Origin of the sequence: Propionispira arboris (genome assembly GCF_900109225.1) — a bacterium.
In the GTDB taxonomy this organism is placed as follows: domain Bacteria; phylum Bacillota; class Negativicutes; order Selenomonadales; family Selenomonadaceae; genus Propionispira; species Propionispira arboris.
Genome location: NZ_FNZK01000009.1, coordinates 1 through 115,343, shown reverse-complemented (window position 1 = coordinate 115,343; position 115,343 = coordinate 1). Strand labels below are relative to the sequence as shown.

The following is a 115,343-nucleotide window of genomic DNA, read 5'->3' as shown; positions in this document are numbered from 1 at the left end:
CTGACATACCGAGCCTCCAAAACTTTATATTCAGTATATTTGAAACTACACTTATTTATATAATTCGACATATATTTATTATATTCCTTTAATGTGAATTTCTTATGAAGTAAGATGTTTGAATTTTAAAATACTTTAACAATATTAAAATTGCAATCACATTCCACAGGCGTCCGGCCAGCTTCCCGAATGGTCGCAATCAAAGTTTCTTTACTGAGTGATGTACTCGATTTCGCTCCTGCTGCATGCATAATTTTTTCTTCCTGAATGGTCCCATCAATATCATTGGCACCAAAACCCAAGGCCAATTGTGCAATCGGCAGTGTAAGCATCACCCAATAGGCTTTAATATTGCGAAAATTATCCAACATAAGGCGTGAAATTGCCATCGTTTTTAGATCATCCCATACGCTGGTCCGCTGAACCATATTAGCCATTTCTGTATGTTCGGGATGAAACGGAAAACAAATAAAGGTCTGAAAACCGCCCGTTTTATCTTGTAACTTACGCAAAGTCAACAAATGATCAATACGTTCTTCAATGGTTTCAATGTGACCATATAACATACTGGCATTCGTTTTAATCCCAAGATCATGTGCCGTCTGTGCCACTTCCAGCCATTCACTGGCCGTCGCTTTATTCGGACAAAGCTGCTGGCGAATTCGATCTGAGAGGATTTCTGCGCCGCCCCCCGGCAAAGCCTCGAGTCCGGCATCCATTAAAGTTTGTAAAACCTGTCGAATTGATTTCCCTGAAATCTTAGCAAAATGAGTAATTTCGACTCCCGTAAACCCTTTTAAATGCAACGTCGGAAAATTGGTCTTAATGGCTCGAATAATATTTACATAATACTCAAACGGCCAGGTTGGATGGAGTCCACTCACAATATGCAGACCGCTAAGGTCTGGATCCGCTGTCGCCTGCTTAACCACTTCCAAAACACGTTCTTGATTCATTTCATATGCCTGCTGGCTGTCTTCATCGCAGCCAAACGCACAAAACGAGCAGCGTGATGTACAGATATTCGTAAGATTGATATGCCGATTTACATTATAATAAACATAATCACCGCTAATACGATAGCGAACCAGATCCGCCATCGATCCAAGCCATGCCAGATCATCACAATCATATAAAGCAAGACCATCTTCTTTTGTAAGACGCTCACCTTTTAAAATTTTATCACCAATTTTTTTAGTAACTTCTGTCAAACTTTTCACCTTCTTGTATACAATAAACATATAAACCTAACATAATTCTACTCTATTTGTTTTTGCTAAACAATATGTTTCTTTTATATACTACCATAAAAAAATCACCAAATTCAAATTAAATTACAAGAAAAGTAAAAAAAAATTCTTTTAGGCAGCTATTTTTACCTACTAAGCAGGGATTTACCTGGTTATGTAGAAACAGACAAATGTACGAATTTGCATGTCATTACAAATCTATATGATGAAGGAAATTCTATGCAGCCCCAGGCTAACGATAGCTTAAGCAAGCTATCCCCTTCCATCTCGGACAAATACTACTATGGACTTATATTGTTTATTCATTCTATCTAGTTTCCTGTAATATTTTATTTAGGGGGAATACCTCATGCGTATTAAGGTTTCCTATATAGACCGTGTTGGAATTGTTTTTGATATTGCCTATATTTTTATGCATCATCAATTAAATATCGTCTCGATGGAAGTGGGTATCAATGTTATTTTCCTCGAAACTGAACCTATGTCAATCGAACTCGAGCAGCCCCTGCTGCGTGACATAGCTCAAATTTCTGATATAACCGCTGTGGCTCAAATCGAATTAATGCCTCACGAAGAAAAAGCGGAACAACTGAAGGCCGTTTTAGATGCTGTAACAGACGGTGTCGTTGCGATCGACAGTCATGGCTGTATCACCCAGTATAATCCAGCAGCTGAAAAAATCATGCACACATCAACTGTACATGTAATCGGCAAACCACTGACTGATATTTTCCCTTGTTGTTTATCTCTGGTCGACTCTATTCAAAGTGGATCAAAGTCAATTAATCGTGAAATATTTTTTGAGCAAACAAATAGCCATTATTTAGTCAGCAGTCATCCAATTATGGATCGGTATAAAAAATAATTGGCGGCATCGCAATTTTAAAAGATATTAAAGATGTCCGAAAAATGTATCAGAAATTAACCGAACAACCCATATTTAAATTCGATGAAATTTTACATACAAGCAAAATCATGCAAAAAGTTATTAATCTGGCAAAATCATATGCCTACAATGATTCAACAGTCCTAATTCGGGGTGAAACGGGCACGGGTAAAGAATTATTTGCCCGTGCCTTGCATAGTGCATCTTCACGTTCGGAAAATATATTTGTGCCAATCAACTGTGCCGCAATACCGGATACGCTGCTCGAAAGTGAATTATTCGGTTATGAAGATGGTGCCTTTACCGGTGCCACGAAAGGTGGCAAACAGGGATTATTTGAACTGGCAAATGGCGGCACTTTATTTTTGGATGAAATTGGGGAAGTGTCTGCCCATCTGCAAGTAAAATTATTACGTGTGCTGCAAGAACGAAAAATTCGTCGAATTGGCAGCCGCCGAGAGTTTTCGATTAATGTCCGGCTTTTAGCCGCTACCAATCGAAATCTAGAAGCCATGATCGAAGAAGGCACGTTTCGCGAAGACTTGTATTATCGGCTCAATGTAATTCCTTTATTTTTACCACCATTACGAGAACGTAAAGAAGATATCATTGTTCTTGCTCAATCTTTTCTACAACGCTTTTCATCCAAACTTCACAAACACGCTGATTCCATTAACGAGCAAGCTCTCCAAGTATTAACCGACTATCATTGGCCGGGAAATATTCGCGAATTAGAAAATGTCATGGAACGAGCAGTCAATGTCGTGGAAACTAAAATCATAACCCCTGAACATTTGATGCTGGGGCGCCATGCAGCAAATCTAGAACCTATTTTACCCGCTGTCCCGGAAAAAGGATTAGCTGATATTTTAGCCGAAAAAGAACGGGAAATTTTATGTCGAGCCTTGTGCCATTATCATACTTCCCGCAAGCTTGGTACCGTCCTTGGACTTTCACATACCAGTGTCTTGAAAAAGCTGCAAAAATATGGTCTTTCTTTCGAACAATTTAAGGCAAAATAATAAAAAAGAAGCTTCCTATTTATATGTAATACAAAGTAGAAAGCTTCTTTTTAATTTTTCACAAAAACAGATCTGCTATTTTTCGAGAACTTGCTTATGCATCCCACTCATGTAATACGAAGCAATTACACCCGCAAACCAAATTGGCGCAATATAAAGCGCAACCCGCGTATTTTCACTAAAGAACATGACAACAGCCACTAGAAAGAAAAACGCTATGCAGATCCAGCTCGAATAAGGTGAATGCGGCATCGGATAATGCAATTTGGCAATTTGCTCTGGAGCTAAAGTTTCTCTAAATTTGATTTGAACAAATAAGATAATACCCCAAATCCAAAGTGCGCCAAATGTTGCCACACTCGTTACATACGTAAATACTTCAGCCGGAACCATATAATTGAGAACAACACCTATAAGCAAAAAACCTGATGAAACCAAGATTCCATTCGCTGGTACCATATGTGTACTAAGTTTTCCAAACATTTTAGGTGCTTTTCCCTGCAATGACAGATTATATAACATGCGCCCCGTACTAAAAAGGCCACTATTGCAAGAAGATAACGCAGCGGTTAAAACAACAAAATTAATAATACCTGCTGCTGTACTTATACCAAGTTTACTAAAAGTCAAAACAAACGGGCTGCCAAGCGTGCCAATTTGATTCCATGGATACAGTGACATAATAACCGACAATGCCAGTACATAAAAAATTAAAATCCGCCAAAAAACTTTATCAATTGCCGATGGTATCGTTTTTTCAGGATGAGCGGCTTCACCGGCAGTAACCCCGATAATTTCAATTCCCAGATAAGAAAACATAACCATAACAAGAGCCATGACCATTCCGGTGATTCCATTCGGGAAAAATCCACCATAGGTCCATAAATTGGAAATACCCACAGCAACGCCATCATTGCCAATTCCAAAAAAGATCATCGCGCCACCTACCAGAATCATAGCGACAATGGTAACGACTTTTATGAGTGCAAACCAAAATTCAAATTCTCCGTATGCAGCTACAGCGATCAAATTGACAATCGTCATGCAAACGAGTGCGGCAAGTGCGGGTATCCATTGTGGCAAATCAGGTATCCAGTAATTCACATATACACCAACTGCCGTGATTTCGGCCATACAAGTTACAACCCACATGAACCAGTAAGTCCAGCCGGTAATATAGCCGCACAGCGGTCCAACAAACTTACTGGCATGTGCGCTGAATGCGCCAGATACCGGATATTCTACAGTAACCTCTCCTAATGCACGCATAACATAGAAAATAACAACTCCACCGATAAAATAAGTCAAAACAAGCGATGGACCAGCAACTTTAATTGCTGCGGCCGAACCAAGGAATAAACCAACCCCGATAGCGCCACCTAATGCAATCAGTTGAATATGTCTCTCTTTGAGTCCACGATGTAAGTCTTCTTGAAGTCCATTCTTTAAATTATCCACTTCTTTCCCTCCATATCATATAAATCTTTGGCATGAATGGTAGATATAAGCTGTAAGAATTGACGAATATGCTATATAAAAATTAGCAGTCTTTAACATCAAATTCCACATCGTTTAAGTGTACTACAAAAAGGTTTCCTTGTAACCTTTTCCTTGATAATTGTTCGAATTTTCATTTAATTTAAGATAAGCAGCTCTATGTTGGTCGTAGCTTGTTTAATATAACATAGAACTGCTTACTATATAAGTTGCATTATATATAACTCTAAAAATATAGTTTATGAAATTATAAGATAGTGCTCAACTCTACATAAGGTAATCCTAAACCGTCGGCAACACCCTTAAATGTAATATTCCCGTTAATTACATTAATCCCTTTTGCTAAGCCAGGATCATCGAGACAAGCTTGACGATATCCTTTATTCGCAAGTTGAAGAGCATATGGCAGCGTAGCATTCGTCAAAGCCAGCGTCGAAGTCCGTGCAACAGCACCTGGCATATTAGCTACCGAATAGTGAACTACACCATGTTTAATAAAGGTTGGATTATCATGTGTCGTGCAATGATCGCAGGTAACAATCGAACCGCCCTGATCAATTGCAACATCAACGACCACGGAACCAGCTTCCATCGTTTTGATCATATCTTCTGAAACTAATTTTGGTGTTTTCGCTCCTGGAACTAATACCGATCCAATCAACAAATCTGCTTTTTTAACCCATTCGGCAATATTATAGCTATTTGACATTACCGTCACAATACTACTGCCAAAAATATCATCCAAATAACGAAGTCTGTCGCCCGACATATCAATTACAGTTACGCGTGCACCCATTCCAACAGCAATTTTTGCAGCATTTGTACCAACATTACCACCACCGATGATGACAACCTGGCCAGATGGTACGCCTGATACGCCGCTTAACAAAACACCTTTACCACCATTTTGTTTTTCTAAATATTGTGCACCTACCTGAACAGCCATACGGCCTGCCACTTCACTCATTGGGGATAATAATGGCAGCGTGTTGTTTCGTCCCACAATTGTTTCATACGCTATACCAATCACTTTATCTTTTAACAAGGCCTGGGTAAGTTCTGGTTCTGGTGCAAGATGCAAATATGTAAACAAAACTTGCCCTTCGTGGAATAAATTGTATTCTGGTTCAACTGGTTCTTTTACTTTAATGATCATTTCAGCTCGATCAAACAAAGCTTTTTTATCACTGATAATTTTAGCGCCAGTGGCTTCATAAGCTGCATCACTAAAGCCACTACCAAGGCCAGCATTTTTTTCCATCAATACGGTATGTCCGGATTTGCACAATGCTTCGGCTCCAGCGGGAGTAAGACCTACTCTTGCTTCATTGTTTTTAATTTCTTTCGGTACACCAATAATCATTTGAACCCCTCCATTTTATATTAATATGTTTTAACTATTAATATATTATTGCAAGTTATGTGCCAACTTTAAAAAGCAGAAAACCTGCACCAATAATTTTATTTGGAACGAAATCGATCCAAAAAGTGGAATGAAAAGTTTACAACTGTAAACTTTTCATTCCACTCAATCGAAAAAGGCAACGATTTTTATGCGTCAGATGCAGTAATCGAAGCATTAAATTGCGGATTCGAATTTTTTATATATAAAATGCGAATTGCATTCAGCACACACAACATCGCAACCCCAGTATCGGCAAATACGGCAAACCACATCGAAGCAAAACCAGCCAATCCCAAAACCAATACCATGATTTTGACAATCAAAGCAAAAACAACATTCTGCCAGGCAATTTTATTTGTATTTCGTGCAATCTGCAATGACTGTAAAACTGCTTCCAGTTTTGATGTCATAAATACAACATCTGCTGCTTCAATTGCAGCATCCGCTCCGGATCCCATCGCGGCTCCACAATCAGCTCCCGCCAATACCGGGGCATCATTAATACCATCACCAATAAACATAACCGCACCATACTTGTCACGGATTTTGGTAAGTTCATCAAACTTATCTTGTGGCAAAAGGCTGGCACGAACCTCCCCAATCCCCGTTACCGCAGCAATTGCACTGGCACTTTCCTGACTATCACCAGTCAGCATCGTAACACCGATTCCCATTCGTTTAATTTCTTCAATCACAATCTTTGCCCCCGGCTTTACCGTATCGGCCAGCACAAGATAACCGAGTAATAAACCATCAGCCGCCACAAAAACTTCTGTACCATAAAGAGTCTTTTGTACCGATGTAAGATCAATTCCCGCTTTTTCTAATAAAACTCGATTACCGCATAAAACAAATTTATCCGCAAACCGAACTTTAAGCCCCTGCCCGGCGGTTTCTTCAATCGCTGCAAAATTAACCAGCTCTAAGTTTTTTTCTCTCGCTGCAGAAAAAATACTATTGGCAATCGGATGCGATGACTGACTTTCACAAGAGGCCGTTAGCGCTAATAATTCATCTGCCGTGATTGGTCCTACTGGAACAATCTGTTGAACAATAAAATTCCCCTCCGTAATTGTACCAGTTTTATCAAAAATAATATGCTTTACCTTATTTAAAGCCTCTAATGCTGTACCACCCTTAAATAAAATACTTTGCTTTGATCCTGCACCAATTCCTGAAAAGAAAGCCAATGGAACACTTAAAACCAACGCGCAGGGACAACTAATAACAAGAAAAGTCAAGGCAGTATAAATCCAATAATTCCAGTTGCCTGTCACCAAGGAAGGAATAACAGCAACAGCTACGGCTGCCAGCACTACCACCGGTGTGTAAATGCGCGCAAAACGGGTAATAAAACGATCAATTGTTGGTTTGGTGGCTGCCGCATTCTCCACAGAAGCCAAAATCCGGGAAACCATAGATTCTGCTAATACTTTAACCACGCGAATTTTCAGGACCCCTGATAAATTAACACTGCCAGAAACAAGTGATGTCCCAATAACAGCTGCAACAGGAACGGGTTCCCCTGTAATTGGTGAAGTATCAATGCGGCTTGCACCATCTACAACTACACTATCAAGTGGAATACGATCACCAGCTCGAACTAAAAGGATATCCCCGACCTTAGCATCTTCTGCAGCCATAACTTCGCTATCTGTACCAACAATTCGTTGGACGGTCTCAGGACGCAAATCAATCGCATCCATGATCTGGCTGCGACTTTTAGCGACAGCTCGATCTTCAAAATATTCACCAATTCGATAAAACAGCATAACACCAACAGCCTCAGGATATTCACCAATGGCAAATGCACCTAATGTTGCTATCATCATCAAGAAATTTTCATCAAAAACTTTTCCATGAACGATATTCAGCAAAGCTTTGCGAACAATCCGCCCCCCAACCAGCACATAGTCGAGCACATAAACTGCCAAAACAAAAGTATCAGGAATGATATCCAAAACTGCATTCATAAAAAACAGCACAGCCCCAATACCAACTTCCCATACCATCCAGTCTTGCCTATTTTCTTGGTGTTTATTTTTCCGAAGGACCTTGGGTACAATTTTTACATCCTCTTCAATCGATGTGCAGATTTCACGGATCACCGACAAATATTCATCCGGCTCTTTGGCCACAATCTTTAGCTGTTTTGTCGTAAATGTAATCGAAACATTCTCTATCCCCGGCAAATTTTTTATTTTTTCTTCCATTTGCCCCGCGCAATGCGCACAACCAAGATTTTCTATACTATAGATCTGTTGTCTCATTCCTTCGTCATTTTGTTTTTTATCCATACTATGCTCGCTCCTTTTATTGAAGTTTACTTTACGTATTTACATATGAATATATGTTCATATGTAATTTATAACATAAAACGCAATAAATTGTCAATACATATGTAGTGAACCCAATCTAATTTGTACTGGTCAAACCAAAACAAGAGACGTTTTATCGCAATAGAATCAACGATAAAACATCTCTTGTGAACTTTCATGGGCACAGCCAAATTAAATGCCTATTCTTTATTTTATAGTAATCGTAAACCCTGTTTGCGAACTTGTAAGTGCTTCCAATTTTTGAATGCCAAATTTTTCTGCCAGTTTCCCTGTAGCCTTTGTGTTATCAGGTAAACCAACCCACGGTTCAATGCAAACAAAAGGTGCATCTTTTGGTGTAGGTGACCAAACACATAAATATGGCATGTTATCATACGTAACAGCAACACTATGGGGTGTTTTATTGGAGTGAAGCGTACACGTTGTATCCCCTGTTGTTTCATAAGCAAACAACCCCTCTTTGAACAAACCGTATTGAAGCGGTAAGTCCACATCCGTTGAAGCCTCTGCTGTAGCTGCAAAATCAAGTAAGAACTCTTTTAAATCTGCTAATTTGAAAATTTTTCTTTTCTTTTTAGGTGAAAAGCTCAACGAATAATCTTCAAATTTCGTTCCTTCTACCATTGGTACATTAAAAGCCGGATGCGCACCTAAGGAATAATAAAGCGGGTTTTGCGTATCTGTATTTTTCACTTGGAAACTTACCACTAAAGATGTTTGTTCTACTTTGTACGTTATTTCAAAAGAGAACTGAAATGGATACACCTTTTGTGTAGCTTCAGAATCGGTCAATACAAAAGAAATAGAGTCTTTTGATTGTTCAGAAACTTTAAAATCATATTCGCGAGCAAAACCATGATTTGTCATCGGATACGATTTACCATTGTATTCATATTGCTTATTTTTCGACTGTCCGATAAAGGGAAATAAAATAGGTGCATGACTTGCCCAAAAAGCCGGATCGGCCTGCCATATGTACTCAATATTCGTGGTCTTGTCTTTGAAGCTTGTAATTTCAGCCCCCTTACTGTCAAATGCCGCAACTACTCTTTCATTTTCGATTTGAAAATTCACTATATTTCCTCCTCCACAAATGTGATCTTAATCAGGAAAGTTTCTTTTTATGATTACATTCTAACAGAAACTTTCCTGTTACTTTATTATAACATTTGAAAAAATTTTGGGGACATTTCAGTAGAATATTTTCGCAAAATATTTCAACAATTAAATATATATAAATATTTTATGTTTCTGCCCTTAAGATTCAGCATAAGTAGAACTTGATTTTTCTTCTTGAATAATAGGTTTTACAAAAAAAGCTACAGATATTGCTCCTGCGAGTGCGATTGTTGCAGCTAAAACAAATGCACTCGTAAATTCCCCTGAAAATTGTACAATGAACCCTGTAACAGTCGGACCAATAACGCCTGACAAGTTTGCCAAAAAATGTACAAAACCACTTACACCGCCTACATTTTCACCTGTTACAGTATCTTGAATAATTGCCCAATATGTTGAACCTGTAAGATATAATGTGAAAATTGCCATCGTCATTAACCCCACAGCTCCCATTGCACTAGACACAAATCCTGTCAACGCAATAAATAATGCAGTTGCACCTAACCCAACAACTAAAATTATCTTTCTGGAAAACATCAGTTTTCCCGTTTTTTTATAAATATAATCTGATATAAATCCGCCACTTCCAAGTCCTATAAAGCCTGCAACCCAAGGGAGGGCGGTAACAACACTCATTTCACTAAGGCTTAATCCCTTATCCATCATCAAATAACTAGGAAACCAAGTCAAAAAGAAAAATAGATTATAATTATACGCAAAAAATGCGAGTGCCGTAAGCAAAATTGTTGGCTGCTTCAAAAAGTAAGACAATGGCATCTTCTTCCCACTTTTTAGCATAAGTTCTTGATTTTGACCTATACGGATATCTTCCAATTCTTTTTTTGAAACAGCTGGATCTTCCTGTGGATAGTCATGTGCCATTTTAAACCAAGTTAAGGCCCATACAACACCTAACGTTCCCATTACCACAAATGCCACTTTCCAACTAACAATTAGCACAAGAAGACCCACCAGTGGACCCGCTATTGCCGCTCCTAATGGAGTTCCCGAACTCGCAAACCCCATAGCACTGGATCGTTCCTTAGCTGGAAACCAGTTATTTACCGTTTTACTTGTCGTTGATGAGATTGGTCCTTCACCTATACCAAAACATAATCGAATGATGAACAATGATACAAAATTAAAGGCTGCTCCTGTTAATCCGCAAAAAACAGACCATATTATCATAAATATTCCGAAAATTTTCTTTGGACCGTGTATATCAGATAGGTAGCCACCAACAAAATTAAAGATTGCATACCCCAAAAAGAAACTACTAAATAACATACCTAGTTCGGAAGGTGTCAGATTAAAATCTTTCACAAAATACGGTGCCGCTACAGAAAATGCTGTTCGATCCATATAATTAATGACACTGGCTAAAAAAATTAACAATGCAATTTTCCACCTACGTGTTTGGAACATTTATACTCCTCCTAAAACTCATTTTAATGAAACGATTTTATTTTTAGAATTTTAATACAATTTTACAAACATCTTCCGGATTAGCTTGTGTCAACGCAAAAGCTTTTTCTGCATCTTCAAACTTAAATACATGGCTAATAATTTTTTCTGGATACACTATCCCCTTTTTAAACCAATCCAATACTTGCGGAAATCTATGATTATTAAGCCGGGTTCCCAAAATATCCAGTTCTTTACTCATAATATCAATTTGTGGAATTGATGCGGGTTCTTGACCAAATCCCAAGACCACAATACGTCCAGCTGGAGCAGTAAGCTCATGAATACATGTTTCTAGAACATGTATATTCCCCGTTGCTTCAAAGATCAGACTTGCACCATCATTATTCGTGAAATTTCTTATTACTTCTTTGACATTCATCGTTTTACTATTAATCACACAATCTGCACCCAAGTTCTTCGCCATATCCAAGCGTTTATCCAAAATATCCATCACAGCTGCCTTGGCACCACTCTGTTTCACCGCTTGCAATATAACTAAACCTATAGGGCCGGCTCCACAAATCAAAACATGATCATCTTCCGCCAATTTCCCACGATTAATCACTTGAGCTGCTATACTATAAGGTTCAATCATTGCTGCATGTTCCCAAGATATTCCATCTGGTAAGATATATAATTGTTTTTCCTCTACAGCTACATACTCTTGAAATCCTCCGTCCTCATGAACCCCCATTACATGTAAATTTTTACAAACATTATGACGCCCAATTTTACAAGAATAACACGTCCCACAAGAAAGAACTGGATCAACAACTACGCTATTTCCCTCTGAAAATTTCGTCACCAATGCACCAGTGCTTACAACTTCACCAACAAATTCATGACCAACGATACGTGGGTATGTTGCAAATGCATTTTTTCCATGATAAATATGGACATCCGATCCGCAAATTCCTGCCGCCTTAACACGTACCAGTACTTGCGATGCTGTGATCACCGGCATTTCCCTATCTTCAATACAAAGTTCTCCTGGTTTTTTTATTACAATTGCTTTCATAAAAATCATCCTCACATAATATATTTTTTCTTATTGATTCATTCAACAAGTTTTATATGTATTTGTTATAAAACTTCAATCCAAATATTTGTTCAGTGTTTTTTTATTGAACCTGGCACTGCTAAGGCTTTATATAATATGTATTGAAGCAAGTACAAACCTTCATTCACTCGACTTTAGCGATCGTTTCACGAGTCGTAAAAATCGCCCTGCCTTTTTTAGTGCCACTCGCCCATTTAGGAAATTATCTAAAATGACTAATTATTCTGTTTTTTCAGTATTCACAAACTATGCATAATAACTATTGCATAAACTACAAACAAGATTAATGTTTTGAAGTTCCCATAAACCCTATCAATAATTTACCTCTACCAATTAAACTCTCCCCCCACGACTAACACACTACCATATTAGTATATTAGTATCAAGGTTCTAAATAACGCAACAATGTTCATTTCAATCGTGTTTTCTATTTAATTCTCTTGTTTTCAATCTTTTTCTCGTTATTTTAATTTTTTCATTTTTCTACAGATCAATAAAAGAGTGTACAAAATAATTTGCACACTCTTTTATCAATTATATAAAATATCCTATATATATTTTTTTTAAATCTTCAATATCAAGAATAACTTTATTAATATGAATTGCTATAATTTTTTCACCTAAACCATAATCCTTTGTTTCGATAGCATCAATAAGCTGCTTATGCTGATGGAATAGTTTTGGCAATTCATACTGACCATTTTTTAGATTTAGTATGCGCACACGACTATAATTCATACTCATCTGCGTAATAATTTGCCAGATTCGTGATTTATTACAAGCATTAAAAATAATACCATGCATGCTCCAATCCAAATCAAAAAAGCCATCAAAATCTTCTTTTATCACACAGTTCTCTTGTTTTTTCAAACAGATTTTCAAATTAAACAAAGCATCTTCGGGAAAATCCCGACAGGCAATCTTGATAATGGCATGTTCCATAACTTCACGCAAAAAGCGTGCTTCTGCAACTTGCTGTAAATCAATTTTAGCTACATAAGTGCCCCGTTGTGGCAAAATATCCAATAAATCCTCTTGTGCTAATCGAATAAAAGCTTCTCTAACTGGTGTACGACTTATATTTAATTGTACCGAAATATCCTGTTCCGACAATGCTGTCCCAGGTACCAAATTCAAATTAAGAATATTTGTACTCACCAAACGATACGCATATTCACGAATCGACTCTTGCGTTAATTTATCAGAAATAATAAAGTTCATTTGCATCGCCCCATATATCATCTATCTCTTATACTTTATCTCAAAGGTCAAAATCTGTTTTCTATTTATATTACTATACTAGAAAATAAATCGCAAACTAAGTGCAATAAAAGAAAAACCAAGGCTTGTCAGTAAAAACTAACGGCCTTGGTTTCATAACACATTATATATAAGCTTGTTCTTTAAAGGGACTGCTGCATTTCTTTTTTGTCAGACTTCATAATTTGCAGCCATACACGTACTGAATTAATGATAACAAACACGATTAATATCATCATTACGGCACTTGCACCCGCCAATAAATACTGACTTTTCGGTAGATAAAATTCGAAAATATTATAAAAACCAGCCGTAAGTGCTGTAGTGATCATAAAACAAAGTGGTACAAGTGTAGTCCAAATATAGCGGCCTTTGCCAATTCTAAGCAAAATCGTTGTTCCAATTGCCAATGTCATACTGGCAAGCAACTGATTTGAAAGACCAAATAATGGCCAAATCGAGGCAATAGAACCACCAAAGACAAGGTAACCCCAAGCTACCGAAATCAAAGCACTCGTAAAGATAATTCCCGGTGTCCAATGAACATCGCCTAGTGGTTTATACACGAGTCCACCAATTTCTTGTAATAGATAACGACCAACCCGTGTACCAGCATCAATAATTGTTAAAATAAATAAAGCTTCAAACATAATAGCAAAATGATATAAAAATGACATTAATGTTTCAAGACCTGGAATCTGCGAGAAAATATGTGCCATACCAACAGCCAACGACACAGCCCCGCCTGGACGGCCGGCAACATTTTCACCAACCATTTCCGAGAGCAGAGGTAATTCTTGAATGTTCATGCCAAGTGTTGCAAAAACATCCGGTGCACTATTTATCGCAAAATAATCAGCCGGCACTAAGCTGGTAGCCGCAATCAAGGCCATAATTCCCACAAAAGATTCTGCCAGCATTGCACCAAAACCAATTGGCAGAATTTCTCTTTCATTCATCAGCATTTTAGGCGTTGTACCCGTGGCAATAATCGTATGAAATCCCGAAATAGCCCCGCAAGCAACCGTAATGCAGACAAATGGCCATACCGGACCCGGAACAACCGGACCGCCGCCGCCAATAAATTGAGTGATGGCAGGCATCTGAATTGCTGGTTGAACAATGATAATGCCGAGAGCTAATGCCCCAATCGTACCAATTTTCATATATGTACTTAAATAATCACGTGGAGCAAGCAACAGCCAAACAGGAAGTGCCGCTGCAATAAAACCATAACAAGGTAAAATGATATCAAGTTGTGCTCTGCTTAAAGTAAAAAATGGAGCCAAAGCAGAGTGTTGTACCCACGCACCACCAAAAACTGCACCAATAACCAGCATAACTCCGATAAAAGAAGCTTCACCGATATGACCAGGGCGCAAATATCTCATATAAACACCAATAAACAGGGCTATTGGAATGGTTGCCCCAACTGTAAAGGCTCCCCATGGACTGTTAAATAGAGCATTAGCAACGGCAATCGCCATTCCAGCCATGGTAATAATCAAAATAAAAATAACGGCAACAGCAGTTGCCAAGCCTGTTGATTTACCGATTTCTATTTTCGCGATTTCTGCGATGGACAATCCATCATGGCGAATCGAAGCAAATAGAATAACCATATCATGCACAGCACCACCAATACACGCTCCAACCAGAAGCCAGATCGTGCCGGGAAGATAGCCAAACTGTGCTGCCAAAACCGGACCAACCAAAGGACCAGCACCAGCAATTGCGGCAAAATGATGACCAAATGTTACCCATTTATTGGTCGGCACATAATCATGTCCATCTTCATGGACGACAGCCGGTGTTGGACGATTTGGATCAAGCGTCAATACTTTTGCTGCCATAAATGCACCATAGTAACGATAACAAAGACTTAAAACTAAAGCAGAAATAATTACAAGATAAAGTCCGTTCATAAAAGTAACCTCCATATAAAGTTGAATTGACTCAATTTTCTGAATCACTATCAACTTTATAATAGACTACATTCTACTATATGAATAGGATTTTTCATTCAATGGAAGAAAACTCATCCTGAATGGAACTATGCTCCATTTAATGGAAAATCTTTATTTTAAACCCAGAATTGTTTTAATCTCTTTGATCTGACTTTTGCTAACTGGAATTTCATGTTTGCCCTCACTGGTAATCTTAAGCCAATATGTTCCCTTAAACCAAGGAACCACTTCCTCTACTTTATCCATATTCACTAAATAACTTTTATGGACCCGCAAGAGATGTGTACCATAAAGTCGATCTTCCAAATCAGATAATGAACCATTATAATTAATTTCTTCTGCGTCCGTAACAATTTTAACCGTGCCCATTGATGCATAAGCATACAAAATTTCATCATAATTAAGCAGCATTATTTTTCCGTTTTTTTCAACCGGCAATTTATTCACTTGAATATTGGTATGCTCCAAAACTTTATCAATTTGCTTAGACATCATATGCCGATCTTCTTTTTGATATGTTTTAATTCGCAGAAGGGTTTGCTGGATACGCTCGTCAATAAAAGGTTTCAAAACATAATCGATAGCACCAATTTCAAATGCTTTTAGAGCATATTCATCATACGCGGTGGCAAATACGAGCCTCACATCTGGTGCAACACTCAGAAGGATTTTTGCCGCTGCCAGTCCATTCATTTCTCGCATATTGATGTCTAAAAATATCACATCTGGTCTTAGCTTCGCTGCTAAGGCAATCGCTTGTGCTGCATCCGCGGCCTCACCAACAACTTCATTTTCTTCCAATAAAGACAATATATATTTTAGTTCATCCCGGGCTGGCATTTCATCATCCACAATCAAAATTTTCAGCATCAATATCACCATCCATAAAAATTAATTTTGGTATACGAATTATAACCGTTGTACCTGCCCCTGGTATACTTTCGATCGTCAACCCATAACGCTTACCATATTGACGTTGCAACCGTTCATGCACATTACGAATGCCAATATGCCCTTCGAGCGGCTTTTGCAATGGATTCATCTTTACTAAATCAAAACCAATTCCATCATCTTTAAGCAAAATTTCAATAAAATCCATGTCTTCTCGAATCAAAAGATAAATTGTCCCACCATTTTCTTTCGGCTTAAGTCCGTGTTGTATTGCATTTTCTACGAGTGGCTGAATTGTCAAAGAGGATATTAAATAAATATTAGGATTCAATTCAATTGTCTCTTTGAATGTTAATTTATTACCATATCGTGCTTTTTCAATCGTCAAATAAGCACGCACTTGATTCAATTCTTCTTCCAGTGTAATTTCTTTCCCTGTTTTATGTAACGTGAAACGGAAAATCTCACTAAGTTTAAGCAAAAGTTCCCGCGCGAGCATTGGTTTTGTTCGCACTAAAGAAATAATTGTTGTCAAGGTATTAAATAAAAAATGCGGATTAATTTGCGACTGCAGTGCTTTTAATTCAGCTTGAGCGGCTTGCTGAGACTCACGTTCAATTTCTGCCAGCTCTAACTGAATGGAAAAAAGCTGTGCAAGCCCTTCCGCAAAGACAGTATCGGTTTGACTCAATAAATTGCTCACTGTGTAATAAAGTTTAAATGTTCCAACAACTTTTTCACTATATTTCAATGGAACGATAATAGCACTTTTCAAAGTACAGCCCGGGTGGTTACAGCCAATTTCCCTGGCATGTTCAGCAATATAAATTTCACCTGTTTCAATAACCTGTTTCGTCGACTTGGTAAAATTATTTTCTTCTGTCATATGGTGATCTGCCTCAGCTCCAATGAAAGACAAAACTCGATGTGTATCAGTAACAGCGACGGCATGATAGCCACCATATTGATAGATGATCTGTGCCGCAGCTTGTGCCGATTCCTGACTGATACCGCGTCGAAAATATGGCAGAGTTTTTGCCGCAATACGCAGAACTTTTTGGGCCTGAATCGCACCTACTCTATTTTGTGCATCTATTGTTGTTTTTATAATGAGCATAAAAATCGTAAGACCAATCGCATTGGCCGTAATCATCGGCATCGCAATCTTATTTACCAGCTGTAACGCTTGATCAAAGGGCTGAGCTGTCAATAAAATAATCCCCATCTGCATGATTTCTCCGACAAGTCCAGTCAGCAGTGCCAGCCACCAGGGAATCGGTTTATTTGGATATCTTTTTTTCACATAGCCTGCCAGCAGTCCTTCGCAAAGACTCGATAATGCACAGGAAAAAGCCGTAAAACCGCCCAAGAAATAGCGATGGCCACCCGCAATTACTGCCGCGGCGGCTCCCATGGCTGGTCCACCTATTAATCCTGCTGCCATAACACCAATGACTCTTGAATTCGCCAAAGCATCATTAATTGGAATACCCACATACGTGCCAGCAATACCAATCAAGCCAAAAATAACGGATAATTTTATTTTATCAGACCAGCTTACATACCGATAATTTACCCGACGAAATAGTTTTGCCTGCGATAAAATAAAGGCCAATGTTGCCGCCATACTCATTCTGGCAACCATTTGAAACAGCAATGACTCATCACTCATACATTACACCTCCTTGCGGCTTACTTCTTGATCTTTTTCTATAAATAAGCTGCATTAAATATTATATATGACAGACTGGTGGGTTAATGTAATTTCTTCAATGCATTATATATATTGTAGCATAATTTAAAACAAAAAAATGAAATGTCCAAGGTTTTCACCTGGACATTTCATTTTGTACAAACATAAACACCTGCTGTTTATGAGATTTATTCTACACCGATCATAACGGAAGTTGCTTTGATTATTGCATAAGCCTCTTTCCCGACTTTCAGATTCAAATCTTTCACTGCATTCATGGATACGGTTGCACTTACAACATCTCCACTTGCAATCTTGATACCCACAATCGCGTTAACAGAACCCTCTTGAATGGAAACTACTTCACCTTTGAGTTGATTTCTCGCACTGATTTTCATTTTTCATACCTCATTTCTTCATTAATATAATTTTATCTTCAGGGATGGTTAAAAAAAGATTATCTGGTGAGATTCTCTGCCAGAGTTCTTTTCCTAATTCCCAACGAAGCGGCTTAACCAAAGACCCTTGCGGACGAATCATTATCAACATAGAAAAAGTGTCTTCTACCACATCAACAATTTCAACGGCAAAAGAATTTTTGGGCGACTGACCCATTTCAAAAAAATGCGCCCTAAACCCAACATAGCATAGATCATCGGGAATCGTACCATCAACACGAAGCTGTAGTCCCCATTCTTGTGCATATAACGTCTGAGAGTCAATTTTTTTCGCAATGGAAATATTTTTACACCCGGTAATCAACGTAGCCGCCAATGTTTCTGGTGAATCAAATAAATCATGTTTGCTATGAATCACATCAATTTTACCTTGCGCTAAAACAGCAATCCGCTCTGAAAGCCGAAATACTTCATCGCGATCATGCGATACAAATAAAACAGGACGTTGATATGTTTTAAGCAAAGCCCGAAGCTCCTGTTCGACCTGCCATTTCAAGTAACTGTCTAAAGCAGAAAATGGCTCGTCTAACATCAATACTTCTGGCTGCGAAGCCAAAATTCTGGCAAAAGCCGTCCGCTGCTGCTGCCCACCAGATAGTTGAGCCGGATAAAGGTCTTCCAATCCTGCCAAATGAAATCTTTGAACCTGCGTCGCCAGCATGTCCAGTTTCGCAGCTCCTGTTGTTTGAATAACAAATTCTATATTTTCGCGCACGGTCATATTCGGAAACAATGCATAATTTTGAAACAAATACCCAATATGACGTTTTTGCGGTGGTAAATTAATTTTTTTTTCACTATCAAAGAGTATCGTTTCATTTAAACGAATCACACCAGAATCCGGTTTTTCAATACCGGCAATACATTTCAGAGTCATACTTTTACCGCAACCCGATGCACCCAGCAAAGCAAATACTTCATTGTCCGTCTCAAATTTAATATTGAGTTCAAACTCTCCCAATGATTTTTTTATATCAACGAACAACGACATTTTGAGTGCCTCGCTTTCTTTTGCTGATAAATTCAGCAAACTGCTGTTGATGATTCATCCAATAGTTCATCATAATAATCACAGCAAAAGAAATGGCACACACAATGCTTACCCAAAAAAAAGCTGTTGCATTATCTCCCGCCTGCACTGCCGAATAAATAGCCGTTGACATGGTCTGGGTAAGTCCGGGAATATTCCCAGCTGTCATGATTGTCGCCCCAAACTCACCTAAAGCACGCGCAAACGAAAGAATAAGCCCTGCCATAATGCCATACCAGGTATTCGGTAAGATAACTCGCCAAAAAATTTTAAATTCACTAATGCCAAGTGTTCGAGCTGCATAAATCAAATCAGGATTTAATTGTTCGAATGCGCCGCGTGTTGTTCGATACATCAAAGGGAAAGAGACCACCACAGCAGAAACTACCGTTGCTTCCCACGAAAAAACAAAATTCACTCCAACGCTCAAAAAAATTTGTCCAAGAAAACTTTGCTTACCAAATAATAGTAAAAGAAAAAATCCGACTACGGTCGGTGGCAAAACCATCGGCAGCGTAAAAATGGTATCCATCAATCCCTGAAAACGTTTCACTTTCACTACTAAAAAGGCTGCATAAACGCCAAAGAAAAAAGTAATAAACGTAGACAAAAAAGCCGTTTTCAAAGAAATAATAAGTGGTGACCAGTCCGTCATTTTACCTGAAATCCATATTTCTCAAAAATTTTCGTTACTTCTGGTGTCGCTAAAAATGCCAAAAAGTCTTTTGCTTCATCCAGATTTTTACTTGCCTTAATTGCCGCTGCCGGATAAATAACAGGTTTATGGCTGCCTGCCGGAGCCTCTGCTACAACCTTGATTTTAGTTGATGTTGCTGCATCCGTTGCATAGACAATACCACAATCCACTTCGTCAGCTTCTGTCCAAGTTAAAACCTGACGCACATCGGAACCATAAACGGCTTTCGCTTTCATTTGATCCAGTGTATTTAATGAGGTGAAAATTTCTTCCGAATATTGACCAACCGGCACACCTTTCGGTTCACCTAAGGCAATTCGTTTTACTTTATCTGAGGTAAGATCCGCAAAAGATGTGATCTCAACTTTACTATCTTTCGGTGTAATCAATACTACTTTATTAATCAATAAATCTTTTTTTGTTCCTTCAGCCAAAATCCCTTCTTTATCAAGGGTATTCATTTGTTTTTGTGCCGCTGAAAGAAAAATATCCGCGGGAGCGCCTTGCTCAATTGCAGTCTGTAAAGCACCGCTGCTGCCAAAGCTAAACGTTAACTTGGTATCTGGATGATTTTTGGTATAGGCAGCCGAAATTTCTTTCATTACATCGGTTAAACTCGCTGCGGCTGAAACAAAAATTTCTTTTTGCGGCTTAGACTCTGCCGCTGTATTTTTAGTTTCAGCCGCACCACAACCAGCACTCCAAATTGAAAAAGAAAAAATCGCCAAAACTGCCAATAATCTAGATATTTTATTCACCATTTCACTCAATCCTTTTCTCTGTGCAAATTTATTTCTAATAACTGCACCATCTCTTTTGCTGCTAGTTCTTCTGTCATTATATCATAAAAAGAATGCGCCGCTTTTATAAACTGATAGAAATCACAATTTCCTGTGCGTTCTCCAATACCGTTAATTGTCGTATCAATAAAGCTTGCTCCCGCCCTTGCAGCAGCAATCGAATTAGCCACAGCCATTCCCAAATCATTATGTGCATGAAACTCAATATCAAGCCCCGTGTATTCAATCAAAGAACGTACTTTTATCTGCGTAGTGTGCGGTGTCAAGATTCCCACCGTATCCGCAAAACGCAATTGTTTTACGCCCAGTTCCTGCAAAACAGTACCCATTTCAATCATAAAAGCCAGATCTGCGCGTGATGCATCTTCAAAACCAATCGTAACAAAGAATCCTTTTTCTAAGGCATAATCAACACAGGCAAGCATTTCCTTTTTGAGCCAAAGACGGTCTTTTTGCAGCTTTTGATACACCTGCAAATCCGAGACAGGGACACTGATATGGATAATATCGGGGCTGCAATCCACAGAATGCTGAATATCTTTGATATTCAGCCGATTCCATGCAGCAATCAATGATTTTTTACAAACATCTTTAATGGCAAGAATAGCCTCTTTCTCACTCGCCCCCATAGCAGGGATTCCTGCTTCCAACTGATAAACTCCGACTTTTTCCAAAGCTTTGGCAATCTCGATTTTATCGGTCTTTGAAAAGGAAATTCCCGGACTTTGTGCCCCGTCACGTAATGTCGTATCAATCATATAAAGTTGTTTTTTCATTATTTCACCAGCCTTACAAGGTTGGCAAATTCTGCATCCGTCAAATTTTTTTGCAGTACCAGACTTTTATGCTGTAATAGTTCCACTAGTTTAATAAGATCCACACCATTTTCTGGAATTTGCAGTTCTTTCATTTTTGCGAGCACCGCATTGCGTCCCGAATATTGCCCCATAACAATCTGCCGTTTGTTTCCCACAAATTCTGGCGGATATGGTTCATAAATGCTGGGATTTTTCACGATACCATCCACATGAATACCCGCTTCAACTGCGAAAATAGCTTCGCCAATAACGGCTTTATTGGGAGCAATATTTTGACCGACAATACGCTCTAAACAATGTTTAATTTCGGTGCAGCAAGACAAATCTCCTTTGAGTTCATATAAATTTTCTAAATGCAGCGCCATTAAAAGTTCTTCCAACCCAGCCTGATTGCCAATACCGGAAAAACTGGCAACAATCTTCTGTCCGCCCAGACGGCACCACTCAAACGCCAAAGCCGTTGCACAAAAATAATCGTTTTTCGGACAAAACTCAAATTTTTCTTTCGAGGCCAATATATCTATTATTTCTTGTTCGATCTCTTTTGCCATGCGTTCAGCAAAGCCAACAATACGCAGACCTTGTACACATTTTTCATCAAAAACAAAATTATCCATATTCTTGAAATTAATTTCATATACCGCATTTCCCATTTTACCAAAAGATTCGGCTGGCATAATATAACCAGCAAGTCCCGGATGACGATCCGCCTGCATGGCACTTACGACATGCAATAAATATTTTCTATTTGGCGGCAGCGTTTTTAAGGAAATTAGCTTTTCATATACTGAAGCAGACATTTCAATATAAGTTGTTGGCAGTTTTAATAAGCTTTCCAACAATTGATAAAGATCATGCGGTGATGCATGATATGAATCAAGACAGGATAACGTATTATCAATGATACGAATCATCCTTCTCACCCCGCTAAAATATATAAGTTGCATTAAATATTTCATATGGCAATCATCAATTTTTTAATTCAACCTATATGGTATCTTTATTTTATTGATTTGCTGCTTTTTTAACAGCTTCTTCAATCCGATCATAGGTAACCACAATACGAATTCCCAGAGCCTCCAGCCGTCGTGATGGTGATTCACCAACACGCAGTGCCAGCACAGCGCTGCAATCTTTGATAGTCTGCAAAATCGATTCAATTTTATCTACCTTATCTTCACAAACATCAGGTCCATTGCAATATTTATCAACATTGCGTTTTTCAATAAAGTTTGCCGTTTCCCCATCACTTTCATAAATATAAAATTCTTGTGCATGCCCAAAATGCTGATCAACCAGCATACCACTCTTCGTGGCTACAGCAAAACGTTGCCGTTCTTTTTTAATTGCTATCACGTTTGTTTCTTGTTTCATTTGATAATTAATAGACTCATCATTGTCCAAGGTCCCCACGGCATCCGCTCTGCATTGACGACAATGATACATTTGCTTCATATGCCCTTCACATTTTTTACGCATTGCCGTGATTTCCTTATTGCTAACAAGCGGCATATCTTCAAACGTACTGCCTTTAACCGGGATAAGCTGCATAATATTAGTAATTTCGCAATGTAATTCTTTTGCTTTTTGCACAACGGCTTCAATTTCCTCATCATTAATTCCCTTTAACATGACAATGTTGATTTTGCAAACAATGCCATGATCTGTAAGGTATTTGATTCCAGCGAGCTGATTCGCCAGTAAAATCGTTGCTCCTTGTTCACCCGTGTAACGAAAACCCATGTAATTCACATATTGATAAATTTGTGCGCCGATTTTTGGTGAAATGGTATTCATTGTAACCGTCACATGTGATACCCCTAAATCAATAAGATCTTGCGCATACATCGGCAGCATCAAGCCATTCGTTGATAAACAAAATGTAACGTCAGGATCATATTCTTTAATGAGAGACAACGTTTGTTTTGTTTGGGAAAAATTGGCTAAAGAATCACCAGGACCGGCAATACCAACTACTTTAAGATTCGGCATATTTGCTTTGACTAATTTATATTTTGCAAAAGCTTCTTCCGGGTTAAGAATCTGCGTTGTTACACCCGGCCGGCTTTCGTTCGGGCAATCGTATTTGCGCAAACAATAATTGCATTGTACATTGCATTTTGGTGCAATCGGTAAATGGATACGTGCATATTGACCACCACTACAATTAAAACAAGGATGCGTCTCTGTTTTATCTGCAGGTGAAATAACTTTTTCCGCCATAACTGGCACTTCGCCTTTCATCTCTACGACTGCTTGTGTTTCCATTTTCCCCGTCTCACCACCTAAATAGTATTTATTATAAAGTTCTTCCCTAAAAGTATGTTCCCGCGCCCCTAATAAAGAATTGACAATGCGATCCAAAAGCTGCAAAGACCCATCATAGCCGAGCATTTGAATGCGCTGCCCGCCAATTTGATCATGGATCGGAAACGCACAACGAATCAAATCGAGACTCAACCTTTGAGCAACGCGTCTGCCATCGGAATTGCCAATCATGACATTCACTTTCAAATCAACCATCAATTTTTCAATCATCTCAAAGTCCGCATCATCAACCATTGCATAACGTTCTACAAACACCGGCGCTGCTACTGCTTTAATATCCGGTTCAATCTGTTCATGGAACATTTTACAAGCCGACCCCGTAGCACTAACAACTGGGACAATTCCATTTTCAGCACACAATTGAATCACCGCTTTAACAAAATCCGGTTCACCAAAAACAGCCGCCCGTCCCAAAGCACTGTACTTATGCGAATCAATCATTGCATCCAGATAACGCTCCCGCTCTTTCTGTAATTTGACAGGAATCTTCCCGCCAAACTCAACCAATTTAGCAACCAGTGCATCCATCGCGCGTACCCCGGTTGGTAAATCCATTCGGACGTAAGGCACACCATAGGTATCTGCTAAATATTTCCCCGGCGAAGATTCGTCACTGATAAAGGTTGAAAGTTCTATCGTATATTGTGCCCCTGCCATATGTGCGATTTCTGCCAAAGAAGTCCCGCCATCCGGCAGTCTATTATAAACATCACTATGCCCGCCATCCAGATTTTCTGACAAATCCGGCAGCAAAATATAATCAATACCCAGCTCTGTTAATAAATTTTTGAGATATCTTGTATCAGCTGGTGAAATAGCTCCCGTGATGATATTCACTTTGTTATTTTTTGTTTCATCCATCTCTGCGTACTCAACAATCGCACGCAAGGAGCGAAAAAAACCTTCATATTGCGTCCCTGCATAGCCAGCACTTGATACTGGTATAATCTTTACCTTACAGTCAGGATTCGCCATATAAAAACGTCTGATAATCGCTGGGACATCTTCACCAATCGTTTCTGCCAGACACGTTGTCGCCACACCGATTACTTCCGGCTGATACATGCGAATCATATTTGCTAATCCTTTAAGCAAATTATCCGCCCCGCCAAATACAGTACCCTCTTCACTTAAAGAAGAAGAAGCAATATCCACCGGTTCATTATAATGTGTAGCCATATGACGGCGAATATAGGTGCTGCAGCCTTGTGATCCATGTAAAATCGACATACAGCGTTTAATTCCATACAACGCGGTTACCGCTCCCATCGGCATACACATTTTGCAAGGATTCACATTTAAATTCGTAAAATTGTACCCCATAAGACCAGCCCCTTTTCATCATCTTTTTATAAATAGCGCCAAACCGGACTATTCATCGTTAAATTTACTTCCTGCGTAAAATTAATAACTCCCTCATAACCACCAAGTGCATGTTTACGCTCATGATTATGATCACAAAATGCAATACCAAGTTTATAAGCCAATGGTCGTTCCTTGACACCACCGACCAAAATATCAGCTTCTTTTTCTTTCATAAATTTTTCCAGCTCGGCCGGATTTGTATCATCTAAAATAACGGTGTCATCTTCAACTAAACTTTCAATAATATCATAATCTTCTTTTTTCCCCGTTTGCGTACCAACAACTACCGTTTTTATACCCATTTCATTAAACTGGCGAATCAATGAAATTGCTTTAAATCCACCACCAACATAAATTGCTGCTTTTTTACCAATAAAGTTTCGTTTGTATTTTTCCAGAAATTCTTGGGCGATTTTACTTTGCTCTTGTACAAAAGTTTCAGTCCGTGCCAGCGTCTCGGCATCACCAACTGCCTGTGCAACTCGAAGCAATGAACTTGTTGTGTCTTCCACACCAAAAAAACTCACTTTAATATAGGGAATATTGAGTTCTTCCTCCATCCGAGTCGCCAGATACGTACTTGAACCTGCACACTGCACAATATTCAGTTCTGCAGTGGAAGCTTGGATTAACGTATCATAAGAAGCATCACCCGTAATCGTCGAAACGACTTTTACGCCGATTTTATCAAAATAATTTTTAATGATCCACATTTCCCCGGCTAAATTGAAATCACCTAAAATATTGATTCCCTTTTTGATCTGCCCCGCTTGTACATGTGGTTTGATTACTTCCATAATTGCATTGCAAGCCATCTTATAACCTAAAGTCTTCGTTCCCGAAAAACCTGGTGCTTTAATTGGGATAACACAAAGATTGTATTTGGTACTGGCCGCCTTACAGACAGCTTCAATATCATCGCCAATTACGCCAACAATACAAGTTGCATAAACAAAAATCAATTTTGGTTTATGCAAGGCAACAATCTCATCGATAGCCGCAGTCAACTTCTTTTCACCACCGAAAATAACATCCAGTTCGCGCAAATCCGTAGAAAAACTGTTGCGGTAAATATCACTGCCACTGGACAAACTCCCGCGAATATCCCAAGTGTAGCTGGCACAGCCAATCGGACCATGCACGATATGATAAGCATCGGTAATCGGGTTCAAAACTACTCTGGCGCCGCAATATACACAAGCTCGTTGGCTGACGGCTCCTGAGACACTTTGTGTCTCACATTGAATGCCTTTTCCATTGCCGCTGCAATGGTCTTTCACCAAAATAGATTCTTTTCTTTCTTCTAAGATTCCAGCGCCCATAGCTATCCCTCCCAGTTAAAAATAAAAAGACCTTTAACACAAATGAAATACTTCATTGTATTAAAGGTCTTCGGCTCAACGATTTAAAGTTTTTAGTTATATGTTCATATTAGGCAAATTCTTTTTTAATGTCAAGTATTTTTTACGAATCCTTACATAACCATTTCTAAATCTTCATCTTTTGCATCACGATCACGACGGTCCATCAAGGCATTGCAGATAAGTTCCAAAAGACGCATTGCCCCTCTATACCCGACAAGTGGCATATAAGAATGTACATAACGATCAATAATCGGAAAACCAGCTCTAACCAATGGAATATCTTCTGCTTTGGCAATTTGCTTGCCATGTGTCGTACCCAAAAGTAAATCCACCGGATCATTTTTAATCCACTGGTGCAGCTCAAACAAATCACCATTCGCTTTAGCCTTACAGCCAGTAACACCAAACTTTTCAAATAAAGCATTCGCTTTTGTCGTGAATTTTTCATTTGGTGTACCAGTCAATAAATATTTAGGAATCATCCCCATTTCTAAAACAAACGCCGCCAACCCTAAAACTGTATCAGGATCACCATAAATTGCTACAGACTTCTTATCAAAATTTGCATGCGCATCCATCATGATATCAACTAATTGACCGCGTTCCTCTTCTAATTCAGCGGGAACTTCCTGTTTCGAAAAATGTGATAATGCCATGACATATGCATCCGTTGCCTGAATACCAATTGGCAGCGGCAAAGAATCAAAATCAACTTCACATTTACGTTTCAATTCAATAGCCGGTTCCATACTGGTAAGCTCACCCAATGCTAATATTTTTTCACAATCACCTAACGAAACAATCTCAGGAATTGTTGTGCCGCCTTTGGGATACATTTCATATTCACCAGTCATCGGTGCATCTAGCACGCCGCTGGTATCAGGAAACATGATAAATTCGGTCTTTAACAATTTTGCCAAACGTTTCATTTCACGCATATCTCCAGGATTGACGAACCCTGGGAAAATACCGATTTTACCATTTTTAACGGCCGTCGCTTTCGACAAATATTTAATAAACCCACACATCATATTGAAAAATCCATTAACATGCGATCCCGCATAACTTGGTGTATTCGTATGCACAACGATTTTACCTTCTGGAATGTCCATCTGTTGGATATACGTATTTAAATCATCACCAATAGTTTCACTTAGACAAGTCGTATGCACCGCAATAATATCTGGATCATAAATTTCAAAAATATTTTTTACGGACTGTTTAACATTACTGCCCCCGCCAAATACCGAAGAGCCTTCCGTGAAAGCACTCGTTGTCGCAATTGCCGGTTCCTTGAAATGCCGAGCTAAAAACGTTCTGTGATAGGAACAACAACCCTGTGAGCCATGGCTATGCGGCATACAGCGATGTACTCCCAGAGCCGCATACATAGCACCAACTGGTTGGCATGTCTTACAAGGGTTGATGCGCAATGCCTTACGTTCAACTATTTTTTTTGGTGTTAAATCCAGCATTAGTCTGCACCTCCTACTTTTCCCTCAAGCGTTGGCTGCATGCGCCATGGCGGCGTAATATACTGCCAAGCTGGTGTAAATAAACTCATATACGTGTCACTGGCAAATTTAATGGCACCTTTGAACCCAGCATACGGTCCACTATAATCATACGAATGCATTTGTCTGGATGGTGTCCCTGATTTTTGAATCATATATTTATCTTTGATGCCGGAATAAAAAATATTGGGATGAAATAGTTCCAATAATTTTTCTGTTTCATAATGATTGAAATCATCAATGGCAATCGTACCATCACCCATATCTTTAAACATACCTTTATAATACTCAAGCTCCGTAGTCAACTTCAACGCATCAAAACGTTCTTTATCAATTGATAAATGATAGTATTTATCGTCAGGAGTTATTGTAAGTTCTTCAATATTACGGCTATCCGCATCAACTTTTACATTTGGTCGAACTTCCAGCCCTTCATAATCATCACGATGAGCAAATTCATATCCAGCGATAATGGTTTTCATGCCAAAGTCAGCTAACAACATTTGATAATGATGTGACCTGGAGCCACCGACAAAAACTGCTGCGGTTTTCCCATGAAGCTTTTCTTTATAATATTCTCTGGCTTCTGCCACTTCTTCCAATTCCTCAGCAATAACCTTTTCAGTATTGGCAATTAGTGTCGGATCATTGAAATAAGCAGCAATTTCCCGTAAAGAACGAATCGTTTCATCAATCCCGATAAAGTTCACTTTAAACCAATCGATACCGTATTTTGTTTTCATCATTTCCGCAATATAGTTGATGGAACGATGACATTGCACAAGATTTAAATTCGCCGTATGAGCATTTTTAATTGCTTCATAGCTGCCATCCCCGGTAAAAATCGATACCACTTCATACCCGATTTTTTCGAGTAACCGTTCTGTTTCCCAGCCATCGCCGCCAATATTATATTCACCAAGAATATTCACGGAATATTTCTTTGTCAGTGGTGCATCACCAGTACCAATAATAGATTTCATTAACCCATTGTTGGCAATATGATGCCCGGCTGATTGACTGACACCTTTATAGCCCTCGCAGCTATAGGCCACACATTTAATGTTGAATTTTTCTTCAGCCCAGGTTGCAACAGCGTTGATATCATCACCAATCAGACCGACCGGACAAGTAGAGCAAATCATGATACAGCTTGGATTAAATAGTTCCATTGCTTCCTCAATTGCCTGTCTCAGTTTCTTTTCACCACCGAAAACAATATCCGCTTCCTGCATATCCGTCGAAAAACAATACTGAATATAACTCTTACCATCTTCCGATTTCGCCTTATTACGGCGTGTCCCCCAGCTATAAAATCCGCAGCCAATTGGTCCATGGGTTAAAACTACAACATCCCTGAGTGGCCCTAGTACAACACCTTTACAGCCTGCATAACAACAGCCCCGATTACTCATAAGACCAGGAATGGAGCGACTATTGGCAGCAATTTCTTTTGGCATGCCCGCATTGTCAAATTGGACAACATGATCTTTACGATTTTTAAAAACTTTTGCTGAATATTTATCTAAAATTTTCTCGCGTTCATTCACACTGTTCGCCCCCTATCGGTCAAGTTCTTTTACCTGGCGTTCACCAGTTCTAATATTATAGCCTTCCGCAACCGGCATCACAAATAACCTGCCATCTCCTGGTGTTCCTGTTTGATTTACTTGAATAATAGTTTTCACAGCCAAAGCCACTTGCTCATCATCCACAATCAAAGAAAAAGAACGACGCGGCACCAAACGTATGCCTTCTGATAAATGTTCCCCTATTTCATCGGCGGGAACCGAACCTGCATTTTCCATAATAACCTGAATTGCCTCTGCAGCCAGCGGTCTTTTACCTCGGCCTACCGCTTTCGAGCAAGTAAAGGACGGGTAACCGACTTTTGCCAGTGCATGCTTGGTTGGGTTTACCATATTCAAGCGTATAAAAGCCATAATTTCTTTCATTTTCCACCCATCCTCTCTTATAGCCCGGCTTTTCCAGAACTAATCGTGTACGCTTCATCAACTGGTGTGATGAAAATTCTGCCATCACCGAAGTTCCCATTCTCACCGGTTTTCGCATTTCTCATAATAATTTTTATGATGTCTTCTTTATCGGCATCTTCGGCAATAATAATCAAAAGTTCTTTTGGCAGTTCATCATAATGAACTTCACCAACAATAATTCCTTTTTGGCGACCACGACCATAAACTTCTTCTTTCGTTACACCAACGTAACCAGCATCCAATAATTCTGATAAAACAATTCCTGATTTTTCGGGTCTGACAACCGCCCTTATCATAATCATAATCATATCTCCCTTCTTATCTCAACTATAAATTTTTAAATATCCATCAAGCCATGTTCCATTAATAAAGACTCCAGGCGTTCTTGCGATAGTGGTTTTGGTATAACAAACATTTCATTACCATCAATTTTATTTGCCAACGATCTGTATTCACCAGCCTGCGTAGATTCAGGATCAAATTCAATTACTGTTTGTTTATGGATTTCTGCTCTTTGTACCATATTGTCACGCGGTACAAAATGAATCATTTGTGACCCAAGTTCTTTGGCAAATGCTTCAACTAGTTCGGCTTCACCATCAACTTTACGACTGTTGCAAATAATACCGCCCAACCGTACGCCGCCGGTATTTGCATATTTTGTAATCCCTTTGGCTATATTATTGGCTGCATACAATGCCATCATTTCACCAGAAGCAACTATATAAATTTCTTTCGCTTTGCCTTCGCGGATCGGCATCGCAAACCCGCCGCAAACAACATCACCTAAAACATCATAAAATACATAATCTAAATCTTCTTCATAAGCACCAAGACGTTCCAATAAATTAATCGAGGTAATAATACCACGACCAGCACAACCAACACCTGGTTCCGGACCACCTGATTCAACACAGCGAATGCCACTAAAACCTGCTTTTAAAACCAGATCGAGTTCAACGTCATCGCCTTCTTCACGAAGTGTATCAAGAACTGTCTGCTGCGCCAGACCTCCCAAAATTAAGCGAGTTGAATCAGCTTTCGGGTCACAACCAACAATCATTATTTTTTTCCCCATTGCGGCTAAACCAGCATTCAAATTTTGTGTCGTTGTAGATTTACCAATTCCACCCTTGCCATAAATAGCTACCTGTCTCATAATAAAACCCTCCATCTCGTTATCACTTAATTTATTTATATAAAGACAAAAAGGATTTTTCCTTATTTGTACTTTACAACAAAGAGAATAAAAAAACGCCTTGATCATAGCGATTGCTATAATCAAGACGTCTCTGTCCGCAAAACCAAAACTATATAAGTTTACTCATTGCATCAACATAAATTTTTTATTTCCTGTTTATAAATCTCAGGGCAATTTCCCTTCGATGTGATAACTATAGATTATAAAAATATCTTTGTCAATTCCATTTTATGTAAAAATAATCCTCTCTTTTTTAAATTTTCTGTCATTTGTATTCATAGCTTACTAAAGAAGAAGTGTTCTCTTTTTACTTTAAATATTAATACATTCTATATATTTACTTTATTTTATTCGTCGAAGAAATTTTCAAGTTTTTATAAATATTTTGTATACAATCTTTCCGCTTGACTTTTTATACAGTGTAGCCTATATTTTATAAATAAATCATTGATTAATGAAAGGAATGTAAACTCATGTTGGACAAAATTGCTATAACAACAAACACGACCAAGGATTTTGCTGCACTGAGCGAAACAACGATTATTTTGCTCTATCAAAAGCAAGATGATACATGGCAGTTACGCAAAGAAATTCCTGTACAATTCAATTTTAAAAGTAATTTAGAAGATCTTCGTAATCAGATTCGCAATTTAATCACAAAATTAGAAGACTGTAAAATCATTCTCAGTCCTTCGATTAATGGTCTCCCTTTTCATATCTTTGACCGAATGGGATTTCATATTTTCGAAATGACGAACTTTACACCGCAGGACTTCGATGAAATAGTCGCTGATGTTTATCGCTCTGAACACGAAAACAGCGAACAGTCAGACACTGCATTAGGTCCTGTAAAAACCGTAGATGGTATTTATTTTTTAGATTTAATCCAGCTCCAAACTACACATCCCGATATCTCATCCAAAAGAGCCTTACAGCCATTTTTGAAAAACACACCCTTTATCAAACTGGATTTTATATGTTCCCACCTGCCGCCATGGCTTGATACAAAAGAATTTAAATCACAATATGATATTACGACAAAAAAGAACCGAGATACTTGTCTGGTAACAGTTTCACACAAAATATGTCTGCAAAAAAATAAAGTATAAATGAATACGTACAGTAACACAAAAACCTCTCACCAATAGCTGAGAGGTTTTTGTGTTACTGTACGGCTTGAATTTCTTTGATAATCGGCACTAAATTCGGGTATTTTGCGTATAACGGCTGCATGGCATTTGTAAAAGCCGCTTTATCCGGTTTAATAAACTGTACACCCTGTTTTTGTAATTCATCCATCCCCTTCTTTGTGAAATCATCCCATAATTTCCGTTCATATTGACCAGCTTCCGCACCGCACTCTGCTACCAGTTTTTGATCATCCGGACTTAACTTATCCCAAGATTGTTTACTGATAAACAGGATTTCTGGAATTGCCATATGCTCATCCAAGGTATAATATTTAGCAATTTCAAAATGTTTTGCACTTAAATAACTTGGTATATTATTTTCAGCGCCAGTGATTTTCCCCACCTGCAATGCTGGATAAATATCATTGTAGGCTAGCGGCACACTCTGCGCTTGCAATATTCCCAGCATATTTTCAAACACATCACCACTTAGTACCCTGAGCTGCATTCCATTAAGGTCTTCCGGTTTCATAATCGGTTTCATAGCATAAAAACTTCGCATACCTGAATCATAAAAGGCCAAAACTACCTTATCTTTATCTTTTAATTCACTCTTGACCCGCTCACCAATAGACCCCTCAAGCACTCTCCATACATGCGCTGAGTCACGAAATACGTAAGGCATAATGAAGGCCTGCAGCGTCGGAATCTGACTTGCATAACGATCAATACCTTCCCGATCGATATCAATGACCCCCTCAGCCATAGCATCTTCAATTACCTTGCCATCCCCCAGTTGCCCATCTGAATAGATTTGCAATTTAATCCGGCCATTACTCCGCTCTTCCAGTAGCTTCCCCATATATTTTGTGCTTTGTGTCGTTGGGTAATCATCTGTATGTACATCATTTGCTTTTAAAATGATCGTCGCATTTTTTTCTTTATCTGAACTGCCACAGCCAGATATAAGAACAAGCAAAGAAATAACCAGCAGCAATAAAACAGTTTTTCTCATCATATTCCCGTAAACCTCCATCAACTGTATTATATAAATTAAAGTTTAAACCGATCCATCATTGATTCCAATTTTTTTGCCTGTTTTGCCAGCAAACTGCTCGAAGATGAAATTTCTTCAATGGATGCCAGCTGCTGCTCGGTTGCAGCCGAAATAGAGTGTGTCCCCGAAACCGTTTTTCCAACCATTTTTTTAACCATTTCAATGGAATCCAAAACTCGAGTACCTGAGGTGGATGCATTGGCGGTTCCCTTGGTGATATCGCCAACTTGCTGATCAAGTTCCTGTATAAGTGCTGCAATGTTATTAAATTGCTCTAGGGTTGACATCATTTCAGTCGTTCCATTTTGTACATCGACACTACCTTTTTCCATCATTTCAACCACCGAATGGATACGTACTTGTATATCATTGATAAGTTCTGTAATACTCTGCGCTGCTTTTTGAGACTGATCCGCCAGTTTTTTTACCTCACCAGCAACAACTGCAAAACCACGGCCATGCTCACCGGCTCTTGCCGCTTCAATGGCCGCATTCAAAGCTAATAAATTGGTTTGACTTGAAATTTCACTAATAACTTGAACAATCTCGCCAATTTGTTTCGAACTTTCACCTAAATTTTTAACACCATCCGCCGACTGGTTCACGGAATCATTAATCAATTGCATTTGAGATCCGACTTTAGCCACCGCATTTTTCCCTTGCACTGCAACATCCGCTGTTTTCGTAGCCCGCTGTGACAAACGCACTGCATTATCAGCAACATTGCCAATATTATCTACCATGTCCCCCACAACACTGACAACCTGATTCATTTCAGCGGTTTGTCTCACTGCACCTTCGGCTAATTGAGTAGTCGTATCCGCAATTTCCTGTGCCGCTTGTGCCGATTGATCCGAAACCAAATTCAATTGATTACTAGCTGCTGCGACATCTTTAGCCGTAAGCACAACTTGCTGGACCATACTACGCAGACGTGTAACCATTTCCTGAATTGCTTTGGCCATATCACCGATTTCATCATTCGAATGATAACCAACATCATCTGACCGCAAATCACCACCGGCAACTTTTCCGGCAACACCTGCCATCATCGCCACGGGCCGTGATATTTTCCGTGCTAAAATAATGGATGCCAAAACAGCAAAAATCAAAGTCAATAAATTGCATACAACTAAAATTACACTTGCCTGTTTTTGTTCCGCTTTTGTTTGATCGATCCTTGCGTTAATTTCCGCTCCCACAAAATTCGTAAAACCATCAATGACTTTATCCATTCCATCAGCCCGTTTCCCAGAAGCCGACAAAAATTTCAAGGTCCCTTCAATACCTAATTTATCACGAACTTCATTTCCCTGATTCAACGTCTTATCATACTCGGTCAGAGCTAATTTTAGTATTCCTATTTCTTTTTTCGCTTGAGAAAAATTCATAGAAGATTCCAGTTCATTCACTTTATCTTCCGTCAAATTTTTTACATCATCACTCTGTTTTAAATAGGCTTTATCACCCGTCAATATATAATTTCGTATGTGTGTATTGCGTATCCAAAGCTGTGCGCGAATATCTTTTGCAGCACTGGTAAACTCTGTAGAATCTGTTAAGAGAGTTTGATACGTCTGCTCAACATTTGTTAAACGATAATACATGTACACATCCATTATCATAAAGATAGCAATAATCATGATACAAGTTGCTGAAATCTGTTTACCAATCGTAAGTTTCATTTTGTTTCTCCACCTCAACACCCAAAATTTTTTCATATGCCCTGTCTATCATAGATTATACTTAAATAAACCATTTATGTATATTATTAGGTTAATAGTAATCAATTTAGTTAACCGGTTAGTATTATTATTCGCTGTATTCTAACAATTTCCTCTTTTAAAAATATCCTTTTAAAGCTAAAAAAAGACGAAATCAATAACTATAAAAATAGTTATCAATTCCGCCCATATTCTTATGAACAAATTTATCGACGTTATGCCTCCTGTAAGATTTGATCAACAATTTCATCAATTTTTTTAGCACCGAAAATAATTTTTCCGCCATTAATTGACATTGCAGGAACACTCATGATTTTTAGTTTTTGCTTAAGTTCTGGAAAGAGTGATATGTCAATCATTTCCGTCTCTACCAACGGCTGAATCGAGGCAATCTTCTGTCCGGCACTGACTACATCCGGGCAAAAATGACAGGATAACGATACAAAAACTTCTAGTCTCGTTGGTTTTATTATTTTTTCAATTTTTTCTTGTACGCTGAGCTCTATTTTCTGTCCCGGCCCAGCCAAATTATAAACAGCTAACACAAATGAAGTCATTTCATGTCCACCTGGTATCCCGGAAAACTTAATACCAACATATTCATTTTTTTCATTCAAGAAAGCAGCAATTGGCATCCGCATAAAGCCAATTTGTTTTTCCATATTCGTATTTTCATTCTTTCGATAAAGCAATAATGTTATTTTATCACTCAAAACGCTTATTTCTTTTAAAAAGGTAACCATCTCCATTGATTTTACATCCGTTTCTTCATAAATCGAAACAATTGAGATATCTTTTACCAATGCAGCAAAAAGTCCGGTAAGTTGTTTTTTCATTTCAGCTGGAATAAATTCTGCCGGGTTTTCTTCTAAAGTTTGTCCTTTTACAGCCAATGGTACCTCAAGTTTTGCTGGTGTAACATTCACCGATTTGACGGCGTCAACAATGCCAAGTCGTTCTTTTTCCTGTGCAATATATTTCTCAGCTGCAGTAGCAGCAATGGCGCCATCGGCTACTGCCGTTACAATCTGGCGTAGGCTCTTTGACCGTAAATCGCCGGCTGCATATACCCCCGGCACATTGGTTTGCATAAATTCATCCGTCGGAATATACCCGGCAGTATCAAGTATAATCTGATCTTTGAAGATAGAAGTTGCCGGCTGATACCCGGCGAAAACAAATAAGCCAAACGTTTTATCCGCCAAAGCTGCTTCATAGACTATTTCTTTTCTTTCTTTTGTATTAAAGAAGACCGCTTTTTCTAGAAAATCCGCTCCTTGAACTTCCCGCACCACGGTATTATACATCACTTTGATTTTTGGATGTTCTTTCGCCCGATCCGCAATGGATTTTGCGCAAGAAAAATCTTTTCCCCGCATCACAATCGTAACGGTTTTCCCATATCGTGTTAAATAAACGGCTTCTTCTGCCGCAACATAACCGCCACCAATTACAAAAATATCAAGTCCCGAAAAAAACTCTCCATCACAGGTTGCACAATAACCAATTCCTTTGCCGGTAAATTCAACCTCTCCCGGGAATCCTATTTTTTTTGGTGTTGCACCAGTTGCAATGATCACAGCTCGAGTGTTGTATTCAGCATCTGCTGTATACAAACGTTTCACATCACCAGAAAAATCAACCATTTGTATGTCGTTTTGCACAATACTCACAGCAAAATCCTGCATCTGAGATTGCATTTCCTGCATCAATTGAGGTCCTGTAATCTTCCGAACTCCTGGATAATTGGCTATTTCATTGGTATTACTGGTCTGCCCGCCGGGATGATCTCGTTCGATGAGCAATGTATTGAGTTTTGCTCTGCCAGCATAGATTCCCGCCGACAAACCCGCGCACCCGCCGCCAATAATAATCAAATCATATATTTTTTGCATGTTAACACCACCTATTCATAAACAAAGCTCTATCAGTAAACCCTGATAGAGCTTTGTTGTTCTTATAACTTACCTACCAAGTCAAGACTCGGTATCAAGGTTGCTTGACCTGGTTTCCATTTAGCAGGGCAAACCTGATCACCATGTTCTTCGACAAATTGAGCTGCTTGTACTTTTCTCAATAATTCTTCAGCATTTCTGCCGATTCCCATATCATGAACCTCATAAGCCTTTATAACACCCTGTGGATTGACAATAAAAGTCCCCCTCAAGGCTTGACCGGCTTCTTCTACCAAAACGCCGAAAAACCTTGCTAAGGCGCCTGTCGGATCACCGATCATTGGATATTCAATTTTCCCAATCGTATCGGATGAATCAGCCCACGCTTTATGTACAAAATGCGTGTCTTCCGATACAGAATAAATTTCACAGTTAAGTTCTGTAAAATCTTTATAAAAATCTTGTACATCGCCTAATTCGGTTGGACATACAAAAGTAAAATCTGCCGGATAGAAAAAGAAAACCGACCACTTGCCTAAAACATCCTGTTTTCTTATTTCACGAAATTGACCCTTTTGATACGCCTGTACCTTGAAATCCGTCAACTCTGTTCCTATTAAATTACTCATATGCTATATCCCCTTTCAAAATTACATTCATAGTAAAACGATGTATTTTTTCTATAAATTTATAATAACACAGTAACAGTTTTTAATCAATACTAATTATCATTATCATTTATTTTTTTTACAATTCTTAATTCTCTTTATTCCAAGCGCTTCTATTCATATAGTAAATTGCATTAAAGAAATTTTAGCCTTGGGAGATGTCATCGTTGCTTCCTACGTAACGCCACGGAGCCCTATACCACATTCCTGACGATTGTCATATAAAATATTTAATGCAACTTATATAGATACTTTAAAAAAAAATCATTTCGTGTTACTATATATGATATAAGTAACACGAAATGAAAAGGACGTGCTCTGATGACTGAAAAAGATGCCTTGATCCGCTTTGGCGTTTCGATGAACCAGGATCTGGTCGAACAATTCGATAAAATCATCGACAAACAAGGTTATGACAATCGCTCTGAAGCGATCCGTGATCTGATACGTAAAGCTTTGATTGAACCAACAATGCTGCAGCAAACGCAAGCCGTAGCTGGTACCATCGTAATTGTTTATGACCATGCTTTTCATGGTTTAGCCGCGTATTTAATTGAATTGCAGCATCATTTCCATCATGAGATCATTTCCACAATGCACGTTCATCTAAATCATGCACAATGTCTTGAAGTACTAGTCGTACGAGGTGTTTATCGAAAATTAAATGAACTTTGCCAGCAAATTCAAGTTCAAAAGGGTGTATTTTATGCCGAATTATCTGTAACCCATATGAATGAAGAATCGGTAGCGGAGCATAGTCATTTGAAATAGATTACCCGTTCACCTAAAAATTCAACAAAATGGAGGTCCAAGTGAAATGCATATTCCCGACGGATATTTAAGTCCTTCAACCTGTTTGGCTCTAGGAGCTGTGATGATTCCTATATGGTATAGAGCTTCAGCCAAACTAAAAAAAGATTTGGACGTAAAACAAGTTCCCCTTCTTTCCATGGGTGCTGTATTTTGTTTTTTAATTATGATGTTTAATGTGCCGATTCCAAATGGTACAACTGCGCATGCCATTGGTGCTACGCTCGTTGCCATTATCTTCGGCCCCTGGGCTGCGGTTATTGCTATGAGTGTGGCACTCGCCATTCAAGCTCTTGTATTCGCTGATGGTGGCATTTTAGCATTTGGTGCAAATGCTTTTAATATGGCTTTTATTGCCCCTTTTGTCGGCTATTATGTTTACAAATCTATCAGCAAAAATGCCGTGCCAGGTTCAACCCGCCAACTAGCTGCCGGAGCCATTGCCGGCTATATCGCCATTAACTGTGCTGCTTTTGTTGCTTCTATAGAATTTGGCATTCAACCACTCTTCTTTACAGCCGCTGATGGTACACCACTGTATTGTCCTTATGGTTTAGATGTGGCAATACCTGCAATGATGGTCGCACACCTCACCGTTGCCGGATTTATTGAGGGAATCGTAACCGCCGCGGCATTAAAATTCATGGCAGTGCAACCTGTGACAATGCTGCAATCACAAATAAATAAAAAGGAAGGGGTTGTATAACTATGATGAAACGTTATTGGCTGGCCATTGCGGCACTAATTATAGTATCACCACTTGGGTTACTTGCTGACGGCACAGCGTGGGGTGAATGGGGTGGTGACGATTTATCGGAAACACTGGGGTATATTCCACAAGGGATGAAAAATGTACAAGATGTCTGGGCAGGCATATTCCCTGACTATAGTATCGGCTTTCTCGGCGAAAGTTCTCTAGGTCAATCCATCGGTTATATCATTGCCGCCATAATCGGTTCTGCAATGGTATATGGACTCTCTCTATTACTTATGAAAATAATAGCAGCAAAAAAAAATTCAACATTGTCTTGCTCTAATAAATGAACAGATTGGATCTGCCTGCGTGGCTGCAAAGTAATGATACAATAAGACTGCCTGCTGTCACCCACTCATGGAAACCACACAATTATTTAGAAAAAACACTAAAAAAAATTCATGCTATCTTGTCTGAAGACAATCGCTCTGTTCTAAATAATCAAGATGGATTACTCCAAAAACTTGAACCGCATATGAAAGTAACTGGTTTATTAACGGTTATTCTTTTAGCGGCTTTAACGCAAAATTTAGTATTTTTAATAATGCTGAATAGCATTATTTTATTTGCAGCATTACAATCGCGTATTCGGTTGGGTGATTACTTCGTACGCATTTGGCTGCCAATTTTCTTTTTTACTGGAATTGCCGTATTACCAGGCATAATCAATTGGGTCACTCCTGGTGATCCGCTTTATACTATATATAGCAATTTAACGTTTAGTGGACACTTCTTCACTTTACCAGCGGAACTAACTATCACCCGACAAGGTGTAAAATCGGCACTCTTTGTAATACTTCGAAGTGCTGCTTCTTTAGGTATTGCGATGCTTTTGATAAAAACAACCCGTTGGTCTGTCTTAACAAAAGTTTTGGCAAAATACGGTTTATCAAATATCATCGTGACAATTTTAGATATGACGTATCGCTATATCTATCTATTTTTGTTTATATTTATGGACTATGTATTAGGTCGAAAAAGCCGCTTAGTTGGTTTGGAAACACAATCGTCAAAAATTGCTTGGATAGGCGGTACAATTTCTGACTTTTTAAGAATCACGCTGGAGTACAGTCAAGATATTCAATATGCACTAGAATCCCGCGGCTATACTGGCATTTATTATGCAGAAGCAAAGGGGCCGCTACATTTGATTGATTTTGGGTTTGCTGCGGCAATTATTATTTTGGGGTGTTATGCCTATGGAGGAATTAACCATGTCTGGATCTTTAGTCTATAATCTCCAAAATCTTTCTTATCGTTATTCATCAAATAAAACCGCACTCAATCAGATTAATCTCAAAATCAACGCCGGCGAACGAATTATGCTGCTCGGGCCTAACGGCTGCGGCAAATCAACTCTGCAAAAAATACTCGCCGGATTAATTTTCGCAACGGATGGCACGTTGACAGCATTTGATCGAAAAATCAGCGAAAACGCAATGAAAGATAAAAATTTTTCCGTTGTTTTTCGCCGAAAAGTCGGTTTTGTTTTCCAAAATTCAGATGTGCAGCTTTTTTGCTCCAGTGTTTTAGATGAAATTATGTTCGGGCCTATCGCCATGGGTTTAGAGCTGCATCAGTCCAAAAAACGTGCCTATGATCTGCTCGCCTATTGTGATATTGCTTCCCTAGCACATGATTCTCCCCATCATTTAAGTGGTGGGGAGAAAAAAAAAGTCGCCATTGCCGCTGTTTTGGCCAGCAATCCCGATGTATTAATCTTTGACGAACCAACAAACGGGCTCGACCCAAAATCACAACGCTGGATTTTAAATACGATAAATGACCTAAATCGGCAGGGAAAAACGATTATTCTAGCAACCCATCAGCTTAATTTCGTTCCCGAAATAGCGGATCGAGTTATTGTATTAAGTGATGATCATGAAATCACAGCTGAAGGTTTACCGCAAGACATCCTCAGTAATCGTAATTTATTGATTGCAACGAATCTGGTTGATCCTCAAGATCAGCCCTGCTAAACACCTCCCAGCATACATAAAACTGCATCTACAAAAACAGCCTATGGTACAGTTTAAACTGCCATAGGCTATTTTTTATAATTTCCAACGCTGACCAAAAACATGCACTAAAAGGCCTGCCATCACACTAAGAGAGCCCAGCCCCTGCCAAAAAGAAAAAGTTTCCCCTAAAAAAAGGGATGCACTACTCATACCGACAATTGGCACTAATAATGCCCAAGGGGCAACCACCGTAGCCGGATATCGCGACATCAGTCTACCCCAAAGACCATATCCGCCTAAAGTGGCAATGTAGGAAAGGTATAAAACTGCACAAAGTGTTACCCAATCAAAATTTTGATAAGCAGTTCGCCAAGAAGCAGTCCCCTCGACACAATAAGATAAAATGAAAAGCGGCACGATTGCGACAGCGCTCGCCCAAACAGCGAGTGACAACATTGAAAAAGGCGGCAGGTTAAGTGTCGTGCGACGCATCACAACATTACCAAGCCCCCAGCTCGCCGCTGCCGCAAGCGTAAAAACAAAACCTGCCGTTGTCATATTTCCATCCTGATTCATCCCAATCACACTCATGCCCCCAACGGCAATCAACAGCCCTGCAATATGGTTCCAACACCAGGATTCATGAAACCAGGCAATTGCAAAAAATAAAGTGAAAAATGCCTGTGACTGCAGCACCAAAGAAGCGAGTCCGGCTGGCATTCCAACCTTCATACCATAAAATAAAAAAGCAAACTGCCCCACATTGATGCAAAGTCCTAATGTAAGCAGCCATTTCCATGCAACAGGCGGTCGTGGCAAGAAAAAAATAATGGGCACAACCGCCAATAAAAAACGCAACGCCCCTAAAAGCAGTGGAGGTAAAACAAGCAAACCAACTTTAATGGCAATAAAATTTACTCCCCAAGCAATCACAATGAACAGCGCCAGTAAAATGTCTTTTATCTTCATATTTATAAAAACCTCTTTTTTATTTTTCCAAACGCTCTGTTCATCATCGTCAAGATCTCAGTTAAATAATCAGACGAACTCCACCAAAATCAGCCAAATTATAATTCATTGCACCATTTGGCGAACCAATGAACATGAAGTTCGCCGGAATAGACCATTTTTTTGAAAGTTCCTGAATTAAATGCGGATTAAACTCACCATACTGTACAATAAATTCTATATTAATTTCCGGATAAGCTCTATCTAAAAATCCAATATCATTTTTCAAGATTGGTGATACCTCCTGTCCTTTTGGCAGTATCGTTACAATCTTCATACGATTTGTATTCTCATTATTTCTTATATAGATCATTGCTAAATTCAAATTAGCAAGTTCTCCGCCACGAGTAAAAAAAACTACTTGTTGTGAGTTTATATCATCAATTTTCTCTTGCAGAAAAGAGGAAAGATATTTTGTTATCAACGTCAACTTGCTACTTACTTCTTTGATACAAAACAAACAAACCTTAAGCAAAGAAATTCGATTCAACATAATTAAGATAACAATCACCGTTGGCAGAAAATACTTTAAAAAAACGAGTACATACTCTGGATTTATAAAAACATTGCCGACCAAAGCTGCCGCTACAGCTATCATAGCAAATAAAACACCGCCCCAGCTCGCTTTTTCCGATCGATAAAGGCCTTCTCTTCGAATTTTCAGCAGTAAATTCCCTCCACCAAAAAGCACCATCACTGATAGAAAAGAAATCGTATATACCCCTGCCAACGTTGTCAACTGCCCATTCGTGACGGTCAAAACCGATACGCTCAGCAAAAAAAAGACAATAATAATTCTATATTGTGTACCATAACGAGTCGTCTTTAATAGAATTTGTGGCAAACACCGATCTAATACCATTCGATGTACGAGACCCGTCACGCCAATAAACGATGTTAGCACCGCACCACTCAAGACAAAAGCTGCATCAATAGCAATTAATCCAGAAAGCCAGGAACCGCCTGCTACAGTCCCCATGTAAGAAAGCATTGCTTCCTGATGTGCCGCAATCCCCTGCATTGGCAAAAGTGATAATGCCAAAAATGCTATTATCGGATTAATAATTGTTACTGCCATCCACATATTTCGCAATGTTTTTGGAAAGACTCCTTTCTGTTGTTCTTCCACAAAATTTGCAGAACTTTCAAATCCAGAAATTCCCAGCATAGCCGCAGAAAAGCCAAAAAATAAAGCCATCGTCAAACTACCTTCCGTTGGTATCTGAAAATTCACTTGAAAGATAGTCCACCCATTTTGATAGATTGTTAAAGCTCCCGCTAAAATTAAAATCGCAATTGTAATTAAATGCAATAAAAAAATAACAACCGCAACCTTAGCCGACTCCCCCATTCCAGTAATTGTTAACAACATAAAAAGAGCCAATAAAACAATTGTAGCTTCAAAAATAGGCAAACCTTGCCACAAGATGTGCAAATAATGCATCGCTTCGTTTGCCGAGATAACGGCTGTTGCCATATATGACAGCAACGTAAAACAAGCCGCTAATGAAGCGACAAATTTGCTAGTTGTATTTAGCAATGCATTATAAGCACCACCATTCAACGGCAAAGCACCGACAACTTCAGCATAAATGCTTCGATAAAAATATAATACGAGTGAAACCATAAGCAAAGAGACCCACGCCCATTTGCCTGCATACAAAATAGCTAAAGCTGAAACATACAGACACGACGATGTAATATCATTACCACAAATCGCCGTTGCTTCCCATTCACTTAATCCACGTTTTGTTTTTGTGTCCATAATCAATACCTCTTCATTTCTTTGACGGAAATCATACAAAATTCCGTAAATATACAATTTTATGAATTAGTACCGTCAGATTACTAAATTTTGTATTTGATTACGCCAAATTAAATATCCTTTTTCGTTTAAATGTAAACCATCAACTGTATCTTCAGCTGGTAATCGTCCATTTTTATCGGAAAAAACTTTTACCATATCAATATATGGATCTTGATATTTTTCTGCTAATTTTTTAATACCTACATTCAGACTGCTTATATTTTCATTGTTTCTTAAATATCTGGATGGAAAGAGATTGTCATTGAATGGTAAAACACTTTCTATGTATATTTTAGTTTGCGGCAAAGCTTTGTGTAAAACAGCCAAAATCTGATCATAATTTTTAATAGTATCTGGTATTGACCGATTAAAGCAAAGATCATTTGTGCCTATCATCAAAAAAATCTTTGGTGGTGCTAATGCAATAATTTGATCAATTCTATTGAGTACCCCCAATGTGGTGTCTCCACCAATGCCACGATTTACTAAATTCACATTTGGAAAGAGTTGATGCCACTTTCCTTCGTCTGTCATACTATCTCCTAAAAAAACCACCGGATGCAGCGCATGTGTATCCATTTCAAAATATAACTTACGAATTCTATAATGTAAGCTAAGATAAGCTGGTGTATCCGCACTACGACTGAGATCGTCCATTTGTGAATAAAATTTATTTTCTACTTTTTTCCAGCCACCCTCCGCAATTGTATTTCTGGTAAATATAAAAAATACAAGGGAACACCCCAGAACGATGCACAGGCTTTTTCTAAAAGTTTTTTTCATTAAAAATTAACACTCCTTATTTTATTTCTAAAATATTTTATATTCTACACACCTTCTAACATCTCCTTGTAAGAATACGGGTTTTTAGTTTAATTATTTTAATGAATACATTTTTCAACGCTAAAATAATGTATAATAGAAACTATTCTTATGGAATTTAATCTTATGGAGGTATGTTTATGAGTTTACCTATCTACCAATCCATTGCCCTGGATAATTCTAACATGCTCAATATAATTTAAAAATTTTAGTTCTGTAATTTTATTTTTAAATAATGTATAATGAACTGTTTCAGCAAAGGCAATTTTCATGAAAAATTATTTTATGTGGAGGCATCATAAATGAATTTACCAGTATATCGAGCTATCGCACTTGATATCGCTAAAAGGATCGTCAACCAAGAATTTTTAGAAGGCACTAAAATATCAGGTAGAACCTTATTGGCCAGTCAATACAAGGTATCCCCGGAAACGATTCGCAAAGCAATTTACATATTAAAAGAAAATAATGTTATATCTGTCTCACAGGGCAAAGAAGTTCTTGTGCTTTCCACACAACAAGCAGCTCATCTCTTGGAGCACCATCAAGAAATTGATGCAGCTTACTCTTTAAAACAAGAACTAGAACAGTTAATAAAAGAAAAAGAGTCAATTGATAAAAGATTTCATAAAGTAACCAACGAGATTATGCATTACTCTGACCGGTTAAAAAACATTACTCCGTATAATCCAATGGAAATTCAAATTGCTCCACATTCCACAGCAATTGGCAAATCCCTGCGAGAGTTAAACTTACGACAGTCAACCGGAACTTTAATTATAGCAATTCGCCGCGGCACACAAGTATTGATAGCTCCTGACCCAGATGATATTTTACAAAAAGAAGATCGGCTTGTTGTCATCGGAACACTCGATAAATTAAGTGCCGTTGCAACTTTTATGAATGAGAATCATTGTATGTGATGTAAATAAACAAAACTGCAAAAAAGGGAAGACAAATTTGACTGTTTTATAGCAGCTGAATTCGTCTTCCCTTTTTCTAACGAAAAATTTTATTGTATTTTAAAATAAGCCTCTAAAATTTTTCTGACAATCGGTGCTGCGGATGCTGTACCATATCCACCATGCTCAACGAGAACTGCCACAACAACCTCTGGTTTATCAAATGGTGCATAAGCAACAAACCAACCATGATCATCACCCCGCGAATTTTCTACTGTCCCTGTTTTACTCGCAATTGGAATCGGAAATCCCTGAAAAACCGTAGATGCCGTTCCGCCGGACATGGCTACATCATGCAAAGCATTACGAATAGCCGTGAGCGTAGATGGTTGTATGCTAATCTGTCCTGTTTTTTCAGGAGAAAACTGCTTCACAATCTCCCCTTGATCCGAAACAATTTTATCGACCAAAAACGGTTTATAACGATCACCGCCATTGGCAATTTGACTCATCAACATTGCAATCTGTATTGGTGTCACTAATTGAAAGCCCTGTCCGATTGCCGCATCAAACGTTTCGGCAAGATACCATGGTTCATCGTATATTTTTTGCTTATATTCCTGACTAGCTACAATTCCACTGGCTTCACCCGTCAGATCAATACCCGTTGGTTTACCCAATCCATATAAATAAGCATAACGAGCCAAATTATCAATACCCACGCGGTTGCCCATCTCATAGAAGTATACATTATCCGATTTTGCTAATGCTTCCTGGAAACTGATCCACCCCAAAGCCTCACCATCCGCATTCCCCTTTGGTATCAGCCAATGCTTGCCTGTATCTAAAATTTTTTCTTCTGTCGTAACTTTACCAAGTTCCAAAGCAGCAGTACCTGTAACAATTTTAAACGTAGATCCCGGTGAATATTCTCCCGAAATCGCCCTATTTTCGATTGGATTAAATGGATTATTTATTATAACATCCCAAGCTTTTTTAGAGATGCCTCCGTTAAATAAATTCGGATTAAAATCCGGTTTGCTTACCATCGCAATAATTGCCCCGGTATTCGGATTCATAACTACAACGGCTGCGGCTTGTGCTTTTGTTTTATGCTGCGTCTGCAGCAGTTTCAGCTGCGTATCTACCGCTTCTTCGGCTGCTTTTTGGACAGATGCATCTATTGTCAAAAACAAATTATTTCCCGGAACCGGTAAAACCCGATGCAAGAGTTTTACCATTTGTCCCCCGGCATCCACTTCGACTCGATCCGCTCCAGCTTTACCCCGAATATATGCATCATATGTTTTTTCAAGACCTAATTTGCCAATAAGATCCCCGCTCTTATACTCAGTAGGATTTTTCGCTAATTCATTTTGGCTGATTTCTCCTGTATAGCCAAATATTTGCGCGGCAAAATTACCATACAAGTAATTTCGGATGGGCTCCGTTTTTATAACAATCTGTGGAAACTCTTCTTTCTTTGCTTCAATCTGCGTAATCGTTGTCAAATCAACATCTTCTTTTATCTTAACTGGAAGAAATGGCAAACTATGCGGCTGTTGGATCTTTTCCTGAATTTCTAGCGAGTCCATATGCAATATGTCAGCTAATCTTTGTATTTCATCTGCAGAAATGTTACGTGGGAACAACCACGCAGAAACCACAAAGCTCGGCCGATTCGAAACTAAAAGACTGCCATTTTCATCTAAAAACTTACCGCGCGGAGCCTCTATTGATACAGTCCGAATGCGATTCGTTTCCGACAAGCCTTCATAATATTGACCTGTAATAATTTGTAAAAAAGCAACACGTCCCAATAACAGAAAAATTATACTTACAACGATCCATTGTACAATCATTAAACGTTTTTGGATCATAGCTTCTCGAAAACGAACTTGCATTGAATCTTTCATAAACGGGTCTCCCCTCTAAACTAACAACCTAAATATTATCATAAAGTGCTAGTTATGTAAATAATCTTTACGGCTTTATAAGAGCTCAAATTGACAACTAACAGCTTTTAATGTATAATAGAGTTGTTAGTTGCGTTGGAATTATCCAGATGAATCAATCTAGAATTTCAACGCAACTTTTATCAAAAAAAAAGATTTGACGAAAGGATGCGTTGTAAAATGTATTTATGTAAAGAAAAACTTATATCAGCATGGCAAGATGTGCCAAATCAGGACTGGAATGATTGGCACTGGCAGGTAAAAAACAGAATTACAGACGTAACTTCCTTAAAAAATAAAATAGATTTGACTCCCAGTGAAGAAAAAGGTGTCAACAATTGTTTGAAAACTCTGCGTATGGCGATTACGCCTTATTATGCATCTTTAATTGATACCGCCAATCCTGACTGTCCCATTCGGAAACAATCCATCCCGACAATGGACGAATTAGTCAACACGGTCTACGATTTGGATGATCCTTTGTCGGAAGATGCCGATTCTCCGGTTCCCGGAATAACCCATCGGTATCCAGACCGCGTATTATTTTTAGTTACAAGTCAATGTGCCATGTATTGTCGTCATTGTACAAGAAGACGGTTTGCCGGTACTACAGATCAGGCAAGAAGCCCTGCCCAAATCACTGCGGCTATCGACTATATTGCCAAAACACCTGTAATTCGCGATGTTTTAATATCCGGCGGAGATCCGTTTCTGCTAAGTGACGAATTTATTGAATCTCTATTAATACGGCTTCGCAAAATCCCTCATGTAGAAATTATTCGTTTTGGAACACGTACCCCTGTTGTAATGCCACAACGAATTACCGATAAACTATGCAATATGCTAAAAAAATATCATCCAATTTGGGTTAACACTCATTTTAACCATCCAAATGAAGTAACTGCTGAATCCACTGCTGCTTGTGAAAAGCTTGCTGATGCCGGCATTCCTATAGGAAATCAAACCGTCCTGCTGCGTGGTGTAAATGATTGTTCTTATATACAGAAAAAGCTGGTACATTTATTAGTGCAAATGCGTGTTCGTCCCTACTATCTATATCAATGTGATTTATCAAACGGTATCGATCATTTTCGTACATCTGTCTCCAAAGGAATTGAAATTATGGAAATGCTGCGCGGACATACCTCAGGTTTTGCTGTACCGACTTATGTCATAGATGCACCTGGTGGAGGTGGAAAAATTCCGGTTGGACCACAATATGTAATATCCCGATCCGAAAAAAAAGTAATACTGCGTAATTATGAGGGTATCATTTCCACCTATGCAGAATCAACTCATAAACAAAGCAAGTGCCACGAATGCGGACTCTGTGAAGAATATAAAAGTAAAAGCAGCAAAATCGGCATCGGCAAATTGTTTTCCGATAAAAAAATCAGTCTGATTCCTACCGACAACAATCGTGAAAAGCGCAGAAAAATCTTTCACCCGCTTAAGCAGAAAGGACAAAAAGTATGATTTTAGCACAAAAGGAACCAATCGATAAACTTTTAGATGAAGCCCATCAGCTAAGCTATCACGCAACCCAAGAAACGGACACCTTTAAAGTTCTCTTCTTTATAGATTTTGTAAATAATAGACTAAAAATCGAAGACTATACCTGTGAAAACTATGATGATTTTGTTGGATTCTTAGAAACAACTGCCCAAAAACACAATCTATACAAAATCATTATCGTTGCAAAACAAAAAGATTGGGAAGCTTTATTTGTTCGCGATTTTTTGCTGGAAGCACTTCATCCATCTTTTTTTAAGGGTGAACCCGGTTTTCACTTAGCAAAATTCACCAATATAGAAAGACAGGAATCAAATCATCGCCTTATTGAAAAAGCTTTATTGAAAAAGGTTCAGGAAAGTCCTCACACAAGCAGAGATTTACCATCTGAATATACCATTAAAACAGCTGACCCCGTCTCAATTCCTGAACTTTCCAATTTATACACCAGTGTTTTTTCAACGTATCCATCACCAATGAATGACCATACCTATCTAGAAAAAATCATGCAAAAAACTTCTATTTTTAAGATAATGCTGTATCAAAATAAAATCATTAGTGCTGCATCAATTGATGTAGACCAACGAACCAGCAGTGCTGAACTTACTGACTGTGCTACTATAAAAAAGCATTCCGGCAAAGGTCTGATGTCACATTTAGTCAAAAGCCTCGAAAGCGAGGCCAAACAACTACAGCTTATAACATTGTATTCTATAGCGCGTGCCAGTTCCGTTGGAATGAACAGCGTTTTTTTTCATAATATGTATAACTACTATGGCTGCCTGATAAACAATTGCCATATCTGCGGGCAATTTGAAAATATGAATATTTGGTCAAAAAAAATAAACTAACAACCCCATTTCTGGCAGCTTAATAGTCTAGATGCAAGTTCTTTAATGCATTATATATAGCACAAAAACAAAAAGATCTCCTGTTATCATCTTTATATTGATAACAAGAGACCTTTTTGTTTTTTATGCTTTTTCACCAACAACCGTAAAGCGTTTACGAATATGAGCTTTTTTTTCAATCTCATCAACAAGAGCAATCGCATAATCCGCATAGGATATATAACTTTCACCCGCTGCATTTTCAATCAAATTATCTGCCCCCAGCTTGTAAGATCCAGTACGTTTGCCTGCATAATCAAAATATGCGGCCGGGCTCAAAAACGTCCATTGAATACTGCTTTGTTGTAATTTTTTAAAAGCTTCCGCCATATTCGATGCCGTTGGATAATATTCTTTGGGGAAATTTTCTGTATCCAGTAAACGAACTTTCTTATCTGGATCAACAAACAAACTCGCCGCTCCACCAACAACGATAAGCCTCACCGACGGTAATTCTTCAAAAATTTTCGTCAGATGAGCCAATGCGCTTTGATGAAGTTCTTCTTTTCCAGGTGGTGCATTAAAAGCATCAACGACAACATCATACTGTTTTAAATCTGCTGCCGTTAACTGAAATAAATCCTTTTCTACTATCGTTACTGCATCTGTAATTTTAGTTTTATCCCGAACAATTGCCGTAACCTCAAAACCTCTTGTGCCGGCTTCTTTTAAAATCATATTTCCCTGCTTGCCGCTCGCGCCAATAATTGCAATTTTCATATTCATAAGCTCCTTTATTGTGTATTTCTATCTTATAAATACAATGATAACGCAATTAGCCCCTTATGGGAAGTAGACACTCCAAAGTGCCATAGTATCAAAATAATACTGTTGAATTTACAAAAATACAGTGCAGACAATTTGACTGCACTGTAAAAAATTAATATACGATTATACTTTAAATTTTCTGATTGACTGCTGTAATTCTTCCGCCATCTGTGCCAGATGCTCACTGGCCGAAGCAATTTCTTCGATTGTTGCCGATTGTTCTTCGGTCGCCGCCGATATATTCTGTGTCTGTTCAGACGTTTTCTGACTTTCCTTATCAATATTTTCTACAGAAGTTACAACATGCTGCGTACCACTGGTAACTTCTTGCAGGGATGCGGAAATTTCATGAATTTCTTTTGTCATTTCACTAACCATCAGCAAAATCGCACTGAAATTATCACCAGCTGCCTTAACGACTTCCGCACCTCGATTGACTTCATTTTGACTATCACCCATATAAGTAACAGCATTATCCGTTTTTTCCTGTACTTCATTGATCAATCCAGTGATTTGCTTCGCCGCTTCCTGCGATTGCTCAGCTAATTTTCGAACCTCTTCCGCCACAACAGCAAAGCCGCGACCAGCCTCACCCGCTCGAGCTGCTTCAATGGCTGCATTTAAAGCCAAAAGATTCGTTTGGCTTGCAATACTTGCAATCACTTCAACAATTTGGCCAATTTGCTTGGATTTGGCTTCCAGTTCACCGATGACACCCGATGTGCTTTTTGTTTTTTCTTCAATAATCGACATCTGGTGAACTGCTTTACGAATTGCTTCGCCGCCTTTATTAGCCGTTTCTGCTGTTTTTTCTGATGAAGTGGAAACCACTAGCGTATTATCAGAAACCTGATTCATTGCTTTTGCTATATTTTCGACTGCTGTATTGGCTTCATTAGCCAAATGCAATTGCTGCTCAGCACCTTGCGCTACGGCTGTTACAGCTCCAGCTACCTGATTGGACGCCTGAGCCGACTGTTCGGCATTGGCTGTCAGTTCTTCCGAAGAAGCTGCGAGTTGTTCCGAGGCCTGCGCTAATTTTTGAATCAAGGCCCTAACATTTTTATTCATACGATCTACGGCTGCTGATAAAACACCAAATTCACTTTTATCAGCTAAACTATCAGCTGGAACGTCCCGAGAAAAATCACCTTGAGCAATTTCTTCTAAAAACCCTACCGCTTGTTTTAGTCGCATTGCAATGCGTTTGGCAATAACAATACCCAAAATAAGACCTAAGAAAATAGAGCATAACACAATAACACTAAAGGTAATATTCGCTCCCGTAAAATCCTTTTTACTATCTTCATTCGTTGCCGCCGCTTGTTGTTTCGCCTTATCGCTCATTGCTAAAAGATCCTGGCTAAATTTTTTCGATAATGGATCGCCTTGCTGTTGATATAAGCGATATGCATCCTCGTCTTTATTTTGTGCTGCAAGTTCTAAAACTTTTTTGCGAACTTCGCGATATTTCACTAGATCTTCACGTACATTTTTCAAACTCGTCTGTTCATCACCTGATAAGCCAAGTTTTTCATACGCACTTAAATTTTCATCAAACTGTTGACCACGCTTTGTAATATCATCCTGCAATTTTTGGATATCCTGTGGCTCTTTTGCCAAAATCATAGCAAACATATTGGACTCAATTGCACGAGCATGATTGCGATTTTCAGTTAATAAATTAACGGCCGCAAAATTCTTGCTATACATGGATTCCATATTTTCATTCGTTTTGTTTAAAGAAACATACCCCGTAACCCATACTGCAACCAGACCAACTATAAAAATCGAAATCAGTAGTGCCAGTTTTTTTGCTACATTTAGATCATTCAACAACTTCAAATAAACCCCTCCTATTTATACATAAGTCCTACTGTTCATTTCTGAATGTTAAGACAAATTAACTGTTATTCCATGACATTTTGAAACAATATAGTTAAGTATATAAAATTCAAGTCTTTTTATTAATAGGAATAAAGTCCCTTGTTTGTGTTTTTACTTTTTTTGTAACTAAAAAAAGTAAAAAAAATCCCCAGTGACAGCTAGTATCACCAGAGATTTATTTCCATTTTTGTAAAAATCTTATTAGGCAAAAGGTTTCACCCGTCCCATTTTTATTGCAGTATGAATTATAATAGCACTGGCTTTATCTATATCTGCTGCTGAATGCGCACCCGTCATCGTCAAGCGCAATCGACTGCTTCCGACAGGAACCGTCGGTGGACGAATTGCTGACACAATCAATTTTTCAGCATAAAGTTTTTCGGTAAAGTCCATAGCCTGTGAAGCAGCACCAATTAGAATTGGAATAATCGGTGTCTCACTTTTCAGTAGGGGAACACCAGCCAGCCTTAATTTATCCTTCATCGCAGCCGCCTTCAAAGCCAGTCTTTCCACTCGATATGGCTCTGTCAATAAAATCTGCAAGGCAGCACTAGCTGCAGCAAGCGTTGCCGGGGACAAAGCAGTCGAAAAAATAAAACTTCTGGCTTTATTAATCAGATAGTTAATAACCAATTGACTGCCCGCTGCAAATCCACCTTCAGAAGCCAAAGCCTTACTCAAGGTGCCAAGTTCCAGATGAACCCTTCCGCTAAGTCCATAATAAGCTGCTGATCCCCGGCCACCACTGCCAATAACGCCAGTAGCGTGTGCATCATCTACGATCACAAAGCCATCATATTTTCCTGCTAAATAAACGATTTTCTCCAGACAAGCAATATCCCCATCCATGCTAAATACACCATCCGTTATAATAAAACGCTGCCCGCTGCAAGGTGTATTTTTAAGCAACTCTGCCAACGCCACCATATTATTATGTGGATAGATAACCGTTTTTGCTCTTGCTAAACGACAACCATCAATAATGCTCGCGTGATTTAAAGCATCACTAAAAATAACATCTGCAGCTGTATTGGCTAAAGCACTAATTACTCCGATATTCGACATATATCCAGAATTAAATATTAAAGCAGCTTCCGTCTGTTTAAACCGGGCGATATCCTTTTCCAATCGTCCGTAAAGCGGATGGTTACCACTCGTCAGCCTGGATCCACCTGAACCTGTACCATATTCCTCTATAGCAGCAGCTGCCGCTGCTTTAACTGCCGGATGATGCGTCAACCCCAAGTAATTATTAGATGCCATCAATAGATATTTTTCATTTTTTATGCAAACATGCACAGGATCAACAAAATGAAATTCATGAAGTTGACGTAAAACAGCTTCCGCATGCATGTTAAGCAGCTGCGTTTTTATCTGTGTTAATTTTTGCATAGATTACAGCCCACTTTCTCTTGTGGTCTGATTAAAACAGGTGTATTTTCCAAATAAGAAACCAATACTTCGATGTTCGTATCGGGTTTAATAAAAAATGCCCGTCCGCCATTTGGACTATTCAACAATTTTAAATGTGGTATTCTATAATACCCCGATTTATTGGCTACATAGCCTGTTGTATAGGTCAGATCGTCCGACCAGCAAAGTTCAGCTATGACACCTGCTGCAGATTGAACTTTAGAAGCCAAAACTACAGCCTCACGAACATGCATATCCAGCAAGCCACAATTTCTAAGCACCATTCTATAGGCAGGCAAATCTGCAACATCCATATTACTGACTCGAATTCCTCGTTGTGCCGCTGCATCCAGCCGTTGCCCGGTCGTTGAAGATAACAGCATCGCTCCATGCATACTTTCACTGAGTCCAGCTAATTGTTCTATCCCCGATAGCGCTGCCGCTTTCGTTACCCCCGAATTTATAAGTTTTTCCACTGCAGCATTACGCCCTGATAACATCGTATCCGCTGCAAGCGTGGAAATTGCCAGCTGCCTAATATAAACAATATTCTGCGGTACAATTTGTTCAATTTTTAAATTAATAAAATCAGCGCAGCCACGCTCATGTTGAAATGCTCTTTCGATCATGGCTTGGACACTTCTTTCAATTTCTTCTTGATTTACAATACGTTCCGCACCAGAAATATGCTTTCCACCCAATTCATGTGCTCCACCTTTCGCTGAACGCATTTTAACGCTATACAACATTTGTAAGCATCCTTTCTGCGGTTTGTCTAACTCGACGTAATACCAACGTAAGCGGCCAAGCTGCCAAAGCTGTATAAATCATGCCAGGAATGGCTGCAAAAATAACAATCCAGCCTGCCTGCCCTATAATTCCTATAAAAGCTAAACGAGCGATAAAGGAAGCGATCGGGCCCGCAATAACAATAACAAACAACGATGTCCCCCCCAAATAAAAAACGATTCCAATAACAACCCGAAACAATAATGCAATTGCCACATTTAAAACAGTTTGTGTCCCCAACAGAAGAACAAGCGTACTAGCTATAACACCCGCAATAAAATACCGTTGAAACCCATAAACTGCACAAATCGCTACAGCTAAAGGCGCCGATAGTTGAAATTCAGTTCCAGGAATAAACCCTGGGATTTTGAACGAACCTGAAATTGCAATAAGTGCCGCAAGTAACGCAGTGGTAGTCATATTTCTTAGATTCATAAAAACATCCCCCCATATTGGTCAACCTTATTTTTAAATAAGGTTGACCAATATCTTATAATTATAGATACGCTAATTAGCGCCATGATCGCCCTTACGAAATTAGCAACCTTGAGTCTACCAATCTGAATTATAAAAGAAAAAATTGTAAAAGTCAATTGTAAACCGTTTTTTTAAAATGGTTTACAATTGACTTTTATTTTTCTTTATTCTGCACTGGCTTTTTTCAATAAAAGTGCAGCCATCACAGCCACCATCGGTACAGTGAAAACAACGCCCAGACTGCCGGAAATCCCCTGCATAATTTCAATGCCCATCGAATTTGAATTTATGACCTGTCGATATGGTAGATCATAAACATAATTCAGGACTAGAATACCTAATGAACTTCCCGTAAATGCCAAAATCAAGGTGGTCGCCATCGTTCCCATGATGTCACGCCCTACATTCATACCGCTTTCAAAAAGCTGCCGTCTGGTAAGCTGAGGTGTCTTATCATGTACTTCACTGACCGCTGCCGCAATATCCATAGCTATATCCATTACCGCCCCCAATGTCGCAATTAAGACACCCGCAAACAACAATCCACCAATATCGATTTTCGTATTTTGCCCCACAAAAAGCAATGCTTCAATATTAGAAACATTATAGCCTGAAATACTGGCAAAATAACCAAAAACAGCGGCTGAGGTTCCGGCAATGACAACACCAAAAAATGTACCAAGGATTGCCGCTAGCGTCTTACGATTAAAACCGCCAATCAAGCTCAGACTCACAGTTACTGTAACCACAGCAGTTATACTGGCTGCCAAGAACGGAGAAATACCGCGAACCAGCATTGGTAAAAACAGATATACGATACAAACCATCGTGAAAATCAAAGCCCCCGCTGACTTCATCCCCTTCTTACCACCGATCACACAAAGTGACAAAAGGAAAAAACCAATAAAAGCATAAATTGGCAAAGCACGGTTTACACTATAAACAGTAACCATTTGACTATCTCCGGCTAAACTGACGATGGCAACGACTTTCTCGCCTACAACGCAGGCTGCACCAAACAAAAATCCATTTGCACTTGTCGCTTCAACCGTTTTCCCCGATAGCACACCGCTATCAATCTGAAGCCGTACTTTCTGGTCCCCGATCCGCATGCCGTTTTCCTGCATATTATCTTCCAGTATATCCAGTACCGTCGCATTTTCAAAAGTTCGTCCGCCCGTATTCACCAAAACCGGTTTTTCCACTTGCTGAAAAATATATAAAAAAGTTGCCAAGCCAACCAATATAGCCATCGTTCCCAGCCATACATAAATACGTTTATGCTTTAATCTATTAAATCTCATCTACCATCGATCCTATCTCCTGAATTTCCAAAAAGCTGCGATAAAGTTTCATCACTTTACCGCAGCTTCTCCTACTGAAAATAATATTTTTTATTTTTTTACGATACTGTACGTATCATCAATTGCCTTACCTGTTCCTACATCATACGTTGTAATAGCGAATGTATCTGCTGTAATATTGACCACCGAATACGTTGGACGCCAGCTCTGATTACGAGCTGCGATATAATCCTGCTGGATTGGCAATAACTCATAATATTTCGATCCCGTAGCAGAGTTGGCTGTCATATAGAAAACACCCTTCGGATTCGTAACTTTTCCCTGACGCATATCAGCAATATTATAGCAATTATTTTGTGTTAAAAAATCCGCCCGTGTCTGCTCATTTTTTAGATCTACCGTCTTATCAAAGACCTGATGTTGTTTGCTGTCCCCCGTTAACTGATACGTTCTTGCATAGGTATGATCATGCCCCTGCAAAACAGCATCAATATGATTTGCATCAAATATCGGGGTAAGCTGTGTACGAAGAATGATTCCATCTGAATCTGAATGATCCAGTCCTGAACCATAAATATCCTGATGAATCATCACAATACGCCATTTAGCCTTTGGATTAGCGGCAACAGCCTTTTCAATAAGAGCTTTATGGTCGGCTGCATTATAATTGTTTGTATTAAGGACAATGAACAAGGCATTGCCGTAACTATAATAATAGCCATGTCCAGCTGCAGTTGGACTCTGTTCTTCTTTAAAAGGGTTCGGTGTATTAAAATGGTTCTGATACCCTCTTGTCAAAGAATCATGATTACCAATCGTTGTGGAAACCGGTAAAGAACGAAGTGCCGCAGCTGATAAGTATCCTGAATATTGATATTCTTGCTGCTTGATCTCATCCGGTGTATTATTTTTTGCCACTTCATTTATTTGATCACCCGCCGAAATCATAAAGCTGATTTCAGGATGCTGCGTAAGCGCTGCATTTAATGTTTTATTCCAGTTATAAGCATCATTTCGTGCGGCTAACTCCGAATTTTGTTTTTGGTCACCGCCTACAGGAACCTGCCCTGCCGAAGCACCGATCTGTGGATCACCGACAAACAAAAAAGAAAAATCTGACAAGCTTTTGGTTTTATACTCTTGCGGTTTCTGCCAAGTTCCATCAATCTTCACTTGATACCAGTAAGTCTGATTCGCCTTAAATCCGTCAGCAACAACTTTATTCGCATAATATTGAATGCCTTCTACAACAGACCCAGTCTCGGATGTTCCTGAAAATTCTTTTGCATTCTTCATCGAAACATCTTTCGCCACACGAACCTGCGCCCCATCCATTTTTGAATACCAGGCAAAATTCAACTGGCTCGCATCACTCCCAGGAGACAGTGAAACCTGCTCATGATTTGTTTTTGTATCATCCCAGGCAGCTTTCCAAGCTTGCCAATCCGTATCTGCAGACACTTGTGTTTTTGTCACAGCTTGTGGCGTTAATGAAGCATCATTCCAATGTTCCGTAGCTGCAAAACTAGTCAAAGTTCCCAAACTGATCGCCGCAAAAATGGCCGCTGTCAAAATCCTTTTTTTTGTTTTCATATTTCCATTTCCCTCCAATTATATTTAAACTGGACTACGATGGTACTAGTTTTTATCATACGCTGTTACGTACTAGAAATGGTTATGATTTTGTTATCTTATTGTAAAGATTACAGACCAAATAAACGCATTAAAAAAAGCGGCAAAAAATTCATTTTCACCGCCTGCTGAATCAATATTTTTTAGAGTATATATTCTAAGATACCTTGCGCCACACCATCATGATGTACAGAAGCCACTGTATAATCCGCAATTTTTTTCAGTGAAGCATCTGCATTATCCATAGCAAAGCCGTACCCTACAGCCGCCAGCATTTCCTTGTCATTTTTACCATCGCCAAAGGCATAACTGTTTTCCAGCGGAATATCCAAAGCCTGCAAAGCCCGCTGAATGCCTGTCGCTTTTGTTTGTGCTTTCGCATAAAGTTCAAAGTTCAGCTTATGACGTGGATCGGTCATGAATTCCATTTTATCATTCACAAACGACATACAGACATCCAATCCGTCTTCATTCTTCGAAATAAATTCCATTTTATAAACATCTAAATTTCTCGCATCAAAATCATACACAAACCGATTTTTTGCTATTTCAATATCTTCATAAAAATCGTCAAGCTGTTTGAATTCCGGCTTTAAATAAACATGTTTCGTCCCTTGCAATATATATTCCACTTGATGGTCATCACACTTTTTACAAGTGCTTGCTACATAAGCTTTATCCAGTGGTTTTTTATAAAGCACCTGATCTCCCATGATAACGGCTGCACCATTCATCAATACATATCCATCAAAGCCAAATTCAGTGATTTCTTTATCTAAAAAAGCAAATGGTCTGCCTGAAGCAATAAAAGTATAATGCCCCGCATCCTGCAGTTGACGAATGGTTTTTTTTGTTTTAGCGCTCATCGTCATCATGCCTTTGCTTATATCAATCAATGTGCCATCCACATCAAAGAAAACCGCTTTTTTCATACATTACCCTCACTTTTTCCTATGATTATATATATTCTATTATATAGGGTTTGTCCCCATAATACCAGTACGGTCACACAAAAGAAAATAAACCGGCTCCTCTTACTTGTTCCTTTATAAATGTTTCGCTAAATATGCCTCAAACACAACATCAAATTCTGTCGGTGTCATACCATATACTTCAGTAAAAGCTTTTTCAGCATCACCTGTAGCTTGAACCTGTTGTGTCCAATTATGAATTGAAGCCACACCATACGTATCCACTAAGTAACAAGCGGCCAATTCAGCGACTTCATCAACCGTACCTTCGCCATAGGTTTTCACGGCATTTTCCCAGCCATCAGCCGTTTCCAATTCTAGCAAACTTGGTCTTGTATCTGCTTTTGCCAATAGGCGAAACCATGTTTTTTTATACATATTCAAATTGGCCAGACCTGCTGACTCAACGGTGTAAGCCGCTGTAACATAGATACTTCCATTACTAAACCAGGTCAGCTTTGCTAACTGTTCTTGTGCTGCGATTTGTTCTTGAAAATAACTAATCAAGATCATAGCTGGCACAAAAACACGCTGCTCTTTATGAGATAAACTCGTCATATTTAAAACAACGGTATGCCCATAATTATAATAAAGGCTTTTGCCGGCCCGTTTTTCAGCCTCTGCCGGGCTCAGACCCAATTCACGTTGCAGCGTCTTTTGATATTCTGCTTCATTTGTAAGGATGATTTTTTGGGAAGCACGCAGATCACCACCCCACTGATTTTTTAAAAACTGCCGTGCTAGCACAACACTATTTTCAACATCCTCATAATAAGCAGCCGATACACCATCTTGTCGAACAATTTGCAGCGTGGTAGGCTCAGACAGCTGATTGGAAAACCATGCTTCAAAATCACTTAAAAATACATCCGGCTTTTTTTGAAAAACTTTTTCAAATGCTTTTTCACCATTTCCCAGTTGACCTACTTCCCTAAAATATGCAGCAATTAATTCATATTTTTGATTATCTGGTACAGAGGCAAGCAGATAAAACACCATCAAATCCGCGATACGATAGGATGATTCGTCCTTTTCCATAAGTTTTACCCATTGATCCTTATTCGCATGAAACACCTCGCCTGGATCTAGCTGGTCGCTTTTACTGCGCAAAGCATTGATGCGCTCGACCGGAAATTGCCGCATCGGTAAATAGCCACTTTTCTCAGCCATACGAGCACCCATATAATCAGCCGTACCTTCCGTCAGCCAGCGCAAAGCTTTATCACCTTTATCATGTGATAACTGTGCCTGTACCTGATGAAATAGTTCATGTCCCATGGTAGCTACGCGATTTTGTGACAAACGCATATTATTCGAATAACCATTTAGCGCAACGACTTTCAGGTCGGCATTTGCCATACCGCCCGTTACTTGCGCTTCTCGATCAATATTTTTCTCTTTCATATGAAATTCTTTTTGCAAAACAGCTGCATACTGCTCCTTGGTTGGACAGATGAAAATTTTGATGTCCCTATTTAATGTAACCTTCATATCTGCCTGCAAAACCTGATTAAATAGATCCGCTGTTTTTTGTACATCATCCTGCATCACTGCATCTGTCCCATCTTGCGCGACAACTTGAAAAATTCCCGGACTCTGTTTTTCGGGCCACATTGTATTTGAGTAAAAAGCCACCCAGGACAATAGACCGAAAATAATACATATATTCACCAAAAACTTCACTTTCTTCAAGTGCATTGTCTCCTTTGCTATGAGCATTACAGAATATCTTTTTATTTTAACAGATCGTATGCAAAAATGCTCGAAAAAAAACATCCTATAAAAAAGACATAAAACATGTCTTTTTATAGGATGTTTTAACGATGCATCCAATTATTTCTTTTTGATAACCGCATTCACTTCACTCAGTTTCATACTTCTCGATATACTTGTAAAAGTAAGCAGCATGCTAAAAAACATTAACATTGCTATAATTTTCATATACATGATCTCCACTCATAATAAATTTTATGGATACCGCATTAAATAAATGACATCCAGCTTATTCGTCTGCCATATAAAATATTTAATACAACTTATATAGTATAGTTTACAATTCATTTCTTTGATCTCTCTTTGATTTTGGAAAATACAGGCAAATAATTTTTTATTTACAGCAGATTATACACACAGGCTTCATATGGCTTCAAGCAAATCCGATCGATATTTTCTTGTATATCATCCTTATAATTACCAATCACAAATTCAGCTTTCGTATACGAAATATCCTCTGGTAAATGGAAAGTCACAGCATGAGCAAAAAAGTTTAAAACAACCAACCATCTTGTTTTTCCAAATTCGCGCATAAACGCGTAAATTTTCCCATCATTTTCCAAAAGAAGTCGATACGATCCGTAAACAATAATTTCATGTGTTTTCCGCAATTCAATCAATTGCTTATAATAATAATAAATGGAATTCTCATCACGTTTAGCAGCTTCCGCATTGATTTCTTTATAGTTCGAATTCACACCAATCCATGGTTTTCCCTTTGTAAATCCGGCATTTTCTTCCTGATTCCATTGAAATGGCGTCCGCGCATTATCCCGGCCACTACGATAAATAGCTTCCATAACAGCTTCTTTATCCTCACCACATTCTATTACTTTTTCCTGGTACATATTCAAAATTTCAATATCACGATAATCCTCAATCGACGAGAATTTCACATTGGTCATGCCAAGTTCTTCCCCCTGATAGATATACGGTGTCCCTTGAAGCATATGATTAAACGTTGCCAGCATTTTCGCCGACTCCACCCGATAAATTTTGTCATTGCCAAAGCGACTGACCATACGCGGCGTATCATGATTATTCAAATATAAACTATTCCAGCCTCGACCTGCCAACCCGATTTGCCATTTACTGATAATTCGTTTCAGTTCCAAAAAGTTCCATGGTTTAGAGTGCCATTTGTCCTCATCGGCACGATCCAAATCCATATGCTCAAACTGAAAAATCATGTTCAGTTCATGTCGATCTTGGCCTGTATATAATATAGCATCTTCAACACTCGTCCCTGGCATCTCACCAACCGTTAAAATATCATAATTCGTCAATACGTTTGCATGCATTTCCTGTAAAAATTCATGAATTCTCGGCCCGTTGATAAAAAACTGCCCGCCTGCCTGATAAGTTCTGCCAGCTACAGTTGAAGCATCTGGCAAAGATTGTACTTTTGAGAGGAAATTAATGACATCCATCCGAAAGCCATCGACTCCTTTTGCCAGCCACCAGTTCATAATAGCATAAATTTCCTTACGCAAGGCTGGATTCTCCCAATTTAAATCCGGTTGTTTTTTCGAAAACAAATGTAAATAATAAGCATCCGTTTTTAAATCATATTGCCAGGCTGACCCACCAAAAAATGACTCCCAATTATTTGGTTCCCTTCCATTTTTTGCTGAACGCCAAATATAATAATCACGTTTTGGATTGTCTTTGGATGATGCAGATTCAATAAACCATTTATGTTCATCAGAACTATGGTTTACCACTAAATCCATAACAATCTTCATGCCACGATCATGAATTCCTTTTGCTAAAACATCCCAATCCGCCATCGTACCAAAATCTTGCATAATCGCCTGATAATCACTGACATCATACCCATTATCATCATTTGGTGACTGATATACCGGTGACAGCCATAGTACATCAACCCCTAGATCCTTTAAATAATCAAGTTTTTCATAAATCCCCCGCAAATCACCAATGCCGTCACCATTGCTGTCATAAAAACTGCGCGGATAAATCTGATAAACTACACTTTCTTTCCACCATGTTTTTTCCATGATACCAGCTCCTCACTGCATTATTCGTGGGATATTATTTCAATAAATACTGTTCTTGTGTTATCTACACTATAACACTTTATGAAGGAAAAATGAATGTCCCTTTTTTATCATAAACCAATAGACAGCAAAAATAAATTCGTCAACCGTTCGAATCGCATTTGGTTGACGGTTTAACCTGACATAGGTATAATGAAGAATAGTATAAAAAAGTAGGAGCTTGATTACCATGAATACAAGAGTTTTAACCAAAATAGCAATCTGTGTAGCACTCTTAAGCGTATCCGCTTACATATCGATTCCACTGCCGTTTACCGCCGCTATGCTGACCGCATTAACGGTCGTAGTAAACCTGGTCGCATTTGTGTTAACGCCAAAACAGGCCTTTCTGACCCTTGCCGTATACATCTTACTTGGAACAGCCGGTCTGCCTATTTTCGTAGGAGGAATGGGCGGCCCTGGTAAATTATTCGGACCGACTGGTGGTTTTATTTTCGGTTATCTTTTAGCCGTACCTTTAATGAGTCTCTTAAAAGGAAAAACCCCTGATTTCAAACGCTATATGGCGGTTGCTGTTTTTATCGGAATGCCTGTTATTTATATAGGTGGTTCCATTTCAATGTGTCTCGTGCAAAATTTAGATATCTTTTCTACACTGGTGGTGGCAGTTTTTCCTTTCATTATCGGTGATATCGTCAAATCTGGAATTGCTGCTTATTTAGGAGTTAAGTTGAATAAAATTTTTGCAAGTCAAAGAGGATAAATAAAATGGAAAATGTTTATATTCTAGGTGGTATGCGAAGCCATATCGGACTCAAAAATGGTATATTCAAAAATGTACAGCCGGAAGACTTAGCAGCTGACCTCTTAAAAGAATTGATCAAAAAATATCAACTCGACACCATCGACCAAATCATTGGCGGCAATGCCGTTGGAACAGGCGGAAATATTACCCGTTTAATGGCATTAAAAGCAGGTATTAGCGAAGAAGTCCCTGCTTTTACAATTGATATGCAATGCTCTTCAGCTTGCATGAGCATCGATGTTGCCTTCGCCAAAATTCAAAGCGGCCAATGTGATTTGATCATTGCTGGCGGCATGGAAAGTAGTTCACTCCAGCCGCTTCGCAGCTATGTGAAAAATGACAGTCGTTATAGCGATGGTCATGCCCAGTATATGGTGGCACAATTCTCACCAAACGAAAACAGTGACCTTGCCATGCTCGAAGGCGCGCAGCGAGTCATACAAAAAGAAAAAATAACAAAAGCCGAGCTTGATTTTTGGTCATTAGAAAGTCATGCCCATGCCAAAGCTGCCAAAAATCAAAACCAACTTGCCGATGTGATCCTGCCTCTATATGGCAGCACCAAAGATGAAGGTATTCGCGAACACATGAGTCAAAAGTTATTAGACCGCCTGCCATTACTACTCGGGGAAAATACGCTAATAACCGCTGGCAACTCATGTCTGATCAACGATGGAGCAGCTTTTATTGTCCTTGCTTCCGAAAAATTTCTTAAAAAAAAGGGACGAGCCCCCCTCGCACAAATCATGCACACCTGCTCCATTGGAACCAATCCTTTATACAGCCCGCTATCAGCAATGAAAGCAGTGGATAAACTGCTAACAAGCGCCCATTTAAAATACAACGATATTGCAAATTTTGAATTTAATGAAGCCTTCGCTGTGATTGATGTATTATTTGAGCGTGTATATCCAAAGCTTGTTGACCGTTATAATATCTTGGGCGGTGCCTTAGCCTATGGACATCCTTATGGAGCGTCCGGAGGAATCATTATGCTTCATCTATTAAAAGCTCTGGAATACACAAAAGGACTTTATGGTGTTTGCTCGATTGCCGGAGCAGGCGGATTAGGTTCCGCAATTTTAATCAAGAGGATGAAGGCTTAATGAATTATTTTACATTATTGAAAGAAATGTCATATAAAAACAAAACTAAGCTGTTTGTAAGGCTCAATCAAAACAATTATTCTTATGAAGATCTATTTGGGGCGGCAAATTGCTTAGGTGATCAAATACAACTAAGACACTCTGTTGTGCTTATCTATTCTAACAATTTACTTTTTCAAGTCACCGCTTTTTTTGCGGCCATGAAATCCGGGAATATTCCCATTTTATCGCATTATAGTCTCCCTATTGAGTCCTTAAAAAAAATGATAATTAAAAATCAGATAAAATATATCCTATCGGATCAAAACCCGAATTTTGATTTTCTTGTCAAGGTTGAAACGATACCCGAAGCTTTTTTATTAACGACTGAGGTTGAAGAAGAACAAAGTACCACGTCTACTATTTGTATGGGAGTATTAAGCTCTGGCTCAACCGATGTCCCTAAAGTCCTCTTTCGTTCCTATGAAAGCTGGGCCGGATTTTTTCCTACACAAAATAAAATTTTTAGCATAGATGCTTCAACTATTTTATTTATGCATGGCAGTTTAAGTTTTACCGGAAATCTCAATGCCATTCTTTCTGTTTTATATGCAGGCGGCTCAATCGTATTAACCGATGTGTTCCACTGCAAAACCTGGCTGAACGAAATAAACGAATTTCAAGTAACGACGATTTACCTTGTACCAGCCAAATTAAAAGCATTCGTCAAATTCATCCATGAACCAAGTAAAAGTGTAACGATGATTTTCACCGGTTCACAGCTCTTATTTTCTTCGATGGCCCTTACCTTAAAAGAAAAATTTATCAATTCCAACATCATTCTCTATTATGGCGCCAGCGAATTAAATTACATTACCTATCTCGAATATAAGGATCTACTAACGAACCCGCTAAGCGTAGGCAAACCATTTCCCGGCGTAACCGTATCGATCAAAGAAGGGTTTATCTATGTTGATACACCGTATCATATCGAAGGGATCGACTTGCCTTATACGGTGTATGATCGAGGTTATTTTGCTGAAAATCAACACTTAATATTTTTAGGCAGACAAGAAGATGTGATCAACAAAGGCGGCTTCAAAATAAGCTGCATAAAAATCGAAGAGGCACTCAAAAAAATACCCGGCATCAAGAACATTGCCGTCATTGCCTATCAAGATGATAAACGGGGCAATGAAGCAGCCGCGTTTCTTGTTACCGATGGTAAGGTCAAAAAAGATTCGATTCGCTCCATGATAAAAGACACGCTGATGGCGGTCGAGATACCAAAAAGATTTATCTTCATCCATGAAATACCACTAAACGATTCCGGTAAAGTTGACCGGAAAAAATTAAAAGCACTCTTATAAATAAGGGCAGGGGGATTTCGTACTCCCCTTACCCTTATTTTTTTTGCATTAAATTCATACCCCTATCATTTTAAAAAATGTGAAGGGGCGACTCCTTCACATTTTTTAAAACATTTACTGAAATAAAAAACATCACTGAACCCAACTTTTGTGGCAACAACAGAAATTGTGTGACCATCGAGTAAAAGTTCTTTGGCTTTTTGAATCCGCAAATGGATTAGATAGTGAATCGGTGATTTCCCAGTGATCTTTTTGAAAATATTTTCCAGATAGGTTGGACTAATATTAATTTTATCAGCAAGATCCTTTAATGTAATTTTGCTGCAATAATTTTGGGACATAAAATGAAGTAAAGTTTCTATTTTTCTTATGTGGTCATAGTTGAAATTTGTGGTTGTTTTCCAATAGAGCAGCAGTGACAAAATTTCCATAAAAATAGCTTTAGCCCGTATCATTCGATTATAATCGCTAAAAAACCATGTTTTTATGAAACTGGAAAACAATTCGGCGATGCGGGAGTATAAAAAATGATCCGAAATGTTTTCTACCGTGCAAAAAGGAAGAGGATTATCTGTCTGAATCCACTGATTATCACTAAAAATTGGATGCGTGTAAAAGAAATCAACGGTAAAACATTTCATCAAATTTGGGGAACTGGTACTCCCTAATCGATAATCTTCCGGACGATAATAGACCAAATCTCCTTTTTTAACAGTATAACTTTTTTGATTACAAACCAGCTTGGCTTCACCATCATAAACTAAAATTAAATTATGTCTGTCATAAATGGTTTTTCCCTCGAGCTTCCAATCGGGAGTACATTTTCGTTCCGCGGCATACGTAATTTGGAGAAACATGTTTTCTAATAAATATTCAGGCGACAAACCAGACATAAGCACCTCCATAAATAGTGAGATAGTACAAATATAATTATATAATATATGTTCAAAACATTCTATAAGATGTAGATTAATAGTAGTCTAATGATTGATATTTTGTGTACAGAGATTAAATTATTAGATTATTCATAAAAATAAAACAGTTATATTAGATAAATAGATACCCGTCAATATGCCGGGAAAATTTTAATTCATTAAATCAAATTATGAGTGGAGGAAAATAAAATGAGAATACCTTTTGAAACAATGAAAGCAGAAGTAAAGCGAGTTTTTTTGAAAGTCGGAATGTCGGAAGAAAAGGCGGATATCTGTGCACAAGTCCATACCGAGTCAAGTCGCGACGGGGTATATTCCCATGGTCTAAATCGTGTGGCTCGATTTGTTGATTACGTACAAAAAGGCTGGGTTGATATAAATGCTGAGCCTACTTTATTTTTAAATGCGGGAGCTATCGAAAACTATGACGGGAATCGCGGTCCTGGCATACTGAATGCAAAATTTGCTATGAATCGTGCCATTGAAATTTCCAAAAAATTTGGTATTGGACTTGTTACGTTACGCAACACCACGCACTGGATGCGCGGCGGTACATATGGCTGGGATGCAGCCAATCAAGGCTATGCTGGGATTTGCTGGACCAATACAGAATCTTGCATGCCGACTTGGGGCGCAAAAAACACCCGGGTTGGTAATAATCCTTTTGTAATGGCACTGCCGCGAACTGAGGGAAATATTGTCCTAGACATGGCTATGTCACAATTTTCTTATGGTAAACTGCAAGTGACAAGACTTAAAAATGAGCTTTTGCCCGTACCAGGCGGCTATGATAAAGACGGCAACCTAACCAGTGTCCCTGGCCTTATTGAGGAATCGATGCGAATTTTGCCAACAGGTTACTGGAAAGGATCTGGATTTGCTATTTTACTTGATACCGTAGCTGCAATTTTATCGAATGGTTTGGCTACTTCTGGGATTGATAAAGTCCATGAAGGAAGCTGCGGCGGCTGCAGTCAAATTTTTGTCGTTATTGACCCTTATGCCGCTGGAACAAAGACTTTTGTCGAACAAACTCTAAATGAAACGATTGCCTATATAAAAGCTTCCGAACCAGTAAAAGAAGGCGGAGAAATTTACTTTCCTGGCGAATTAGCTGCAAAAACACGCCGTGAAAATATGGAACAAGGAATTCCCGCCGATGAAAATGTATGGCAGGAAATACTCAAACTATAAATGTTTTTTGACCAAAACGAATTATCCGTATGGTTTACATAAAAGATATAAGAAATGAGGCTGCAGCTTATGAAAGCAATTGAAGTGCTAAAACCTGGCGAAATCACAATTGTAGAACGTCCAATTCCTGACTGTGGAGAAAATGAAGTTTTGTATGATGCCAAAAAAGCTTTTACAGTTATGGATACAAATCCCGCTGAAGTTTGTAAAATAGTGCTTACATTTTAACACTGTCATTTCATATAAAATTGATCAGCAAAATTTAAAACACACTTATAAAAATAAGGACAAGCGGGATTCGTCTCCCCTTGTCCTTATTTTTGCATTACTTACACCGAAATTAAATCTTTAACAGCAAAATCGGCATGTATGGTGTAGGTTGCATTTATATTACTATATTTAATTTTAGCTGTTTTTTGTTCCATATCATAGTACCAGCCGGCAGTACTTGCTTGCCATTCCCGTTGATTTAGAAACATCGAGAGTTTCCTATCCTGCAATCTAATTTGAATTGGTGCGATATCATGGCAGATTAGGTCTAACTGCACTACTTTAACGGGTGTCAAAAAGCTGCCTTCCGGCGTAAAGGTAATTTTCGTGCCATTACTTTTGTTGATATTAACTTTTGTTTTCAAATAATCGCCGTGTTTATAGTGATTTGTAATACCATCATCTTCATATAAGCTAAATTCCGCCTCGCTTGAGACTTCCACAAGCAGATGCAGTGTTTCACCTACAGCCTTATGAATATTCGTTAATTCTTCGCTCATTGGTATAATAGCACCACTTCTAATAAACATCGGAATGGAACCCAGCGATACTTCTACTTCAATTATTTGTCCGCCCTCGTAACGCTTCTTAGTATACCAGTCAAACCATTCTGCTCCTGCTGGCAAATAAACCTGCCTTGTTTTTGCACCCTTATCTAAGATATTAGCAATCAACAAGGAACTGCCTAGCATAAAATCAAAACTCTCTTCCAGTACATTGTGATCATCTTGGAATTCATAAATTAAGGGTCTCATAATCGGTGAACCTTCAGTAGCCGCCTCCACAAGCAATGAATACAAATAAGGAACTAAACGATACCTCAATTGAATAGCCGCCTTAATATATTTTGTATATGAAGGGAACATCCACGGTTCCGTAACAGTATTGTCCGTATTGCAAGAATGAATTGAAAATCTCGGTTGGAAAATTCCGTTTTGTATCCATCGGACAAAGAGTTCCGGTTCAGGGGCCGGTCCAAAAAATCCTCCAATGTCACAGCCCTGATTCGCTACCCCGGACAAACCCATACCGAGTATCACCGGAATATTGAATTTTAAACTTTTCCAGCTTGTATTATTATCCCCCGCCCAGGTTTGGGCATAACGTTGAATACCGGCAAACCCAGCTCGGCTGACAATATAAGGCCTAATATTAGGATACGTCTCTAAAACGGTTTCTTTAGCCATAAAGGCCATAAGATTTGGCATAAGGGGGCGCAAGGCACTCACGTTTTCCTTCAGTCCCTCATAGTGACAAATTGATGCTAAATCATTCATTTCATATTCATTATTGTCATTCCAGATTGAGGTAATTCCAAGGGAAACAATTGCTTCTTGCAAATGCTTTTTCCAAAGTTCACGACCTTTAGGGTTTGTAAAATCAACAAAAGAAGCTTGTCCCCCCCAATACCTGTCAGTTTGCGGTTTCTCATCACTGTCATCTTTTATATAGGCCCCGGCCGCAGCAAACTCTTTATATAAAGGATGCGTCGTTAACATGCCCGGTTTGATATTGGGTGCTAATGCAGCGCCCTTTTCCTTCATTTCTTCTACAAATCCTTGAGGATTCGTAAAGCGGTCATAGTTCCAGTTAAATACATATCTTTTTCCATCCGCCCCTGCAGTATAACCTGAAGACAAGAAAAATCCATCGCACGGAATTTCTTCTTCTTTGCATTTGTCCAAAAATTGTAGAATAGCCTTGTCAGCAGAAACATCTAATTCCGTATAATACATCGTAGATCCCATGTAGCCCAAGGAATATTTTGCTGGCAAGATTGTTTTTCCTGTTAAATCCGTATAATTTTTTATGACATCTTTTATTTTCGGCCCACAAATAAAGAATACATCGAGCTCTCCTCCATCTGCGCAAAAATAGCTATACGTATTCCAATACCCACTTCTTTCACAACCCATATCGAAAACAGAATCGTAGGAGTTGTTATAGAATAAACCGCTCGCTATATTGTTTTTGCTATTTAGCTTAATATAAAACGGAATATGCTTATACAGTGGATCTGTCAATTCGGAATCATAGCCAAGCGTATCAACATTATGCATTCTCATTCGACGTTTCTTCTTATTTAAAACTCCTGCTTTTTCGCCAAACCCATAAAAATAATCATCATCATCCATACAGGAATAATGATAAATTCTCCCTAAGTCATCTTGCACACTGGCTTTTTCTTGTAAATCGGAATGCAATATATTTCCGTTTTTATCTGAAATCTCTATTGCAAAAGGATTTTTGTGAATTTTGATATTTAATTTTTTAGCAGCCCATAAAATATAAGTATCACAATCTTGATAAGCCACAGCAATGGCTTCTACTCTTTTTCTTTCGCCTTGCAGCAACTCGTCCATATGATCTTGCCAAGCTGTCAGGACCAGTGCATAGGAAGCCTCTGGTTTGAATTCAGCTGCAAACGTACAGCGAATCCGTACAATATCGTCATTTAACAAGATCAATCGATACTTACCCGCATCTGTCTCTATATCTAAATAAGTATGATGATTCTCTATTTTTACAATTTTTCTGCTCACTTTCATAAGCAAGGCCTCCCTCGATAATCTTTATTTTTTATAATACCCCTAGCTGTCGCAATTTTTAATTCATGCAATATCATATATTTACAATTCATCGTCCATGCCAATTAAATCGAATTTTTCAAAACTGACCACGACTTTGTAATCAATTGGAATATTTTTATATTTTATGCATACAACTCCCCTTGAAGGATTATAATACCACCCTTCAACTGCTTTGGCGAAGGTATCAACATGTAAATACTGTTTTAGCTGCTTCTCATTAACAGTAACCCAATAAGCCCCTTTTTCTTTATGAATTACCTTTAAAAATATGCTTTCAATACTTGAAACAAATTTACCCTCTTTATGAAAAATAATTTCTGATCTTATTTTATTTTTTACCGTAATCATAGTTTTTAAATATGTACCATTTAAATATTCATTCGTTTTTCCATCATCTTCATAAAATGTAAATTTGCTGTTCCTATCCGTCGCAATAACCAATTCTAATTTTTCAACTTGATCTTTACTGATATTTGATATGTCCTCGGTCATTGGCACAATAGCAGTATCTCGAAAAAACATTGGAATTGATGCTAAAGATATCGGTATTTCAATCTCTTGTCCACCATCAAATTTCTCCATTGTTTCCCAGTAATACCAATCTGATCCGGCCGGCAAGTATAATTTCCTAGATACTGCCCCCTTATCAAAAACATTCGCTACTAATATGCTTGATCCAAACATAAACGTAAAGTTATCATCCGTCAAACATCTTGTATCGTCTTGAAATTCTAAAAACAACGGTCTAATAATCGGTGTACCTTCACTGCAAGCTTCATACATTAAGGAGTACATATATGGCAATAATTTATATCTTAATTTGTAGGCTGCTCTGACGAATTCAATATTTTCAGCATACATCCATGGTTCCGTCACTGTATTATCATTATTTGCCGAATTTATAACAAACCTAGGTTGAAAAATGCCGTTTTGAATCCAGCGTAATAATAGTTCAGCCTCAGGTGCTTTTCCCGCAAAGCCGCCAATATCACAACCATTATTCGCTACACCAGACAGACCCATACCAATAATTGTATTGATATTAAACTTAGGCGTACGCCAATCTGTCAAATTATCGCCGGCCCAAGTTTGTGCATATCTTTGAATCCCGGCAAACCCGGCTCGGCTAATGATATAAGGACGAGCCTCTGGATAAACTTCGGCAATTGCCTCTCTCCCAGCATGTGCCATTAAATTACTCTGCAGACTTTTCAACTGTGCCATAGTCCCTAAGCCGCCATCAAAATCACAAATAGCTTCTTTATTCGTAATCCCATCATATTCACAATTATCGTTCCATACGGTACTGGTTCCCTTTGTCAAAATGTTTTCCTTTAGCAATTTCTTCCATGCATTTCTACCGCTTGGTTTGCTAAAATCAATAAATTTCCCAAGTCCACCCCACCAGTTTCCCAAGCAGGCTTCTTTATTGTCTGCATCTTTAATAAAAGCCGATTGTTCTGCATAATATTTAGCATAAGGATGATTTTTTAGTACACCCGGTTTTAAGTTTGGTATAACATTAATTCCCTTATCATTCATACTGCGAAAAAATTCATTTACGCTAGGAAATTTTTTATGATTCCAGTTAAAGGTATAACGTAAATTATCTTCTTCACCAGACGAATATCCGGATGCCAGCCAAAAATTATCAATTGGTATGTCCTCTTTGCTATGTTTATCAATCACATTGTAAATTTCTTGATCACAGTTTTCTTTGAGCTCAGCATAATACATTGTCGAAGCCGTATACCCTAATGACTGCTTAGGTGGAAACGCCTGCTTACCTGTTAAATCTGTATATTTCGTCACTACATCTTTAACTTTTGGTCCATGAATTAAAAATAAATCAATATCACCACCATCGGTCATATAATAACTATAGCGTGGCCAATAACCACTAATTTCACGGCCCATATCAAAAACGGCATCATATGAGTTATTGTAAAACAGACCCACTGCCTTTTTGCTGGTTTCATTGATGCGAATATAAAACGGAATATGTTTGTACAAAGGATCGCCATTTTCGGGATCATGTCCAATCGCATCTTTAGGGCTCATCATCATCCGTTGTCCTTTTTTGTCTAAGTTTCCTGTTTTTTCACCAAACCCATAAAAATGATCTTTATCTAAATCAATCGCATTATAATGATATCTTCTGCCTAACTGATCTTTGACAAAAGATCTGCCTATCAAATCGGAATACAACAACACTTTATTATGATCATATAATTTGAAACCAAATGGTTCTTTATAGAGCTCGAGTATTAAACTGCTCGTTTTAAAGATCATTTTTTGTTTATCTTCCGTATACGAAACATCAAGCGCTTTGATTCGTTTTCTTTCCTTACCTAGAAAGTTATCAAATCGATCTTCCCAGGCGGTTAAAGTTAGTACATAAGATTCTTCAATAAATTTTTTATCAAATGATGTCCTTATTCTAATAATATCTTTCGTTAAAAAAATAAGCTTTATAAAGGGTCCATCCGTTTCTATCAAATAACCATTTTCGATTTTTTTGCTGTTTGTAACTTTTGTTGCACAAATCAAAGCAGCAGCACTCCTTTAACATCAAAATTCATAAACGTATAAAATAAGTTTGAAGCGGTTTCATAACCGCTTCAAATGCAATACTCCCCGACAATTATTTCTTTTTATTTTTTATGCCAATTACGCTTTGTAAAGCATTATAAGCACGATTTACTTTTTTCTCCAAAGCTACCTGGAGCTGTTCACCAACGATAACAGCATCTTTAACACCATCTAAATTCTTTAAAACTTCGCAATTTGCCGCTGTATTATCGGATAATGTAATTCTTAGACGGGTAGCGCAATATGTATAATAATCAATATTATAGGCACCACCAACATTTTTCAAAATTGCATTTGCCAAAACCAATTGATCCGCTTCCACTCCTTTTGGATTTTCTACTTCATTTGGCTGACTCCAAAGCTCTTCATATTTATACCCTGTTAACTCTTCTGTAACCGCCCTTGCTTCAATACTGACATCCGCTTTACTTCCCCCAGCTTTTAAACGATCAATTTCTTGAATCAACACCGCATGGGTTTGTTTATTCAGCTTAAAGTGCCAGGCAAAATACAATGCAATACCAATCAAACCAGCTGTTCCAATCAATAATGTATTCGCAATCGTATGAATCGCTTCTGGTGATTGGACTAACTGCCCTTTAACAAAGCCACCTTCTTGCATAACAAAACCTACAATAATGGTAGCAATTGCTACTGTAGTTTTTCTCGAAAAAGTCATTACCGCCGCAAACAAACCTTCTCTTCTTTTCTGTGATATAATTTCATCTACATCCGGAATAAAAGGAAAAACATTCCAGGGTGTAAATTCGAGAAGCTGACGACCAATTTGATAGAAAAAACCAAGTGCATATAAAATAGCTAATTTTGAAGCCGGATCATAAAGATATACGGCAAAAAAGCCAAACAAACAGGCAATCATTGTTATATACGAAATTTTAAACAAATTGCGCGGGCCAAATTTAATCATTAAGAAACCACCCGCAATTGTTGTCGGTATTCCAATAAGACTAAGTGAAAGTATATCTGCGGCATTTGCTGATGGAAGATCCAGACAAAATACAGCAAAGAAAATAAAGATTGTATTAAAAACATCTTTTCCCGTAAAAGAACAAATATAGATCAATAAATGTTGACGAAAAGCTTTAACCTTTAAAGTAGACCAATATTCTTGGGCAATATAGACAATACTGGCACATCTTTGTGCAAAACTTTGTGGCACTTCAGCTTGAAGAAGTTCTTCTTTCATTTTCGCGGTAAGATCTCTTTCCCAAGTCACTTTATAGCTAATAAAGAGGCAGATCGCAAACAATACCGCAAAAATCGTACCATTTAACGTATAAGCATACGCATTATTTTCACCAAAATAACGAATTAAGATGGATGGAATAAACGTAGCTAAAAAAACACCCGTAGAGGATATAAACATACGACAGGTCGACAGCTTGGTTCGAGAGTTAAAATCGGTTGTCATTTCTGATGGTAAAGTTTCCCAAGGTATCAATACCATCGCTGCAATAATTTCAAAAGCTAAATAACAGGTTAGATAATACCAATAACTCATGCCGGTAAGCCAAAGCAAAGCATACACCAACATGAGGGGTGACCCAATTAGTAAGAAAAAGCGGCGGCGTCCGAACCGTTTTCCAAGACTATTCTTGAAAAAATTATCGGATATACTGCCAATCGCCAGACTGACAACCGCATCAACGATCCGAGCAATTCCGACTATGGAAGCAGCCTGAACTGGTGTTAAGCCTGCATAGGTTGTATAAAAGAAAAGCATCCACGCTCCGATAATGGTAAATGCACCGCCACCCATTAAATCAGTTAATCCATAGCCAATGCCAATCGGAATTGTAATTTTTCTGTTTTTCGCAGTCATATGAATTCCTCCTATATTCTAAATTGAAAGTCGCTTGTATTTTTTATATATTCTGATAATTATTTCAGGATAATTTTAAATGGTAAGAACTGAAAGGGAACTTTCACAGCCCCCTTTCAAATCTCACATTTCAGCCCAAATATTTCCGCAAAGTTTTCTGAACAGCTTCCGGTCCAGTAATCATTTCTTTAAAATAGACTTCAATCCGATCTCCTAGCCCAATTTTATATAAATCCAAGCCAAAAATAGTTGGATCGCTGAGAATCGTTTTTAAAGCAGCATGAACATCCATGTTTGTACCAAAATGTACATCGGCCAAATGCCCCTGTAACTCTTCCAATAATGGATCGGGACTCACCGTAAATGAATTGCCAGAATCGTCAAGACCCAGCAAATAACGACACCAGCCCGCAATCGTCAAGGGAATGTACGTAAGGTTTTTCACATCTAAATCTGGTGATTTTTGGTACGCTTTAATCGTTTCACCAAATCGAATGCCAAGTTTTTGTGAAGTATCACAAGCTATGCGCTGTGGTGTATCCGGTATTGCGGGGTTTGGAAAACGTTCTGTCAAACATTCCCGTAGAAAATCTTGTGGATTTAATACCCCTGGATCGGCGACAACTTTCATACCTTCTTGATAACCAATATTTTCAACAAGCTTATAGAGCAACGGATTTTTCATTTCATCGGCAATTAATGTATAACCTAACAAACAGCCAAAAACCGCCAATGCTGTATGCAGTGGATTCAAACATGTACAAACCTTCATTTTTTCCACACAATCAACCGTCTGGCGGTTTGTGAAAATCACACCAGCTTTTTCGAGAGGCGGCCTTCCATTAAGGAATGTATCTTCTACGACCAAATATTCGGTCTTTTCCGCATTGACAAAAGGAGCATAACAGCCACCACGTTGGCTAGAAATAAACTCCATATCCGTAAATCCGTCTTGCAAAAGTTCTTTTTGTATTTTTTCAGACGGACGTGGTGTTATTTTATCAATCATACTGCACGGATAAGCGACTTGTTGCCTTAAATACTCCATGAAACCAGCTTTGACAAGACCTGTTTGTTCCCAGTTTTGGGCAATCTCTTGTACTGCCTTTTTCAAGACCAGACCATTTTGTGAACAATTATCCAGACTCAAAAGCGTTAACGGACAAGCACCTGCTATATAACGTTCATAGAGTAACGAAACTACCCTTGCTAAAAAGCTTTGCGGTGCTTTGGGTCCAGCTAGCAGATCTGCAGCAATATCAGGTAAGTAAGTATCATCTTTCGCCTTGATCTTGTACCCTTTTTCGGTAATCGTAAAGCTCATAATCTGAAGCGATGGTCTACACAAAATTTCTTGCAGCCGCTCCCAATCAGCTTTTTCTTCCGTACGGCAAGTCAAGCTTTCTGCAATGCTGCCAATTACAGTTTTGCGAGTGGTTTGATCTGGATACAACGTAACCAATAAGTTCAAATTATCATGTGGCTGATAAATTTTTTCAATGATTTCCCTAGTATTCGTTGCGGCTACTATGATTCCCGTGTTCACAGCCCCTTGATTTAACAAATTCTGCTGCAAGGAAGCAATAAAAGCACGAAATATATTTCCCGGTCCAAAATGCAGCCAGCTTGGATTTTTTGCGGTTTCCTGCAGCATTTTGCTGCGATCAAACTCTGGTAATGCTATTCCTTTACTTTTCCAAGTAAATACATCTTGCATACTTTCCACATTGAGTTTCATCTTATATCCTTCTTTCTACTATTTTCTGCTATTTTCCCGGCAAATGGCATCCCACAAGCCGCATAAATAGTTCGCACCAAGGGCTCGATCAAAAAGTCCATAACCCGGGCGTCCAACCTCTCCCCAAATCATTCTGCCATGATCCGGACGAACCGGTCCAGTGAAATTAACATCGTACAAGGCACGCATCATTTCATATACATCAAGCGAACCAAATTTTGATTTATGGGCAACTTCATTAAATACCCATGGTTCATGCACTTGAACATTTCTTATATGTGCAAAAGCTAAACGATTCATTTTCCCAAAATGCCGAATAATTTGTGGAATATCATTTTCCCGATTTGCGCCGAGTGACCCACTGCAAATTGTTAGTGCATTGCTTGGGCTGTCTACCAAGTCCACAATACGTGCTAAATTTTTCTCACTTGTCACAATACGCGGTAAGCCAAACACGCTGCAAGGTGGATCATCCGGATGGATTGCTAATTGAATCCCATATTGCTCGGCTTTCGGCACAACTGCTTTCAAAAAATAGCCAAGATTTTCAAATAGTTTTTCTTCATCAACATCGCTGTATTGCTCAAATAAATGCGTCAATTCTTTCAAACGTTCCGGTTCCCAGCCAGGCAAAGAAAACCCGTTACTGCTTGCCTGAATTTCTTTTACCATCGTCTGGGGATCTTTCCCCTCAATTAAGTGATAGTCAAAGGCTAATGCCGTAGACCCATCATAAAGCGGTTTTGCAAGCTCCGTACGAGTCCAATCAAAAACCGGCATAAAATTATAACAAACAACCGTAACGCCGGCTTTGCTAAGATTTTTTAAAGATTCAATATAATTTTCAATATATTTATCCCGGCTTGGTAAACCAAGTTTAATATCTTCATGTACATTAACACTTTCTACCGTTTCAAAAGCAAGTCCATGATCTTCAATCTCTTTTTTAAGACACATAATTTTATCTAACGGCCAAACGTCACCTACCGGTACATCAAATAATGCACCAACAACACCATCCATACCTGGAATTTGCCGAATTTGCTGCAATGTAATTTTATCTTCATCTTTCCCATACCAACGGAATGTCATCTTCATTTTAAATTCCTCCAGCTCTATAATTGTTATAGACATACTACCATACTAGTATTTTAATAACAATTTTATTTTCATGCATTTTATTATAATTATCATTTATTATCTTTAATTTTCTTCTATTATCTCCACATATTGAAGTTTTATAAATAATCTGACTTTTATCTATATAAGTTGCATTAAATATTTTTATATGACACTCGTCAGGAATGGGATATAGGGTTGAGTGGCGTTACGGAGGAAGCAAACGATGCTCTATATCCCATTCCTGACAGACTGATAAACTGGATGTAATTTCTTATATAAAAATATCCCCGGCAAAATAAAATATTCTGCAAGGGATAACATCTCTTAGTCTTTGAAATATAATGGATATTTCTCTTTTAAATCTTCTGTATCTTTTAACACTTTATTAATATGCTCGCCTATAACTTTCTCGCCTTTTTCCCAATTGGACTGCTCAATTGCCATAAAAATATCCTCATGCTGACCAAACAGCTTTGGCATTTCATAATACCCATTCACCAAATTCAGCATGCGAACTCTATTATAGTTCAAACTCATCTGCTCAATCATTTGCCAAATCCGAGTTTTATCACACGCAGCAAAGATGATCCCATGAAACGTTCCATCCATTTCAAAAAAACGTGGAAAGTCATCTCTTTTCACACAAAGTTCCTGTAAATCCAAACAAGACTGCAATTTTTGCAGACTACTTTCCGAAAAATTTTTACAGGCGACTTGCATAATTGCATGTTCCATCGTTTCCCGCAAAAAAATAGATTCTGCAACCTGTCCCAAATCTATCTTTGCTACATAAGTACCCTTTTGCGGCAAAATATCCAATAAATTATCATGAGCCAAGCGAATAAACGCCTCCCGCACAGGAGTCCGGCTTATCTCCAGTTCATTGGCTATTTCCTGCTCTGACAAAGCCATGCCGGGGGCGAGATTCATATTCAACAAGTTTTTATTCATGATTCGCAAAGCATATTCACGTATCGATTCATATTTTTTCTTTTCTGAAATCTCCAACTTCATATCATTCGCTCCTACGACGTGGTTTTTCTCAACTAATCCTTACTCTAGCACAGAAAAAAGTTTTTGGCAAAACTTTTACTATGCTGTAAAATACTCGCAGAAGTATCTTCGTCTATGAAAAAAATTTCATATTAACTTTGCTGTTAGGATTCCCAGCCAAAGAGCAAGTAACCCGATAAATAAATTAGCTCCCATATTCATAAACGCGTTCACTAAATCACCCTCGCGTAAAAACTGCATCGTTTCATAGCCAAAAGAAGAAAACGTTGTTAACCCACCCAAAAATCCAACCGTAACCAAAAGTCTCAGATTGGTTGACACTGTAAAACGATCGGTTGTCAGCATCATAAAAAAGCCCATAACAAAACACCCCGCTACATTAACAAATAATGTACCAAACGGAAAATACGCCCCATATTTACTCGCAATCCACGTTGTTAAAACATAACGTGACACCGCACCACAGCCACCGCCAAATAAAACAATTAAAATTTGATCGATACTAAACACCACTGACCCCACCTTTATTCATGCCCGGGAAGCTGCTTCCCATATTTTAAAACTTTAACATCATCAATCGTAATCATACCTTTTTGCACAAGCGTATCCAAATGCGGCATGAATTTATCAATATATTCCTCACTGTCGATAATTTCAATCACAATCGGCAAATCACAGGATAGCTCCACCAACTTTGCCGACCGAATTTGCCGATTGTTTTCACCATAACCCATGATCCCACGAAAAACCGTAACCCCTGCCATATCAAGCTCCTTGGCTTTTTTTACAATGCGGTCATAATGATCCGTTTCACCGATATAAATCCGTAACCGTTTCGCGCACTTTTTAATAGCAGCCATAAAAGTCCCTCCTATAATAAAATTTCTTATCTCCTATTATGTCATACTTCCATCAGATATTCACTCCACATATTCTATCCTCATAATCGTTTAAACACATTCTCCGACAAAAAAATAGACTCCTACCATTTAGAAAAATGGTAGGAGTCATCATTGTTCACCGAACAAATTTATGGCGAACTCCATCGCCTATAAGAGATTGAATTGATTATATCAAGAATCAGCATAGCCGTCAACGGTACATAACCATATCTGCAAAATAAAAAATCTCCATTAAAAACTAAAAATCCCGCAGTACCTTGACGCTAAGACAGAAAAAAGCTATACTAAGGTCTTACATTTCAAAAGGGAGTAATTAATATAGGTACTATCAACATAATGGTGAGAAACCTGGTAGTACCCGCAAATTTTGCGTAATGAGACTTTTGGTGCATTTTATAATGCGCCGAAAGTCTTTTTTTGCTCTTATTATGAATATTGGAGGTAATAATTAATGTTTAGTACCTATTTATTGCTCATCATATGCATCATCATAATTTATTATAGCTGTGAACTTTTTGTCAATGCCATTGAATGGGTTGGCGTGAAATTTAATGTTTCCCAGTGTGCAGTTGGAACTATTTTAGCGGCTATTGGAACTGCCTTACCGGAAAGTGTTGTAACATTTGTTGCTGTAGCTTTTAATTCTAGCAGTCAACAAAAAGACATTGGTATTGGAGCAGCATTAGGTGGTCCGCTTGTACTTGGAACTATTGCTTATGCAGTTGTAGGATTTAGTATCATTTACTATCGAAAAAAACGTAAGTCAGGAATGAAAATGGATATTGACCGTAAAAATTTAAGTCGTGATCAATTGTGGTTTATATCTATTTTTTTCTTTAAGGTTTTATTAGGTTTACTTGTTTTTAGCATTAAACCTTTAATGGCTTTTTTGTTCTTAATAGCTTATGGATTCTATTTCTTTAGGGAAATGCGTGCAGAATGTGTTGAAGAGTGTTTACGACTTAATCCACTGAAATTTCAACCCAAAAAGCAAGAACCTTCAACATTTTTGGTTCTTGCACAAACGATATTTGCCTTAATATTAATATTTTCCAGTTCACATTTATTCGTTAAAAATCTGGAATTAATTAGCAGTTACTGGGAAATATCTCCACTTATTGTATCTCTTCTTTTAAGCCCGATTGCTACTGAATTACCTGAAATTCTAAATGCAGTTATATGGGTTAAACAAGGAAAAGAAACACTTGCTCTAGGAAATATTAGTGGTTCAATGATGATACAAGCAACTGTACCGAGTGCTTTTGGTATATTTTTTACCCCTTGGTTATTTGATGCACATTTACTTTGGGCCGGTATCGTTACTCTTATTGCGGTCTCTTATTTATTGATAACACTTAAACGAAATAAATTTAATCCTGTGCATTTAGTGTATTCCGTATTGTTTTATCTCTTATTTGCTATGATCTTTCTGCTGAAGTCCCCTCCTACTTGGTAAAAATAACACGATCATCCCGATAGCTTAATTAGCATCCTATCCGTTATTCTCCGTCTGATATTCCCCGCGTTCTGATCCATTTGTACCAATAATAAAAAAGTAGCTTTCGCTCTTATTTATGTCTCCAGTAGTGGCATTGTCAATAAAACCCTTTATTTCTTGCGTTATCGTCTTTGCTGTAGTTGCTATAACTCTTTTTATTTATTGTCCCTCTGTACCTGACAATACCAACCAATCAATTTCGTTTGATGGATCACGCATTTGCTTAAGCATTCCCTTTTACAAAAAATGCCCATTGCTCTTTCACATCAAAAGCACGGCCTCTGTTAGGCAAATACTTACGCTTCTTTAAATATTATTGCTTTGTACTCCATCTTTATTTAAAAGGGTTAGGGTCCGTATGACCAGCAAGTTTCATCGGATTAAACCATAACCCACCAATACATGTTTTTCCGTTTTCATTGATCAGTACCACACGTATCAATATCGGATCCGTCATTTGAGAAAACATGCCTTTATAATTAATCACCATATACTCTGTACTCAATTCAATATTCATTACTTCTTTAGTTTTGTAGATACCAACTTTATCTTTCAAATCACCTACCATTTTCTTAAAGGAACTTTCAGGAAATACTTCTTTCATCTTTGCACTCAAATTGCTTTGAAAACTATCATAATTTTCATCGTTAATAGATTTCATCATTTGCTCTGTTAATGGTTCTGCCACCTGTTCTATATTTTTTTCATACTGCCAAACCTCTGCTGGTTCCGCAGCATATACATCGCCAGCTTTAAGGCAGAAAAGTAAACATATACTAAGCATCACTATTATCTTTTGCAAACCTATCCCTCTTTTCTATTTTGATTCCAAAATTTTATATTCTAGCGGCCTCTTTTTCCCATCATATGTTCTATTTTAATTTTAAATTCATTTTGTTCATTTTTCATGACCCATTGCCACTTTCTCACTTGACTTCATTATATAATATTTTTAAATAATTTGACACACGTACACTGCCCAGGCCGGCAAAAAAACACTTTCAGCACGGTAATCCCGCTGGCTGAAAGTGTTTTTTCTGTAAAATATATAAACATATGGTTGGTAAGCTAATTTAAATATGTCGATCTGTAACCGAGGAGATCAAATCAAAACGTTTCGAAACAAATCCATATAAAGTCCATCCGGCGAAGGTAATCATCGCACCATACATCATCGCTGTAAAGCCGCAGGCATACAACGCATAAAGACTGTACACTGACCCCACGAAAGCAACAAAATTTACCCAGCGGCTTTTCCCCAAAGGAACGCCCGCGGTTTCCTGAATAACCGACACGGATGCCATCGAAAGGAGATATGGAATAATATTGGTCACAACCGCCAAATCGACCAGAATATTAAACTGTTTATTTAAAGAAGGGCTCATGGTCGACAAGGCCAGACCTGTCTGAACAGCTGTAATAATGAGCATCGCTGTCAACGGTACATCGGCTTTTGTCACCTTGCTGAAAAGTTTGGGGAAGTAGCCTTCTACTGCCGAACTTTTAAATACTTGTGCAATCGTAAACTGCCAGCCGAGTAAAGAGCCAAAGCAGGACATCACCATGAGTCCCATGACAATTTTACCGATTGTATCATTGAACATCGCCGCAAATACAAGTCCAAACGGTGCGGTTGATTCAGCCATAATTGCGTTTGGTACGATACCTGCCATAACATTTGTTGAAAGAATATAAATAACACCGGCACCTAATGTCCCGCCTAAAACAGCAATCGGGATGTTCTTTTCTGGATTGTCAACGGCATCCGTATTTGCACATGCCGATTCAAGCCCCAGAAAAGCCCATAACGTCATGGAAATCGACATGCTGATTGCTTCAAATTGCGGATAGTCATGCGGATTCCAGGAAGCGATATATAAACTGCTGTCAAACCAGAACCAGCCAAAGATGCTCAATATGACCACCGGAATAATAACTCCTAAAATCGTGAAAGAACTAATCTGCCCCGTAATTCTGGCTCCGCCAAAATTCAGCACAGTTGCCAGCCACAAGGTAAAAATGGTCCATAGGCTTACGGTAAACGGTGAAAGCGTCACGCCAAAAAGTTCTGCCCCATAGCCTACCGCCGAAATAGCAATTGCGGTATTGGCAATAACCAAAGAGATCCCATACGTATAATTCGCCATAAAATTTCCGGCTTTACCAAAAGAATGTTCTGCATAACCACCCATTCCGCCGGACTTTTTACTGAACATCCCACATTTGGCAAAAGCATACGCCAGTGCCATGGAACCCGTTGCCGTCACCAGCCAGGAAACAATCGAAATCGTCCCCACTTCCGCCAGTTTGGTCGGTAACATAATAATGCCGGAACCCATCATATTGATTGCCGTTAAAAAAGTGAGCTGCATAACACTCATTTTATTGTTTTTTTCAGACATTGTGATTCACCCTTTCTTCTGGTGATACAAATATCAGACGGCTTTTAGACGAACCTGACAGACTAAAAGCCGTCTGTCAGATCAATCCTTTTTCAATACATAGCCATACCCTTTAATCAGATTTCCAGCTTGTTGCAGATAGACTCCTTGAATTTCAGGAGCAAACCCTGGGAAGTCATTAATTCCGGCTTCCAGCGTCAAGAAATAATGCTGTGCCGTTTTATTCCAGCGTTCACCCGGTACAACGCAGATAATGCCTGGCGGATATGGTAGAGCTCCTTCCAAGGCAACACGATCCACAATATGCGTCAATGGTACAAGTTCCGCTTCATTGCGAATTAAAGCCCATTGTGCTTCCTGGGCGCTGATTGCTGTCCGTGGTAACGTTTTACTGCGGAATAAATCCCGTTGCAAATTCTTTACATTGTTTTCCTTATAAAAATCATGCATTTCCTGACATAAAGCACGGATTGTATAGCCTGCATACCGATCCATATTATTTTTATAAACGGTTGGCAATACTTCACTCAGCGGCAAATCTTCCTTAATAGCAATTTCAAAACGAGCAATTTGCGATACAAGGTTTTGCAATTTCGTCGAAGTTTCTGCTGGTGTCAGTAAAAATAAAATGGAATTCAAATCGCATTTTTCCGGAATAATCCCGTTTTCACGCAAATAATTCGCTAAGATGGTCGCCGGAATGCCGAACGTATCATATTCCCCGGTATCAACCTTAATCCCTGGTGTAGTCAGCATTAATTTGCAAGGATCGACAAAGTATTGATTTTCCGCATAGCCTGCAAACGAATGCCATTTTTCTCCCGGATGAAAGTTAAAGAACTCCAAATTATTCGCCATTTCATCGGTATCATAATCTTGCCATTTTTTTCCGTTTACGATTAAAGGAATAAACGGCTGAATCATCGAACAATTCTTTAATACTGCTTTTCTCGCTTCAATCCCCATTTTTACACAGCTCATCCAAAGTTTGCGCCCAGCTTCACCGGCGTGAATCTTCGCATTCACATCTAAGGTTGCAAAAAGCGGATAGAATGGACTCGTCGAGGCATGAAGCATAAACGCATTGTTAAAGCGCTTATGATCGCAGTATCGTTTCTGCCCTTTTATATGGCTGTCTTTTTTATGAATCTGTGATGCCTGCGAAAATCCGGCCTGCTGTTTATGAACGGATTGTGTTACAATAATACCCGGATCATCTTTTGTCAGCGTCAATAAAAGCGGTGAGCAGTCTTTCATCATGGGAATAAACTGTTCATAACCGACCCAGGCTGAATCAAACAAAATATAATCGCATAGAGAACCGATTTTATCAACGACCTGTCGGGCGTTATAAATCGTTCCGTCATACGTTCCGAGCTGGATAACCGCCAAGCGGAAAGGTCGTTTTTCTTTTGTTTTGCGTGGCGCAACTTTGGCAATCTGTTCACGCAAATACGTTTCATCAAAGCAGTGGCTGTCAATCCCACCAATAAAGCCAAATGGATTTCGTGCTGTTTCCAGATAAATTGGTGTAGCACCCGCTTGTGTTAAAGCTCCCTGATGGATTGATTTATGGTTATTGCGATCAAATAAAACCAGATCGCCCGGTGAGAGCAAGGCATTGGTTACAACCTTATTGGAGGCTGACGTGCCATTTAAAACAAAATAGGTCTTATCCGCATTAAATACTTGTGCGGCTTGCTTTTGGGCTTCGCAGGCAAATCCTTCATGAATCAAAAGGTCGCCCAGTTTCACATCCGCATTGCAGATATCGGATCGAAATAGGTTTTCGCCGTAAAACTCGTAAAGATAACGTCCTGCCGGATGTTTGCGGAAAAATTGCCCGCCTTGATGACCTGGACAGTCAAACGCCGCATTGCCGCTTTCTACATATTCACTCAGCGCCTTGAAAAAAGGCGGTAATACTTTTTCTTCATATAAAACAGCCGCCGCTTCAATCTGACGGCTGTAAAGACGCAAATCAAAATGCGTCGTATCCATCACATGATAAACCCGCCCCACGAAAGCTTCTTCCAAGGGGACATCTTTGACCAGTACGATAAAGAGTGGAATACCAAACTTCGTATCCTGAACGGCCTTGGCATAGCTTGTTTCTTCACTCGTAAGAACAATGGCAGCCACATCGGTATAATCCGTCTGTCCTGCCTCTACCAAATCCCGTTCCGTAGTAAAATACTTTTTAGCTTCAGGTCCATAAGCAATTTTGAAATGTTTCATTTGCTTCCTCCTAATATTCTAATGAAGTAGTTTCTAAAAAAGTATTATGCAGTTTTTGGTAAGTCTTAAGTTCTCTTCACCCTCCGGCCGGTCGGGTTTTTATAAATTTATTAATGTAACTATTCAACTTACATCTTTATTATACATCTGTATTCTAAATATTTCAATAAAAATATCTTTAAATTAGATTTTTTAAATAAAAGGAGGCCTTCTATTAATGCCTGATATCATTGATAGTATTGGAAAAAGATTAAAATTATTGAGAAAAACCCATAACTTGACCCAAAAGGAATTTGCTACATCTATCAAGATTTCTCAAGGTAATTTAAGCGAAATGGAAAAAGATAAGATTTCTCCATCATATGATACGTTGATATTGATAACAAAAAAATATGAAGTATCTGCAGATTGGATTTTAACAGGAGAAACTACTTTACACAAAAATGAATTATCAGAAAATCTTGATTTAAAAGAAATGTATGACGTCCTTCACAAAATAATGTCTGACCCAGATCCTGAAATTCGCATCTGGGCAAAAATTCAATTTCGCAAAACATTTGCGGAATACATGCCAACAAAAGAGCAAAAAAAATAATGCCGCTTGGCAAGATCACAATTATAAATATATAGAAAAAACATATGCTCGATAAAACAAGGGGCTGTCGCACTAAGCATTTCCGCAAATAAATATGCAATTCATTCTTTTATAAGCACAATGTTGCACCTCAAAAGAATGATTTTTGCATATTTCTTAGGATTATACGCTTAGTGCGACAGCCCCTTGTTTATCGGTTCTTAACAGAAAACATTTAAAATACAAGAGATGTCTGTAAATTTTTCGATTCCACGAACCTCGACTTATATTTACCAATAATTTTTTTAGAACTATACACATCAATTAATACGTCGATGTTTTCATCCTATAAACTCGCCTATTATTATGCTGAAATCAAATGGCAAGCAATACTATGACCATCTGAATTTAATTTAAGAACAGGCTTTTCTTGTCGACAAATTCCCCTACACTCCACACATCTATCTTGAAATGGGCAACCTTGTGGCAAGTCTAAGGGACTGGGTACCTCTCCATCTAATAGCTGTATTTCTTCTTTACATTTCAGAGAAAAAACTGAACGCAAAAGTGCTTTGGTATATGGATGTTTAGCTTCTAAAATCGCATCTCCAGACAGTATTTCGACGATATTACCAAGATACATGACCGCAACGCGATGACAAAGCTTAGACACCAGAGCTAAGTCATGGCAGATAAAAATGATAGAAAGTTGCTTTTCTTTTTGTATCTTGACTAAAAGCTTAACGACTCTTTCCTGTACCGATACATCCAACGCACTCGTTGCTTCATCACAGACAAGAATCTCGGGTTCAAGTGCCAGAGCCCTAGCAATCGCAATACGCTGTCGTTGTCCCCCACTCATATTTCCCGGATACCGCTCTGCAAATTCTTCTGACAATTCAACAATCCTTAAAAGTTCCTTTGCTTTTTCCTCAACTTGATTTCTCTTAATGATTGCAAAATTGCGTAGTGGTTCACAAATGATATCTTGGATTTTCATCTTAGGATTAAACGCCTGCATTGGATCTTGAAATACCATCTGAATGTGTTGACGATTTTGACGCGCTGCTTCTCCCTTCAGCTTCGTGATATCGACACCTCTATGATAAATAGCACCTGCCGTCGGCGCATATAATTGCATAACCGTCTTTACAAGCGTACTTTTTCCGCAGCCGCTCTCACCAACAATACCAAGCGTTTCCCCTTTATAAAGGGTAAGAGAGACATCATCACAAGCTGTCAAGCTTCGCCCATCAGGCACCAAAAATTGCTTCACAATATGCGAGATTTCTAAAACTTTTTCCATCTCAAAAGGCATAACGCTTTCCTCCGATCTCTGGTACGGCTTCTAAGAGCTCTTTTGTATACTGTGACTGTGGGTTTGTGATAATCTCATCCGTTTTGCCTGCCTCAACAATACTACCAGAACGCATGACAATGAGCTTTTCAGACATATAGGCTGCAACACCGATATTATGTGTAACCAGAATAATCGCTGTCTGATCTCTACGGCAAATCTCTAGCATTTCCGTGACAACCTGCGCCTGCGTTGTCACATCCAAGGCCGAAGTCGGCTCATCAGCAAGTAAAAGACGCGGCTTAAAAAACATCGCCATGGCAATACCGATACGTTGCCGCATACCGCCACTTAACTCGAACGGATAACTTTTCATCAGATTTTCGGTATGCGGCAAGTGCATTTTGTTTAGCATTTCTTCTGCCGCCTTTGCCGCTTCGCTTTTCGTTAGCGAAGAGTGCTCGCAAATATATTCTATAAACTGGCTGCCAATACGTTTTATTGGATCGAGCATACTGCCACTATCTTGAAAAACCATAGCCGCTTTCCTACCGCAAAGCTTGCGCCAATCTTCCACTGTGTTTTCTAAAAGATTTTTTCCCTCAAAGAACATCTCTCCACCAGTGATATGCCCTCCATGCGGTAGACACCCGAGAATTGCACGTATGACAGTTGTTTTTCCGCTACCACTTTCTCCTACGATAGCGACTACCTCGCCTTCCTCAAGCGACAAATTCATATTTTTCACAATTGTATCATTCGCATAGGCTATCGAAAGTTCAGATACTTCTAATAACATGGACTTCTCCTCTTCTAAACATCATTTCTTCACCGGGCTAATCTTGTTCGTAAGCCAATAATAATCAGATGGATACATTTTTGCTCCCGTAATCGCGGTCGAACTAATGATATTGGTCTCTGGATAGCCTAGGAATAGACCTGCTCCATCATTCATAAGGATTTGCTGAATATCAATGATGAGTTGGTGGCGTTTTTGCTGATCAAATTCCGAAGATAATTCAGCAAATTTTGCATCAAGCACTGGACTACTATATCCTGAACCATTTTGCGGATTATCACCATTTTTATTTGTTCTCCAATACCAACTTAGGAAAATTTCCGGATCACCAGTATTCGCTGTAGTTATATTGGAAATCAGACAATCATATTCTCCGTTTATTCCCATCTTATCGATAAGGTTATAATCTACATTTTTAATCTTTACATCTATACCAACTTTTTTCGCATCGGATTGTACGGCTTCGGCATAAAGAGGCAATTCTGCACGACTGTTATACACAACAAAATCTACACTAAGCTTTTTTCCATCTTTTTCAAGGATACCATCACCATCTGTATCTACCCAGCCAGCCTCTGTTAAAAGTTGTTTTGCACGTTCTACATTATAACTATTAGGATCTGCAAGATCCTTAAAGCCATAATCCATAGATGGAGGCACTGGCGCTTTCCCTTCGATAAAAGTTCCTTTCAGCAAAACTTCATTATAAGATTTTCTGTCGCAAGCACTGATAAAGGCCGCACGCACCTTAGGATCACCCAGAACACCTTTTTGATTGATGCGCGCAAGTACCGTACGAAGTGAAGAAATACGATCGACACGGAATTTTGAAGCATCTTTAAAAAGTCCAATATCGCCAGCGGCAATATTGACTGCCATATCAATTTCCCCTGACTGCAGAGCCATAGCACGTGTATTCGGATCGTCAATAGATGGAATTTCTACTTTTTCATATGGTACTTCGCCATCCCAATAATAAGGGTTTTTTACCATAACAGCTTTATCCTTAACAAAGCTTTGACACATGTAAGGTCCTGTACAAATTGGCCCTTCCTTAGCAAAATTATGATCTGCTTCAGCCGATACATCTACAATGAGAAACAATGGATCTGCCAAAAATCCCGGCATATTGGGCTCTGGTTTTGCTGTCCGAATGGTAAGTTTCTGCCCATCGGCTACGATTTCAGTATATTTAAAAAATGTTACTGCACGTTTATTTTTATTGAAAGCTCTTTCCAACGATGCTTTTACAGCTTCGGCTGTTAATGGTTTCCCATTAGAAAACTTTACATTGTCTCTGATTTTAAAAGTCCAACTCAAATGATCCTCACTGATTTGCCAGCTTTCCGCTAGCCATGATACGACACTCATCTTTTCATCAAATTTCGTTAAACTTTCCCCCATACCATAGCGCATAACAACCCAGCCAAAATAATTTTCCGTTGGTTCAAGTGTATCCGCAAAATTCGTTACACCGATTTTCAATGTCGTTTTATCAGCTTCTTTCTTGCTATCACCGCAACCCGTCATAAAGATTGATACGAAACAAATAACCAGTGCTGCACTTATAAATTTTCTGAATTCTCTCATAAAATCCATCCTTTTTCCTTTATAATTTGTATTAATTTATCTTCTGTGTATCCATGATATCTCTCAGACTATCCCCCCATAGGTTAAATATCGTTACGATAATCAAAATTGCCGTCCCCGGGAAAATCATGAGCCATGGTGCTGTTTGTATGTGCTGCCGCCCTTCATTGAGCATCAACCCCCATTCTGGCGTCGGGGGTTGTGCTCCAAAGCCCAGAAAAGAAAGTCCTGCAAGTTCCATCATCATCGTACCAATATCCATCGCCGCTGTTACAACAATGGTTGGCAAAATGTTCGGTAACATATGTCGCCATACGATTTGGCGCAATCGCGTTCCACTCGTTATGGCAGCAGCAATAAAATCGCGTTCGCGCAACTTTAGTGTGAGGCTGCGGGCAAGCCGTGCATATTTTGTCCAACTTACAACTGCCAAAGCAAGAATGGTATTGAAGATATTGCCCCCCATCATACCTGCAATCGCAATTGCAAGGACAATACCCGGGAAGGCAAGCATCATATCTGCAATACGCATGAACACCATATCCACTTTACCACCATAACAACCGGAAATAAGACCGATCATCATCCCAATCCCGGAAATAATAACCACCAGCGACAGTGTCATCATCAGTGAAGTTTGCATTCCGAAAAGAATGCGTGACAAACAATCACGCCCCAATTTATCCGTGCCAAATAAATGTTCAAAAGACGGTGCAAGCATAGAGTCTTTCATCGCAGCATCAAACGGATCATAGGGTACAAGCCATGGTGCAAATATGGCAGCCCCTAAAATGAAAAGGACAAATAAACTATATAAAGCAAATAAATTTTTATCTTTGAAAAATTTTTTCACTTACTGCACCCCTCCCTTTTTCAACCGTGGATCTAAATAGGTATAAGAAATATCGACAAGTAGATTAATCCCCATGTATAAAAGAGCAATCCAAAGAACGAAACCTTGCACCAACGGATAATCGCGCATTTCAATCGCATGTACTGCCATTTTGCCAAGCCCCGGCCAAGAAAAAACCATTTCAATCACAGCGACACCGCCAAGCAGCCAACCAATGGACAACCCCAGAAGTGTAATAAGCGGTAAACAAGCATTGGGAAGTACATGGTGCCACAAAATTTTTCGCATCGGGATGCCTCTCGTACGCGCACCAACCACATAATCCTGTCCTAATTCCTCAAGAACTGCCGTTCGCACTTGCCGCGTGTATTTCGCGGACATTGCAATTGCCAGTGTCACCGCAGGAAGTACAATGCGATCTAGTGATACAACACCGCCAGCGATAGGAAACAAGCCGAGTTTTAGTCCAAAAATATACAGTAAAATTAACCCTACCCAAAAGCTCGGCATAGAGATTCCTAAAAAAGAAAGCCCACGAATGAAATAATCAATTTTATGATTTCTATATACAGCCGAGATAATTCCACATGGTACAGAAATGAGCAGCATTATAATGATCGCACTAACTGCAAGGGACAAGGTACCAGGCAAACACTGCCAAAGGCGATCAGCTACTGGCATTTTCGCCGAATAAGACAATCCCATATCTCCATGTGCAATTCCTGTAATCCAGCGGATATACTGCACATGAAAAGGTTTATCCAAGCCAAGCTGCGCCCTAGTTTCTGCAATCGTTTCTTGCGAGACAATCGTATCTCCTACTTCGAGCAGCATCTCTACCGGATCACCTGGTGACAAATAGGTCAGACAAAACGTCAGGAATGTCACGCCGACAAGCGTAATCATCAGTTGTATTACTCTGTGCATAATTTCTTTTTTTTTCAAACCACCATCTCCTAAATTTTATTTTTTTGAAATAAACTTTAAACCCCCACCTTTAATTTATCTCTGATCATTCATCTCCTATAAGTAGCATACGCCGAGTCAGCTTTGATAAATAAGGCCAAAGAAAAATTGTTCTGCCTAAGCTAAACGCAATAAATGCCATCCATACACCGTGATTGCCAATATAAGGCACAGTCAAAAACAATACGACAAAGAAAAATAACAACGACGCTACTGTAGAATTGCGAATCGGTACAGAGTCCGTTGCACCAAGGAAAAAGCCATAAAGCACCAAGCCCCAATACACTACGAGAGGGAAAATAATCATCCAATATAGATATTCCCCCGTTGCCTGTTGCACTTCAACAATGTTCGTAAAGACCGCAATGATGTTTTCGGGAAAAAACAAAATGATTAAACTTAAAATAGCAGCTGTCAAAGTACTCCAAATCACACTAAGCTGAACGGTTTTTAAATACATACACGTATCCTTTTTCCCAATGGCTCTGCCGACAAGCACTGTCGTTGTATTATCAAACGAGCCTAAAAAATATGCAATCATATAATGTATTTGCATAATGACCGCATTCGCCGCAAGAATAATTTCACCATACTGCATACCGTAATAAGTGACGACATTATAAACAACCAATAAACAAATGGTCCGAATAAACAAATCACGATTTACACACATCATATTGAGAAATTCAGTTTTCGCAAAAAGCATTTTTTTTGTTATGAAGGAGCAATCAAATTCTTTTGTTCTAACTACAATTCCTACACCAATCAAAGTAATAACAACTTCCGAAATAAGCGAAGCATAGGCAACGCCCTGACCTGCTAATTGCAATGTCAAAACAAAATACAAGGATAAAGCCATATTGATGATGTTCATCAATATTTGTAAAGCCATTGATATTCTCACCTTTGCCATTCCCAGCAGCCAACCAGTAACCACATACCCCGCCAAAGTAAACGGTGCGCCCCAAATACGAATATCATAATAAGAACTTGCAGTCGCTTCTACCACTGCACTCGGTGACATGATAATAAGCGCAAGATATTTAATTGGATATTGAAAAGCAATAATGAGTACCCCAAATACAATAGCAATCATCAAGGGACGAAAAAATGCAGCCGTAAGTTCTTCGGTCTTATTCATCCCCCGTGCCTGTGCCGTAAAACCAGAGGTACTGACCCTCAAAAAGCCAAGCACCCAATACAACGTATTAAAGATTAAAACAGCAATGGATATTCCTCCAATATAGCTTGCTTGGTCTAGCCGCCCCATAATTGCAGTGTCTACAACACCAAGCAATGGAGTAGCCAATGATAATATCATTAATGGTAGTGCTAAATTTAAAAATTCTTGATGATCCGCCCAAGACAGTTTCCCTTGCTTTTGTTTCATGTAAAACCTCACTTTCAAAATTAAAAAAAACTTTTACTAAAGCAGAAAATAACATCACCTTACAGTTATACATAAAAAGATAAAACTCTAACAAAATAGTCAAGACAAACAATGCTGTTTTGCAGCTACTGAGCCCCTGCACATCAATCAACATTCCATTAACATATTTTTAGTTCGTCCTCTAATACAATGTCCGGGAACCGCATTGATTTTACGCACAATTTTCCTATTAAGTCTTTCCAAACAACTTAATTCATGTTCCTCAATTTTTAAAATTGATTTTTATTTTTTGAACTACTACTTAATTGTTGCACTTTGCAATGCGTTCCACGATTCATTCGAACGATCAACAAAAAGCTTACGAACATTTTCATTTTCACCAACGCCATGAATATATGTATCTACTTTAAAACCTTCTTTTTCCAAAATGGACTTATGTGAATCAGGATCTGCACCTGCCATGTCATTGTTGGCATGATCTCCGGCAACCATCATAACTGGAAGCAATGTGACATGTTTAATTCCTTTTGCTTTTAATTTTGGAATAATCGTTTCTAAACTTGGCCATCCTTCAACCGTATAAATCAGTACATTATCCATTTCTAATTCAGTAAGACGAGCCTGTACAACAGAATAATAAGCATTACCTGGATGGGATGTACCATGCTGCATCAATAATATAGCATCTGTTTTACCTGTTTGAGGAAAGTCTGTTTTAAGTGCATTTAAGAATTCTGTAACATCATCTCTTTGCTTTGCCTGTCCTGTCCAATACATCAATGGCGTGCCCAATGTCATTTTTTTGAATTTGGTTTTGTATAAGTCAAAAATTGCATTATTATACGCATATTCCATTCCTGGAATCAGATTCAGTGACGTAAGAGCTACACGAGTATATCCGTCCTGTTTTAAAGCAATTAAAACTTCTTCCGGTATTTGAATTTTAATTCCTTCTTTAGCTTGAATTCGATCAACGATAATATGTGACGTAAATGCCAATACAACCTTTGTATTCGGATGCGCAGCCTGAATATCCGCTACTGTTTTATCAATTGTTACTTTGCGTGATTCCTTGAAGGTCGTACCAAAACTCATTACCACAATCGCATCTTTATTTTCTAAATCCTTCATTTCCGAATTTTCAAAAACACGAACGCCAATTTCTGTTGCTTGTTTTAAAGCTGGTGTTACCGCTTTAATCTCTGAATTTAGTTTATAACCTGCATAGCTCGTCATCATTCCAACACCAACGAAGGCAACGCCCGCCAAAAATAGGATAAGCAGTTTTCTCGATTTTGTTTCATTATTTTTCCTCCCTAAAATAAATACATACTATTGCTCGGATAACATCAAAATAAAACTACCGCCTCGGTAAATTTCACCTTCATCTAGTGTACTGACACATTGAATTTTTAATAAATCAAATTTTCATATACCGGCAGAATATAAAGTGATGCAATAAAATAAAAAGTTAAACATCAATGTGCCACTATACTAGTCTGAATTGATTTTCCGAAATATACATATTATTCTCAATATATAAAAAGCTACATTGCTAACTCTCCTTGAAGTACTTACATGTTCCAATATAAATTGGAACATGTAAGTACTTCAAGGCATAAAATATATGAATAATTTTCTCCTGTAAAAGCTGTTAAACAAGAAAAATTTTTCGACAAAATGCGATAACCTGACAAAAAGGCCTCTTTTTGCGCACGCAAAAAGAGGCCTTTATTGTTTATAAATAAAAACACAAACACAAATCAAAAAAGTCTCGACATTTGTCGAGACTCATAGGCTTAATATGTAGTATTCCTATAAATCCCCTTCCCATCGCTCGCGGGTCTAACGGTGATTGTTAACTGGGCAGTTCTCCTGGCTCTAGATCATTGTTTCTCCACGCCTTCCCAAAGTTTATGCTTCAGTGACATTTTGTGGATTCACTCCCTAATACAGTGGCGGGACCGCGTTGGCATTTTATCCAACTTCCCTATTAAGTCCTTTCAGACACCCAATTCAATCGATATGTAGTTATTCTTAGAAAACACATAATTATGATATCTTTAATATATTGGTTTGTCAAGTATTTAGTATAAACCCTAGGAGTTTGTGTGATCGATATATGATAATGTCTTACTATACCGTTTTTGATTATGTCCCAAATCCCATGATATACTGTAGCCTTATTCTTAGTTGAAAGTTAAGGTTACTCGATGAAGAAAGTTGAGTTAAATATGAAATCATTCAAGAAACTGCACGATCTGGAAATAAGTTCATTTCAGGAGGCTTCGCTGTGCTTATTTTGGCGAAATGATTCAGAAAAACCCAACTGCATATTGCCATTGATGACTCTACGAGTACGATTGTTACCGCTTATTTCGATACACAGGAGACCTTGCATGGCTACTACCATGGCGCAGTGGCATGTTTTGGAAACACACAGGCCATCGAATGCATCCACGAGAATTTACACGAATTCGTTAATACAATTAAGATAAGCCGATTGCTCACTTAAGTGAAAATAAATGTTTTGAATATCAATGATAAGTAATGCAGCATTTTCCATATTGATCGCTACCTCCTAGTAGATTTTTCTTTATTATAGAGATAGAATCCTTTCCTGTAAATTACCCACTTTTTTGTAAGTATACTCATATAAGACCTTTACACTTCAATATATCAGCCATTCCGTTTTCTTTCATATAATCAATTCCTATAGCCTGCATAATCAAAACCGCATCTAACATTTTCTTTCCCCGTTCAGGCGTTATTGAATATTCTACCCTCAACGGATAACCTTCATATTCTGTACATTTTACAATGCCATACTCTGTTAATTCCTTTAATTGCTCAATTAACATTTTCTGATTAATACCCTGTATTTGACGTTCCAAATTAGCTAATGTTACGTCTCCATTTCGATCCCTATGTTTGGTTTATATAAAATACTCAAATCTAATAGAAGTATCCCATATAATTAAACTTTAAACAATGACCATAAAAGGTACATTGCGCAAAAAAAAGCACCCCCATTACGGCCATGCCGCTATATGAAAGTGTTTTTTTCGTAAAATATATAAATGTTAGCAATAAATCTTCCGTAATAGCAATTAGGAACATATAGGCTCCCTCTTTCTGCACTTCACGTACAAAAGGATAAAAATCCTATCATCCTGTCAAAATTTTACACCATAACCATTATTAAAAGGGCATGTCACCCAAGTATATGCATTGTTTCTGGGATTGCCGTTAATTTGATAGCCAAACTTTATTTCCGCATTATGTACAACCATAATAACGGATGCCATGGTATTAAACGCAGCTTCCCCCCGGGGACATATTGTACTTTCCCTACAGATTGAAAGCACCGATGAACCATAATATTGATCTTGCAGTACATTCTCAACACCAGCCTGGCTAGGATTCTGCTGCAAAATGCTTTCCGCCCGCTGCAGTCTGAGATATGTGCTGTGATTTTCTGGAAAAGTAGTTCCACCGTGGATATACCGAAAATGATTGGTTGACGCAAAATAATTGGCAGTATCGGTATCAGCAAGCTTAACGTTAATTACTTCACCATTATAAGCTTCAATAAAATATCGTTCGCTGGCATCGCTAATTAATAAAATATCTGGATCTTTAAATTCATTCGTATAAAAATCAACCATTGCATCAGCAGCCTCTTTTGCTGTTTTGTAGTTTGAAACAATTTCCCGATACTTTGTAAAAATATCTTCTGATGCCGATTTAGGATTCGTATGATGCCCTCTGTGATTATCCATTCCTGTCAAATATGAATCAGCAGCCACAAAAGATACACCGTAATTATTAAGCCCTGCCCATAATCCATTAGTATTTTCCCTACCAAATTTAACATATTGAATATCATCTTCACCTTGCAAAATTTCAGGTTTTAAAAAATTAGTCGTATCTGTCAAATCACATTGTTTAAAACTAATCATAGAGTTCCCATCATATACTGCACCAATTGTACACATCATCTTGCCTCCTTATTTATAATAATTATTGGCAAACTCCGCCGCTTCACGCATAGTCGCACAGAACCATGCAGCCTCATACTGCGGTGTAGAAGAATACTTGGTTAAAATTTCATCATCCGTCATGTCGCAGATCTGCGTAAAATCATCAGCAATTGCCCGATCTACAAGAGTTTTAATCTCATTTTTCGGAAACTCCAGCTCATCTGTATTATGCAAGATATATAACTGTTCTGGATAAATATTCATAGTTTTAAGCCCATACACACAAAAAAGCGTTTGTACCCCTTGTGCTGTGCAGCGATCCGTGTTACTTAATTCATAATAGCGGTTAGTCGGTTGCAGATAATCTGCTGATGCTGCATCTACATTGACGCCGTATGTGCCCCAGCCACAATTAGGATTTCCTTGCCCGACAGATATACTTAGGGTTGCAATGTATGCACTATTGGCATTGATAATTGACTGAAGATTTTGCATTAAAATGATCACATTTTGCGTAGAAGTTTGCGTTGTACTATCACTCACCGGATTAGCGCCCTGAGCATATAAACAAATTCCCTGTTTTAGGGTTTTGGTCACAAGCTGAAAAAAAGCATCAAAACGCTGCAGTCTGCTCAAATGAGCCATGCATACTGTCTTGTGACCTGTTTCCATACTTTCGCCGATAGCAATAACGATAATGCAAGATGTAGCACTATCTGAATATAAGTATGAATACGGCGTTTGCTTTTCAGCTTCCAAATCATAAATGCAGTAATTGTCTTGTCCTACATACTTAAACCCAGCAGGTAAACGTCCTGTGTAAAATTCCATCATAACACTCCTCTTTTTATAGTCGATTATCATACACGTCTTGCCGTAATAAAATAAAACAACTCCCTGTGTTATCTTTTACTATTTACAATGTTACATTTACACAAATAATCTAATATTCCTGCCAAATTTTTAATATATTCAAAATTTCAAAAAATATGGAATCTCACCAGTAAACATATATGGATTTAACAATGTCACAAAATAAAACGTCCTATCTTCTGCAAGGAAAATAGGCTTGATATCTTTCGATTTATCTAATACTTATGCATATTCTCTGTTCCCGTCAGGGTATTGGATATAAGGGGCCTTCTTTTCATGGTCATATTTTGATATTGGTAACCCTTTAATCGTTTTGATTTCATTTTCAATTCGAACTGCCTCACTAAATCTTTTTGTAAGCTCATCATCTGATACACCACAAGTAGAGTCCAATTCATTTTGTTCATTCTTCATGATCCATACCCCCTTTCTCGCTTATCTTCATTCATATAATATTTTTAAATAATTTGACACACTTACATTGCTCTACATTCTCTTTTTTCACATTTTTTCGCTTCATTTACAAATTCACTTTAACCACATTATATCGCTTGTCCGCTTTGCGAATTTAATCGCACATTCTACCTTCCCATCAACAGATATCACTTTTAATTGATTATCTCTTTCCCCACCAAATACATATAACAATGCATAATCATTAATCACTAGATATTTTTTATCCGGACTAACCACTGATGAATACCACCACCGATTATCACTTCCAAGATTTGTGATTTCTCCAGTTTCTAAATCATACTTATTAATTTGTTTTTTTACATCTCGATAAAGAATGCTCTTCCCAGCTTCATACCAAGCAGGTGAATTTGCTTGGGCTAGTAAAACATTTATATCTCCTGTAGGAGATACCAGAATAATTTTAGAATACCCATCTACTTCATCTGAATTTTGAGTTAAGATGATTGAATCATCTGGAGTGACTAATATTGCGGATGAAAAATTGATATGATCGTCGAATAGTTTTTCTTTCGTCCCTGTTTTTCGGTTATATTTCCATAAAGAAATTATATTCCACTCTGAATTTTTAGAGGCTATCTTGTTCTCATTTTTTTCATAGTTAAGGTACCAAATCGAGTTTAAATCCTCTGATACTACAGGAAAATGAATTTCTTTATCGGAATTCATCAATTCACTTACTTCTCCTTCTCTTACTTTAAGTAAAACAAATTCTCCTGTTTCTTTCTTTTTAGCGACACAAAAAAAATTTTCTTTTTTCATAGATGGATACATATATTTTTCATACCGATCATCACTAAAATAAAGTCTATCCACTGTCCCCTTTGGAAGAATAATTTCATAAAATCCTGATTTTTCCGCTTTAGCTATTGTATCAAAATTAATTGGTACTAATAGAGTCCCCTGAATGTTCATAAATGCACCATTTTCCCAGCTATAGTTACACAATAAATTAATTACAAAAAACAATATTAGCATAATTTGTTTCACATCTTCACCCCTATCTCTAATTACTTAACCAAGATACATTTATTCCCCATGGCTTGATGCCACCATTCTGCAAAAATGTTAATTCATGCTCAACCTTTCCATCAATAGATATTACTTTCAGCCGGTGATCCCGTTCACCACCCAAAAGCTGAATTCGTGCATATTCAACTACCGCCAAATGCTTTTTATCTGGACTAACAGCAGGGGGGTAATCCCACCATCGATCATCGCTTCCCATACTTATAGTTTCTCCACTTTTTAAAATAAACACATTAATTTGATTTCCACTTTTAAAAAGAATACTTTTACCCTTCTCATACCATGATGGAAAATGCGCCTTAGAAAGCAAAACTCTTTTCTCTCCTATATTAGATATCTGGATAATTTCAGAATGCCCATCTAGTTTGCCGGATTGTTGAACAAAAATGATTGACTCATCAGGAGCTACTAATATGCCAGATGAAAAATCAATGCGATCATCAAATAACTTTTCTTTCATTCCATTTATTCGATTATATTTCCACAAGGAAGTTATCCGATCTGTTTTATTATCATTGTCCTCAGATTGAAGATACCAAATCGTATTTAAGTCAGGAGATACAACAGGAAAATAAATTGATTTATTAGAATTCATCATCTCACTAATATGACCATTCTCGACTCTAAGCAAGACATTATCTCCAGTTTCTTTATTCTTAGCAACACATATAAAATCTCCCCCAATGATAAAAGGATATGCATATTTTTCATACCTCTCATCACTAAAGTATGGTTTATCAGATATTTCCGCCAATGTGGATATCTGATAAATACCTGCTTTTTTATTTGTCGTTTTTTCATTATAATTAATTGGCAATAATAGAGTGCCCTCAATATCCATATATGCACCATGCTTCCAATTATAGTAATAGTACATACTACTTAAAACTATTAAAATACTAACAAAAACTGACAAATAGGCAATCCATTTACTAGTCAATAAAAACACCTCTACAACTTTTCTTTTACTAAGTCACCACCATGGCCCTGCACGTCCTGATCTAAAATAGTTGCCGCATCATGTGGAGCAAGTACTAATTTTAATGTACCAACTCGCGTATCTCCTTCAGGCAAAGCTCGTGTCAACATATCCGTAACAAAAGTTGTACAGTTTCTCTGCCACAAAACATATTTTTGATAAGACGCACCTTGATTATAAATTAATAGTACTGTCACACAATGATATCTCTCTGTTTTTAAGATTAAAATTCATCCACTCTACTCCCAAAGTAACTTTTTAACCTATTTATAAAATTTATTGCTATTTCTTCCGCATTACTATTTTGCATACCATATTCCGCCTTCACCTAACCTTATATTTTTTCTTATATATGATTGTTGACCAAAATATTACTTGCTTCATCCAATATTTCCACATGAACATGTGGTACATTTGGTGCATGATTCTGGATTAAAATACTGTTTTGCTGCATGCTGGTACTGCCACGGCTGACATCGCTTACTTTTTGCCGTCTTTCCCCGTAGCTCCATGGAAGGTATTATCAATCCTTTTTATCGAGCCCTGATAAAGATGAAGAAACGAGGTCAATAGATTTTCACATCCATTGACCTCACTTATCAAGCTAAAATAAAATCTATTTTTGATGATACTCCTTGGTATTATCTTTATTTGGAATCATGCCCATTGCTAAAATTATCATTAATGCAACAGGGTTAACGAAAGCTTTAAAAAAATCATTGAAAACCCAAAATAGCATTATAACTATCATAAAAAATCTAGAATATATCATGCAACGACATCGTTGTATGATACTGCTAATTGCTAAAAGCTCATACAAAATTATCAATATTGCCGCAAGATTTCTCATTAAGTCATAGACTAAAATATTATTGACTTCAAATAGCTTTGAAAATACAATAATCAAATATACGATTATATCTATAAGTAAACACATTATCCATCGACAAAAAAATCTTTTTCTTGTAATCTTCTTACCTACATCAATCCATGATATATGCAATTTCATTCCCAAATAAAGGATTACTATTACTGTACCATATACTACCAATTCGTTATTTATATAACTTATAGATAATTCTATCATATATATTCACGCCTTTCGCTGCGTTCAAGGCACAAAACGTTATGAAAATTCGTTTCAAAACGTCGTGGTCATAAGAAAGATATTACCATAACCCCTAAACCGGCGCGCCTTCTTCACTTGGTTTTAAATCTTGGTTGTTGTTTATCTCAATTAGTTTCTTATGCAGCCTCAACCCACGGTATATGCCAAATATTGCAAGTCCATGTAGTCCTAAACCTATGTAATCTTTGACCATAATAAAAAGAATAGCATCCAAAATATAGAAAATCATACCTGTGATAAAAGCCCAGTTATGTCCTCTATGTGCCATTTTACCGAAAAATACGAATATCCCCGATAAAACCAATGTCGCTATAAGCGACATCCCATTATTTTGAAATATTACATTTGTAACCTGCGTTATTCCGAGTCCTATAGCAAAAATCCAACCCGTGTGGGTTTGATAAAACATTTCATTTAAAATGGACATTCCCGCAATCCAATAGAACCAACTGGCTCCATTTTTATACCCATTTTCTATTCGAATCCTTGTTGCTATTGCCTTTTCATCTTCCACATTCTTCCTCCTCATTAATAGAGTCAGCCTTGTGCTCTTTATGATCTCAAATCATCTAATATTTCACCATCATCAGTAATCCAAACTCTGATAGGTTTCCTAAAATATACCCCGCATCCGGTCGGATCATAAATTCCGCCTAAACGCTTCTTCTGTGCAAGGTTCTGCCGAAATTCCTGTTCGTTATCCGTAGTAATAATCCCTAATTCCAACGCTTTTTGAGTTACAATATCAAAGACAGCCGCCCGTGCCATACTTCCGGCAATACTTGCTTTGTGATCAATATCCTCCGTGCCCTCATAATATCCATACCCCTCAGCTTCAATCTCCCAATGTTCATCCGTATAGTTGAAATTTTTAATAACAGCAGGCTGTGATATTATCTTCTTTTCAAAAAATGGATTAAAGGCATTACTGTCAATTTTTTTCTCGCGAAAGACCACGGTCATGTATTTTGATTTTTTCCCATTTATTTCCTGTTCTTCAATTTGTTCCGATACCTCTTCCAACGGAATTGATCTCGTTGATACGGAAAAAGTATCGGCATGCAGTCCTAAATTTGCAGCATAAATCCGCGAAGTATATACACGTGCTAAATCAAACTGCACACGGTGTTCAGCAAAGCCCCGAGCTTCCACTTCTGGAATTGCTTGTTTCGTAAAAGTACGTTCCATCGGAACTGTCACTGCATACACTTGCTGCTTATTGAGAAAAATGTTATTAAATTCTGTTGTCTTCTCTCCAGTCGGATCAGGCAAAGAAAACGCGCTTGCCAACGAAAACACCATGCCTTGAAGTGATATAACCAAAAATAAAACAAGTATGATTCGCTTATTTAAAAATTTCAATTTCAAAAACATTACCCCGTTCCAGTAAATTTTATGGGTTATACAAAATATCACAAACCAATCACATATGATACTATTCTTATCCACCAAAATGAGTCGGCTTTTATCATCTAATCCATTTCATTTATTACCCATCTATGATCTCAGTCAGAAGCGTATTTAACTCTTCAACATTTGGAAATGTAGTTGTCCTGTATCGCAAAATACCATCGCTATCAATTATTATGAAAGCAGGGAAAGCTCGACTATATTGGAGAACGTCGCCTCCAACTAACGTTGGAAAGCTGCTATAATATCGATCAAGTATACTCATCGTAAAATGGCGATCTCCACTGCCGTTTATGGTATAAAAATTAACTTTTTTTCCATTTGCTTCATAGAGACTCTGCATAACAGGCATCATTTTATTAAGAAATTTGTCATTTGTGAAACTCATCCAATAAAATATAACGGTTGGTTTTCCTTTATAATCTAACTTGACAGGAGCTCCTTCCAAGTCACGGAAAACATCTGCAGGTACTTTTTCACCAAGATTGACCAGCTTCGGTACTTCCTTTTTAACTTCTTTCGGTGCTGCATATAATAATCTAGGGGTTTGATCCCCTTTACCCGAAATTAGATTTTCTATAAAACTATCCATAGAATTTGCATCGACCCAAAAGATATTATTGTAGCGAACAATACCTTTCTTATCAATTATAAGCATTGTTGGTACACCGATATTATACTTAGTTGAGAATTCTTTTTTCCGTTCAAAATAAACCGGTATGTCGAAGTCGTGCTTCATTAAAGATACTTTTACATATTCGGCCTCGTCCCTTACAACAAAGAGCAATTTTATATCCTTTCGCTTTGCATATAAATTTACTAGCTGTTGTATCTTATTACTATCACCATTTAGCCTATATAGCGAAATTAGGATTGTCGGAGAATTTTTAAATGAAATATGCTTTAGATTACCATTCAAATCAAATAATGTTAAATCTGGTGCAGTATCCCCTGCATGTACACCAACAGTCTCCCCTGTAGTTGGAATTAGATCACCCTCCTTTAGTTCTGCACAAACAGCATTATTACTACTACAAACAGTAAAAACGAAAACAATTACTAATAATAGATACTTAACTTTCACTAGACCATCCCTTTCTATATGTGAGTCAATAATTTTTTTACAAAAGCACAATAAGAATCCTGTTTTTTCATCATTATCAATAATACGCTTCTGTATCATGTTCTAATCTGCCGCTCAAAAAATAAATTTCCATAAGCTTTCAAAAAAAAAAGTTTAATATGCTCATTTTTCAAACTGCTTATTATACGTGGTTAAGTCTTGCGCCAAAGGAAAGTAGTTCATAAAATTATCAATAACAATATTGTTTCTGCTTATTGCTAAGACAAGTGAACTATCCCAAGGTACAATTTCAATATCCGCTAAAGGATGTTGTATATTTAATGTTGATCCCCAAAATCCAGTAAAACCATCTGCGTACGGTAGTTTATACTTTAAAACTTCTTCTAGTGTAATGTTTTTCATAAAACCTGATAAAACACCCCATATCCATTGAAAGTCTTCCCGATCAATCATGTGCGTCAGTTCTTCTCCTGTGATCCAAGCATATTCTTGCGACAGAAGTTCCGTATATTTAGCATTTTGAGGATAACATATACAATCTGTTATTAACCAGTTATATTTCAGTTGTTCGTCTTTAATCGCAGCAAATACTTTACTCATGTAGGTATAATATTCTTCACCCCTTCTTAAAATCGCACCTTTCAAATCCGGTCCTCCTTAAACTTAGGCTGACTGTAATGTTATGTAGTACAAAATGCTCATAAAAAAAACGACTCTGGTTCATTTATAAAATCTTAAAAAATTCTATAAATAGTAACCAGAGTCATTTTGCTAACCTTATTATTCATCAATTACATGTAAGATAATCCACTAAATATAAGGATATTAACTAAATCTTCCATGATTTATATTGTTAAATAACAGATCCATCTGTTACTACATCGTAAATTAATAACTTGCTTTGCAATTCCATATCTCATTATTTTTATCGATGATTAGGTTTGTTTACTTAAGTCCTAATTTTTTAAATTTAAAATATTGATCAAATCAAATAGTTGTCTATATCTTGTTGGCTTGTGGGAACAACTACATAATACTAATTTTAAACCCGTCGAATTCGACGGGTTTAAAAAAAGAAGCTGGTTTAAATGCTTTTACTCTATCTCCACAAAAATGATCAACTCTACCAATGCAATCGGCATGATTTCAAATTAGCCGCTCATTCATTTATCCAATTAATCGAATATAATCTCGCTGTGCTTCCATTACCCTTTCCATAATAAATTGCATGAACACGTTCGGACTTTTATGCCCCTTTTCCAAAGCAGAAATATATTCACTCCGGCAAATTGGAGGAATAACCACGATAGGATATCCATCCTGTAAAAGAGCCATATTCATTAGCAATCTCGCCACTCTGCCATTCCCATCGACAAACGGATGAATATAAACAAATTTCTGATGCAGTTCTGCGGCAAACACAACTGGATGTATAATCCGTCTCCGTTCATTTAACTCAACTAACATTTCTTCCATAAGTGGTTCAATTTCATCATGCGGTGCAACACTGTATTCAGATCCACTAATAAATACACGTTGTTGCCTATACACCCCTGCATTATTTTCATCAATTCCTTGATAAAACAATTTATGCAGTTGCTTTATATTCTCTTCCGATATATTTTTTTCTTTTGTTAAACTATACATAAAATCATAGGCTTTTTTATGCCCTACAGCTTCTAGAATATCTTTTAATGGTTTTCCTCCAACAGTAAGACCATCTTCCAAAACAACTTTTGTTTCCGATATAGTAAGAGAGTTCCCTTCCAATGCATTACTGCTATAAGTCAGACCGATTGCAAAGTAATCTTTTAACTCTTTTTTTTCAGTTTCATTTAATGGTCGTTTACTATTGATTATTTTTTGCAAATCATCTATTTTTCGTAATAATTCATTCATCCAATCACCTCTTCTTCGTTAACCTCCATTATACCATAACATGCTTATAGCCATAGAAATTTAGCCAGCTATGATTTTATACCTCAACATTGCAACTGACTTTTTACAAAATTCATACGCATTATTTGGGGATCAAATTTATATTCTCTAACTAAATATGGTTCGTCCATGAATAGAAACTCATCCGACTCCACAACAATAGTTGTCGTTCCATTTGTTCCAAAATTTTCAATTTTTGCGGCAGTAAGATTAATTTGACTACCTTTGTCCGGAGTTTTTATGAAAAAATATGTTGGAATAAGCAATTTGTTTTTTGCTTATCCCAACATTTATTATAAAACCTTTATTTTACATTTTCTACTTTTCAATCAATATTTGGGAACGTATTAATTCTCCTATTTCTTCTAACAAATTTTTAAATAAAACACCTGTACAAAAAGCATTAGCATCAAAAAGCATAGCATTGTTATCATCTAAATTTAAAACTTGATTAGCTCCAGCATTAGAAATAATCAAATACAAGTTTTTTCCATTTAAATTTGCCTCAACATTGCCTTTTTCAAAAATTTGATAATTTTTTTCATTAAAATTACTTATATCAAACTGTGGTGTTCCTTCTTGCTTCTTTTGCTGATTGATAAACACATCAAACTTTTCTATCTTTTCATCTTGGAAAAAAAACTTCATATAGCTGATTGAACCATCATAAGGATTTATTGCTATATCAAAGGGAGGTTTTTTTCCATTTTCTAATAGCCAATGAAAAGGAATACACTTTTGAGGAAGAATTTCTAGTTTGATTAATAATAGATTTTTCCCCATCGACTCAAACTTCCTATAAACTTTTTTATCATTAAAAACACGAGATACTCCTACAAGTTTTAAGCCCATATAATTGTCCTCCTATTTCATTAGACTGAGTTACAATAATGCTTCATCTGTTTTAATAAACCCATCTGTCCAATGATCTTTATCTATTTCATATTTACTAATATAAAAGCAACTTATAGGATAATCTTTAAAACCTGAAAGCATTTTATAACGAACTATTGTTTTTTCTGCACTTTCTCTGGACGAATAAACTCCTATCATTTTTATCTCATCAAATTGTCCATCTTCCCCCACTTCATAACTATGTTGAAGAATATATACTGTGCCCATAGCAAACTCTCCCTTCACGTATTAAAATCTCTATCTCCCCATTTTCTACTTTTATTATATTCAGACCCTAGTCCTTTATCATAATTTTCCTCACCATATTTTGCGTCCATTAAACGTTTTGCAAAATCTTTGCCGCTTTCTCCCTTATCCGGCTGATTCCCTTTTGCCCATGATGGAACATCATTGATAAATGGACAATGCCCATTCGAAATTGGGGAATGATACTTGATAACCTGATGATTTATTGGGTGATCGCGCCAAAAGTTCTTTGTAAAACTTAAATTAATTTCATCCTAATATTTGGACTTTACACAAAAATGTACGCACTCTCACAAGAAAGGTCAGCGGATTTTTTACGTCTTCTGACCTCTTTGTCTTTTATGTTGTTTTCTTTTCACTCATATCAATACTGATTTGTGGTTCATAAGTTGATAGTACTTCTACAACATCATCACATGTGAGAAATACATAATGCTCTATATTATAATCAGCGTACATATTATAAGTTTCTTGATTAAACCATTCAATATAAGTCGAATTAATAACTTTAAAAAATGATCATTCAGCATAAAACTCTTTTCCATATTTTTCAGTTAAAAATTTTAACATTTTTAATCTTCGTCCTTCATCTGTGTTTCGATATGAAAGCACAAAATTTTCGAAACAAATTTTAATCGTAATCTTCTCATCTTTACTTTGACAAAAAAGCTGCAATCCTTTTTTGTCATCAATTACCTTTTCCATATACATTTTTAAAGAAAGCTCTTTAGATGGAATCCACCTTTTCCATTCTTCTATCAATTCAATCAGTCCCCCATTAATCATCGTATCGAACCTTCGTACGTGTACCATTTTTATTCATAATTTTCAATGTCGGTCTACCATCTGAGCTATCAACTCTTATGTATCGCATCGACTGCGGGACTGCTCATAGATACTTCTATTGCATCTATTATATTCACAAAGAACATTTTTTCATCATTTTTAGTGGTTGTGGACAAAGCTTCATTTTATTTTGCATATTGCTCTTAATAACTCGCATCATTATAAGTCATAGAAATCGACCATGTATCTTTGTTATTAAGCATTAAATCAAATACCAAATCCCCTTTTTCATAAATACATTCTATATGTCCCTGTGGTAAATTACGTTTTTTTCTTCCACCCACCATTCTCAAGTAATCGATCATAATAACTTTGAACCTCATTAACAGACAGTGGGTATTTATAACAACTAAAAATCCATCTATTAACAAACTTTCTTTCCACTTTATAAAATATCACTTCAGCTCCTTGAGGTTGCTGGATAGCTTGATATTCTTCTATAATTCTAACTTCACTGTTTCTCCCATCTTCATTATTCCATGCCAAGTATCCGATTGCAGCTATAAAAAAACACACAATTAAAATTTTGTACCACATCATCATCTCCCCCCTTCATCTTCATCACCTGTAATCGTGATTGTCCCACTTTTTTCGTACTATCAGTGTCACCTGACACTAGAACACCAGTATTTTGATGTAAGTTTCCATTAAAACGTACTCTTGTACTACTTTTCTTTTCTTAGCTAACAAAAATGGCTAACATTTCTGCTAGCCATTTTAACTACTTTTTAGCCAAAGCAAACGAATACTACACGTTGTCTATTGGATATTTCATCTTATTCTTGAATAACTTTAGTCCTTTTATGGATATTCATTTGAGTCTTTTAACGCTTCAATTCTTTCATAATATTTATGTTTCTTGATATATCGTAATTGTTAAACCATTCTCACCCATAATGTTTTCACCAATTTCAACAATAATCTTTTTATCTGGAAATAATTCATTTAACCTTCTTTTCCAAAAATATACTAGTACATCACCAAACTGCTTTATGATTCTCTCATTTTCTATAGAATCTGTGTAAGCAGCCACAAAAAAGTCTCCTAATGACCATGAATTGACCCATTGTTCAATATTTTTCCTATTATTATCAAATTGCTTTTTTAATCCCGCTATATTATTATGATAGAATTCTGATATGAAAATATATCCTTCAATTTCAATTATTTCAGGACATAATACACTTGATACTGCTATAAAATCATCAATACTACACGTATTGGCTACATGGTTCATTAATGATATCCCATTTTGCTTTTTAAATTCATTAAATATGGCTTTATCTACAATGCTCGTGTAAGTCAAAAATCATTCCCCCTTTGCTCATTATTTTAACAACTCCAGAATTTCACTTGGAACAACTCCATCTAATTTTCTTGGATTAAAAAACTCTTCTCCTTGTGGATTTATATTAATATCGAAAATTTTTACTCTTTCACTATTGATATCATATATCAATTTACCTTCGTTATCGTAAACAATAATATTTCCTGCTTTTGTCTTAAAATAGCTGTTTGGATCACTTGTAAGCGGTCTATTAGTACCACTTCTTCCTGCATCAATAATCCCATTACTCTTTAAATTTCCAAATATCGAGGTATCCATGTCTGAAGTTAAATTTGCAGATCTTGAGAAAGCTCCGCTTGGCCCTTCAGTGTCAAAGGTTTTCTTTAACCCATTAACTGAGCCCACATCATCAGCAGCTCCTATTAATCCAATTTTTTGGTTTTCCCTTTCTGTGTAAAACTCTTTTTTATATTCTTCTGCATAATTAGTATTGGATAGATATATACCTTTTTGGCTTAATTCATATTCAACTCTTGGTCGTAGAAACTCTGCAAAAGATTCCTGCATTACATCTTCTAGATCTATCTTGTTTTGGATGGTATTTAAATTATTAGTGAGGCTATCGTTTTCATTGTAACTAAACTTAATTCCTAGTGTATCTGCAGCGCTTTCTATCAACAACATAGTCGGTTCATCGGTAGCTTTTAGATCAGGATCTGTTTGACTATTTATATTTATCCAATTTTGAATCACGTCTTTAATATTTGCTTTTACTTCTTCATTTGTTTTTTCATCACCAAAAATTGCCAAAGTTAAGTCAGCAGCAAACTGAATCTGTTGATCATGATCAAGGTCATTATTCTTCGTTTCACTACTTGTTATACTACCGCCAGTCAAAGCATCTCCACCGAGTAATTTAGATGCTGCTGATCCAATTATAAAACTTGCCCATTGGTGTGCTGCTGGATCTGTAATTTTGGACAATTCTCCTTGAAATGCTTGATTTAATCCAGAACTCACTGCACCAGAACCAAAACTACCGCCTCCAAGGCTAGACATCATACCGCCTACTACTGAATCAAGTAATATTTTGTTTTCCCCACCTGCTTTCCATAAAGAAATCTGGTGTAGAGCTTCCTGATATACTACAGGATCTTTATCTTTATTATTAGCAGCATTCGCAACCGCTTTTTTCAATTGTGCATCTGCTAAATCACCAATGGCTTTAAAGGCTTCTTCGCCAAATACTTTTGTTAATTCCTGCTGTTCTTGAACAGTCTTTTTATCAAATATCTTACCTAATGTATTTAGTGAATTAGTTGTATCACGACTAAGGTTGTCAGGATTAACTTTTACTCCACCAACAATAATTGTTCCTGGTGAAATAGCAGAGTGAGTTGTGCTATTTGCATCTCCCGAAACCGTTACACCAATATTTGGCGTTAAGCCTTGATCTTTTTTCTTTGTATCTCCACCATTGCTGTAACTTACCCCTGTACTACTTGCACTATAGTCCGCTTTATTCTTAATATCCGAATAGCTCAACGTATCCGTACTGATCTTATTCTTATCTGGCGTAGCATCGCTGGAAATGACCGCACCTTTTAAGTCGGTATTTTTCCCTACTTCGATGTTAAAGCCGCCTTGTCCTGCATGGATTTCTGCCTGCGTGGTTACGGATTCATAGTTCGAATCGATTTTTCCTTTGCTGGCATTACCTTGCAGGCCGATTCCTGCGGTTCCTATTTTCCCGCCGCTGCTGCTGCTTTTTTCATTGTAGTCGTGTCTTCCAATCTAGTTTGGTTTTGATCACGAGCCTACACCTAAAAAGAAAAGATGACAACGGTTTTTCTCCGCTGACATCTTGACATTATAGAAAGGTTGGAAATATCCAATTTTAAAACAAGTTACTTTATAAATTTTTTATAAAATCTTTCTTCTACATATATTTCTGCGAAACTTTTAATAATATCATTTGAGTAATCTCCGCCTTTTGCGTATGAGATATTCATAATATCAATCGTTATTCCCCTTAAAACTTGATCATTGACATTCATAGTTTTTTGATAATTCATCTTTTACAATTTTTAAACAACGTTCAATATCTTTTTCATCAGCATATAACATTATTAATATCTCCACCAATCTTAGGGAGCCGCTTCCTTGCGGCAATGCGGAAGCACTTCACACAGATATTTCAAATAGTTGTATTCGTTTATTTTATTACTCAACAACTCTAACGGCAATAGAGTTGTTCTTATAATCGTCTAAATTCTCTAATGCGATCCAGCTACCTTCCTCATCTCTTAACTTATGAAATCGAATAGTTGTGAACTTACCATCGAACCCTATGATAATATGGAACTTATAACTTGGAAAGTCTCTTTTTAATTTGCATTCCCAAATTTCAGATAGCTTAATAGCCAATGCAAGATTCTCAATAGGTTTTTCAATACACCAATCAAAGTAATCCTCAATTCGAAATTCGTTGTAACTCGCTTCAAATCCAGTTCTATCATAGTAAATTGATAATATTTTATTTTCATCTAGCTCTTCAAAATCACCCTTATTTTTTTTTAACAGCACAAACCCTTTTACCTCTAAAAACTCTGGCCATATCCGCATCATTTTATCTAAAAAATCTTGATGATATATTTCTATGCTGGTCAAATTTTTTACCATATTTTTATTATACTGAAGCATTATACCCTCCTGAAAATCATTTATTAAAATATTTTTCCTCTCCTAATACTTGAAGCCCTTTATTTATTGCTTTTTGAACATCCTGATTCTCTAGTATCTTTTGCACCTTATTCGGTGCTAAATTACCTGCTTCGTCATATAGTTTTCCAGAAACCACGTCAAACCTATATTTGATATTATTTGAATCATGATAATGAATATCACCTGGTCTTTTCCCTGGATTTGGATTTTCAACATCAACTCGTTCTGTTTTTCCATTCTGCCATTTTGTATCACTATCAACTCTAGTACCATTTTCCCCAAGCATTTCACCATATTTATTTACTCCGGTTTTGGCATTATTCGACCCCTCATCCGCCTCATTATTTCCAGAATTAGAGTTATTTGTACTAGCATTTATTATAGTCGAACCAAGATAACCCGATTTCCAAGCATCTACAGCAACCGTTTGTGCAAGTGTTCCATTGTATCCTACTGCAAATTCTGGTGCACTTGAAACAGGTGTTTTCAATCCTTCTAAAATAAGAACCCACGGCATCGCACGAGTTCCTTCGCTATATCCATATTTAAAAGCATTGCTCTTATCAGAGTAATCACTTCCTGGAAGATTGGGAAGCCCCAGAAGTCCTCTGCCTAAACCTGCTGCATAATCCCAGCTATTCCTTACAGTCCCCTGAGTTCCACTCCCCTTATTCTGTTCTTCCCAGGTAATATCTGCTGACGTATTCAAAGAGCTTCCATCTGGAGCTATTGTATAATGACCTCCGTCTGACCCCAGATAAACTTTATAGCCTAGTTTTGCATAATAATCACCCACATAGCCTAAACTATATACTTGATAATCACCATCTGCTGTTGATATATACCACGTATTCGTTTCTTTATTAACTTTTGGTTCTATTCCCTTGCTATATAAATAATCTCCTCTGTTAGGTGAATTTTCATATATCGTTCCATCACTACCTACTAATTGACCTGCAGAATTCCATGTTCCTCCTTGATCTAATACCTGATCTACCGTCGGAGGTGGCACTTCGTTTTTAATGGTATCGTCTGACGTTGAAACAGCTCGTTTTATGTCTTCTTTAATTTCTTGTGCATTTTCTATCTGCTTTTCAGGAATGTTATCCCCATATGTTTCTTCCGATACAGAGGAAGTATATCCTTCTGTATTCATCTTCATATAGTCATTATTTGCCTGACTGTTTGCTTCTCTTTTTTCTTTTATTACTTCTTCGGTTTCATCGAGTAGGTTTCCTAGAGTATCCCACCCGATATCATGCAGTATATTATTATTTTTTGTCCCAGAAAGGGCAACCGATGCACCTGACTTACTATTTCCTCCTGTCAGTTTAGCTACACCAGCACCTATGATTATACTAGTAAATTCTTTTAATTCTGGTGATAATTTTTGTATTAATTCCGAATTATAACTTGCTTCATTCGTCCCAGCAGAAAATGCCTCGGATGCTGCATTCCCACCAGATATTTGACCTATTAACCCACCAACTACCGCATGCAATGCAATTTTGCTTGCACCACCATCTTGCCAATTTGATGCAATGTTTTTTGCTTCTTCATATAGCTGTGTCGCTTTTTTCAGGTCACCTTTTTTTGCTGCTTCTTCTGCTGCTTTTAGCTTACTTATAGCTTCATTTTGTTTTTTTAGGGCAAGATCGCCAATGGCTTTATAGGCTTCTTGGGCGAATAAATTGGTCAATTCTTGTTTTTCTTGGACTGTTTTCTTGTCAAAGATTTTTTCTAATGCATTCAGCGCACCACTAGGATCACGATTTAACTTGCTCAAATCTTGCTTCTGATTACCAGTAACCGTGATTGTCCCATTCGATATAGCTGATTTCGTCGTACTATCAGCGTCACCTGACACTGGAATACCAGCGTTTTGATGTAACTTTCCATCAAAGCTTACCCCTGTACTACTTGCACTATAGTCCGCTTTATTCTTAATATCCGAATAGCTCAACGTATCCGTACTGATCTTATTCTTATCTGGCGTTGC

102 protein-coding genes, 2 pseudogenes and 2 riboswitches (1 of these 106 running past the window's edge) are annotated in these 115,343 nt (G+C 37.9%); of the genes and pseudogenes, 19 read left to right on the top strand and 85 right to left on the bottom strand.

Going from position 1 to position 115,343, the window contains the following annotated elements:
• Together BMY14_RS10390 and mqnE are read right to left on the bottom strand one after the other, a co-directional pair.
• Positions 1 to 7 carry the start of a hypothetical protein gene (locus tag BMY14_RS10390; protein WP_019553559.1) on the bottom strand. The gene continues 275 nt to the left of window position 1, outside the view, so 7 of the gene's 282 nt are visible here — the first part of the coding sequence; the start codon lies at positions 5 to 7; its stop codon lies beyond the left edge, outside the window.
• Positions 8 to 125: 118 nt separating this feature from the next.
• A complete protein-coding gene (gene mqnE, locus BMY14_RS10385; protein WP_091831503.1) occupies positions 126 to 1,211 on the bottom strand; it encodes an aminofutalosine synthase MqnE in 1,086 nt (361 codons plus the stop codon).
• Positions 1,212 to 1,599: 388 nt separating this feature from the next.
• On the opposite strand from mqnE, the gene BMY14_RS20875 reads away from it, so the two are divergent.
• Entirely contained in the window at positions 1,600 to 2,115 is a 516-nt protein-coding gene (locus BMY14_RS20875; RefSeq protein WP_245741368.1) for a PAS domain-containing protein, read from the top strand.
• A gap of 44 nt (positions 2,116 to 2,159) precedes the next feature.
• Entirely contained in the window at positions 2,160 to 3,158 is a 999-nt protein-coding gene (locus BMY14_RS20870) for a sigma-54 interaction domain-containing protein (protein WP_245741366.1), read from the top strand.
• A gap of 75 nt (positions 3,159 to 3,233) precedes the next feature.
• Here BMY14_RS20870 and BMY14_RS10375 read toward each other — a convergent pair whose 3' ends face one another.
• From BMY14_RS10375 to nifH, 23 genes are all read right to left on the bottom strand, one after another.
• Positions 3,234 to 4,616 (bottom strand): amino acid permease, encoded by a 1,383-nt coding sequence (locus BMY14_RS10375; protein ID WP_091831501.1) that lies wholly within the window; start codon positions 4,614 to 4,616, stop codon positions 3,234 to 3,236.
• Positions 4,617 to 4,902: 286 nt separating this feature from the next.
• Complete coding sequence (ald, locus tag BMY14_RS10370) at positions 4,903 to 6,018, bottom strand: alanine dehydrogenase (protein ID WP_091831499.1); 1,116 nt, start codon at positions 6,016 to 6,018, stop codon at positions 4,903 to 4,905.
• Between the two features lie 188 nt (positions 6,019 to 6,206).
• Positions 6,207 to 8,357 carry a heavy metal translocating P-type ATPase gene (locus BMY14_RS10365; RefSeq protein ID WP_091831497.1) on the bottom strand — a complete coding sequence of 717 codons (2,151 nt, stop codon included), beginning with the start codon at positions 8,355 to 8,357 and terminating at the stop codon, positions 6,207 to 6,209.
• Between the two features lie 228 nt (positions 8,358 to 8,585).
• A complete protein-coding gene (locus BMY14_RS10360) occupies positions 8,586 to 9,473 on the bottom strand; it encodes an aldose 1-epimerase family protein (protein ID WP_177177549.1) in 888 nt (295 codons plus the stop codon).
• A 183-nt stretch (positions 9,474 to 9,656) separates the two neighbouring features.
• The gene (locus BMY14_RS10355; protein WP_091831493.1) at positions 9,657 to 10,943 is read right to left on the bottom strand and encodes an MFS transporter; all 1,287 of its coding nucleotides are present in this window, start codon (positions 10,941 to 10,943) and stop codon (positions 9,657 to 9,659) included.
• A gap of 43 nt (positions 10,944 to 10,986) precedes the next feature.
• Entirely contained in the window at positions 10,987 to 12,003 is a 1,017-nt protein-coding gene (locus BMY14_RS10350; RefSeq protein ID WP_091831492.1) for a Zn-dependent oxidoreductase, read from the bottom strand.
• 576 nt (positions 12,004 to 12,579) lie between these two features.
• Positions 12,580 to 13,266, bottom strand: a complete 687-nt coding sequence (locus BMY14_RS10345; RefSeq protein WP_091831490.1) for a GntR family transcriptional regulator — start codon at positions 13,264 to 13,266, stop codon at positions 12,580 to 12,582.
• Between the two features lie 182 nt (positions 13,267 to 13,448).
• Entirely contained in the window at positions 13,449 to 15,230 is a 1,782-nt protein-coding gene (locus BMY14_RS10340) for a carbon starvation CstA family protein (protein ID WP_091831488.1), read from the bottom strand.
• A 153-nt stretch (positions 15,231 to 15,383) separates the two neighbouring features.
• Positions 15,384 to 16,142, bottom strand: coding sequence for a LytR/AlgR family response regulator transcription factor (locus BMY14_RS10335; RefSeq protein ID WP_091831486.1), 759 nt, complete (start codon positions 16,140 to 16,142; stop codon positions 15,384 to 15,386).
• On the bottom strand, positions 16,117 to 17,835 hold the full coding sequence (locus BMY14_RS10330; protein ID WP_091831484.1) for a LytS/YhcK type 5TM receptor domain-containing protein: 1,719 nt from the start codon (positions 17,833 to 17,835) through the stop codon (positions 16,117 to 16,119). Before BMY14_RS10330 ends, BMY14_RS10335 begins: the two co-directional genes overlap by 26 nt.
• A gap of 209 nt (positions 17,836 to 18,044) precedes the next feature.
• A complete protein-coding gene (locus BMY14_RS10325) occupies positions 18,045 to 18,254 on the bottom strand; it encodes a TOBE domain-containing protein (protein WP_091831482.1) in 210 nt (69 codons plus the stop codon).
• A 10-nt stretch (positions 18,255 to 18,264) separates the two neighbouring features.
• A complete protein-coding gene (locus BMY14_RS10320) occupies positions 18,265 to 19,305 on the bottom strand; it encodes a sulfate/molybdate ABC transporter ATP-binding protein (RefSeq protein WP_091831480.1) in 1,041 nt (346 codons plus the stop codon).
• Positions 19,289 to 19,999 carry a molybdate ABC transporter permease subunit gene (modB, locus tag BMY14_RS10315; RefSeq protein ID WP_091831479.1) on the bottom strand — a complete coding sequence of 237 codons (711 nt, stop codon included), beginning with the start codon at positions 19,997 to 19,999 and terminating at the stop codon, positions 19,289 to 19,291. The genes BMY14_RS10320 and modB overlap by 17 nt, the downstream gene beginning before the upstream one ends.
• The gene (modA, locus tag BMY14_RS10310) at positions 19,996 to 20,802 is read right to left on the bottom strand and encodes a molybdate ABC transporter substrate-binding protein (protein WP_091831557.1); all 807 of its coding nucleotides are present in this window, start codon (positions 20,800 to 20,802) and stop codon (positions 19,996 to 19,998) included. Before modA ends, modB begins: the two co-directional genes overlap by 4 nt.
• Before the next feature lie 5 nt (positions 20,803 to 20,807).
• The gene (locus BMY14_RS10305; protein ID WP_091831477.1) at positions 20,808 to 21,617 is read right to left on the bottom strand and encodes a beta/alpha barrel domain-containing protein; all 810 of its coding nucleotides are present in this window, start codon (positions 21,615 to 21,617) and stop codon (positions 20,808 to 20,810) included.
• The gene (locus BMY14_RS10300) at positions 21,617 to 22,573 is read right to left on the bottom strand and encodes a homocitrate synthase/isopropylmalate synthase family protein (RefSeq protein ID WP_091831475.1); all 957 of its coding nucleotides are present in this window, start codon (positions 22,571 to 22,573) and stop codon (positions 21,617 to 21,619) included. Before BMY14_RS10300 ends, BMY14_RS10305 begins: the two co-directional genes overlap by 1 nt.
• Before the next feature lie 91 nt (positions 22,574 to 22,664).
• Complete coding sequence (gene nifB / locus BMY14_RS10295) at positions 22,665 to 25,310, bottom strand: nitrogenase cofactor biosynthesis protein NifB (protein ID WP_091831473.1); 2,646 nt, start codon at positions 25,308 to 25,310, stop codon at positions 22,665 to 22,667.
• A gap of 26 nt (positions 25,311 to 25,336) precedes the next feature.
• Positions 25,337 to 26,674, bottom strand: a complete 1,338-nt coding sequence (nifE, locus tag BMY14_RS10290; RefSeq protein ID WP_091831471.1) for a nitrogenase iron-molybdenum cofactor biosynthesis protein NifE — start codon at positions 26,672 to 26,674, stop codon at positions 25,337 to 25,339.
• 152 nt (positions 26,675 to 26,826) lie between these two features.
• Positions 26,827 to 28,191 carry a nitrogenase component 1 gene (locus BMY14_RS10285; RefSeq protein WP_091831469.1) on the bottom strand — a complete coding sequence of 455 codons (1,365 nt, stop codon included), beginning with the start codon at positions 28,189 to 28,191 and terminating at the stop codon, positions 26,827 to 26,829.
• Positions 28,191 to 29,780, bottom strand: a complete 1,590-nt coding sequence (locus BMY14_RS10280; protein WP_091831467.1) for a nitrogenase component I subunit alpha — start codon at positions 29,778 to 29,780, stop codon at positions 28,191 to 28,193. The genes BMY14_RS10285 and BMY14_RS10280 overlap by 1 nt, the downstream gene beginning before the upstream one ends.
• Positions 29,781 to 29,792: 12 nt before the next feature.
• Entirely contained in the window at positions 29,793 to 30,185 is a 393-nt protein-coding gene (locus BMY14_RS10275) for a P-II family nitrogen regulator (RefSeq protein WP_091831465.1), read from the bottom strand.
• 17 nt (positions 30,186 to 30,202) lie between these two features.
• On the bottom strand, positions 30,203 to 30,529 hold the full coding sequence (locus BMY14_RS10270; protein ID WP_091831463.1) for a P-II family nitrogen regulator: 327 nt from the start codon (positions 30,527 to 30,529) through the stop codon (positions 30,203 to 30,205).
• Positions 30,530 to 30,564: 35 nt separating this feature from the next.
• Positions 30,565 to 31,386, bottom strand: a complete 822-nt coding sequence (nifH, locus tag BMY14_RS10265) for a nitrogenase iron protein (protein ID WP_091831461.1) — start codon at positions 31,384 to 31,386, stop codon at positions 30,565 to 30,567.
• A 515-nt stretch (positions 31,387 to 31,901) separates the two neighbouring features.
• Here nifH and BMY14_RS10260 point away from each other — a divergent pair.
• Positions 31,902 to 32,537, top strand: coding sequence for a Fe-only nitrogenase accessory AnfO family protein (locus BMY14_RS10260; protein ID WP_091831459.1), 636 nt, complete (start codon positions 31,902 to 31,904; stop codon positions 32,535 to 32,537).
• Between the two features lie 55 nt (positions 32,538 to 32,592).
• On the opposite strand, the gene BMY14_RS10255 is transcribed toward BMY14_RS10260, so the two are convergent.
• The 4 genes from BMY14_RS10255 to ahpC all read right to left on the bottom strand — a co-directional run bounded on the left by BMY14_RS10255 (position 32,593) and on the right by ahpC (position 37,863).
• Complete coding sequence (locus BMY14_RS10255; RefSeq protein ID WP_177177548.1) at positions 32,593 to 33,576, bottom strand: TRAP transporter substrate-binding protein; 984 nt, start codon at positions 33,574 to 33,576, stop codon at positions 32,593 to 32,595.
• A gap of 35 nt (positions 33,577 to 33,611) precedes the next feature.
• A complete protein-coding gene (locus BMY14_RS10250) occupies positions 33,612 to 35,300 on the bottom strand; it encodes a methyl-accepting chemotaxis protein (RefSeq protein WP_177177547.1) in 1,689 nt (562 codons plus the stop codon).
• 254 nt (positions 35,301 to 35,554) lie between these two features.
• Positions 35,555 to 37,234, bottom strand: coding sequence for an FAD-dependent oxidoreductase (locus BMY14_RS10245; protein WP_091831454.1), 1,680 nt, complete (start codon positions 37,232 to 37,234; stop codon positions 35,555 to 35,557).
• Between the two features lie 62 nt (positions 37,235 to 37,296).
• On the bottom strand, positions 37,297 to 37,863 hold the full coding sequence (ahpC, locus tag BMY14_RS10240; protein ID WP_091831452.1) for an alkyl hydroperoxide reductase subunit C: 567 nt from the start codon (positions 37,861 to 37,863) through the stop codon (positions 37,297 to 37,299).
• A gap of 360 nt (positions 37,864 to 38,223) precedes the next feature.
• On the opposite strand from ahpC, the gene nikR reads away from it, so the two are divergent.
• From nikR to BMY14_RS10215, 5 genes are read left to right on the top strand one after another with little or no spacing between them, the layout of a single operon-like run.
• Complete coding sequence (gene nikR, locus BMY14_RS10235) at positions 38,224 to 38,673, top strand: nickel-responsive transcriptional regulator NikR (protein WP_091831450.1); 450 nt, start codon at positions 38,224 to 38,226, stop codon at positions 38,671 to 38,673.
• Between the two features lie 46 nt (positions 38,674 to 38,719).
• A complete protein-coding gene (gene cbiM, locus BMY14_RS10230) occupies positions 38,720 to 39,418 on the top strand; it encodes a cobalt transporter CbiM (RefSeq protein WP_091831448.1) in 699 nt (232 codons plus the stop codon).
• Between the two features lie 2 nt (positions 39,419 to 39,420).
• Entirely contained in the window at positions 39,421 to 39,756 is a 336-nt protein-coding gene (locus BMY14_RS10225; RefSeq protein ID WP_091831446.1) for a PDGLE domain-containing protein, read from the top strand.
• Positions 39,753 to 40,703 carry a cobalt ECF transporter T component CbiQ gene (cbiQ, locus tag BMY14_RS10220; RefSeq protein WP_091831444.1) on the top strand — a complete coding sequence of 317 codons (951 nt, stop codon included), beginning with the start codon at positions 39,753 to 39,755 and terminating at the stop codon, positions 40,701 to 40,703. Before BMY14_RS10225 ends, cbiQ begins: the two co-directional genes overlap by 4 nt.
• Positions 40,681 to 41,445, top strand: a complete 765-nt coding sequence (locus tag BMY14_RS10215) for an energy-coupling factor ABC transporter ATP-binding protein (protein ID WP_091831442.1) — start codon at positions 40,681 to 40,683, stop codon at positions 41,443 to 41,445. The genes cbiQ and BMY14_RS10215 overlap by 23 nt, the downstream gene beginning before the upstream one ends.
• Before the next feature lie 75 nt (positions 41,446 to 41,520).
• On the opposite strand, the gene BMY14_RS10210 is transcribed toward BMY14_RS10215, so the two are convergent.
• From BMY14_RS10210 to BMY14_RS10200, 3 genes are all read right to left on the bottom strand, one after another.
• Positions 41,521 to 42,396, bottom strand: coding sequence for an EamA family transporter (locus BMY14_RS10210; RefSeq protein ID WP_091831440.1), 876 nt, complete (start codon positions 42,394 to 42,396; stop codon positions 41,521 to 41,523).
• Between the two features lie 61 nt (positions 42,397 to 42,457).
• Positions 42,458 to 44,200, bottom strand: coding sequence for an APC family permease (locus tag BMY14_RS10205; RefSeq protein WP_091831438.1), 1,743 nt, complete (start codon positions 44,198 to 44,200; stop codon positions 42,458 to 42,460).
• 75 nt (positions 44,201 to 44,275) lie between these two features.
• Complete coding sequence (locus BMY14_RS10200; protein WP_091831436.1) at positions 44,276 to 45,025, bottom strand: GDSL-type esterase/lipase family protein; 750 nt, start codon at positions 45,023 to 45,025, stop codon at positions 44,276 to 44,278.
• A gap of 341 nt (positions 45,026 to 45,366) precedes the next feature.
• On the opposite strand from BMY14_RS10200, the gene BMY14_RS10195 reads away from it, so the two are divergent.
• Positions 45,367 to 45,987, top strand: coding sequence for a GntR family transcriptional regulator (locus BMY14_RS10195; protein WP_091831434.1), 621 nt, complete (start codon positions 45,367 to 45,369; stop codon positions 45,985 to 45,987).
• Between the two features lie 89 nt (positions 45,988 to 46,076).
• Here the strand turns inward: BMY14_RS10195 and mrdA are convergent, their stop codons facing one another.
• Positions 46,077 to 47,882 (bottom strand): penicillin-binding protein 2, encoded by a 1,806-nt coding sequence (mrdA, locus tag BMY14_RS10190; protein ID WP_245741364.1) that lies wholly within the window; start codon positions 47,880 to 47,882, stop codon positions 46,077 to 46,079.
• Positions 47,883 to 48,101: 219 nt separating this feature from the next.
• Here mrdA and kamA point away from each other — a divergent pair, with 219 nt between their 5' ends.
• Positions 48,102 to 49,397, top strand: coding sequence for a lysine 2,3-aminomutase (kamA, locus tag BMY14_RS10185; RefSeq protein WP_091831432.1), 1,296 nt, complete (start codon positions 48,102 to 48,104; stop codon positions 49,395 to 49,397).
• Positions 49,394 to 50,284 carry a putative beta-lysine N-acetyltransferase gene (ablB, locus tag BMY14_RS10180; protein WP_091831430.1) on the top strand — a complete coding sequence of 297 codons (891 nt, stop codon included), beginning with the start codon at positions 49,394 to 49,396 and terminating at the stop codon, positions 50,282 to 50,284. The genes kamA and ablB overlap by 4 nt, the downstream gene beginning before the upstream one ends.
• Before the next feature lie 123 nt (positions 50,285 to 50,407).
• On the opposite strand, the gene BMY14_RS10175 is transcribed toward ablB, so the two are convergent.
• The 10 genes from BMY14_RS10175 to BMY14_RS10130 form a co-directional block, all read right to left on the bottom strand.
• Entirely contained in the window at positions 50,408 to 51,043 is a 636-nt protein-coding gene (locus BMY14_RS10175) for an NAD(P)-dependent oxidoreductase (RefSeq protein ID WP_091831428.1), read from the bottom strand.
• A 171-nt stretch (positions 51,044 to 51,214) separates the two neighbouring features.
• Complete coding sequence (locus tag BMY14_RS10170; protein WP_091831426.1) at positions 51,215 to 52,936, bottom strand: methyl-accepting chemotaxis protein; 1,722 nt, start codon at positions 52,934 to 52,936, stop codon at positions 51,215 to 51,217.
• A 243-nt stretch (positions 52,937 to 53,179) separates the two neighbouring features.
• Positions 53,180 to 54,370, bottom strand: a complete 1,191-nt coding sequence (gene bioF / locus BMY14_RS10165; RefSeq protein WP_091831424.1) for an 8-amino-7-oxononanoate synthase — start codon at positions 54,368 to 54,370, stop codon at positions 53,180 to 53,182.
• Positions 54,358 to 55,140 carry a 6-carboxyhexanoate--CoA ligase gene (locus tag BMY14_RS10160; protein ID WP_091831422.1) on the bottom strand — a complete coding sequence of 261 codons (783 nt, stop codon included), beginning with the start codon at positions 55,138 to 55,140 and terminating at the stop codon, positions 54,358 to 54,360. Before BMY14_RS10160 ends, bioF begins: the two co-directional genes overlap by 13 nt.
• Positions 55,130 to 55,615 (bottom strand): hypothetical protein, encoded by a 486-nt coding sequence (locus BMY14_RS10155; protein ID WP_091831420.1) that lies wholly within the window; start codon positions 55,613 to 55,615, stop codon positions 55,130 to 55,132. The genes BMY14_RS10160 and BMY14_RS10155 overlap by 11 nt, the downstream gene beginning before the upstream one ends.
• A gap of 206 nt (positions 55,616 to 55,821) precedes the next feature.
• Positions 55,822 to 56,961: a YibE/F family protein gene (locus BMY14_RS10150; protein WP_091831418.1), complete on the bottom strand. Its 1,140-nt coding sequence runs from the start codon at positions 56,959 to 56,961 to the stop codon at positions 55,822 to 55,824.
• Positions 56,962 to 57,051: 90 nt separating this feature from the next.
• Positions 57,052 to 58,554, bottom strand: coding sequence for a purple acid phosphatase family protein (locus BMY14_RS10145; RefSeq protein WP_091831416.1), 1,503 nt, complete (start codon positions 58,552 to 58,554; stop codon positions 57,052 to 57,054).
• A gap of 182 nt (positions 58,555 to 58,736) precedes the next feature.
• Positions 58,737 to 59,525 (bottom strand): HAD family hydrolase, encoded by a 789-nt coding sequence (locus tag BMY14_RS10140; protein ID WP_091831414.1) that lies wholly within the window; start codon positions 59,523 to 59,525, stop codon positions 58,737 to 58,739.
• A gap of 114 nt (positions 59,526 to 59,639) precedes the next feature.
• The gene (locus BMY14_RS10135) at positions 59,640 to 61,256 is read right to left on the bottom strand and encodes a hypothetical protein (protein WP_091831412.1); all 1,617 of its coding nucleotides are present in this window, start codon (positions 61,254 to 61,256) and stop codon (positions 59,640 to 59,642) included.
• A 419-nt stretch (positions 61,257 to 61,675) separates the two neighbouring features.
• Positions 61,676 to 63,358 (bottom strand): glycoside hydrolase family 13 protein, encoded by a 1,683-nt coding sequence (locus tag BMY14_RS10130; RefSeq protein ID WP_091831410.1) that lies wholly within the window; start codon positions 63,356 to 63,358, stop codon positions 61,676 to 61,678.
• Between the two features lie 229 nt (positions 63,359 to 63,587).
• On the opposite strand from BMY14_RS10130, the gene BMY14_RS10125 reads away from it, so the two are divergent.
• From BMY14_RS10125 to BMY14_RS10115, 3 genes are read left to right on the top strand one after another with little or no spacing between them, the layout of a single operon-like run.
• A complete protein-coding gene (locus BMY14_RS10125; protein WP_019553510.1) occupies positions 63,588 to 64,121 on the top strand; it encodes a biotin transporter BioY in 534 nt (177 codons plus the stop codon).
• A 5-nt stretch (positions 64,122 to 64,126) separates the two neighbouring features.
• Complete coding sequence (locus tag BMY14_RS10120; RefSeq protein WP_091831408.1) at positions 64,127 to 65,269, top strand: thiolase family protein; 1,143 nt, start codon at positions 64,127 to 64,129, stop codon at positions 65,267 to 65,269.
• Positions 65,269 to 66,618 (top strand): AMP-binding protein, encoded by a 1,350-nt coding sequence (locus tag BMY14_RS10115; protein WP_091831406.1) that lies wholly within the window; start codon positions 65,269 to 65,271, stop codon positions 66,616 to 66,618. The genes BMY14_RS10120 and BMY14_RS10115 overlap by 1 nt, the downstream gene beginning before the upstream one ends.
• Before the next feature lie 65 nt (positions 66,619 to 66,683).
• Here the strand turns inward: BMY14_RS10115 and BMY14_RS10110 are convergent, their stop codons facing one another.
• A complete protein-coding gene (locus tag BMY14_RS10110) occupies positions 66,684 to 67,511 on the bottom strand; it encodes a helix-turn-helix domain-containing protein (RefSeq protein WP_091831404.1) in 828 nt (275 codons plus the stop codon).
• Positions 67,512 to 67,742: 231 nt separating this feature from the next.
• On the opposite strand from BMY14_RS10110, the gene yiaK reads away from it, so the two are divergent.
• Positions 67,743 to 68,747, top strand: coding sequence for a 3-dehydro-L-gulonate 2-dehydrogenase (gene yiaK / locus BMY14_RS10105; RefSeq protein WP_091831402.1), 1,005 nt, complete (start codon positions 67,743 to 67,745; stop codon positions 68,745 to 68,747).
• A gap of 69 nt (positions 68,748 to 68,816) precedes the next feature.
• Positions 68,817 to 68,975, top strand: coding sequence for a hypothetical protein (locus tag BMY14_RS20535; protein ID WP_177177546.1), 159 nt, complete (start codon positions 68,817 to 68,819; stop codon positions 68,973 to 68,975).
• 101 nt (positions 68,976 to 69,076) lie between these two features.
• On the opposite strand, the gene BMY14_RS10100 is transcribed toward BMY14_RS20535, so the two are convergent.
• From BMY14_RS10100 to BMY14_RS10065, 8 genes are all read right to left on the bottom strand, one after another.
• Entirely contained in the window at positions 69,077 to 71,566 is a 2,490-nt protein-coding gene (locus BMY14_RS10100) for a glycoside hydrolase family 31 protein (RefSeq protein WP_091831400.1), read from the bottom strand.
• Positions 71,567 to 71,647: 81 nt separating this feature from the next.
• Positions 71,648 to 74,158, bottom strand: a complete 2,511-nt coding sequence (locus BMY14_RS10095; protein WP_091831398.1) for a glycoside hydrolase family 31 protein — start codon at positions 74,156 to 74,158, stop codon at positions 71,648 to 71,650.
• 94 nt (positions 74,159 to 74,252) lie between these two features.
• Positions 74,253 to 76,043 carry an MFS transporter gene (locus BMY14_RS10090; RefSeq protein WP_091831396.1) on the bottom strand — a complete coding sequence of 597 codons (1,791 nt, stop codon included), beginning with the start codon at positions 76,041 to 76,043 and terminating at the stop codon, positions 74,253 to 74,255.
• A gap of 130 nt (positions 76,044 to 76,173) precedes the next feature.
• Positions 76,174 to 77,781 (bottom strand): mannitol dehydrogenase family protein, encoded by a 1,608-nt coding sequence (locus tag BMY14_RS10085; RefSeq protein WP_091831395.1) that lies wholly within the window; start codon positions 77,779 to 77,781, stop codon positions 76,174 to 76,176.
• 18 nt (positions 77,782 to 77,799) lie between these two features.
• Positions 77,800 to 78,879: a mannonate dehydratase gene (gene uxuA / locus BMY14_RS10080; protein WP_091831394.1), complete on the bottom strand. Its 1,080-nt coding sequence runs from the start codon at positions 78,877 to 78,879 to the stop codon at positions 77,800 to 77,802.
• Positions 78,880 to 79,227: 348 nt separating this feature from the next.
• Complete coding sequence (locus BMY14_RS10075; protein ID WP_091831392.1) at positions 79,228 to 79,917, bottom strand: GntR family transcriptional regulator; 690 nt, start codon at positions 79,915 to 79,917, stop codon at positions 79,228 to 79,230.
• A gap of 126 nt (positions 79,918 to 80,043) precedes the next feature.
• Positions 80,044 to 80,427 carry a fluoride efflux transporter CrcB gene (gene crcB, locus BMY14_RS10070; protein ID WP_342741765.1) on the bottom strand — a complete coding sequence of 128 codons (384 nt, stop codon included), beginning with the start codon at positions 80,425 to 80,427 and terminating at the stop codon, positions 80,044 to 80,046.
• Between the two features lie 14 nt (positions 80,428 to 80,441).
• Positions 80,442 to 80,777 carry a DUF190 domain-containing protein gene (locus tag BMY14_RS10065; RefSeq protein ID WP_019553496.1) on the bottom strand — a complete coding sequence of 112 codons (336 nt, stop codon included), beginning with the start codon at positions 80,775 to 80,777 and terminating at the stop codon, positions 80,442 to 80,444.
• Positions 80,778 to 80,911: 134 nt separating this feature from the next.
• Positions 80,912 to 80,976, bottom strand: a riboswitch (Fluoride riboswitch).
• A 294-nt stretch (positions 80,977 to 81,270) separates the two neighbouring features.
• On the opposite strand from BMY14_RS10065, the gene BMY14_RS10060 reads away from it, so the two are divergent.
• Positions 81,271 to 82,275: a sodium:calcium antiporter gene (locus tag BMY14_RS10060; RefSeq protein WP_091831390.1), complete on the top strand. Its 1,005-nt coding sequence runs from the start codon at positions 81,271 to 81,273 to the stop codon at positions 82,273 to 82,275.
• 376 nt (positions 82,276 to 82,651) lie between these two features.
• Here the strand turns inward: BMY14_RS10060 and BMY14_RS10055 are convergent, their stop codons facing one another.
• The 3 genes from BMY14_RS10055 to BMY14_RS10045 form a co-directional block, all read right to left on the bottom strand.
• Positions 82,652 to 83,119 (bottom strand): DUF3887 domain-containing protein, encoded by a 468-nt coding sequence (locus BMY14_RS10055; protein ID WP_091831388.1) that lies wholly within the window; start codon positions 83,117 to 83,119, stop codon positions 82,652 to 82,654.
• A 271-nt stretch (positions 83,120 to 83,390) separates the two neighbouring features.
• Positions 83,391 to 84,719, bottom strand: coding sequence for a putrescine-ornithine antiporter (gene potE / locus BMY14_RS10050; RefSeq protein ID WP_091831386.1), 1,329 nt, complete (start codon positions 84,717 to 84,719; stop codon positions 83,391 to 83,393).
• An 81-nt stretch (positions 84,720 to 84,800) separates the two neighbouring features.
• Positions 84,801 to 86,957, bottom strand: coding sequence for an ornithine decarboxylase (locus BMY14_RS10045; RefSeq protein ID WP_091831384.1), 2,157 nt, complete (start codon positions 86,955 to 86,957; stop codon positions 84,801 to 84,803).
• 217 nt (positions 86,958 to 87,174) lie between these two features.
• On the opposite strand from BMY14_RS10045, the gene BMY14_RS10040 reads away from it, so the two are divergent.
• Positions 87,175 to 87,552, top strand: a complete 378-nt coding sequence (locus tag BMY14_RS10040; protein WP_091831382.1) for a helix-turn-helix domain-containing protein — start codon at positions 87,175 to 87,177, stop codon at positions 87,550 to 87,552.
• Positions 87,553 to 87,895: 343 nt separating this feature from the next.
• Here BMY14_RS10040 and BMY14_RS10035 read toward each other — a convergent pair whose 3' ends face one another.
• From BMY14_RS10035 to BMY14_RS09905, 27 genes and pseudogenes are all read right to left on the bottom strand, one after another.
• Positions 87,896 to 88,849 (bottom strand): ABC transporter ATP-binding protein, encoded by a 954-nt coding sequence (locus BMY14_RS10035; protein WP_091831380.1) that lies wholly within the window; start codon positions 88,847 to 88,849, stop codon positions 87,896 to 87,898.
• Positions 88,839 to 89,627: an ABC transporter ATP-binding protein gene (locus BMY14_RS10030; protein WP_091831378.1), complete on the bottom strand. Its 789-nt coding sequence runs from the start codon at positions 89,625 to 89,627 to the stop codon at positions 88,839 to 88,841. The genes BMY14_RS10035 and BMY14_RS10030 overlap by 11 nt, the downstream gene beginning before the upstream one ends.
• A gap of 21 nt (positions 89,628 to 89,648) precedes the next feature.
• Entirely contained in the window at positions 89,649 to 91,157 is a 1,509-nt protein-coding gene (locus BMY14_RS10025; RefSeq protein ID WP_425438919.1) for an ABC transporter substrate-binding protein, read from the bottom strand.
• A gap of 91 nt (positions 91,158 to 91,248) precedes the next feature.
• Complete coding sequence (gene nikC, locus BMY14_RS10020; RefSeq protein ID WP_091831373.1) at positions 91,249 to 92,070, bottom strand: nickel transporter permease; 822 nt, start codon at positions 92,068 to 92,070, stop codon at positions 91,249 to 91,251.
• Positions 92,071 to 93,015 (bottom strand): nickel ABC transporter permease, encoded by a 945-nt coding sequence (gene nikB, locus BMY14_RS10015; protein WP_091831371.1) that lies wholly within the window; start codon positions 93,013 to 93,015, stop codon positions 92,071 to 92,073.
• Positions 93,016 to 93,082: 67 nt separating this feature from the next.
• Positions 93,083 to 94,426, bottom strand: coding sequence for an MATE family efflux transporter (locus tag BMY14_RS10010; protein ID WP_091831369.1), 1,344 nt, complete (start codon positions 94,424 to 94,426; stop codon positions 93,083 to 93,085).
• Positions 94,427 to 94,723: 297 nt separating this feature from the next.
• Entirely contained in the window at positions 94,724 to 95,665 is a 942-nt protein-coding gene (locus tag BMY14_RS10005; protein WP_091831367.1) for a sirohydrochlorin cobaltochelatase, read from the bottom strand.
• Positions 95,666 to 96,274: 609 nt separating this feature from the next.
• Positions 96,275 to 96,456: riboswitch (cobalamin riboswitch) on the bottom strand.
• Between the two features lie 621 nt (positions 96,457 to 97,077).
• Positions 97,078 to 97,329 (bottom strand): annotated as a pseudogene (locus BMY14_RS10000) (winged helix-turn-helix transcriptional regulator); the annotation flags it as partial.
• Positions 97,330 to 97,602: 273 nt separating this feature from the next.
• Positions 97,603 to 98,427, bottom strand: a complete 825-nt coding sequence (locus BMY14_RS09995; protein ID WP_143063159.1) for a carcinine hydrolase/isopenicillin-N N-acyltransferase family protein — start codon at positions 98,425 to 98,427, stop codon at positions 97,603 to 97,605.
• A 9-nt stretch (positions 98,428 to 98,436) separates the two neighbouring features.
• Positions 98,437 to 99,243 (bottom strand): hypothetical protein, encoded by an 807-nt coding sequence (locus BMY14_RS09990; RefSeq protein ID WP_177177545.1) that lies wholly within the window; start codon positions 99,241 to 99,243, stop codon positions 98,437 to 98,439.
• Between the two features lie 261 nt (positions 99,244 to 99,504).
• Positions 99,505 to 99,696: a hypothetical protein gene (locus BMY14_RS09985; RefSeq protein ID WP_091831361.1), complete on the bottom strand. Its 192-nt coding sequence runs from the start codon at positions 99,694 to 99,696 to the stop codon at positions 99,505 to 99,507.
• Positions 99,697 to 99,810: 114 nt separating this feature from the next.
• Entirely contained in the window at positions 99,811 to 100,746 is a 936-nt protein-coding gene (locus BMY14_RS09980; protein WP_091831359.1) for a hypothetical protein, read from the bottom strand.
• A 16-nt stretch (positions 100,747 to 100,762) separates the two neighbouring features.
• Entirely contained in the window at positions 100,763 to 101,626 is an 864-nt protein-coding gene (locus BMY14_RS09975; protein ID WP_218144895.1) for a TolB-like translocation protein, read from the bottom strand.
• Positions 101,627 to 101,736: 110 nt separating this feature from the next.
• The gene (locus BMY14_RS09970; RefSeq protein ID WP_091831355.1) at positions 101,737 to 101,961 is read right to left on the bottom strand and encodes a hypothetical protein; all 225 of its coding nucleotides are present in this window, start codon (positions 101,959 to 101,961) and stop codon (positions 101,737 to 101,739) included.
• Positions 101,962 to 102,380: 419 nt separating this feature from the next.
• Positions 102,381 to 102,851 carry a hypothetical protein gene (locus BMY14_RS09965; RefSeq protein WP_091831353.1) on the bottom strand — a complete coding sequence of 157 codons (471 nt, stop codon included), beginning with the start codon at positions 102,849 to 102,851 and terminating at the stop codon, positions 102,381 to 102,383.
• A 94-nt stretch (positions 102,852 to 102,945) separates the two neighbouring features.
• Positions 102,946 to 103,407, bottom strand: a complete 462-nt coding sequence (locus BMY14_RS09960; RefSeq protein ID WP_091831351.1) for a hypothetical protein — start codon at positions 103,405 to 103,407, stop codon at positions 102,946 to 102,948.
• 38 nt (positions 103,408 to 103,445) lie between these two features.
• Positions 103,446 to 104,261 (bottom strand): hypothetical protein, encoded by an 816-nt coding sequence (locus tag BMY14_RS09955; protein WP_091831349.1) that lies wholly within the window; start codon positions 104,259 to 104,261, stop codon positions 103,446 to 103,448.
• A gap of 121 nt (positions 104,262 to 104,382) precedes the next feature.
• Complete coding sequence (locus BMY14_RS09950) at positions 104,383 to 105,486, bottom strand: TlpA family protein disulfide reductase (RefSeq protein ID WP_091831347.1); 1,104 nt, start codon at positions 105,484 to 105,486, stop codon at positions 104,383 to 104,385.
• Positions 105,487 to 105,549: 63 nt separating this feature from the next.
• Positions 105,550 to 106,032 carry a hypothetical protein gene (locus tag BMY14_RS09945; RefSeq protein WP_091831345.1) on the bottom strand — a complete coding sequence of 161 codons (483 nt, stop codon included), beginning with the start codon at positions 106,030 to 106,032 and terminating at the stop codon, positions 105,550 to 105,552.
• Between the two features lie 522 nt (positions 106,033 to 106,554).
• Positions 106,555 to 107,286 (bottom strand): Fic family protein, encoded by a 732-nt coding sequence (locus BMY14_RS09940; RefSeq protein WP_091831343.1) that lies wholly within the window; start codon positions 107,284 to 107,286, stop codon positions 106,555 to 106,557.
• Positions 107,287 to 107,369: 83 nt separating this feature from the next.
• A complete protein-coding gene (locus BMY14_RS20530) occupies positions 107,370 to 107,591 on the bottom strand; it encodes a hypothetical protein (protein WP_091831341.1) in 222 nt (73 codons plus the stop codon).
• Positions 107,592 to 107,643: 52 nt separating this feature from the next.
• On the bottom strand, positions 107,644 to 108,177 hold the full coding sequence (locus BMY14_RS09930; protein ID WP_091831339.1) for a hypothetical protein: 534 nt from the start codon (positions 108,175 to 108,177) through the stop codon (positions 107,644 to 107,646).
• Between the two features lie 30 nt (positions 108,178 to 108,207).
• On the bottom strand, positions 108,208 to 108,447 hold the full coding sequence (locus BMY14_RS09925; RefSeq protein ID WP_091831337.1) for a DUF7336 domain-containing protein: 240 nt from the start codon (positions 108,445 to 108,447) through the stop codon (positions 108,208 to 108,210).
• Positions 108,448 to 109,005: 558 nt separating this feature from the next.
• Positions 109,006 to 109,248 carry a hypothetical protein gene (locus BMY14_RS09920; protein WP_143063157.1) on the bottom strand — a complete coding sequence of 81 codons (243 nt, stop codon included), beginning with the start codon at positions 109,246 to 109,248 and terminating at the stop codon, positions 109,006 to 109,008.
• A 345-nt stretch (positions 109,249 to 109,593) separates the two neighbouring features.
• On the bottom strand, positions 109,594 to 109,872 hold the full coding sequence (locus BMY14_RS09915; protein WP_091831333.1) for a hypothetical protein: 279 nt from the start codon (positions 109,870 to 109,872) through the stop codon (positions 109,594 to 109,596).
• A gap of 310 nt (positions 109,873 to 110,182) precedes the next feature.
• Positions 110,183 to 110,638, bottom strand: a complete 456-nt coding sequence (locus tag BMY14_RS09910) for a hypothetical protein (protein ID WP_091831331.1) — start codon at positions 110,636 to 110,638, stop codon at positions 110,183 to 110,185.
• A gap of 21 nt (positions 110,639 to 110,659) precedes the next feature.
• Positions 110,660 to 112,165: a hypothetical protein gene (locus BMY14_RS09905; RefSeq protein WP_091831329.1), complete on the bottom strand. Its 1,506-nt coding sequence runs from the start codon at positions 112,163 to 112,165 to the stop codon at positions 110,660 to 110,662.
• 108 nt (positions 112,166 to 112,273) lie between these two features.
• Between BMY14_RS09905 and BMY14_RS20525 the strand changes: the two genes are divergently transcribed.
• A complete protein-coding gene (locus BMY14_RS20525; RefSeq protein WP_177177543.1) occupies positions 112,274 to 112,429 on the top strand; it encodes a hypothetical protein in 156 nt (51 codons plus the stop codon).
• Positions 112,430 to 112,527: 98 nt separating this feature from the next.
• On the opposite strand, the gene BMY14_RS20520 is transcribed toward BMY14_RS20525, so the two are convergent.
• From BMY14_RS20520 to BMY14_RS20515, 3 genes and pseudogenes are all read right to left on the bottom strand, one after another.
• Positions 112,528 to 112,695 (bottom strand): hypothetical protein, encoded by a 168-nt coding sequence (locus BMY14_RS20520; RefSeq protein WP_177177542.1) that lies wholly within the window; start codon positions 112,693 to 112,695, stop codon positions 112,528 to 112,530.
• 148 nt (positions 112,696 to 112,843) lie between these two features.
• Positions 112,844 to 113,323 (bottom strand): hypothetical protein, encoded by a 480-nt coding sequence (locus tag BMY14_RS09900; protein WP_091831327.1) that lies wholly within the window; start codon positions 113,321 to 113,323, stop codon positions 112,844 to 112,846.
• Between the two features lie 16 nt (positions 113,324 to 113,339).
• Positions 113,340 to 115,343, bottom strand: a pseudogene (locus BMY14_RS20515) (hypothetical protein); the annotation flags it as partial.

Bases quoted from the DNA above. Each gene is read 5' to 3' on its own strand.
- BMY14_RS20875 (WP_245741368.1), top strand. From the start codon at position 1,600: ATGCGTATTAAGGTTTCCTATATAGACCGTGTTGGAATTGTTTTTGAT.
- BMY14_RS20870 (WP_245741366.1), top strand. From the start codon at position 2,160: ATGTATCAGAAATTAACCGAACAACCCATATTTAAATTCGATGAAATT.
- ald (WP_091831499.1), bottom strand. From the start codon at position 6,018: ATGATTATTGGTGTACCGAAAGAAATTAAAAACAATGAAGCAAGAGTA.
- BMY14_RS10365 (WP_091831497.1), bottom strand. From the start codon at position 8,357: ATGGATAAAAAACAAAATGACGAAGGAATGAGACAACAGATCTATAGT.
- BMY14_RS10355 (WP_091831493.1), bottom strand. From the start codon at position 10,943: ATGTTCCAAACACGTAGGTGGAAAATTGCATTGTTAATTTTTTTAGCC.
- BMY14_RS10350 (WP_091831492.1), bottom strand. From the start codon at position 12,003: ATGAAAGCAATTGTAATAAAAAAACCAGGAGAACTTTGTATTGAAGAT.
- BMY14_RS10345 (WP_091831490.1), bottom strand. From the start codon at position 13,266: ATGAACTTTATTATTTCTGATAAATTAACGCAAGAGTCGATTCGTGAA.
- BMY14_RS10340 (WP_091831488.1), bottom strand. From the start codon at position 15,230: ATGAACGGACTTTATCTTGTAATTATTTCTGCTTTAGTTTTAAGTCTT.
- BMY14_RS10335 (WP_091831486.1), bottom strand. From the start codon at position 16,142: ATGCTGAAAATTTTGATTGTGGATGATGAAATGCCAGCCCGGGATGAA.
- BMY14_RS10330 (WP_091831484.1), bottom strand. From the start codon at position 17,835: ATGAGTGATGAGTCATTGCTGTTTCAAATGGTTGCCAGAATGAGTATG.
- BMY14_RS10325 (WP_091831482.1), bottom strand. From the start codon at position 18,254: ATGAAAATCAGTGCGAGAAATCAACTCAAAGGTGAAGTAGTTTCCATT.
- BMY14_RS10320 (WP_091831480.1), bottom strand. From the start codon at position 19,305: ATGTCGTTGTTCGTTGATATAAAAAAATCATTGGGAGAGTTTGAACTC.
- modB (WP_091831479.1), bottom strand. From the start codon at position 19,999: ATGACGGACTGGTCACCACTTATTATTTCTTTGAAAACGGCTTTTTTG.
- modA (WP_091831557.1), bottom strand. From the start codon at position 20,802: ATGGTGAATAAAATATCTAGATTATTGGCAGTTTTGGCGATTTTTTCT.
- BMY14_RS10305 (WP_091831477.1), bottom strand. From the start codon at position 21,617: ATGAAAAAACAACTTTATATGATTGATACGACATTACGTGACGGGGCA.
- BMY14_RS10300 (WP_091831475.1), bottom strand. From the start codon at position 22,573: ATGATTCGTATCATTGATAATACGTTATCCTGTCTTGATTCATATCAT.
- nifB (WP_091831473.1), bottom strand. From the start codon at position 25,310: ATGGGGTACAATTTTACGAATTTAAATGTGAATCCTTGCAAAATGTGT.
- nifE (WP_091831471.1), bottom strand. From the start codon at position 26,674: ATGGGCGCTGGAATCTTAGAAGAAAGAAAAGAATCTATTTTGGTGAAA.
- BMY14_RS10285 (WP_091831469.1), bottom strand. From the start codon at position 28,191: ATGCTGGATTTAACACCAAAAAAAATAGTTGAACGTAAGGCATTGCGC.
- BMY14_RS10275 (WP_091831465.1), bottom strand. From the start codon at position 30,185: ATGAAAGAAATTATGGCTTTTATACGCTTGAATATGGTAAACCCAACC.
- BMY14_RS10270 (WP_091831463.1), bottom strand. From the start codon at position 30,529: ATGATTATGATAAGGGCGGTTGTCAGACCCGAAAAATCAGGAATTGTT.
- nifH (WP_091831461.1), bottom strand. From the start codon at position 31,386: ATGAGACAGGTAGCTATTTATGGCAAGGGTGGAATTGGTAAATCTACA.
- BMY14_RS10260 (WP_091831459.1), top strand. From the start codon at position 31,902: ATGTTGGACAAAATTGCTATAACAACAAACACGACCAAGGATTTTGCT.
- BMY14_RS10255 (WP_177177548.1), bottom strand. From the start codon at position 33,576: ATGATGAGAAAAACTGTTTTATTGCTGCTGGTTATTTCTTTGCTTGTT.
- BMY14_RS10250 (WP_177177547.1), bottom strand. From the start codon at position 35,300: ATGAAACTTACGATTGGTAAACAGATTTCAGCAACTTGTATCATGATT.
- BMY14_RS10245 (WP_091831454.1), bottom strand. From the start codon at position 37,234: ATGCAAAAAATATATGATTTGATTATTATTGGCGGCGGGTGCGCGGGT.
- ahpC (WP_091831452.1), bottom strand. From the start codon at position 37,863: ATGAGTAATTTAATAGGAACAGAGTTGACGGATTTCAAGGTACAGGCG.
- nikR (WP_091831450.1), top strand. From the start codon at position 38,224: ATGACTGAAAAAGATGCCTTGATCCGCTTTGGCGTTTCGATGAACCAG.
- cbiM (WP_091831448.1), top strand. From the start codon at position 38,720: ATGCATATTCCCGACGGATATTTAAGTCCTTCAACCTGTTTGGCTCTA.
- BMY14_RS10225 (WP_091831446.1), top strand. From the start codon at position 39,421: ATGATGAAACGTTATTGGCTGGCCATTGCGGCACTAATTATAGTATCA.
- cbiQ (WP_091831444.1), top strand. From the start codon at position 39,753: ATGAACAGATTGGATCTGCCTGCGTGGCTGCAAAGTAATGATACAATA.
- BMY14_RS10215 (WP_091831442.1), top strand. From the start codon at position 40,681: ATGTCTGGATCTTTAGTCTATAATCTCCAAAATCTTTCTTATCGTTAT.
- BMY14_RS10210 (WP_091831440.1), bottom strand. From the start codon at position 42,396: ATGAAGATAAAAGACATTTTACTGGCGCTGTTCATTGTGATTGCTTGG.
- BMY14_RS10205 (WP_091831438.1), bottom strand. From the start codon at position 44,200: ATGGACACAAAAACAAAACGTGGATTAAGTGAATGGGAAGCAACGGCG.
- BMY14_RS10200 (WP_091831436.1), bottom strand. From the start codon at position 45,025: ATGAAAAAAACTTTTAGAAAAAGCCTGTGCATCGTTCTGGGGTGTTCC.
- BMY14_RS10195 (WP_091831434.1), top strand. From the start codon at position 45,367: ATGAATTTACCAGTATATCGAGCTATCGCACTTGATATCGCTAAAAGG.
- mrdA (WP_245741364.1), bottom strand. From the start codon at position 47,882: ATGAAAGATTCAATGCAAGTTCGTTTTCGAGAAGCTATGATCCAAAAA.
- kamA (WP_091831432.1), top strand. From the start codon at position 48,102: ATGTATTTATGTAAAGAAAAACTTATATCAGCATGGCAAGATGTGCCA.
- ablB (WP_091831430.1), top strand. From the start codon at position 49,394: ATGATTTTAGCACAAAAGGAACCAATCGATAAACTTTTAGATGAAGCC.
- BMY14_RS10175 (WP_091831428.1), bottom strand. From the start codon at position 51,043: ATGAAAATTGCAATTATTGGCGCGAGCGGCAAGCAGGGAAATATGATT.
- bioF (WP_091831424.1), bottom strand. From the start codon at position 54,370: ATGCAAAAATTAACACAGATAAAAACGCAGCTGCTTAACATGCATGCG.
- BMY14_RS10160 (WP_091831422.1), bottom strand. From the start codon at position 55,140: ATGTTGTATAGCGTTAAAATGCGTTCAGCGAAAGGTGGAGCACATGAA.
- BMY14_RS10155 (WP_091831420.1), bottom strand. From the start codon at position 55,615: ATGAATCTAAGAAATATGACTACCACTGCGTTACTTGCGGCACTTATT.
- BMY14_RS10150 (WP_091831418.1), bottom strand. From the start codon at position 56,961: ATGAGATTTAATAGATTAAAGCATAAACGTATTTATGTATGGCTGGGA.
- BMY14_RS10145 (WP_091831416.1), bottom strand. From the start codon at position 58,554: ATGAAAACAAAAAAAAGGATTTTGACAGCGGCCATTTTTGCGGCGATC.
- BMY14_RS10140 (WP_091831414.1), bottom strand. From the start codon at position 59,525: ATGAAAAAAGCGGTTTTCTTTGATGTGGATGGCACATTGATTGATATA.
- BMY14_RS10130 (WP_091831410.1), bottom strand. From the start codon at position 63,358: ATGGAAAAAACATGGTGGAAAGAAAGTGTAGTTTATCAGATTTATCCG.
- BMY14_RS10125 (WP_019553510.1), top strand. From the start codon at position 63,588: ATGAATACAAGAGTTTTAACCAAAATAGCAATCTGTGTAGCACTCTTA.
- BMY14_RS10120 (WP_091831408.1), top strand. From the start codon at position 64,127: ATGGAAAATGTTTATATTCTAGGTGGTATGCGAAGCCATATCGGACTC.
- BMY14_RS10115 (WP_091831406.1), top strand. From the start codon at position 65,269: ATGAATTATTTTACATTATTGAAAGAAATGTCATATAAAAACAAAACT.
- BMY14_RS10110 (WP_091831404.1), bottom strand. From the start codon at position 67,511: ATGTCTGGTTTGTCGCCTGAATATTTATTAGAAAACATGTTTCTCCAA.
- yiaK (WP_091831402.1), top strand. From the start codon at position 67,743: ATGAGAATACCTTTTGAAACAATGAAAGCAGAAGTAAAGCGAGTTTTT.
- BMY14_RS20535 (WP_177177546.1), top strand. From the start codon at position 68,817: ATGAAAGCAATTGAAGTGCTAAAACCTGGCGAAATCACAATTGTAGAA.
- BMY14_RS10100 (WP_091831400.1), bottom strand. From the start codon at position 71,566: ATGAAAGTGAGCAGAAAAATTGTAAAAATAGAGAATCATCATACTTAT.
- BMY14_RS10090 (WP_091831396.1), bottom strand. From the start codon at position 76,043: ATGACTGCGAAAAACAGAAAAATTACAATTCCGATTGGCATTGGCTAT.
- BMY14_RS10085 (WP_091831395.1), bottom strand. From the start codon at position 77,781: ATGAAACTCAATGTGGAAAGTATGCAAGATGTATTTACTTGGAAAAGT.
- uxuA (WP_091831394.1), bottom strand. From the start codon at position 78,879: ATGAAGATGACATTCCGTTGGTATGGGAAAGATGAAGATAAAATTACA.
- BMY14_RS10075 (WP_091831392.1), bottom strand. From the start codon at position 79,917: ATGAAGTTGGAGATTTCAGAAAAGAAAAAATATGAATCGATACGTGAA.
- BMY14_RS10065 (WP_019553496.1), bottom strand. From the start codon at position 80,777: ATGGCTGCTATTAAAAAGTGCGCGAAACGGTTACGGATTTATATCGGT.
- BMY14_RS10060 (WP_091831390.1), top strand. From the start codon at position 81,271: ATGTTTAGTACCTATTTATTGCTCATCATATGCATCATCATAATTTAT.
- potE (WP_091831386.1), bottom strand. From the start codon at position 84,719: ATGTCTGAAAAAAACAATAAAATGAGTGTTATGCAGCTCACTTTTTTA.
- BMY14_RS10045 (WP_091831384.1), bottom strand. From the start codon at position 86,957: ATGAAACATTTCAAAATTGCTTATGGACCTGAAGCTAAAAAGTATTTT.
- BMY14_RS10040 (WP_091831382.1), top strand. From the start codon at position 87,175: ATGCCTGATATCATTGATAGTATTGGAAAAAGATTAAAATTATTGAGA.
- BMY14_RS10035 (WP_091831380.1), bottom strand. From the start codon at position 88,849: ATGCCTTTTGAGATGGAAAAAGTTTTAGAAATCTCGCATATTGTGAAG.
- BMY14_RS10030 (WP_091831378.1), bottom strand. From the start codon at position 89,627: ATGTTATTAGAAGTATCTGAACTTTCGATAGCCTATGCGAATGATACA.
- BMY14_RS10025 (WP_425438919.1), bottom strand. From the start codon at position 91,157: ATGACGGGTTGCGGTGATAGCAAGAAAGAAGCTGATAAAACGACATTG.
- BMY14_RS10010 (WP_091831369.1), bottom strand. From the start codon at position 94,426: ATGAAACAAAAGCAAGGGAAACTGTCTTGGGCGGATCATCAAGAATTT.
- BMY14_RS10005 (WP_091831367.1), bottom strand. From the start codon at position 95,665: ATGATGACGAGCTATGCAGGTTATAAACTAAATTCAGAGATTAAAGCG.
- BMY14_RS09995 (WP_143063159.1), bottom strand. From the start codon at position 98,427: ATGATGTGTACAATTGGTGCAGTATATGATGGGAACTCTATGATTAGT.
- BMY14_RS09990 (WP_177177545.1), bottom strand. From the start codon at position 99,243: ATGATGGAATTTTACACAGGACGTTTACCTGCTGGGTTTAAGTATGTA.
- BMY14_RS09985 (WP_091831361.1), bottom strand. From the start codon at position 99,696: ATGAAGAATGAACAAAATGAATTGGACTCTACTTGTGGTGTATCAGAT.
- BMY14_RS09975 (WP_218144895.1), bottom strand. From the start codon at position 101,626: ATGGATATTGAGGGCACTCTATTATTGCCAATTAATTATAATGAAAAA.
- BMY14_RS09965 (WP_091831353.1), bottom strand. From the start codon at position 102,851: ATGATAGAATTATCTATAAGTTATATAAATAACGAATTGGTAGTATAT.
- BMY14_RS09950 (WP_091831347.1), bottom strand. From the start codon at position 105,486: ATGATACAGAAGCGTATTATTGATAATGATGAAAAAACAGGATTCTTA.
- BMY14_RS09940 (WP_091831343.1), bottom strand. From the start codon at position 107,286: ATGAATGAATTATTACGAAAAATAGATGATTTGCAAAAAATAATCAAT.
- BMY14_RS09930 (WP_091831339.1), bottom strand. From the start codon at position 108,177: ATGGGCTTAAAACTTGTAGGAGTATCTCGTGTTTTTAATGATAAAAAA.
- BMY14_RS09925 (WP_091831337.1), bottom strand. From the start codon at position 108,447: ATGGGCACAGTATATATTCTTCAACATAGTTATGAAGTGGGGGAAGAT.
- BMY14_RS09915 (WP_091831333.1), bottom strand. From the start codon at position 109,872: ATGATGTGGTACAAAATTTTAATTGTGTGTTTTTTTATAGCTGCAATC.
- BMY14_RS20525 (WP_177177543.1), top strand. From the start codon at position 112,274: ATGGATTTCTGCCTGCGTGGTTACGGATTCATAGTTCGAATCGATTTT.
- BMY14_RS20520 (WP_177177542.1), bottom strand. From the start codon at position 112,695: ATGAATTATCAAAAAACTATGAATGTCAATGATCAAGTTTTAAGGGGA.
- BMY14_RS09900 (WP_091831327.1), bottom strand. From the start codon at position 113,323: ATGCTTCAGTATAATAAAAATATGGTAAAAAATTTGACCAGCATAGAA.